General features: G+C 62.4%; 116 protein-coding genes (1 of these 116 running past the window's edge). 39 read left to right on the top strand and 77 right to left on the bottom strand.

The genetic code is table 11. The annotated features are described in order from the left end of the window. The 22 genes from OCV80_RS05485 to OCV80_RS05380 all read right to left on the bottom strand — a co-directional run. A protein-coding gene (locus OCV80_RS05485) for a peroxidase-related enzyme (protein ID WP_021748530.1) crosses the window boundary here: on the bottom strand, positions 1–126 show its beginning. 486 nt of this gene lie to the left of the window's left edge; the window shows 126 of its 612 coding nt (coding positions 1–126); its start codon is at positions 124–126; the stop codon falls past the left edge of the window. Between the two features lie 112 nt (positions 127–238). Continuing rightward, positions 239–1,009, bottom strand: coding sequence for a cyclase family protein (locus tag OCV80_RS05480; protein WP_036637186.1), 771 nt, complete (start codon positions 1,007–1,009; stop codon positions 239–241). Positions 1,010–1,256: 247 nt separating this feature from the next. Next, positions 1,257–1,829 carry a hypothetical protein gene (locus OCV80_RS05475; protein ID WP_119310633.1) on the bottom strand — a complete coding sequence of 191 codons (573 nt, stop codon included), beginning with the start codon at positions 1,827–1,829 and terminating at the stop codon, positions 1,257–1,259. Next, a complete protein-coding gene (locus tag OCV80_RS05470; RefSeq protein WP_119310632.1) occupies positions 1,822–2,892 on the bottom strand; it encodes a baseplate J/gp47 family protein in 1,071 nt (356 codons plus the stop codon). The genes OCV80_RS05475 and OCV80_RS05470 overlap by 8 nt, the downstream gene beginning before the upstream one ends. A gap of 13 nt (positions 2,893–2,905) precedes the next feature. Continuing rightward, entirely contained in the window at positions 2,906–3,256 is a 351-nt protein-coding gene (locus OCV80_RS05465) for a hypothetical protein (RefSeq protein ID WP_036628517.1), read from the bottom strand. A 12-nt stretch (positions 3,257–3,268) separates the two neighbouring features. After that, positions 3,269–3,661 (bottom strand): hypothetical protein, encoded by a 393-nt coding sequence (locus OCV80_RS05460; protein ID WP_119310631.1) that lies wholly within the window; start codon positions 3,659–3,661, stop codon positions 3,269–3,271. A gap of 1 nt (position 3,662) precedes the next feature. Beyond that, complete coding sequence (locus tag OCV80_RS05455; protein WP_267288263.1) at positions 3,663–4,613, bottom strand: hypothetical protein; 951 nt, start codon at positions 4,611–4,613, stop codon at positions 3,663–3,665. Next, positions 4,610–5,188, bottom strand: a complete 579-nt coding sequence (gene safA / locus OCV80_RS05450) for a SafA/ExsA family spore coat assembly protein (protein WP_309469980.1) — start codon at positions 5,186–5,188, stop codon at positions 4,610–4,612. Before safA ends, OCV80_RS05455 begins: the two co-directional genes overlap by 4 nt. Before the next feature lie 12 nt (positions 5,189–5,200). Continuing rightward, positions 5,201–5,755 carry a hypothetical protein gene (locus tag OCV80_RS05445; protein ID WP_267288262.1) on the bottom strand — a complete coding sequence of 185 codons (555 nt, stop codon included), beginning with the start codon at positions 5,753–5,755 and terminating at the stop codon, positions 5,201–5,203. Between the two features lies 1 nt (position 5,756). Then, positions 5,757–6,068 (bottom strand): hypothetical protein, encoded by a 312-nt coding sequence (locus OCV80_RS05440; RefSeq protein ID WP_021748519.1) that lies wholly within the window; start codon positions 6,066–6,068, stop codon positions 5,757–5,759. Further along, on the bottom strand, positions 6,065–6,454 hold the full coding sequence (locus OCV80_RS05435) for a hypothetical protein (protein ID WP_021748518.1): 390 nt from the start codon (positions 6,452–6,454) through the stop codon (positions 6,065–6,067). Before OCV80_RS05435 ends, OCV80_RS05440 begins: the two co-directional genes overlap by 4 nt. A gap of 12 nt (positions 6,455–6,466) precedes the next feature. After that, entirely contained in the window at positions 6,467–7,534 is a 1,068-nt protein-coding gene (locus OCV80_RS05430) for a phage tail sheath C-terminal domain-containing protein (RefSeq protein ID WP_119310628.1), read from the bottom strand. Continuing rightward, a complete protein-coding gene (locus tag OCV80_RS05425; protein ID WP_267288261.1) occupies positions 7,531–8,025 on the bottom strand; it encodes a hypothetical protein in 495 nt (164 codons plus the stop codon). Before OCV80_RS05425 ends, OCV80_RS05430 begins: the two co-directional genes overlap by 4 nt. Next, positions 8,013–8,342 (bottom strand): hypothetical protein, encoded by a 330-nt coding sequence (locus OCV80_RS05420; RefSeq protein WP_025545867.1) that lies wholly within the window; start codon positions 8,340–8,342, stop codon positions 8,013–8,015. Before OCV80_RS05420 ends, OCV80_RS05425 begins: the two co-directional genes overlap by 13 nt. After that, on the bottom strand, positions 8,339–8,713 hold the full coding sequence (locus tag OCV80_RS05415; RefSeq protein ID WP_158629794.1) for a hypothetical protein: 375 nt from the start codon (positions 8,711–8,713) through the stop codon (positions 8,339–8,341). Before OCV80_RS05415 ends, OCV80_RS05420 begins: the two co-directional genes overlap by 4 nt. Then, a complete protein-coding gene (locus OCV80_RS05410; protein WP_119310626.1) occupies positions 8,710–9,741 on the bottom strand; it encodes a phage major capsid protein in 1,032 nt (343 codons plus the stop codon). Before OCV80_RS05410 ends, OCV80_RS05415 begins: the two co-directional genes overlap by 4 nt. A gap of 14 nt (positions 9,742–9,755) precedes the next feature. Further along, positions 9,756–10,112: a hypothetical protein gene (locus OCV80_RS05405; RefSeq protein WP_021748512.1), complete on the bottom strand. Its 357-nt coding sequence runs from the start codon at positions 10,110–10,112 to the stop codon at positions 9,756–9,758. Positions 10,113–10,125: 13 nt separating this feature from the next. Beyond that, the gene (locus OCV80_RS05400; protein ID WP_119310625.1) at positions 10,126–11,007 is read right to left on the bottom strand and encodes a hypothetical protein; all 882 of its coding nucleotides are present in this window, start codon (positions 11,005–11,007) and stop codon (positions 10,126–10,128) included. Beyond that, positions 11,004–12,176 (bottom strand): phage portal protein, encoded by a 1,173-nt coding sequence (locus OCV80_RS05395; RefSeq protein ID WP_267288260.1) that lies wholly within the window; start codon positions 12,174–12,176, stop codon positions 11,004–11,006. Before OCV80_RS05395 ends, OCV80_RS05400 begins: the two co-directional genes overlap by 4 nt. Before the next feature lie 36 nt (positions 12,177–12,212). After that, positions 12,213–13,448 carry a PBSX family phage terminase large subunit gene (locus OCV80_RS05390; RefSeq protein ID WP_136891503.1) on the bottom strand — a complete coding sequence of 412 codons (1,236 nt, stop codon included), beginning with the start codon at positions 13,446–13,448 and terminating at the stop codon, positions 12,213–12,215. A 4-nt stretch (positions 13,449–13,452) separates the two neighbouring features. Further along, the gene (locus OCV80_RS05385; protein ID WP_021748507.1) at positions 13,453–13,917 is read right to left on the bottom strand and encodes a terminase small subunit; all 465 of its coding nucleotides are present in this window, start codon (positions 13,915–13,917) and stop codon (positions 13,453–13,455) included. Between the two features lie 187 nt (positions 13,918–14,104). Beyond that, positions 14,105–14,680 (bottom strand): hypothetical protein, encoded by a 576-nt coding sequence (locus tag OCV80_RS05380; protein ID WP_021748506.1) that lies wholly within the window; start codon positions 14,678–14,680, stop codon positions 14,105–14,107. Between the two features lie 220 nt (positions 14,681–14,900). On the opposite strand from OCV80_RS05380, the gene OCV80_RS05375 reads away from it, so the two are divergent. The 3 genes from OCV80_RS05375 to OCV80_RS05365 all read left to right on the top strand — a co-directional run bounded on the left by OCV80_RS05375 (position 14,901) and on the right by OCV80_RS05365 (position 18,453). Next, complete coding sequence (locus OCV80_RS05375; protein WP_021748505.1) at positions 14,901–15,983, top strand: sensor histidine kinase; 1,083 nt, start codon at positions 14,901–14,903, stop codon at positions 15,981–15,983. After that, on the top strand, positions 15,980–16,687 hold the full coding sequence (locus tag OCV80_RS05370) for a response regulator (RefSeq protein WP_021748504.1): 708 nt from the start codon (positions 15,980–15,982) through the stop codon (positions 16,685–16,687). The genes OCV80_RS05375 and OCV80_RS05370 overlap by 4 nt, the downstream gene beginning before the upstream one ends. A 248-nt stretch (positions 16,688–16,935) precedes the next feature. After that, entirely contained in the window at positions 16,936–18,453 is a 1,518-nt protein-coding gene (locus tag OCV80_RS05365; protein ID WP_119310621.1) for a carbon starvation CstA family protein, read from the top strand. Positions 18,454–18,700: 247 nt separating this feature from the next. Here OCV80_RS05365 and OCV80_RS05360 read toward each other — a convergent pair whose 3' ends face one another. Next, positions 18,701–20,113: an ATP-binding protein gene (locus OCV80_RS05360; RefSeq protein ID WP_136891502.1), complete on the bottom strand. Its 1,413-nt coding sequence runs from the start codon at positions 20,111–20,113 to the stop codon at positions 18,701–18,703. Positions 20,114–20,524: 411 nt separating this feature from the next. Here OCV80_RS05360 and OCV80_RS05355 point away from each other — a divergent pair, with 411 nt between their 5' ends. Next, positions 20,525–21,997 (top strand): carbon starvation CstA family protein, encoded by a 1,473-nt coding sequence (locus OCV80_RS05355; protein ID WP_119310620.1) that lies wholly within the window; start codon positions 20,525–20,527, stop codon positions 21,995–21,997. Positions 21,998–22,053: 56 nt separating this feature from the next. On the opposite strand, the gene OCV80_RS05350 is transcribed toward OCV80_RS05355, so the two are convergent. From OCV80_RS05350 to OCV80_RS05300, 11 genes are all read right to left on the bottom strand, one after another. Further along, a complete protein-coding gene (locus tag OCV80_RS05350; protein ID WP_136891501.1) occupies positions 22,054–22,797 on the bottom strand; it encodes a ZIP family metal transporter in 744 nt (247 codons plus the stop codon). Between the two features lie 89 nt (positions 22,798–22,886). Next, entirely contained in the window at positions 22,887–24,830 is a 1,944-nt protein-coding gene (locus OCV80_RS05345; protein WP_267288259.1) for a complex I subunit 5 family protein, read from the bottom strand. A 12-nt stretch (positions 24,831–24,842) separates the two neighbouring features. Further along, positions 24,843–26,333, bottom strand: a complete 1,491-nt coding sequence (locus OCV80_RS05340; protein ID WP_021749253.1) for a complex I subunit 5 family protein — start codon at positions 26,331–26,333, stop codon at positions 24,843–24,845. Positions 26,334–26,366: 33 nt separating this feature from the next. After that, positions 26,367–27,818 (bottom strand): complex I subunit 5 family protein, encoded by a 1,452-nt coding sequence (locus tag OCV80_RS05335; protein WP_249390690.1) that lies wholly within the window; start codon positions 27,816–27,818, stop codon positions 26,367–26,369. 28 nt (positions 27,819–27,846) lie between these two features. Beyond that, positions 27,847–29,361, bottom strand: a complete 1,515-nt coding sequence (locus tag OCV80_RS05330) for a complex I subunit 5 family protein (protein ID WP_021749255.1) — start codon at positions 29,359–29,361, stop codon at positions 27,847–27,849. Beyond that, positions 29,361–29,732, bottom strand: a complete 372-nt coding sequence (locus OCV80_RS05325) for a sodium:proton antiporter (protein ID WP_021749256.1) — start codon at positions 29,730–29,732, stop codon at positions 29,361–29,363. The genes OCV80_RS05330 and OCV80_RS05325 overlap by 1 nt, the downstream gene beginning before the upstream one ends. Positions 29,733–29,750: 18 nt before the next feature. Beyond that, entirely contained in the window at positions 29,751–30,647 is an 897-nt protein-coding gene (gene mbhE, locus OCV80_RS05320) for a hydrogen gas-evolving membrane-bound hydrogenase subunit E (RefSeq protein WP_021749257.1), read from the bottom strand. Then, positions 30,640–30,891 (bottom strand): hydrogenase subunit MbhD domain-containing protein, encoded by a 252-nt coding sequence (locus OCV80_RS05315; protein ID WP_021749258.1) that lies wholly within the window; start codon positions 30,889–30,891, stop codon positions 30,640–30,642. The genes mbhE and OCV80_RS05315 overlap by 8 nt, the downstream gene beginning before the upstream one ends. Continuing rightward, positions 30,888–31,211, bottom strand: coding sequence for a monovalent cation/H(+) antiporter subunit G (gene mnhG / locus OCV80_RS05310; RefSeq protein ID WP_021749259.1), 324 nt, complete (start codon positions 31,209–31,211; stop codon positions 30,888–30,890). The genes OCV80_RS05315 and mnhG overlap by 4 nt, the downstream gene beginning before the upstream one ends. Then, the gene (locus tag OCV80_RS05305; RefSeq protein ID WP_119310617.1) at positions 31,201–31,518 is read right to left on the bottom strand and encodes a monovalent cation/H+ antiporter complex subunit F; all 318 of its coding nucleotides are present in this window, start codon (positions 31,516–31,518) and stop codon (positions 31,201–31,203) included. Before OCV80_RS05305 ends, mnhG begins: the two co-directional genes overlap by 11 nt. Then, the gene (locus tag OCV80_RS05300; protein ID WP_025544339.1) at positions 31,506–31,979 is read right to left on the bottom strand and encodes a Na+/H+ antiporter subunit E; all 474 of its coding nucleotides are present in this window, start codon (positions 31,977–31,979) and stop codon (positions 31,506–31,508) included. Before OCV80_RS05300 ends, OCV80_RS05305 begins: the two co-directional genes overlap by 13 nt. A gap of 382 nt (positions 31,980–32,361) precedes the next feature. Here OCV80_RS05300 and OCV80_RS05295 point away from each other — a divergent pair, with 382 nt between their 5' ends. From OCV80_RS05295 to OCV80_RS05285, 3 genes are all read left to right on the top strand, one after another. Further along, positions 32,362–33,639: a glycosyl hydrolase family 18 protein gene (locus OCV80_RS05295; RefSeq protein ID WP_036630330.1), complete on the top strand. Its 1,278-nt coding sequence runs from the start codon at positions 32,362–32,364 to the stop codon at positions 33,637–33,639. A 108-nt stretch (positions 33,640–33,747) separates the two neighbouring features. Next, on the top strand, positions 33,748–34,506 hold the full coding sequence (locus OCV80_RS05290; protein ID WP_119310616.1) for a carboxymuconolactone decarboxylase family protein: 759 nt from the start codon (positions 33,748–33,750) through the stop codon (positions 34,504–34,506). A gap of 13 nt (positions 34,507–34,519) precedes the next feature. Then, the gene (locus OCV80_RS05285; protein WP_021749267.1) at positions 34,520–34,921 is read left to right on the top strand and encodes a MerR family transcriptional regulator; all 402 of its coding nucleotides are present in this window, start codon (positions 34,520–34,522) and stop codon (positions 34,919–34,921) included. Positions 34,922–34,972: 51 nt separating this feature from the next. Here the strand turns inward: OCV80_RS05285 and OCV80_RS05280 are convergent, their stop codons facing one another. The 7 genes from OCV80_RS05280 to OCV80_RS05250 all read right to left on the bottom strand — a co-directional run bounded on the left by OCV80_RS05280 (position 34,973) and on the right by OCV80_RS05250 (position 41,822). Beyond that, positions 34,973–35,956, bottom strand: coding sequence for an acyltransferase family protein (locus OCV80_RS05280; RefSeq protein ID WP_119310615.1), 984 nt, complete (start codon positions 35,954–35,956; stop codon positions 34,973–34,975). Positions 35,957–35,958: 2 nt separating this feature from the next. Next, on the bottom strand, positions 35,959–36,696 hold the full coding sequence (locus OCV80_RS05275; protein ID WP_021749269.1) for a M15 family metallopeptidase: 738 nt from the start codon (positions 36,694–36,696) through the stop codon (positions 35,959–35,961). Beyond that, positions 36,693–37,739 carry a D-alanine--D-serine ligase VanG gene (vanG, locus tag OCV80_RS05270; protein ID WP_021749270.1) on the bottom strand — a complete coding sequence of 349 codons (1,047 nt, stop codon included), beginning with the start codon at positions 37,737–37,739 and terminating at the stop codon, positions 36,693–36,695. Before vanG ends, OCV80_RS05275 begins: the two co-directional genes overlap by 4 nt. 114 nt (positions 37,740–37,853) lie before the next feature. Then, complete coding sequence (locus OCV80_RS16445) at positions 37,854–38,984, bottom strand: sensor histidine kinase (protein ID WP_317258892.1); 1,131 nt, start codon at positions 38,982–38,984, stop codon at positions 37,854–37,856. Then, positions 38,977–39,672, bottom strand: coding sequence for a VanR-ABDEGLN family response regulator transcription factor (vanR, locus tag OCV80_RS05260; RefSeq protein ID WP_267288258.1), 696 nt, complete (start codon positions 39,670–39,672; stop codon positions 38,977–38,979). Before vanR ends, OCV80_RS16445 begins: the two co-directional genes overlap by 8 nt. A 129-nt stretch (positions 39,673–39,801) precedes the next feature. Further along, positions 39,802–40,449: a potassium channel family protein gene (locus tag OCV80_RS05255; RefSeq protein ID WP_119310613.1), complete on the bottom strand. Its 648-nt coding sequence runs from the start codon at positions 40,447–40,449 to the stop codon at positions 39,802–39,804. A gap of 29 nt (positions 40,450–40,478) precedes the next feature. Further along, the gene (locus OCV80_RS05250) at positions 40,479–41,822 is read right to left on the bottom strand and encodes a TrkH family potassium uptake protein (protein ID WP_021749274.1); all 1,344 of its coding nucleotides are present in this window, start codon (positions 41,820–41,822) and stop codon (positions 40,479–40,481) included. A gap of 286 nt (positions 41,823–42,108) precedes the next feature. On the opposite strand from OCV80_RS05250, the gene OCV80_RS05245 reads away from it, so the two are divergent. From OCV80_RS05245 to OCV80_RS05220, 6 genes are all read left to right on the top strand, one after another. After that, positions 42,109–42,621 (top strand): ferritin, encoded by a 513-nt coding sequence (locus OCV80_RS05245; protein WP_021749276.1) that lies wholly within the window; start codon positions 42,109–42,111, stop codon positions 42,619–42,621. 120 nt (positions 42,622–42,741) lie between these two features. Beyond that, complete coding sequence (locus OCV80_RS05240) at positions 42,742–43,419, top strand: response regulator transcription factor (protein ID WP_025544799.1); 678 nt, start codon at positions 42,742–42,744, stop codon at positions 43,417–43,419. A gap of 1 nt (position 43,420) precedes the next feature. Next, positions 43,421–44,344 carry a sensor histidine kinase gene (locus OCV80_RS05235; protein ID WP_136891498.1) on the top strand — a complete coding sequence of 308 codons (924 nt, stop codon included), beginning with the start codon at positions 43,421–43,423 and terminating at the stop codon, positions 44,342–44,344. A 388-nt stretch (positions 44,345–44,732) separates the two neighbouring features. Beyond that, a complete protein-coding gene (locus tag OCV80_RS05230; protein WP_021749279.1) occupies positions 44,733–45,404 on the top strand; it encodes an ABC transporter ATP-binding protein in 672 nt (223 codons plus the stop codon). A gap of 5 nt (positions 45,405–45,409) precedes the next feature. After that, a complete protein-coding gene (locus OCV80_RS05225) occupies positions 45,410–48,073 on the top strand; it encodes an ABC transporter permease (RefSeq protein WP_136891497.1) in 2,664 nt (887 codons plus the stop codon). A gap of 162 nt (positions 48,074–48,235) precedes the next feature. Beyond that, the gene (locus OCV80_RS05220; protein ID WP_036630325.1) at positions 48,236–49,255 is read left to right on the top strand and encodes a Gfo/Idh/MocA family oxidoreductase; all 1,020 of its coding nucleotides are present in this window, start codon (positions 48,236–48,238) and stop codon (positions 49,253–49,255) included. 113 nt (positions 49,256–49,368) lie between these two features. On the opposite strand, the gene OCV80_RS05215 is transcribed toward OCV80_RS05220, so the two are convergent. From OCV80_RS05215 to murI, 12 genes are all read right to left on the bottom strand, one after another. Then, complete coding sequence (locus OCV80_RS05215) at positions 49,369–50,412, bottom strand: TPM domain-containing protein (protein WP_136891496.1); 1,044 nt, start codon at positions 50,410–50,412, stop codon at positions 49,369–49,371. Between the two features lie 217 nt (positions 50,413–50,629). Further along, complete coding sequence (locus OCV80_RS05210) at positions 50,630–51,802, bottom strand: toxic anion resistance protein (RefSeq protein ID WP_051320049.1); 1,173 nt, start codon at positions 51,800–51,802, stop codon at positions 50,630–50,632. A gap of 26 nt (positions 51,803–51,828) precedes the next feature. Continuing rightward, on the bottom strand, positions 51,829–52,206 hold the full coding sequence (locus OCV80_RS05205; RefSeq protein ID WP_256264400.1) for a hypothetical protein: 378 nt from the start codon (positions 52,204–52,206) through the stop codon (positions 51,829–51,831). Positions 52,207–52,220: 14 nt separating this feature from the next. Then, positions 52,221–52,943: a 5-bromo-4-chloroindolyl phosphate hydrolysis family protein gene (locus tag OCV80_RS05200; RefSeq protein ID WP_267288257.1), complete on the bottom strand. Its 723-nt coding sequence runs from the start codon at positions 52,941–52,943 to the stop codon at positions 52,221–52,223. A gap of 125 nt (positions 52,944–53,068) precedes the next feature. Beyond that, positions 53,069–53,605, bottom strand: a complete 537-nt coding sequence (locus tag OCV80_RS05195) for a DUF6512 family protein (RefSeq protein ID WP_267288256.1) — start codon at positions 53,603–53,605, stop codon at positions 53,069–53,071. A 71-nt stretch (positions 53,606–53,676) separates the two neighbouring features. Further along, positions 53,677–54,864 carry a hypothetical protein gene (locus tag OCV80_RS05190; RefSeq protein ID WP_147629944.1) on the bottom strand — a complete coding sequence of 396 codons (1,188 nt, stop codon included), beginning with the start codon at positions 54,862–54,864 and terminating at the stop codon, positions 53,677–53,679. Between the two features lie 192 nt (positions 54,865–55,056). Then, positions 55,057–55,392 carry a branched-chain amino acid transporter permease gene (locus OCV80_RS05185; protein WP_025544869.1) on the bottom strand — a complete coding sequence of 112 codons (336 nt, stop codon included), beginning with the start codon at positions 55,390–55,392 and terminating at the stop codon, positions 55,057–55,059. Further along, complete coding sequence (locus tag OCV80_RS05180) at positions 55,389–56,126, bottom strand: AzlC family ABC transporter permease (RefSeq protein WP_317258891.1); 738 nt, start codon at positions 56,124–56,126, stop codon at positions 55,389–55,391. The genes OCV80_RS05185 and OCV80_RS05180 overlap by 4 nt, the downstream gene beginning before the upstream one ends. After that, positions 56,117–56,386 (bottom strand): GNAT family N-acetyltransferase, encoded by a 270-nt coding sequence (locus OCV80_RS05175; RefSeq protein WP_267288255.1) that lies wholly within the window; start codon positions 56,384–56,386, stop codon positions 56,117–56,119. The genes OCV80_RS05180 and OCV80_RS05175 overlap by 10 nt, the downstream gene beginning before the upstream one ends. Before the next feature lie 34 nt (positions 56,387–56,420). Next, complete coding sequence (argS, locus tag OCV80_RS05170) at positions 56,421–58,166, bottom strand: arginine--tRNA ligase (protein WP_119310601.1); 1,746 nt, start codon at positions 58,164–58,166, stop codon at positions 56,421–56,423. A gap of 302 nt (positions 58,167–58,468) precedes the next feature. Further along, the gene (locus OCV80_RS05165) at positions 58,469–58,915 is read right to left on the bottom strand and encodes a DUF1934 domain-containing protein (RefSeq protein WP_119310600.1); all 447 of its coding nucleotides are present in this window, start codon (positions 58,913–58,915) and stop codon (positions 58,469–58,471) included. Then, the gene (gene murI, locus OCV80_RS05160) at positions 58,902–59,717 is read right to left on the bottom strand and encodes a glutamate racemase (RefSeq protein ID WP_021751452.1); all 816 of its coding nucleotides are present in this window, start codon (positions 59,715–59,717) and stop codon (positions 58,902–58,904) included. Before murI ends, OCV80_RS05165 begins: the two co-directional genes overlap by 14 nt. A 201-nt stretch (positions 59,718–59,918) precedes the next feature. On the opposite strand from murI, the gene OCV80_RS05155 reads away from it, so the two are divergent. Together OCV80_RS05155 and OCV80_RS05150 are read left to right on the top strand one after the other, a co-directional pair. Beyond that, positions 59,919–60,329, top strand: a complete 411-nt coding sequence (locus OCV80_RS05155) for a hypothetical protein (RefSeq protein ID WP_021751450.1) — start codon at positions 59,919–59,921, stop codon at positions 60,327–60,329. Positions 60,330–60,416: 87 nt separating this feature from the next. After that, entirely contained in the window at positions 60,417–61,538 is a 1,122-nt protein-coding gene (locus OCV80_RS05150) for a DUF362 domain-containing protein (protein WP_021751449.1), read from the top strand. Positions 61,539–61,601: 63 nt separating this feature from the next. Here OCV80_RS05150 and OCV80_RS05145 read toward each other — a convergent pair whose 3' ends face one another. Continuing rightward, complete coding sequence (locus tag OCV80_RS05145; protein ID WP_119310599.1) at positions 61,602–62,417, bottom strand: DUF4358 domain-containing protein; 816 nt, start codon at positions 62,415–62,417, stop codon at positions 61,602–61,604. Between the two features lie 279 nt (positions 62,418–62,696). Here OCV80_RS05145 and brnQ point away from each other — a divergent pair, with 279 nt between their 5' ends. Both brnQ and OCV80_RS05135 read left to right on the top strand, forming a co-directional pair. Then, positions 62,697–63,977, top strand: a complete 1,281-nt coding sequence (brnQ, locus tag OCV80_RS05140) for a branched-chain amino acid transport system II carrier protein (protein ID WP_021751446.1) — start codon at positions 62,697–62,699, stop codon at positions 63,975–63,977. Positions 63,978–64,017: 40 nt separating this feature from the next. Next, positions 64,018–64,410 (top strand): VOC family protein, encoded by a 393-nt coding sequence (locus tag OCV80_RS05135; RefSeq protein ID WP_136891490.1) that lies wholly within the window; start codon positions 64,018–64,020, stop codon positions 64,408–64,410. Positions 64,411–64,539: 129 nt separating this feature from the next. On the opposite strand, the gene OCV80_RS05130 is transcribed toward OCV80_RS05135, so the two are convergent. Together OCV80_RS05130 and OCV80_RS05125 are read right to left on the bottom strand one after the other, a co-directional pair. After that, on the bottom strand, positions 64,540–65,829 hold the full coding sequence (locus OCV80_RS05130) for a sensor histidine kinase (RefSeq protein ID WP_136891489.1): 1,290 nt from the start codon (positions 65,827–65,829) through the stop codon (positions 64,540–64,542). Positions 65,830–65,831: 2 nt separating this feature from the next. Then, entirely contained in the window at positions 65,832–66,545 is a 714-nt protein-coding gene (locus OCV80_RS05125; protein WP_036631374.1) for a LytR/AlgR family response regulator transcription factor, read from the bottom strand. A gap of 242 nt (positions 66,546–66,787) precedes the next feature. On the opposite strand from OCV80_RS05125, the gene OCV80_RS05120 reads away from it, so the two are divergent. The 3 genes from OCV80_RS05120 to OCV80_RS05110 are packed head-to-tail and all read left to right on the top strand — an operon-like array spanning position 66,788 to position 70,458. Beyond that, the gene (locus OCV80_RS05120) at positions 66,788–67,561 is read left to right on the top strand and encodes a TraX family protein (protein WP_025544916.1); all 774 of its coding nucleotides are present in this window, start codon (positions 66,788–66,790) and stop codon (positions 67,559–67,561) included. 19 nt (positions 67,562–67,580) lie between these two features. Then, positions 67,581–68,324, top strand: a complete 744-nt coding sequence (locus OCV80_RS05115; protein ID WP_025544914.1) for an ABC transporter ATP-binding protein — start codon at positions 67,581–67,583, stop codon at positions 68,322–68,324. Between the two features lie 4 nt (positions 68,325–68,328). After that, positions 68,329–70,458, top strand: coding sequence for an FtsX-like permease family protein (locus OCV80_RS05110; RefSeq protein WP_136891488.1), 2,130 nt, complete (start codon positions 68,329–68,331; stop codon positions 70,456–70,458). 69 nt (positions 70,459–70,527) lie between these two features. Here OCV80_RS05110 and OCV80_RS05105 read toward each other — a convergent pair whose 3' ends face one another. Then, on the bottom strand, positions 70,528–71,454 hold the full coding sequence (locus OCV80_RS05105; protein ID WP_333637353.1) for a helix-turn-helix domain-containing protein: 927 nt from the start codon (positions 71,452–71,454) through the stop codon (positions 70,528–70,530). A gap of 30 nt (positions 71,455–71,484) precedes the next feature. Between OCV80_RS05105 and OCV80_RS05100 the strand changes: the two genes are divergently transcribed. Next, positions 71,485–71,946, top strand: a complete 462-nt coding sequence (locus OCV80_RS05100) for a fumarylacetoacetate hydrolase family protein (protein ID WP_051365634.1) — start codon at positions 71,485–71,487, stop codon at positions 71,944–71,946. Positions 71,947–72,452: 506 nt separating this feature from the next. Here OCV80_RS05100 and OCV80_RS05095 read toward each other — a convergent pair. Continuing rightward, the gene (locus OCV80_RS05095) at positions 72,453–73,919 is read right to left on the bottom strand and encodes a TrkH family potassium uptake protein (RefSeq protein ID WP_025544910.1); all 1,467 of its coding nucleotides are present in this window, start codon (positions 73,917–73,919) and stop codon (positions 72,453–72,455) included. A 17-nt stretch (positions 73,920–73,936) separates the two neighbouring features. Then, entirely contained in the window at positions 73,937–75,304 is a 1,368-nt protein-coding gene (gene trkA, locus OCV80_RS05090) for a Trk system potassium transporter TrkA (protein ID WP_025544909.1), read from the bottom strand. 210 nt (positions 75,305–75,514) lie between these two features. Between trkA and OCV80_RS05085 the strand changes: the two genes are divergently transcribed. The 13 genes from OCV80_RS05085 to OCV80_RS05025 all read left to right on the top strand — a co-directional run bounded on the left by OCV80_RS05085 (position 75,515) and on the right by OCV80_RS05025 (position 86,000). Next, a complete protein-coding gene (locus OCV80_RS05085) occupies positions 75,515–75,841 on the top strand; it encodes a thioredoxin domain-containing protein (protein WP_021751427.1) in 327 nt (108 codons plus the stop codon). Between the two features lie 160 nt (positions 75,842–76,001). Next, entirely contained in the window at positions 76,002–76,232 is a 231-nt protein-coding gene (gene acpP, locus OCV80_RS05080) for an acyl carrier protein (protein ID WP_021751426.1), read from the top strand. Between the two features lie 66 nt (positions 76,233–76,298). After that, complete coding sequence (locus tag OCV80_RS05075) at positions 76,299–76,724, top strand: acetyl-CoA carboxylase biotin carboxyl carrier protein (protein ID WP_021751425.1); 426 nt, start codon at positions 76,299–76,301, stop codon at positions 76,722–76,724. After that, a complete protein-coding gene (gene accC / locus OCV80_RS05070; RefSeq protein WP_021751424.1) occupies positions 76,718–78,109 on the top strand; it encodes an acetyl-CoA carboxylase biotin carboxylase subunit in 1,392 nt (463 codons plus the stop codon). Before OCV80_RS05075 ends, accC begins: the two co-directional genes overlap by 7 nt. A gap of 5 nt (positions 78,110–78,114) precedes the next feature. Then, positions 78,115–78,969, top strand: coding sequence for an acetyl-CoA carboxylase, carboxyltransferase subunit beta (gene accD / locus OCV80_RS05065; protein ID WP_036628633.1), 855 nt, complete (start codon positions 78,115–78,117; stop codon positions 78,967–78,969). Next, positions 78,966–79,784, top strand: coding sequence for an acetyl-CoA carboxylase carboxyltransferase subunit alpha (locus OCV80_RS05060; protein WP_021751422.1), 819 nt, complete (start codon positions 78,966–78,968; stop codon positions 79,782–79,784). The genes accD and OCV80_RS05060 overlap by 4 nt, the downstream gene beginning before the upstream one ends. Next, positions 79,781–80,728 (top strand): beta-ketoacyl-ACP synthase III, encoded by a 948-nt coding sequence (locus OCV80_RS05055; RefSeq protein ID WP_021751421.1) that lies wholly within the window; start codon positions 79,781–79,783, stop codon positions 80,726–80,728. The genes OCV80_RS05060 and OCV80_RS05055 overlap by 4 nt, the downstream gene beginning before the upstream one ends. A gap of 98 nt (positions 80,729–80,826) precedes the next feature. Then, positions 80,827–81,774, top strand: a complete 948-nt coding sequence (locus OCV80_RS05050) for a DUF561 domain-containing protein (RefSeq protein WP_119310593.1) — start codon at positions 80,827–80,829, stop codon at positions 81,772–81,774. After that, a complete protein-coding gene (gene fabD / locus OCV80_RS05045) occupies positions 81,771–82,715 on the top strand; it encodes an ACP S-malonyltransferase (protein WP_119310592.1) in 945 nt (314 codons plus the stop codon). The genes OCV80_RS05050 and fabD overlap by 4 nt, the downstream gene beginning before the upstream one ends. After that, a complete protein-coding gene (gene fabG, locus OCV80_RS05040) occupies positions 82,715–83,458 on the top strand; it encodes a 3-oxoacyl-[acyl-carrier-protein] reductase (protein ID WP_036631366.1) in 744 nt (247 codons plus the stop codon). Before fabD ends, fabG begins: the two co-directional genes overlap by 1 nt. A 339-nt stretch (positions 83,459–83,797) precedes the next feature. Beyond that, positions 83,798–85,039 (top strand): beta-ketoacyl-ACP synthase II, encoded by a 1,242-nt coding sequence (gene fabF, locus OCV80_RS05035; RefSeq protein WP_021751416.1) that lies wholly within the window; start codon positions 83,798–83,800, stop codon positions 85,037–85,039. A gap of 4 nt (positions 85,040–85,043) precedes the next feature. After that, entirely contained in the window at positions 85,044–85,481 is a 438-nt protein-coding gene (fabZ, locus tag OCV80_RS05030) for a 3-hydroxyacyl-ACP dehydratase FabZ (protein ID WP_119310591.1), read from the top strand. 54 nt (positions 85,482–85,535) lie between these two features. Continuing rightward, positions 85,536–86,000 carry a MarR family winged helix-turn-helix transcriptional regulator gene (locus OCV80_RS05025; RefSeq protein ID WP_021751414.1) on the top strand — a complete coding sequence of 155 codons (465 nt, stop codon included), beginning with the start codon at positions 85,536–85,538 and terminating at the stop codon, positions 85,998–86,000. 38 nt (positions 86,001–86,038) lie between these two features. Here OCV80_RS05025 and gluQRS read toward each other — a convergent pair whose 3' ends face one another. The 8 genes from gluQRS to OCV80_RS04985 all read right to left on the bottom strand — a co-directional run bounded on the left by gluQRS (position 86,039) and on the right by OCV80_RS04985 (position 95,960). Continuing rightward, the gene (gene gluQRS / locus OCV80_RS05020; protein WP_174233009.1) at positions 86,039–86,986 is read right to left on the bottom strand and encodes a tRNA glutamyl-Q(34) synthetase GluQRS; all 948 of its coding nucleotides are present in this window, start codon (positions 86,984–86,986) and stop codon (positions 86,039–86,041) included. 516 nt (positions 86,987–87,502) lie between these two features. Then, the gene (gene lpdA, locus OCV80_RS05015) at positions 87,503–89,242 is read right to left on the bottom strand and encodes a dihydrolipoyl dehydrogenase (RefSeq protein ID WP_119310589.1); all 1,740 of its coding nucleotides are present in this window, start codon (positions 89,240–89,242) and stop codon (positions 87,503–87,505) included. A gap of 142 nt (positions 89,243–89,384) precedes the next feature. Further along, positions 89,385–90,740, bottom strand: coding sequence for a dihydrolipoamide acetyltransferase family protein (locus OCV80_RS05010; protein WP_119310588.1), 1,356 nt, complete (start codon positions 90,738–90,740; stop codon positions 89,385–89,387). Positions 90,741–90,767: 27 nt separating this feature from the next. Continuing rightward, positions 90,768–91,742 (bottom strand): alpha-ketoacid dehydrogenase subunit beta, encoded by a 975-nt coding sequence (locus OCV80_RS05005; RefSeq protein WP_021749712.1) that lies wholly within the window; start codon positions 91,740–91,742, stop codon positions 90,768–90,770. Positions 91,743–91,762: 20 nt separating this feature from the next. Continuing rightward, positions 91,763–92,752: a thiamine pyrophosphate-dependent dehydrogenase E1 component subunit alpha gene (locus OCV80_RS05000; RefSeq protein ID WP_021749711.1), complete on the bottom strand. Its 990-nt coding sequence runs from the start codon at positions 92,750–92,752 to the stop codon at positions 91,763–91,765. A gap of 206 nt (positions 92,753–92,958) precedes the next feature. Beyond that, positions 92,959–94,050 carry a DctP family TRAP transporter solute-binding subunit gene (locus OCV80_RS04995; protein WP_021749710.1) on the bottom strand — a complete coding sequence of 364 codons (1,092 nt, stop codon included), beginning with the start codon at positions 94,048–94,050 and terminating at the stop codon, positions 92,959–92,961. Positions 94,051–94,128: 78 nt separating this feature from the next. After that, positions 94,129–95,436 (bottom strand): TRAP transporter large permease, encoded by a 1,308-nt coding sequence (locus tag OCV80_RS04990; protein WP_267288254.1) that lies wholly within the window; start codon positions 95,434–95,436, stop codon positions 94,129–94,131. Continuing rightward, the gene (locus OCV80_RS04985) at positions 95,433–95,960 is read right to left on the bottom strand and encodes a TRAP transporter small permease (protein WP_036630559.1); all 528 of its coding nucleotides are present in this window, start codon (positions 95,958–95,960) and stop codon (positions 95,433–95,435) included. Before OCV80_RS04985 ends, OCV80_RS04990 begins: the two co-directional genes overlap by 4 nt. 461 nt (positions 95,961–96,421) lie before the next feature. Here OCV80_RS04985 and OCV80_RS04980 point away from each other — a divergent pair, with 461 nt between their 5' ends. After that, positions 96,422–97,135, top strand: coding sequence for an MBL fold metallo-hydrolase (locus OCV80_RS04980; protein WP_136891486.1), 714 nt, complete (start codon positions 96,422–96,424; stop codon positions 97,133–97,135). A gap of 60 nt (positions 97,136–97,195) precedes the next feature. Here OCV80_RS04980 and OCV80_RS04975 read toward each other — a convergent pair whose 3' ends face one another. The 6 genes from OCV80_RS04975 to OCV80_RS04950 form a co-directional block, all read right to left on the bottom strand. Further along, a complete protein-coding gene (locus OCV80_RS04975) occupies positions 97,196–98,194 on the bottom strand; it encodes a lipoate--protein ligase (protein WP_051319960.1) in 999 nt (332 codons plus the stop codon). Between the two features lie 187 nt (positions 98,195–98,381). Next, on the bottom strand, positions 98,382–100,148 hold the full coding sequence (gene thrS, locus OCV80_RS04970) for a threonine--tRNA ligase (protein ID WP_021749704.1): 1,767 nt from the start codon (positions 100,146–100,148) through the stop codon (positions 98,382–98,384). A 363-nt stretch (positions 100,149–100,511) separates the two neighbouring features. Continuing rightward, positions 100,512–101,513 carry an asparaginase gene (locus tag OCV80_RS04965; protein WP_021749703.1) on the bottom strand — a complete coding sequence of 334 codons (1,002 nt, stop codon included), beginning with the start codon at positions 101,511–101,513 and terminating at the stop codon, positions 100,512–100,514. A gap of 17 nt (positions 101,514–101,530) precedes the next feature. Then, positions 101,531–102,628, bottom strand: a complete 1,098-nt coding sequence (locus OCV80_RS04960) for a metallophosphoesterase family protein (protein WP_136891485.1) — start codon at positions 102,626–102,628, stop codon at positions 101,531–101,533. Then, a complete protein-coding gene (locus tag OCV80_RS04955) occupies positions 102,625–103,113 on the bottom strand; it encodes a YbaK/EbsC family protein (RefSeq protein WP_136891484.1) in 489 nt (162 codons plus the stop codon). Before OCV80_RS04955 ends, OCV80_RS04960 begins: the two co-directional genes overlap by 4 nt. 56 nt (positions 103,114–103,169) lie before the next feature. Then, positions 103,170–103,943 carry a TIGR00282 family metallophosphoesterase gene (locus OCV80_RS04950; RefSeq protein ID WP_119310586.1) on the bottom strand — a complete coding sequence of 258 codons (774 nt, stop codon included), beginning with the start codon at positions 103,941–103,943 and terminating at the stop codon, positions 103,170–103,172. Between the two features lie 163 nt (positions 103,944–104,106). Here OCV80_RS04950 and OCV80_RS04945 point away from each other — a divergent pair, with 163 nt between their 5' ends. The 3 genes from OCV80_RS04945 to OCV80_RS04935 all read left to right on the top strand — a co-directional run bounded on the left by OCV80_RS04945 (position 104,107) and on the right by OCV80_RS04935 (position 107,223). Beyond that, positions 104,107–104,997, top strand: coding sequence for a LysR family transcriptional regulator (locus OCV80_RS04945; protein WP_021749699.1), 891 nt, complete (start codon positions 104,107–104,109; stop codon positions 104,995–104,997). Between the two features lie 5 nt (positions 104,998–105,002). Then, a complete protein-coding gene (locus OCV80_RS04940) occupies positions 105,003–105,632 on the top strand; it encodes a trimeric intracellular cation channel family protein (RefSeq protein WP_021749698.1) in 630 nt (209 codons plus the stop codon). Positions 105,633–105,987: 355 nt separating this feature from the next. After that, positions 105,988–107,223, top strand: coding sequence for a dicarboxylate/amino acid:cation symporter (locus OCV80_RS04935; protein WP_267288253.1), 1,236 nt, complete (start codon positions 105,988–105,990; stop codon positions 107,221–107,223). A gap of 72 nt (positions 107,224–107,295) precedes the next feature. Here the strand turns inward: OCV80_RS04935 and OCV80_RS04930 are convergent, their stop codons facing one another. From OCV80_RS04930 to ychF, 4 genes are all read right to left on the bottom strand, one after another. Beyond that, entirely contained in the window at positions 107,296–108,675 is a 1,380-nt protein-coding gene (locus OCV80_RS04930; protein WP_256264413.1) for a M23 family metallopeptidase, read from the bottom strand. Then, positions 108,614–109,153, bottom strand: coding sequence for an RNA polymerase sigma factor (locus OCV80_RS04925; protein WP_267288252.1), 540 nt, complete (start codon positions 109,151–109,153; stop codon positions 108,614–108,616). Before OCV80_RS04925 ends, OCV80_RS04930 begins: the two co-directional genes overlap by 62 nt. Before the next feature lie 228 nt (positions 109,154–109,381). Further along, positions 109,382–109,588, bottom strand: a complete 207-nt coding sequence (locus OCV80_RS04920) for a hypothetical protein (protein ID WP_136891481.1) — start codon at positions 109,586–109,588, stop codon at positions 109,382–109,384. Further along, complete coding sequence (gene ychF / locus OCV80_RS04915; protein WP_136891480.1) at positions 109,585–110,676, bottom strand: redox-regulated ATPase YchF; 1,092 nt, start codon at positions 110,674–110,676, stop codon at positions 109,585–109,587. The genes OCV80_RS04920 and ychF overlap by 4 nt, the downstream gene beginning before the upstream one ends. Before the next feature lie 201 nt (positions 110,677–110,877). On the opposite strand from ychF, the gene OCV80_RS04910 reads away from it, so the two are divergent. Further along, a complete protein-coding gene (locus OCV80_RS04910) occupies positions 110,878–111,183 on the top strand; it encodes a hypothetical protein (protein ID WP_119310581.1) in 306 nt (101 codons plus the stop codon). Positions 111,184–111,227 lie beyond the last annotated feature (44 nt).

Here is a 111,227-nt window from a genome sequence, read left to right as displayed (position 1 = left end):
GATAAAGCCCCAGTTCTTCTCCATGGTCTCCACGTTCTCGTTAAAGACGGCATATTCCTTGTTGGTCATCTCATTGCGGTTGGGCTTTTCCAGCCGGGAGAGCTGTTCATCAAATTCCAGTGCCATAGTGCGATCCTCCTGTAAAAATAAGCTGGTTTCATGATAGCATAAAAACGTTTGAGTGTAAAGAAGCGCAGGCGCGGCAGAGTGCAGCTCTGCCGCGCCTGTTGGGTCCGGATCAGTCCACCGGGCAGATGGCGAAGCATCTAGTGGGGAATCCGGTGCCGTCCTTCAACTTGGGAAAGCCGATGACAATCAGGCTGCCCACGGGCGGGACCTGGTCCAGATTCCGCATGACCTCAATCTGGATCCGGTCCACCTGGAGGATGTACTGCTCACCGGGATAGGGATAGGCGCCCTCCTTGGTGGTGACGAAGCCGGGATCGGTGTCCGCCGGCTCGTGGCCGATGGCTCCGATGTTCCGCTCCTCCACCAGCCACTGGATGGCCGCCTTGTCCCAGCCGGGATAATGGGGCACGCCGTTCTCATCGGGATTGTCCAGGTTGGGCTTTTTGTACCAGTCGGACCGGAAGGCCACGAACGCTCCCTCGGGGATCCTGCCGTACTGGGCCTCCCAGGCCTTCAGGTCGTCCACCGTCAGCATGAAGTCGGGGTTGGCGGCGCACTCGGCGGACTTGTCGATGACCACCAGGGGATACATCAGCTCCTGGACGGTGATCGCGCTCATGTCCCGGCCGCTGCCCCAGAAGTGCCGGGGCACGTCGGTGTGGGTGCCGTACTGGCTGGCCACGCTGTACTGGATACAGCGCATAGGGGCCATCATGTCCTCAGGCGTGCCCTCCGCATAGTCGAACAGCAGGTCCGCCTGCAGGGGCTTGAAGCCGAACCAATGGGGCGTCTCAGGACTCAACTCATGGGTCAGGTCCACCCACTTGTACTTGGGGGACTTCAACTCTTTGATCTGCTCCCACAGTGTCAAATTCGCCATAACGTGTTTCCTCCTTTTCATGTGACGGGGTATGCTTGTCTCCAAACGCGGTATGCGTCTCGATAGATGCAGTATACAGGGAAATCCCAGAATTTGCAATCTGCGAAGTGTAAAAAAATATTGTCCGCGCCACAAAACCATTTGTCTTTTTCTGCTTTGATGTGGTTTTCAGACAGCAGCCCGCCCAGTCTCTTCCGGCGCAGAGAAAGGCCGCCGCCCGTAAGGGCAGCGGCCTTTTTTCGTTGCGCTATCGCTCCGGCGGTACCGCCAGCTGGAAACTCTCCCAGGTGTATTCCGCCGCCTCCACCTGGCCCCAGGTGTACCCGGCGGCCTCGCACTCCGCCCAGGTGAGATAGCGGAAGTAAAACTCCACTTCCAGGTGACAGGGCAGGATGTCCAGAATGATCTTTCGGATCTGGTCGAAGTCCTCCGGCTCCCCGGCCACCTCCGGGAAAATCACCCGCAGCTGTCCCCCGCCCATCTCCAGCGCCCGGGCGCGGATTCCGCAGCCCCGGATCGTCCGGTCGATGGCCGCGGGCGTCAGGCTGTCCCCGTCAATCTGCAGAAGGGCCGCGATGGCGGCCCTCCGGTCCTCTGCCGTGACGGCGGCGGGGCGGCGGGCAAACAGGGCCTCCCGCCGGGCCAGCCCCTCTCCCTCCGCCGTGGCAGTCAGCGCCTCCCGCTCGATCTCCTCCAGCCGGCGGCTGACTGTGTCCAGCCCTGTTCCCAGTGCGCAGACGGCCGCGCCGCTGGCGGAGTGCTCTTCCAAGTCATAGATTCCCAGCGGTGAGAGCAGGCTGCGCAGGTGCGCCTCATACATCGTCGTCCGCCTCCATTTCCGTCACCGTCACCCGGCCCAGCATGGGCAACGTTCCGTCCTCCGCCGCCAGATCGGCGGCAGGGGCCAGCAGGCGGTAGTTCTCCACGCCCTCCACGTGGTACAACAGGTCCCCCAGCTCCGCCAGCAGTACCGGCCCGCCCAACCTGCGGCCGCTGAAAAAGCTCGCCAGAGCCTGCTCTGCGGCGGCCTTCACCGCGGAGAAGTCCGCCCCCTCCCGGACGGCCAGCTCCGCGGACACGTCCATCTCCACCGCCGCCGGGGCCTTGACCTGCACGTCCACGGCGATCTCCCGCCGCTCCTGCAGGTCCGCCTGGACCGCCGCCAGCAGTGTCCCATTCGGCAGTCCGGCCGCCGTGGCGATGTATACATCCACTGTGCCGATCCCCCGGGCCCGGCCCACTGCCCGGGCTGCCGCCACGCCCTCATGGCCCATGGCGGTCTGCTCGTACCAGGCCGCGTTGGCCCCGTTGGGCAGCCGCTGATAGCTCTCCAAAATCCGGCTCCGCAGGCTCGCGTCGTCCTCCTGGTCACTGCCGCCGGTAAAGGGCGCCGGATTGGTGCATCCGGTGATCCCCACCGGGCAGGCGGTGAGGATCACGATGGTCCCCGCGGCGGCATTGCCGCTCCGCCCAGGCTCCAAGGCCTCCGCCGGAGCATCCACGGACAGCTCCCCTGCTGCCAGCACCGCCTCCGCCGTGGTTTGGAACCGGGTCTCTCCCTCCGTCATGCAGGCCGTTCCGGCGGCGATGCTCAGAGCCGTGGACGGCGCCCGCTCCACAGAAAAGCGGAGCGTTCCCACCGCCTTCGTGGCCGCCGTCCGGGCGATGCCACGCATCTGGGCGTGGTAGTCCAGATACACGCCCCGGGCCGTCTGGGGAAAGCTCTGGTCCAGCACCCACTCGCTCTGGATGCCCAGGGCCTGCAGCTCCGCTGCCGCAGCGTACAGCCGCACGGCCAGATCGCAGTCTGCCTCCGGTGTGAAGCCCGCCCGCTGGGCGAAGGCCGCCAGCAGCGTCTGGTAGATCTCCTCTGTCGTTTTCAAACAACCGCTCCTCTCACGATACCTCCACGGTGACGGACAGAGCCTCTCCCTGCCAGGTGAGGCCGACCGTCACCTGTGCCCGGCCGCCGCCGGATTCCGTCAAAATCACCTGCTCCACCGTCAGCCCCGGTTCCGCCGCCAGGGCCTCCGCCACATATTGTTCCGCCGCGCTCTGCCGTCTGGCGGCGGGCAGCTGTCCCAGCTGCCACAGCCGGCTCCCCAGCTCCGGCAGGAATGGGAAGGTCCCCCGCCGCGCTGTCAGGCGGAAGAGAACCTGCTCCAACAGGGCCTCCCGGCCCTCGGTCCGCCGCAGGCCACCGGTCCCGTCAGGCACATAATCTCCATTCCGCAGGGAAAGTCCCATCTCCATCCCCCCTCAGCTCTCGCAGGGCGCATAGGGCTCCCCGTTCACCGTCAGGCTGCCCTGGATGCGCACTTTGCCCTGCAGCTCGATCTCGCCGCCGCTGCGCAGGTACACGCTGTTTCCGCCGGGGGTGAAGAGATAGACCTCCCCCGGTCCCATGCCTTCCGGGATCAAAGCCTGCTGCTGTCCTGCCACGCACTGCTCCTCCCCGCCAGGGCCACCTTTGATAACCAGTACCGCAGCGCCGCTCTCCGGCATCCACACATAGCCGCCGGGGCCATACACCGGAAGCGCCCGTACCTCCCCCCGGGTGACCACGCCCACGCTGTCTCCGGTAATGGTGGTCATGCCCAGATCCGCGTCCGCCGTGGGCGCCGGCGCTTTCATCTGTCTCGATAGCCACATCTCATATCCGCTCCCTCAGTATCAATGTACAGACCTCTCCCGTCTCCGGGGAGGCCGTGTTTTCCGCCTCGGCCACCCGGTACTCGCCGGAGAGGCCCATGGCCCCCAGTTCCAGCCGGACCGTGTCCCCGGGAAACGCCGGGAAACACCCGGCCAGCCCCAGCTCAATGGTCAGTTCCTCCTCCCGGGACTGCCGGATCTGATACTCCCCGGTATACCGCATGGCAGCCCAGGTGCTCTGCCCCGGGGTGTAGACCACCCGGCGGCACTGGCCGCCCCGGTCCAGCATGTCCCGGTTCTGCACGCTGTAGGACACGTTCCGGGTCTTGTCGATGACCAGCACCTCCGTCAGCACACCGTAGTGGTCCTCCCGCAGGGTGCAGGAGAGGATCGGGCTGGTCCCGTCGATGACGATCCGCCGCCCGTCGTCCCGCTCCGGCGCCGCCACCAGCAGCCCGTCCCGCCGGAAGCGGGGCGAAAAGCCCCCATAGGTCCGGCAGAAACCCTCCAACGCCTTCCACTGACTGGTGCCGGCGGCCACGGTGTAAACAGAGTCCGCCGACACCGGCGCGATCTCCGCGCAGGAAATGCCGTAGGGCGCCGCATGGCACCGGACGATCTCCGCCAGCGTGGCTCCCTGGTACGTCACCGGCCGGGACTCATTGTCCAGCAGCCGGGCGGCGTATCCCCGGCCGCAGATGGTCACCGTCAGTCCCGCCGCCGTCAGCTTCACCTCGTACTCGTCCACGATGCCCCGCAGCAGCACCCCGCCGTTCTCGTCCAGCGCCAGGAAACCCGCCGCCAGATGCAGCAGCTCCGCCATGGTCCTGTCGTACACGCAGGTGACCTCATAGCTGTCGCAGGGCACGCCGCCGGTGTAGGTGATATTCCAGCGCAGCAGCACCGGCAGCTCAAAAATCCGGTGGTCGCTGGTGATGATCCGTCCTCTCATGGTATCCTCACCTGATCCCCCGGGTAGATCAAGTTGGGGTTCTTGATCTGGGGATTGGCTGCGATCAGGGCGGTCAGCGCCACGCCGTACCGCCAGGCGATCCCCCACAGGGTTTCTCCTTTCCGCACTGTATGGACGGCACCCCAGCCTCCGGCGGGAATCTCCGGGTCCGTTCCGCCCTCTGGCTCCCCTTCTACGGGCACTTCCACCAGCCCGCCGGAGGCCGTGCTGTCCTCCCAGAAGGAAAAGCGGTAGCGCACATAGTCCGGCAGCGGCTCCTCCATCAGCTCCAGGGTCACGAAATAGGCGCTGACCGTCCGCCAAACCGGGTGCACCAGCAGCCCCGGCCCGGTCTGGTCAAAGACCTCCGCCAGCGTCTGGAACTCCTCGTAGGCCCGCTCCCCTGCAAAGGTACCCTCTCCCCGGAAAATGCGGTATGTCCGCCCCAGATCCTGCAGGTACCAGCCCCCCAGGGGGATCTTGTGGGCTGCTATCTGCCGCCGGTACTCCACCGCGCAGCTCTCCGGGTTGTGAGGCCAGGTGTAGTCCTTATAGCGCATGGGTTTCAGCAGCAAATTCTCACCTCCTCAGTCATACAGCGGGAATCCGCCGTCATACCGGCGGGCGTCCCGCTGCACCGTGCGGGACAGCGCCCTGGCGCTCTCCATCATTCCTGCCGCGCCGGAGTCCCGGCGTCCCGGCAGAAAATAGAACGTCTCCTCCGCTTCGCCTCCGCCGGGCATTGTTGCCCCGCCTCCATCAGACAGACCGCCATCCTCCGTCATGGGATTCCGCCTCCCGGCAGAATCGGCGGTCTCTCCGGTGCCAGCCGGTCCGAAGGCGGCCGTATACTGCCATTCTGCACGCTTCCGGGCCAGGACCAGCCGCAGCGTCTCCCCCGCCGAAGTGGGGCCAGTCTGCCTGTCGGCCCCAGCGCCCGCGAAGCTGTTCCCACGAATCTCCCATCCGCCGGTCCCAGACGCCGTCCCGTCCGTCTCCCATGGGGCAGGCGCTGCCGGAGACGTTCTCTCCGTGGCTGGAGAGGCGGCTGCGGCCTTCGGCTCTTCCGCACTTCCGCCGCCCAGCATCAGCCGCCCCAAGGCGGTCCGCTGCCGCAGCAGCATCTCCCGGATGTATTCCATCTCAGCCCTCCTTCAACGCCTGGAACCGCCCCTGATCAAAGTCCCGGTTCACCGCCGCCGGAGCGGGGGAGGGTTCCTCCCCCGCCAGACGGCGCAGCAGTGTTTCCATCTCCCCGGCGGTCAGCCGGGTCAGGACCGCCGCGCCGTCGGGGAACACCGGCTTCCCCTGGCGCAGGCAGCTCTCTGCCAGCACCTGGGCGTTGCACAGCAGGGCGCGTTCCAGGGGCTCCTCTGCCAGCTCCCGGGTCCCCCGCCAGATCTCCAGCAGCCGCCAGGCCGTGGGCGGCCGCAGCTCGTCCAGTTCCTCCATCATGCCGTGGTCTCGATCCGCTTGGAGGCCACCACGGTCACCTTCTCTGCCACCATGGCATTCAGCTGGCCCTCTTCCTGAATGGCGCTCCACTGGCAGCTGCTGTAAATGACCTTCCGGTCCGGCTTGCAGATCACCAGGGAGAAATCCCGCAGGTCATAGAAATTGATGCCGTCCGTCACCGCGTCCTCAGTGGCGTACAGCCGTGTCAGCTCCAGGGTGTACTTCCGCTGACCCTCGATGGTGGCCACCGGCTCGCTCTCGCCGAACGCCTCTACGCTCTGGCTGGATTTGCTGGCCCGGGCGGTGTAGCCCTGCACCACCGCGATCTTTCTCCCATCCAGCTCCAGATAGATGTCCGCGCTGGTGGGAAATCCCGTTGCTTCCATACCGTCTCCTCCTTACACCGTGATGTGGACCGTCAGATAGATCTGGTTCAGCCCATGGGCCACCGCGAAGCTGAACTCCACCAGACACACGGTGGGGTCATCCTCCGAGGCCGTCACCGTCACCTCGCCATAGCTGTCGATGATCTCCTCGGCCACCTTCTTCTCCAGCTCCACAATCACCTGAGAGCGGATGGCGCTGCGGCTTTGGGCCGTGTTTTTGGCCCGGGCGAACTTGCTGCGCAGGGCCTGCCGTACTGCCGGGATCACATCGTCCACGATCAGGATGGTGGTCAGCTCCCGCCAAGTGGTGTCCGCTGCACCGCCGGTTGTGGTCCGGGTGGTGATCCCCCGCACCGGGGATACTGTGCCCGCCGTGCTCTCCAGGGGCGTCACGCCGCCCCGCACCAGCAGGTCGATGTCATTGTCGGTGTATGCGGTGCCCAGGCCCCCCAGCCCCCGGATCTCCGCCCCGTTGAGCGGCACTCCCGGGTCCCGTCCGGAGGCGATGACCCCTGCCAGGGCCGCTGCGGCGAACACGCCGGGCAGCGTCTTCCCGCCGCTGTCCAGGGCATCGGGCCCCACCAGCACCATTCGCTCGCTGTTTAGCGCCGCCGCGTGGGTCACCAGCTCCGCTGCCGACTCACCGTCGCCGCCCACCACGGCGATCCGCTCCATCCGGGCGGCAGAGGCATCCTCCACCGCAGTCCGCAGCGCCTGCTGCACCGTCTCCTCGGCGCTGTCGCACACCAGAATCCGGGCCTCCTCCCCGCCCAGGGCCGCGAAGGCGTCCTGGTAGTCCTTCACCGCGCCGGCCTCCGCCACCCGGACCGCCGCCACAGTGGAGGCACCATTGGCAAACAGCAGCCGCAGGATGGTGCTCATCCCCGGCGTATCCGCTGCGTCCTCGCCGAAGGCCGCCACGCCCGCGGCATAGCCCGTCAGGGTCACCACCTCTCCGGCGGTGCCCTTCACCGCCTTGGCCGCCACGCCAATGACCTTGGCGGCCCGCCCGGCGGATACCACCGTTGACGCGTCATAGCTGGAGTACACCCCCGGCCGCTCATGCATTGTCTCGCTCAAGTGGTCACTGCTCCCTTCAATCGAAAGTCCAAAAATACCGTGTCGCCCTCTTCCGCCCGGGCCAGGAAATACGCCCGGCACCGGAGCCTTCCCCGCCGCAGGAACAGCCCTGTCTCCCGCTCCCAAGTCAGGGCTTCCCAGTTCAGCTCACCGGGGCGGATGCCGGCGGGCAGCCTTCCCAGCAGCACCTCCGCCGCCGTCTCACAGCCCTGTTCACAGTCCGCAGCCCGCTGTCCCCGGATCTCTATGGAGATCACCGCCTCCAGCTGCTTTCCATACAGCTCCCGCGGTGCGCCGGCCTCGGTATCGAAGACCTCGCCCAGATAATTGCAGAATCCCACGGTCCGGCTCTCTGCGGTCTCCACAGCCACCGCTGCCACCGGGCAGCCATACCGCCTGGCCCGCTGGTCCGGATAGGCGTCCAGCGCCGCCATCCCCTCCGCCGCCAGGGCGGAGACCACTGCATCCCGGATCTGACTCAGCTCCCGCATTCCGCCGCCTCCCGCTCCTGTTCCAGCGCCGCCCAGTAGTGGGACAGCGCGTTACCAATGTAGTAGGGCCTGCAGCTGCGCACCCGGAAGCGCGTGGCCTCCCAGGCCAGAGCTTCCCCCTCCTCCAGGGCCGTCTGCCCCAGATACAGCCACAGCCGCCCATCCACCCAGCCGATGGAGGTAACGTCACTTCGGGCCCGTTCATCCCGCTCCGTCATCGGCTGTAAAAACGCCCGCACGGTCCGCTCTCCGTCCGCCGTGTCCACGGTGACATCCTGTCCATATCGCTCCAGGACCTGCCGCACCCAGTCTGTCATCCTCTCACTCCCCGAAAGCAAAAATCGTCCGGCACCGCAAAGGGTGCCATCAGCCGTTCCGCCGTGCGCCGCAGGCTCTCCGCCAAAGCGCAGCTCTCCGCCGCGCCGCGGATCCGCACGGACACGCTGCCCGCTGTGAAGCCGGACACGCCTTCACCGCCCCGCGCCGCCGCCAGGTCCGCGGCGGCGGTGAAGGCCACGGCGCAGGGGAACGCCTTGCCGCAGTCCTCCGCCGTCATTCCCGGCCGCAGCCGCTTCTCCCACTGCTGCTCCGCCGCCTGACAAAGCAGTTCCAGCAGAGCCTCTTCCGCCTCCCCGGCCCCGGAGAGTTCCCGGGCCAGGGTCAGGACCGTCTCCTGTGCCCCGCTCATACCACCAGGACCTTGGATGCCTCCGTGAACAGCTTGGCAAATCCGGAGATGGAGGTGATGGCCGCCCGCTCCAGCTGGCGGTCAATGAGCTTGTCATACTCCACCGTGATCTCGCTGCCGCAGATCTGCTCCAGGGCGTAGTTCCTGTCCAGGCCGATCAGGATCCCCGCCGGCATGGCAGAGGTCCGCAGCAGTTTTGCCCCCAGGGGCGTGGTCAACGTGCCGGTGCCCTGGAAGTTCAGCCCCGTCAGGGGATTCTGGAACTCATCCAGCTTCAGCATGGCCAGCATCACGTCGCTGCCCACCAGCATGGTGTTCATGGTGTAGGGGTCGAACTGGCTCCAGAACTCCAGCAGGGCGTCATAGGTCAGCGTCCCCTTGGTTCCGGTGATAGGCTTCGTGCCGATGGTGTACTGCTGTGCGGCATTCTGATTTCCGTCACCGTTGCGCAGCACCTCGATGGCGTCCTCCAGGTGCATCCGGCCGATGTAGGCGCCGATCTGCCGCAGAGTCACAGAAAACAGGTCCAGCCGCTGGAACCGGATAGCCTCATAGGAGGCTACCAGCATCCGCCCCCGCTTGTAGAGGTGCACCAGGTTCTCCTGGGTGCGGACGGTGGTCTCCGGGATCCGGGCGCCCTCCTCCACCCGGCGGAGCTTTTTGTCCTCCTCGCTGGGCACGGAGGCGATGGACCGGTAGTCCATGCCGTCGAACTTGGTCACCGTGGCGGTGATGGCCGGCAGGATGCTCTCTTCCTCCATCCCCTGCCGCACCACCCGGGAGACGAACTCCGGGAACAGCACGGCGGAGTCGGAGGTGTGGAAGAACTTCTCTACCATGTCGCTGCCCGCGCCCTTTACATGGATGTCAAAGCGCTTCAGCTGCCGCTGAAAGGCGTCCAGCCCCTCCAGAGGCGTACCCCGGTAGTGTTCGCTGGGGTCCAGCTCCTCCAGGGCCTGGGAAAAGCTTCGGCTGCTGCGGCCGTACATTCCCTTTTCCAGCTTGATGTTCTCAAAATGATATGCCATCGTCTCTCTCCTCCTCACAGTACAAAGGTCACGGTCTTGGCGGTGGTGTCCACATCCACCACCAGATAGGTGCTGCCGTCCGCGTCCGCCTGGACGCCGCCCTCGCCGTCGGCGCTGAGGCCGCTCCAGCCCAGGGCCGGTGCCGCTCCTTCTGCCGGTACGGTGTACCCGGCGGTGACCATGCCGCCCAGGGCCACGGCGCAGGCGTCGCCGCCCCGGCCGACAGAAAGCACCATGCCGCAGAAATCGTCGCCCGCCGCGCAGGCGGCCACCGTGCCGTTGGCACTGACCTTCACCAGCTCCCCCTCCGCCAGATCATCACAGGCGAAGGTGGCGGCCCACTGGCCGATCCCCTCATAAGAAAGCTTCATGCTTCATCCTCCCTTAGATCAGAAATTCTGTCTCGTCCTCTGTTTTTGCCGCTCCCCGGCTCCGCAGCTGCGGCACAGGCGGGAACCGGCGGGCTGCCTGGGCCCCGTAGACCCGCTTCAGCTCCAGCAACTCCGGCTCCTCCAGATGCTCCGCCGCCTTGGCCAGGGCGCCGCCGTCCATGCTGTCGTCCGCCAGCATGGCAAGCCGCGTCACCTCCCGCCGCAGCTCCCGCAGGTATTTCCGCCCCAGCTCCGCCTGGGCCCTCAGCTGTGCCATCCCCTGGTTCTCGTGGCCGTACCGCTTCAGGACCCCCGCCTTCCGCTGGGCTGGCACCGCCACGAAGGACCACTCGTATGCGTCGGTGGGATCCCGCAGCTCCAGGTAGCACAGCTGCTCCCCGTACCGCTGCCCTGGCGTGTGCTGGCAGGTGCCGCCCTCTGCGCCGCAGATGGAGCACACCCGCCGGGCCACGCTGCACCCTACGCTGACCTCCCGCTTGATGCCTCCCTCGATCTCCGCGATCAGATCCGCGTTTTTCTCCGTCCGCAGCAGATAAGCCCAGGCCTTCAGCCAGCAGTAGCCGTCCCCTACCGCGGTCACCTGGGCGCCCTCCCGCACCATCTCCGTCCGGTAGATGCGGGCGGTCTGCCCCTCCGCCGTCCACTGGTGGTCAAAGATGCCGCTCTTCCCCACGAACAGGTCGCCCAGTGTGTTGAGCGCCGCCGTATCGAACCGCTCCCAGTCCCGGTCCACCTCGTTGTCGCACAGCCGCAGGGAAAAGGTGTACACCTCCTCTGCCCGCAGGGGTGACTTGGCAAAGCGGTTGATCGCCGCCAGCTCTGCCTCCGCCGGCACGCCTCCCGTTGCCTCCAGATTTTTTTCGAGTTCTTTCATACCTCTCTCCTTGTATGGAACGCGGCCGCCTCCGCCGCGTCGTTCTCAAGCCGCAGCTTCCGCGCCTGCTCCAGATAGAGGGCCGCACGGGCGTCCTCCACCTCGTCCTGGAGGTTGATGTCCTCCCACAGGACTTCAAAGCCGCAAGTATACCCGTGCATCCGCAGCCACAGCCGGCAGATCCGCTCCACCACCGGCGTAATGGTCCGCCGGATGGCCGTGATCTCCGTGGTGAGCATGTCCGCCTGCTGGGAGCTCATCCGCTCCGTGGAGCTCCAGCTCAGTCCCAGCATAAAGGGCGGGATCCCCGTCTTGGCCACCACCTGTTCCAAAATCTGCCGCACCGGCACCTCGCTGTCCAGGACGGGCGCGTCAGCGCCGATGACCTGGATATCCACATCTCCCACAGCCACAAAGTCCCGCACGCTGCCGCTCCTGGTATCCTGCATGGCCCGGGACCACTCTCCTGCCAGCATCCGGCTCCGCTCCTCCGCTTGGCCGTTTCCGCCGTCCCGGCAGGTGACGGCGAAGCGCAGGCTGCCGCATCGCTCCCAGTTAATCCCGATGGTGTGGTAGATCTTCATCAGGATATCCGTCAAAAACGGGAGCCCCCGCAGAAGGGACACGCCATAGGGGCTGTCCGCCTCAGGATTCAGAGGCGTGAACAGCAGCAAGTCCTGACAGGGCAGCGGCCCCATCCGCCCCTGCTCGTCGGGGCCGCAGATTGTAAATGCCAGGGGATGGTCTCCCTCCCGAATCTCAATATCCTCCACCCGGCCCCACAGCACGGCCGCAATCTCCCGGTTTCCTGCTGCGGGCACGATCTCCCCGATGGCTCGCCCGCAGGTCAGCAGAGCGTCCAGGTAGCCCTCCAGAAAGGCATCGACCCCATACTGCCCCCGTCCAGCCGGGACCGTGCGGAGGAATTCCCCCAGCCCCCGCTCTGCCGCCGGGTCGGAACAGGCCGCCGTCACACCGCCCACCATCCGGATCAGCTTGTAGATGGCGGCGTCCACCACCGGCACCGCCTCCCGTACTGCCCGGTACAGCCGGATCTCCCCACTGCGCATGGGCACATACTGCCCCAGCAGTCCAAATGGGTGGTATCCCGTCTCCCGCAGCTGGACCGACGCTCCCGCCGGCGCCGTCTGTTTCCGAAACCACTTCAACTTCCAAACCTCCCGTCCATTCCTTACCGCGGTCCCTCAGGCCCGTCTCTCCACCCAGGTGGCCGCAAAGCCATTCTGCTCTTCCGCCGCCAGATCCATAGCGAAGTACCGCAGATCGTCCATGGCGTGGTCCTGCTCCTTTTTCGGAGCGTCCCGCCGCCCCTTGTCGTCCCAGCAGTACGTTTCCATCTCCCGCAGGCAGTCGGCGCAAGCGCCGCAGATCATGATCCGCCGCCGCTTCAGCAGGTCCGCCGTCACCCGGATGCCGTCGGCCACATCGTTGTCCGCCCGGACCACCCGGAATCCCTCCCGCCGCAGCGCCTCGATGAAACTTGCCGCCGACGGGTCCACGATCACCCTTGTGATCTCCCTGCCCTCCGCCAGCTCCCGCAGGTCCCGGACATACTCTGCGTCGGTCTTCTGCCGTCCCTCCCGGCGGGAGTCGTAGTAGAACTCTCCCACCCGGTACCAGATCTCTCCCTGCCGGCCCCACAGGCCGAAGGAGGCCGGGTTGGCGGTGCCGTAATCCACAGAAATCCGCCACTCCTGAAAATCTCCCTCCGGCACAGGCACGCTGTCCCGGTCCCGGTCGAAGAAGTCGTACACCCGCCCCTGGGCGGCTGTCCACTCCCCCAGCACGAATCGCCGGTAAAAAACGCCGGAGTAGGCGCTGCGATAGCGGGCCCGGATCCGGGGCGACAGGGCGGGGTTGTCCTCCATGGTGAAATGAAGGTACAGGGCCCGCCGTTCCCGCGCCCTCAAAATCCACTCTCGGTAAAACCAGTGCTGAGGGTTCTCCGGATTGCAGTTGAACCACAGGCGGCTCCCCGCCACGCTGCACCGGGCGACGGCCTGCTCCACAAAGCTCCGGGGCATCAGGGCCGCCTCGTCCAGCAGCACCCCCGCCAGGGTGCTGCCCTGGATCAGCGCCGCGCTGGACTCGTCCCGCCCGCCAAAGAGCAGGAAATGGTTTTCATGGCCCCCCAGCCGCACGGTCAGCAGGTTCTCCGACCGCCGCTCCCAGCAGTCGAAGCCCAGCCGCCGCAGATAGGGCACCAGCTCCGCCAGCAGGTTCCGCCGCAGGGAGGTGATGGTCTTTCCGCACAGTCCCAGCTGCCGTCCGTTGAACCTGGCCATGGCCCAGAGGAAGAAGGAGAGCCCCATGGAGAAGGTCTTGCCGCTGCGGACGGCCCCGTCGCAGATGATGGCCTCCCAATCTCCCGGGCGGCACCACCAGGTCAGCACCCTTCGCTGCTTTTGGGAAAACCGCATGATCTCAGCCGTCGTCCCACCCTCCTTCCTCCCCGGCAGCTTCCGTCAGCACCCGGTACAGCTCTCCGGCCCCCTCCGCCTTTTCCTCGCTCAGGAGTCCGTACAGAGCCTCCAGAGCCCGGATGCGGTCAATAAGCTTCACTTCCACGCCGCCCTTGTCCGTCACCTTCAGCTCCGCCACGGCAGACAGATCCAGCGTCTCCAAATCCGCCTCTTCGCTGTGCAGGGCCAGCCGCGCCGCATCATTCACCCGGCCGAAAGCCAGCTGGGCCAGACGCCGTACCACATCCTCCCGGTGCACCTGCCCAGCCGCTGCCTCCCGCATCCGCTCCAGCCGCCTGCGCACCATCTTCGTCTCCAGCACGGCGTATCCATCGGCGCAGCCAGCCATTGCCGCTGCCTGGTCCGGGTCCATGCACTGGAGATACTTCCGGCAGAATGCTTCGGCCTGCCCCTTCAATTTCTCCAAGGACGCGTACCTCCTTTCTCAGTCGTTCGATAATAACCGCCTTCCGGCCAAAAGTTGCACGCCGCCGGGCATCTCTTTTGACTTAATAATAAAAAAACGCTGTACCGCGGGCAGGAGATCCCCGCGGTACAGCGTGTTGCGCTCCAGATTCAATTGTATGGCTGGGTGAGCCGCCGGTTGGAGCCGGTCAGGCTGCCTCGCCGTCTCTGCCCTGCCGCAGCAGCTCCGCCGCCGCTTCGGCTCCCTGGACGCCATAGAAAATCATCCCCAGGGCCCGGTCCGTCTCGTCATGGCTCTGGACGTCGACCTTGGGATGGCAGGCCCGCCAGCGGAGCAGCTTCTTGGCCTCCTCAAACAGGCATCTGCCCAGAACCAAGCTCTTTCCCTTTGTGGTTCCACCCACTACCTGAAGATCGTCGATGTCAGACAGTTCCATGTAGAAAAACGTTTTGTCCCGGGTCATCAGAATGGCCCGCTGGTTGGTGATCCAATACTGCTCCCCCATGAGGTTCCGGCGCTCCGCCACGGGCGAGATCAGAATCACCGCAGCCACCAGCAGCACCAGGCCGATAAATCCCATACTGGGCGCCTCGGTCCTGGAAAGATACACGGCCAGCAGCCCGCCGCCCAGTGCCACCGTCAGTCCCCACTTCAGCAGGATCTGCTTTTTTGCCTCTGCCTCCAGAAGCGAAAACGGGGCGGGACGGCCCTGCCAGCGGACCTGCTCTCCCGGCCGCAGATATGTTTTGAGTCTTTCCTCCATACTGATACACACTCCTTTTGTTTTTCGGCAGCTCCCTGCCATCCATTATTATACGCATTCCGTTGTTCAACCGCTGACAAGGTCCATTTGGGGCTTGTTAAACGTATGCAAAAATCCACAGGTTTCCCGCCTATGTTCTTTAACGTTTTTTAGTGGAATCTTAACACCTCTTTCTGCTATAATAATGTTTCAAGCCCCACAGATGTAAGGAGGACCTGCTGTGAAGATCACCCGTTCCAGTTTGAAGCGTACCTTTTCCTTCTCCTGGCGCGACCTTCTGGTCTCCGCCGCCATTCTTCTATGCGCCACGGGGGCCTGCGCCCTTCTGCACCAGACGGCGGACACCATCGACGGCTTTGCCTCTCCGGTCTATGTGCTGGCCGTGCTCCTGATCTCCCGCTTCACCAGCGGATATCTCTTCGGGCTGATTGCGGCGGTGCTGGGTGTCATCGGCGTCAACTATGTGTTTACATATCCCTATATGGCGTTTAACTTCACCATTTCCGGCTATCCGCTGACAATGTTCACCTTTCTGGTGGTCTCGCTGGTCACCAGCACCCTGACCACCAAGACCAAGGAGCAGGACCGCCTCCGGATGGAAAACGAAAAGGTGAAGATGCGGGCGGATCTGCTCCGCTCCGTCTCCCACGACATTCGCACCCCTCTGACCTCTATCATGGGTGCCACCTCCGCCATTTTGGAAAATCCCGCCCTCTCCCCGGCCGAACAGCAGTCCCTTCTGGTGGATGTGCGGGATGACGCCCAGTGGCTCATCCGCGTGGTGGAAAATCTGCTCTCCATCACCCGGATCGGCAACGAATCGGCCAAAATCACCAAGGAGCCGGAGGCTGCGGAGGAAGTCCTGGACGAGGCGGTCCGCAAATTCCGAAAACGGTTTCCCGCCGTGTCCGTGGAGGTCCACGTGCCGGATGAGCTGCTCCTGGTCCCCATGGACGCCATCCTCATCATGCAGGTCCTGTCCAATCTGATGGAGAACGCCGTGTTCCACGGCGGAACCACCACGCACATCGCCCTGTCCGCGCAGCGGGATGGCCCCTGGGCCCGCTTTTACGTGCAGGACAACGGCCAGGGCATTCCCCCCCAGAAACTGCACACCCTGTTCAGCGGTGCGCTTCGCTGTGAGGACTCGTCCCCCGGCGACGGAAAGCGGAACATGGGGTTGGGCCTATCGGTCTGCATGGCTATCATCCGTGCCCACGGCGGCACATTGGAAGCAAAAAATCTGGAGTCCGGGGCGGAATTTTCCTTCTGCCTGCCGCTCACTAAGGAGGAAGTATCATGACGATTCGTGAAAAAATTCTGGTAATTGAGGACGAGAAGAGCATCTCGCACTTCATTTCCACGGTCCTCAACAACAACGGCTATGAAGCCATGCAGGCCCAGACCGGCGAGGAGGCGCTTTCCATGATCTCCTCCCACTGTCCCGACCTGGTCATTCTGGACCTCGGCCTGCCGGACATGGATGGTCTGGACATCCTCCGCAGCCTGCGCAGCTGGTCCAGCCTGCCGGTGGTGGTGGTCTCCGCCCGCTCCCATGAGCGGGACAAGGTCGCCGCATTGGATCTGGGGGCGGATGACTACCTCACCAAGCCCTTCGGCACGGACGAACTCCTGGCCCGGGTCCGCACCGCGATCCGCCACACCCGCACCATCTCCGGTAATGACGAAATCGCCCGGAACGGCACCTATACAGTGGGAGAACTGGTCATCGACTACAATAAGCACCAGGTCCGTGTCCGCGGTGAGAATGTCCACCTCACCCTCAGCGAGTTCCGCATCGTGGCCCTGCTGGGCAAATACGCTGGCAAGGTTCTGACGTATGATTTCATCATCAAGGAGCTGTGGGGCCCCCGGGCCAGCGGCGACAACCAGATTCTCCGGGTAAACATGGCCAACATCCGCCGGAAGATCGAAAAAAATCCCGCCGAGCCGGAGTATCTCTTCACAGAGATGGGCGTCGGCTACCGCATGGCGGAGGGCAGCTGATCCGCTCCGCCGTCCGCACAGGCGCATGAAGAGCTCCCAACCGGGCTTCTTCATGCGCTTTTTGTGCATCGCTCCCCAAAAGTAAGCGCATTCTTGATAAGGCTGTCGTTTTCTTAGCGACATCTTAATTTCCGTGAACTATTTTTTAACGCTTATGCGGCCAAAAATCTGCTATGCTTATAGCCAGAAGCCCGCGTGTCCAAATCGAGGACCTGGCCGCGGGTTAAGGAAAAGGAGTGTGTGTTTTTATGGCAACTTTCTTGATCGGCCTCGTGGTCTTGTTCGTAGGCGCAGCCATCTATGGCAAGTTCTGCGAAAAGGTCTTCGGCCCCGATGACCGGGAGACGCCCGCTTATTCCAAGCAGGACGGCGTGGACTACGTTCCCATGCGGGGATGGAAGAACAGCCTCATCAACCTGCTGAATATCGCAGGCACCGGCCCCATCATCGGACCCATTCAGGGCATCCTGTTCGGGCCCATCGCATTCATCACCATCCCCATCGGCAACGTAATCGGCGGCGCTATGCACGACTATTTCTCCGGCATGATCTGCCTCCGCGACGGCGGCACCCAGATGCCGGACATGGTCCGCAGATACTCCAACAAGGGTGTCTTTACCGTCTATAACATCTTCCTGAGCGTGTTGCTGCTGCTGGTCGGCGCGGTGTTCATCTATACCCCCGGCGACATCGCCGCCACCCAGGTCTTCGGCTTCTCCGGCGCGGTGAATGATCCCACCACCTGGATCATCTACGGTGTTATCTTCGTCTACTATCTGATTGCCACCGTGTTCCCCATCGACGCCATCATCGGCCGCATTTATCCCATCTTCGGCGCCATCCTGCTGTTCTCCGCCGTGGGTGTGTTCATCGGCCTGTTCGTCAAGGGCTATCCCCTGCTGAACCTGTGGGATGACTGGCATGGCATCGCGTTCGACGCGTGGGCTGTTGATGCAGCCACCGGTGAGCAGGCGGCCTTCAGCTATGGTCAGTACTTTGACGCCAACCACTTCATCCCCATCTTCTTCATCACCGTGGCCTGCGGCATTCTCTCCGGCTTCCACTCCACGCAGACCGCTATCATCTCCCGCACCATGAAGAGCGAGCGGCAGGGCCGCATGACCTTCTACAATATGATGGTCCTCGAGGGCTTCATCGCCATGATCTGGGCCGCCGCCGCCATGGGTGTGTACAACCTGGGCCTGCAGGAGGTCAATGCCTCTCTGGCTACCGGCACCATCGGCGTGATCTGCAAGGATATCCTGGGGCCTGTGGGCGGCATCATCGCTCTGCTGGGCGTTATTGTTCTGCCCATCACCTCCGGCGATACCGCGCTGCGCTCCCTGCGCCTGTCTGTTTCTGAGTCCCTGCACATCGACCAGAGCTCCAAGGCCAAGCGCCTGGGCCTGTCCGCCATCATCTTTGCGCTGGTGGCTGTGATCCTGGTCTTCGCAAAGAGCAGCCCCAGCGGCTTCAACACCCTATGGCGTTACTTCGCATGGTCCAACCAGACCCTGTCCCTGTTCGCATTCCTTGGCATCTCTGTGTGGATGTTCGAGAACAGCAAGGCCAAGTGGGTGTGGATCCCCCTGATCCCCGCTGCCTGGTACACCTTCGTCACAGTGACCTACATCGCCAACGCGCAGATCGGCTTCCATATTCCCTGGACGCCCGCTTACATTATCGGTGTCTGCGCTGCTGTGGCCTATGTTGGCATCGTTGTCTGGTACGGCAAGAAGCGCGCTGCCCGGCTCCAGAAGCTGTAAGCTGCAGTGTCTTCCAAAATCAAACCCGTCCCGCCAAAAGGCGGGACGGGTTTTTTACTGCCTGAACTCCCGCATATTTTCAGGTCCGTCCAGCACAAATATTCGTGTTCACATCCGGTCCTTAAAAAATTTCTCCCTTTTAAGTTAATTGTTGCTACTGCTTGGGTAGCCAACTTCAATGTAGATTTATTCATCAGAAGACATAATAAGAGGCAGGAACCATAATGGTTCCTGCCCCTCTCACTATTTACCATCTTTTGAACAAACCAACCTTCTTTGGTTTCTCCCCCTTAATACTTAACTCGCTATAGACAAAGCCAAGCATCTCTGTAAGCACATTTTCAAAATCTCGTGTGTTATCTGCATAACCAGATACATAATGTGCAAATTCGTGCATAAGCACGCCGGCAAATGTTTCTTTAGACTTCAAAATACTTCTCTTGATGATTATAGCATTCTCTGCCGGATCCCATATGCCATGAGTTACAAAGCCAAATTCATCCATACGAATAGTCTCGGAAATTTTAATGCTTGGTATCTTTCTCCTGTATTTCTTATTAACGAGTTCAGTAATTGGTGTTACAAGGTCAAAAGTTTCTTTTTCATCACCTGTTAAGTTTTTGTACTCAATAAATCTGTATTTGTATCCCTGCCTATATTCATCGGATACAGTCTTAAATGTATTAACAACATCTGATATTTTCCCGAATACTGCATCAGTTACCATGATGAGTTCTCTTCCGCTGTGCGCTAATATCTCGACTTGATCATTTGTAAGTTGTGCCCGCTCAGATGGTGTCATAAAAACTACATTTCCGGATTTGTTTAGAGTCTTCGCTGCATAGGCTGCAATATCAACCCATCCTGTTTCGTCTTTATTTGCCCCAGTCATTACATTCCCTATGTCGGCAACGAGCGGTCGCATGACTTTGGTAGAAACGCAGTTCTTCAAAATATTTTTTATTGTTTCCGAATAAGCAGTACGCCCCAAATTTGATCTTTCACGGTTTAGAGCTTTCTTCATTTGCGCATTCATGCTTGTAATATTGTAGCTAAATAGGAAATTATCTTCTGAAGCTATTTGGACACCGTTGGCATATATGAAAGACTTACCATCACCTTTATTTGTATATACTTCGCCATAATTTGTTTTTTCCAAAAGTTCCAAATCACTATTAAATACCAAAAACATAGATTTCGCTTTTTGCAGGTCAGCTTGTTTTACACCAGTAAGCACTACATCTGTGCCTACCATTGTAGGATACTTGGGTTCAAAAAAGACTGCGTGCAAAGTTTGTATGTCAAATCCTGCCTTTTCAGCCATAGTAAGAGATATAGTTGAGTATTTGGAATGGATTGTAACTCCGATATGGTTTCTGTAAAATACGCCAAGTGCGTCTTTCAATCCCACGCCAAATTTACCAATCAAGTTAGTTGCAACAAGTTTTTCTTTGTTTTCATTCTGAGTAAAATGTATGTATTGCAACCCGCGTCCGTAGTCTCTAATATGACACACACCATCAGAATAAGAAATCTCGATTTCTTTCGTCCCTGTTAAAGTCATTTCGTCCAAAGCATTGGCAATTATTTCTCGAATTGCATGCTCAACACCCCAATGCTCAAGAACTTTTTCAATGTTCAAGTCAAATAAATTATCCATTTGAACTCCTCCATGCACAATAGCTCTTTGTGAAAGTATATCATATTTAGCGAATTAGTGGCAATGTATCTGCACCTCCCAATCCTTTGATTTGAAATTTATATTTCTTCTGACCACAAAGCCAAATGAAAAGAGGATACCCTGTTTCAAAGGGTATCCTCGTGCAGATGTGACTATTTATTCACGTATTTCAAATTTTATTCACGATTATACATAGCAACACTTATCTTGAAAAGGGACAAAAATTTTGGAACTTTGTTAGGTGAGGTAAACGAATTTTTAATTGTTTTCTCTGCGATATTAACAAATTCTTTATAAATATGAATAAATTATTTACAACTCCTTTCTTCAGTGCTATGATAAAGCCAGAATCTGTCCGGGAAACTGGGCATAAAGGAGTGTGTGTTTTCTATGGCAACCTTTCTCATCGGCCTGGTGATTCTGTTCGTAGGCGCAGCCATCTATGGCAAGTTCTGCGAAAAGGTCTTCGGCCCCGATGACCGGGAGACGCCCGCCTATTCCAAGCAGGACGGCGTGGACTACGTTCCCATGCGGGAATGGAAGAACAGCCTCATCAACCTGCTGAATATCGCAGGCACCGGCCCCATCATCGGACCCATTCAGGGCATCCTGTTCGGGCCCATCGCATTCATCACCATCCCCATCGGCAACGTAATCGGCGGCGCTATGCACGACTATTTCTCCGGCATGATCTGCCTCCGCGACGGCGGCACCCAGATGCCGGACATGGTCCGCAAGTACTCCAACAAGGGTGTTTTCACTGTTTACCAGATTTTCCTGAGCGTACTGCTGCTGCTGGTCGGCGCGGTGTTCATCTACACCCCCGGCGACATCGCCGCCACTCAGGTGTTTGGTTTTGACGGTGCTGCCACCTCTGTCTCCACCTGGGTGATTTACGGTGTCATCTTCGTTTATTATCTGATCGCCACCGTGTTCCCCATCGATGCCATCATCGGCCGCATCTATCCCATCTTCGGTGCTATCCTGCTGCTGTCTGCCGTGGGTGTGTTCATCGGCATGTTCGTCAAGGGCTATCCCCTGCTGAACCTGTGGGACAACTGGCAGAGCGCCACCTTCAATTATGGTGAGTATTTCACCGCGCAGCACTTCATTCCTGTGTTCTTCATCACTGTGGCCTGCGGCATTCTCTCCGGCTTCCATTCCACGCAGACCGCTATCATCTCCCGCACCATGAAGAGCGAGAAGCAGGGCCGCATGACCTTCTACAATATGATGATTCTGGAAGGCTTCATTGCCATGATCTGGGCCGCCGCCGCTATGGGCGTGTACAACCTGGGTCTGCAGGAGGTCAATGCCTCTCTGGCCACCGGCACTGTCGGCATCATCTGCCGCGATCTGCTGGGCCCCGTGGGCGGCATCATCGCCCTGCTGGGCGTCATCGTTCTGCCCATCACCTCCGGCGATACCGCGCTGCGTTCTCTGCGCCTGTCCATCTCTGACTCTCTGCACATCGATCAGAGCTCTAAGCCGAAGCGCTTGGGCCTGTCCGCCATCATCTTCGCGCTGGTGGCGGTGATTCTGGTCTTTGCGAAGAGCAGCCCCGATGGATTCAATCTGCTGTGGCGTTACTTCGCATGGTCCAACCAGACCCTGTCCCTGTTCGCATTCCTGGGTATCTCCGTATGGATGTTCGAGAACAGCAAGGCCAAGTGGGTGTGGATCCCCCTGATTCCCGGTGCTTGGTACACCTTTGTTACAGTGACCTTCATTGCCAATGCACAGATCGGCTTCCATATTCCCTGGACGCCCGCCTACATCATCGGTGTCTGCGCTGCTGTGGCTTACGTTGCTATCATTGTCTGGTACGGCAAGAAGCGCGCTGCCCGGCTCCAGAAGCTGTAAGCTGTAACTATTTTCTGAAACAAACCCGTCCCGCCAAGTGGCGGGACGGGTTCTTTTTATCCCAAAACCACGCCCATGCCTGTTAGAACCCCCAGCACCGCCGCCATCACGGGCGCTGGGGATCGGCACAGGCGGAAGGACTCCGGCAGCAGTTCACCGAATACCACGTACAGCATCGCCCCGGATGCTCCGCCCAGTGTGAGCATCTGCAGGCCCGGCCCCATCGTTCCCAGGCAGAAGCCCAAAACCGCCCCCAGCACCGTGGGCGCGCCGGCTACCGCTGTGGTCAGGACTGCCCGTCCTCTGCTGGCACCGCCTGCCGCCAGGGGAACTGCAACAGCCATTCCCTCTGGAATGTTGTGGAGCCCGATCACCAGTGCCATCATTCGCCCATCCTCTCCCGCTTCGGCCAGATCCGCAGCGTAGGAGGCGCCGATTACCATCCCCTCTGGCAGGTTGTGCAGGGCAATAGCGGCTGCCATCACCACACCTGCCAGAAAGAGCCCTCCCCGCTTCGCACCTGCCTGCAGCCCGCTTACCAGCTCCTCCAGGAGCCAGATCCCCCCGCAGCCCGCCAGTACGCTGGCAGATGCCGCAGGAAGCGCGGAGAGCCCTGGCCCCGCCTGAATGGCATCGGTCAGCAGGTCTGCACACACCACAGCAAGCATCATGCCCGCCGCAAAGCTCAGCAGCACACTCACGGTCCTGTCCGTACCTCTGCGGAACAGATAGGCGGCCAGGCCCCCCAGCCCGGTCCCTCCCATGCCTGCCGCGGCCGTGACAGCTATGATCGTACCCACAATCTTCTCTCCCTCCCATAAAGATGGGCCAGGAACACCGCATAAGCGGCATTCCTGGCCTTTCGCGTTCTTCTGTATCCGTTGTCGACTCACAGCAGCATATACAGCAGCAGGAAGATCAGCCCTCCGCCTGCCAGCATGAGATCAAAGGAGAAGGTCTCTTCCGTTAGGAAACGGAGGGGTTTCCGTCCGTATGTGCCGAAGTTCTCGGCCCGCTTCGGCACAAAGATGCCGGGGGCCTTGGTAAAGAGGATCCGCTCCCCCAGCAGCACCAGCCAGTCGCCTACGGAGGCGGCCACCCGGGCGCAGAGGGCCCCCACAAAGGTCAGGGCCGACAGCAGCGGGCGGTATACCAGATTCTCCAAATCCAGCCGGGCCGGCCAGCGGTCCAGATAAACCATGCCATCCGCCTCCCGCCGCATCAGCAGCCCTCGGACCACCAGGAGATAGACTGCTGCGCCAATAGCTAGGGAGATGCATGCGCCCTTCAGGTTGACCCAGGCAAAATAATGGACGCTGTGACCAGGATCTGCCCGCAGGAATCGCCCCGCCCATTGGGCCAGAGGCTCCATGGTCAGTCCCGGAGTCAGGCCCAGCACCAGCAGCAGGGCTGCGCCCACACTCAACGCCGCATGGGTGCCCGGGGACATATAGTCCTTCAAGGCCGGCCGTTGGCCAACAGCACGGCTGGAGACAAAAATCGCCACGAACAGCTTTGTCATGTACGCCGCTGTCAGTCCGCCGGAGAGCAGAAACAGCCACTCCACCGTCGTGAACCAACCTGCGGCGGCCCCCGCGTGCTCCAGCACATGGATGTACTCCACGATGCTCTCATGGAGCAAGGTCTTGCTCACATAGCCGGAAAAACCCGGTACGCCTGCAATGGAGGCCGCCCCCACGAAGAACAGGACCTTCAAAACCGGCTTGTTCCGCCCCCAGCCCCGGATGTCATTGAGATTCAGCGAGTGAGTTCCCAGATACACCACACCTGCCGCCACAAACAACACCAGCTTGATGAGGGAGTGGTTCAGCATGTGCAGCACCGTGCCCCAGGCCGCCAGGGCGTTCTCGCCGTTCAGGAAGCCCTGCATGGCTGTGCCCACCAGAATAAAGCCGATCTGGGACATGGAGGAGCAGGCCAGCGTCCGCTTCAAATCGACGGAGAACAGCGCCAGCACAGCTCCCAGCACCATGGTCACCACGCCCAGGGCCAGTACCACTGTATTCCAGGGAAGCTCTGTCCAGAACAGATACCGGCAGAGAATGAGCACACCGAAAACACCGCTCTTGGTCAGGATGCCGGACAGCAGGGCAGACGCCGGTGCCGGCGCCACGGGATGGGCTTTTGGCAGCCAGATGTGCAGGGGGAACATCCCGGCCTTGGCGCCAAATCCCACCAATGCGCATCCACCGGCCACGTACATGGACCCGCGCTTCTCCGCAGGCAGCGCGGATACCGCCTCCGCCATAGCAGAAAACTCCAGCGTCCCCAGCAGCTGCTGGAGGAGCAGCAGGCCCGCCAGCAGCGCCATGCCGCCGATCACAGCCACAGCCAGATACGTCTGTCCGGCCTGCCGGGCCTCCTCCGTCTCGTTTTGCACCACCCATACATAGGAGGTGAAGGACATCATCTCAAAGAACACGAACAGCGTGAACAGGTCCGCTGCCAGAAACACCCCCATCAGAGCCCCCAGCGTCAACAGCCAGAAAAAGTAGAAACGATTACAGCCCTCGGCGGCGGCAAAGTAGCTGGGGCAGTTGAGGCCGGTGGCCGCCCACAGGAAGGCGCTCACCAGCGCCAGCAGGCTCCCCAGACTCCCGGCCTGAAGCCGCAGGCCAAAGCCAAAGACCCCCGGCAGCTCCAGGGCAGCCCCGGGCCACAGCAGAAGCAGCAGTGCAGCGGCCAGCTCCACTGCGGGAATGATCTGGATCAGCCAATTCCGGTATCTCCTGTCCCGCCGCCGCAGCGGGAACACCCAGGCAGAGAGCAGCATGGGGAACAGGACCAGAAACAGCAGCAGAATGTTTCCCATCGTCTCCCTCCCTTACCAGTTCCGCGGAACCGCGTTCCATAAAAAGCCGATCACTTCGTTGGACAGCAGCGCCAGAATCACACCGGAGGCGGTCAGCAGCACCAGCGGGATCCACATGGTCCTGGCCGGGTCGTGTACCCGGGCCAGTGCCGCACGGTCCAGCTCTCCCACCGGGAAATAGGCCCGCACCACAATAGTCAGCATGTACAGCGTCGTCAGCAGCGTGGACAGAATCAGCGCGGCGATGCCCGCGTAGGCCAGCGGATTCACCGAGGCCACTGCCGCCTCCGCAATCATCCACTTGCCTGCGAAGCCTCCCAACGGCGGCATTCCGATCAGCGCAAAGGAGGAGACGGTGAATGTGGCAAACACCACCGGCATGGCCCGGCCGAAGTCCTCCATCTCATAGATATACTCCTTCCCGCTCTTGAGAATAATGGCGCCGGCGCAGCAGAACATGGTGATCTTGGTGAATGCGTGGTAGACCATGTGGGTCATGCCGCCCACCATCCCTGCCGGGGTCATCAACGTCAGGGCAAAGAGGATGTAGGAAAGGTTGCTCACCGTGGAAAACGCCAGCCGCCGCTTCAGATGGGGTGTCCGCAGCGCCCGAGCGGAGCCGTAAACAATGGTCACGATAGCCGCCGTCATCACCACCGTCTGGGCCCAGCTTCCCCGCAGGAAATCCGCCCCGAAGCCGTAGTAAATTAGCCGCAGCACTGCGAAGGCGCCGGCCTTGACCACCGCCACTGCATGGAGCAGTGCAGACACCGGCGTAGGTGCCACCGAGGCGTCCGGCAGCCAGCCGTGGAAGGGAAATACTGCCGCCTTCACCCCGAAGCCGAAAAAGGCCGCCACAAACACCAGCTCCAGCGTCCGCTCGTTTCCCGCCGCCAGACTCTGATCCAGAATGCCGCCGTAGGTGAAGTTCAGGTGTCCCACGCCGTAATTCAGCAGAAAGACGATCCCGATAAAGGCAAACGCCGCGCCGGAAAGGGAGTACACCAGATACTTCCGCCCGGCATACCGGGCCTTCTCGTCCATGGCGTGCATCACCAAAGGCAGCGTGGTCAGCGTCAGGACCTCATAGAAGAAATACAGCGTCAGAAAATCCTCGGAATAAGCGATACCCAGCACCACACCGTAGGCCATCAGCCAAAAAGCGAAGAACCGGTTCTCATGCCCCTCGTGGGACATATAGTCCAGCGAGTACGCCGTCACCAGCGGCCACAGCACGGACACGATGGCCCCATAGACCATGGACGCCCCGTCGATCCGCAGGGAGATGGAGAACGCCTCGTTGAATCTCACCATGATACAGGCCAGAAAGCCGCTCCCATAGAGATAGGTCAGCACGATACAGGCCAGAGACAGTGCTGTCGTCGCCAGGGATGCCGCCATGATATAGATGCTCCGCACCCTCCGGCTCTTGGGCTGCAGGATCAGCAGCGCGATTCCCAGCACGATGGGAACCAGAATGGGCAATGTCAGAAATTGGCGCACAGACGTACCTCCCTTCTCAAAGCTTCCCCACTGTCAGGGGAACAGCCGGGCCGCCAGAAGACCCAGCCAATGCAGCAGGCCGCCGGGCAGCAGACCCATCAGCACCACAGCCGCGGCAAAGGCAATCATGGGCCATGTCATCTGGACTCCCACTTCCCGCCGCTCCGTAATAAAATCCCGGCCGGGGAAGAATCCCTCTGTCACCACCGGCAGCAGGTATCCCGCCGTCAGCAGGGCGGAGACCACCAGCACCACCAGCCCTGCGACGCCAAAGGCCTGGATCGGTGCCTCCAGGCTGGCGGTGAGCAGGTACCACTTGCTCACGAATCCCGCCATGGGCGGAATCCCGATCAGGGAGAGGGCCGCCAGGGTGAAGCACCACATGGTTACCGGCATCCGCCGGCCGATGCCCCGCAGTTGATCCACCCGGGTGCAGTTGGTGGAGAAGATGATGGCGCCCGCCGCCAGGAAGAGCGTATCCTTGGCCAGGGCATGGAAGACCATCTGCAGAAGAGAGGCCTGGACGCCATCCGGCGTCAGCAGCATCAGGCCGAACAGCACATAGGACACTTGGCTCACCGTGGAATAGGCCAGCCGCCGCTTCAGCTGCTTTTCCCGATAGGCCAACATGGACCCCACGAACACCGTGGCCAGCGTCAGCGTCAGCAGCACATATTGGGGCCAGCTGCCCGCCAGAAACTCCGGTCCAAACATATAATAAGTAACCCGGATCACAGCCACCACGCCACCCTTGGTAATGACACCGGAGAGCACGGCTGAGGCTGGGGCCGGCGCCACCGGATGGGCGGCAGGCAGCCAGGACTGCATGGGCATCATGCCCGCCTTGGCCCCGAAGCCAACGATCATCAGACAGTATGCCACCAGCAGCAGCGGCTGGTGCTCTGCAGCCCGGGAGAAATCGATGGCCCCACCCGGCTGAAAATCCGGCACCGTCAAGTAATAGGCGATAAAGAAGTAGCCGGCCAGGGCCATGCCCGCGCCGAATACGGAATACCCCAAGTATTTGAAGCCTGCCCGGCGGGCCGCCGGCGTGGCATTGTGCAGCACCAGCGGCACCGTAATCAGGGACATCATCTCGAAGAACATATACATGGTCACGAAGTTGGCCGCCTGAGCAAGGCCCATCAGTACCCCCAGCGTCATGGTATAAAATCCCATGAACTGATTGCCCTGCCCCGCATGGCGGATGTAGGGTTTTGTAAAGACCACCACCGGCGCCCAGATGCACACTGCCAGCACCATGAAGAACTTGGACAGCCAGTCGCTGTTCAGCACCAAGCCCAAGTCCCCCTGGATGGTCAGCAGCCACAGCCGCTGGGTGGGCATCGTGCAGTTAGCCAGCACCATCACGGCGGTAATCACGATCAGCGTCACCACCAGCCAGTCACGGTAAGTCTCATTTTTCTGCCGGAATACGAAGATCCCGCCGATCAGCGGCACCAGAATAGGCAGCAGCAACAGCATGGGCGCACTCCCTCACAAACAACAAGTCTCAAATCAGCCGGACACCCGCCTCGATCAGGTCTGTGATCGGGTGGTAAAAAATGCCCAGCACAAAAATTCCCACGATCAGGATGGCGGCAGCCGCGGTGAAGGCCCGGTCCGCAGCCAGATCCCCCGGATGCACGTCGGCTAGGACCAGCGCCTCATCCTCCGCCGGGGGCTTCACCCAGATGGCCAGCAGCGCCGGAACATAGTACAGTGCGTTCAGCACCGTGGACAGGGCGATGGTCAGCAGGATCATCGCCGTCATACCGGTGGGCACGGCCGCGCTGGCAAAGTAGAGCTTGGAGACAAAGCCGCCGAACAGGGGGATGCCGATCATGGACAGGGCCCCCACAGTGAAGCCCAAGCCCGCCCCAATGTCCCGGTAGGCGCTGCCCCGCAGGTTCTTCAGGCTCTTGTGGTGGCCGCTGACGGCGGAGAGTCTGCCGGCGCAGAGAAACAGCAGCGGCTTGCAGCAGGCATGGACCAGGATATGGAAACAGGAGGCGATCAGCCCCTCGATGCTCCCCAGGCCCACACCCATGAAGATATACCCCACCTGCGCCACGGAGGAATACGCCAGCATCCGCTTGATATGGTTCTCCCGCATAGCAGCCAGAGAGCCCAGAATCATTCCCAGCAGCCCAAAGGCCAGGATCACGTCGGTGACTCCCAGCTCCACCATCAGCTCCATGGAGAAAACCCGCAGGATCATCACCAGCAGCAGCACGATGTACCCCTTCAGCACCAAGCCGGACAAGATGGCGGAGGACGCTGTGGTGGCGCCGCCGTGGGCATCCGGCAGCCACAGGTGGAAGGGGAACATGGCGCTCTTGACGCCCAGTCCCGCCACCAGCAGCCCTACAGCCACCGTCAGCGGGAGCGTGTAGCTCTCCGAGAGCCGCAGCTCCGCCACTGCCTCCGCCAGAGAGGGCATCAGCAGATAGCCGGTGATGCTGTTCAAAATGGTCAGCCCGATCAGGAACAGCCCGGACCCCACCAGGCTCATGAACAGGTACCGGATGGTGGCGATCAGATTGGGGCCGTTGTCCTTGGCCATCACCAGCGCGCAGGCCGCGATGGTGCTGGTCTCGATGAACACATACCCGGTGAACATGTCGTTGGTGTAGGTCAGTGCCAACAGGGACGCCTCCAGCATGTTCACCATGACAAAGTAAAACTTCTGCTTCTCCGGCAGGATGTCCTGAAACAGGTCCCGCCGCCCGCCCGCCAGAGCAAGGGCCATCACCAGGGAGAACACGGCGGCCAGCAGTGCCTGAAGCGGCCCGCAGTTGATGGCGTTGCCGTACGGCGCCAGAAATCGCCCCATGGCGTAGGTGAAGCTCACTCCCTCTGCATAGGTGTATTCCAGTACCCAGCCGTTCAGCAGCGCGGATGCAGCGCACACTCCGATGGTGATCCAGTAGCTGATCCGCCCGCTGCGGATGGCCGCGGTCACGATGGCCGCCAGGATAGCCAGAAAAATCGAAAAGAAGGGAAAGTTCTCCACAAACGGCCGCATCAGTCGTCCTCCTTCTTGGCCCGCTCCAGCAGTTCCCGCATCTCAATGGTGCCATAGCGGCGGTAGATCCGCTGGATCAACGCCAGGGAAAACGCCGTGATGGACACAGATACCACAATGCCGGTCAGCACCAGGCCGCTGGGAATCGGATTGATGTACAGCGGGTCGAAGCCCCGGTCCCCCACGATGGGCGCGACGCCCCCGTCAATATACCCCAGCGAGGCCAGCAGCAGGAAGACGGCCGAGTCCATGATGTTGAATCCGATCACCTTGCGCAGCAGATTCTGCTGCAGCATCAGATTCGTGAAGCCGATGCCAAACAGGATGACAGCAGTGACCGCGTAGCGGTTCTGGATGATCTCCTCCAGCATTCTCTTCTCCGCCTCCTCTCAGATCTCTCCCCTGGAAAACAGGGCGTAGAATCCATATACGGTGCAGGCCACCACCAGCCCCACCGCCAGGTCGATCAGCAGGATCATCCCGGTGAGGTAATTGGGCAGGCCGTTGGCCCCGATGAAGATGTAAACGCCGTACAGCACAGCATACAGCAGCAGACCGAAGGTCCGCACCGCGCTGTACCGCCTCTGGTTCATCAGCACCCGCGTGTGTCCGGGGCCAAAGGCAGCGGAAAACAGGATCAGTCCCGCCCCCAGGATAGTCCCGCCGGAAAACCCGCCGCCCGGCGACGTCTCGCCGTTCAGCAGCACATAGATGGCAAAAAGGAAAATAAAAGGAAGCAGCACCCAGGCCACCTGCTTGAGGATCAGGTCAGAGCGGCCCTGCACGGCGGTCTCCTCCCGCTCCATCTGCTGGAGCTCATGCTCGCTGGTGTTCTTCCGGTCCCGCAACAGCAGGATCATCACCGCCGACACCGCCAGAAACAGCACGCAGCTCTCCCCCAAAGTATCGAAGCCGCGGTAGCCGATAATCATGGCCGTCACCACGTTCTCAGAGCCCGTCTCCTCTTCGCTGTGCTCCAGATATCGCTCCGCCACCTCGTTGTTGATGGGGTTGTCTTCCTGGCCGAATCCGGGCATGTTCATCACTGTGGTGAACAGGATAATTCCCAGCGCCACGCAGATCACCGCCGCGGCGATGGGATACCAGTTGAAAAACTTCCGCAGCCGGTCCTTTTCCCGCCGCTCGAACTCCTCCTCTGACGGGCGGAATTCCCGGTGGGGGCGCTGCTCCATGACGAACAGTGTCCGGTCCTTGGGCTCCCGATCTCCGTCCACCCAGGAGATAAACTGTTTCAGCCGGTCCGGCTGCTCCTCTTTTTTACTCATCCCGTGTCCCCTTCAGCGCGTGGATCTTCTTCAGCGTCAGGAAAAAGAGGATGCTGGTCACACCGGCGCCCACAGCCGCCTCCGTAATGGCCAGATCCGGGCTCTGGAGCAGGCTCCACAGCACCGCCATCATCAGGGACAGCGCCATATACACGATTACCGATGCCAGCAGCCGCTTGCACAGCGGCGCTGCAATAGCACACACGATCACCCCGACCAGCAGGATGTATTCCAGAACGATCATCGTACCTCCACCTCGCATTCCTTTTCCAAATCCGGGACTGTGGATACCTCCATCTCCGCGACCAGATGGCTGCACACCGGACTGGTCAGCCATAAAAACACAAAGATCAGCAGCGTCTTTGCGGCGGACAGGGACCAGCCGTGCAGCAGCATCAGCCCGATCAGAACGCAGAAGATACCCAGGGAGTCCCCCACTGCGGCGGCGTGCATCCGGTTGAGCACATAATCGAACCGGAACAGCCCCAGCACAGCGGAGAAAAACACGAACAGGCCGAACAGGAAACATGCCAGCCCGGCTGCGGTCACCAGATTATCGATCATGGGCGTTTCCTCCCGTCTTCTCCCGCTCCGGGCGTTTCCGCCGCCGGGCCGCCACCAGACGGGAGACCACCACCACCGCCAGAAAGCTCAGCAGCGCGAACACCAGGGCCACATCCACCAGAAAGTCCTCCCGCAGCCAGACGGAGAGCAGCACCAGCTCCGCGATCACCAGCGTACTGATGACATTCACGGCCACGATGCGGTCCGTAAACCGGGGGCCCAGCACCGCCCGCACCAGCGTCGCCAGGATCAGCAGCGCCAGCACCACGGCGCCCGCGGTCAGCACCCAGGTCCTCACTTGTTCCATTGGGCCGCCTCCATCCTCTCCAGCCGCTGCTGGAAGGAACTGTCCTCAATCCCCTCTGCCAGCGGCGTGTCCAGTGTGTGCACCAGCATCCGGCCGTCCTCGGCCCGCACGGTGATTGTCCCCGCGGTGAGCGTGATCGAGTCTGCCAGCATTGCCCTGCGGCGGTCTGTCTTCAGCGGGGTGTGGAACCACACCAGCTTGGGTTCGATGCCCTTGGGGCGGGTGTAGATGATCCGCATGATTACCAGTCCGGCCTTCAGCATCTCCGCCAGCAGGTGAGCAAAATACCGCGCCATGGCCCAGATTCTGGAAGGACTGCCGCAGAACACCCGCCACTGATAGCCCAGCACCCGCTTGCAGAACCAGGAGATCAGCGCCGAGACTGCAACGCCCCACAGGCAGGTATGGACACTGATCCCGCCGGACAGCAACAGCCACAGCAGGAAAAACAGCAGGAACATCGCTTTGCCTCCCTCTTTGCGCTGTATACAAAAAGAGACGTCTCAGCAAGTGGTGTGTTTCCTCCCTCAACGGCGGATGGCACACGCTTGTTGGACGTCATCGTCTACCCGTTTTTCGTTAAAAAACGCACAAGCTTTAACATTATTTTAACGATTCTCCACGTCTCTGTCAACTATTTCAGCGGTTTTGACCCTCCTGGCACGCCGGAAAATATCCACAAATCTCTGAATCAAATTTCGGCGTTCTGACAAAGCGTCACAATTCTTCCAAATGTGCTCTGTCAAGCAGCCGTCTCTTCCGTCATATTTTCCAACTCCCTCCAGTGGGCACCGCATATCCCCACCCCGGCCTGCATAGTCTCCAAAGGAGGTGATGTCCAACATGACGATCCATGTGGTCCAAGCCGGCGAGACGGTCGGCTCCATCGCGGAATCCTACGGCGTCGATCCCGCCCGCCTGGCCGCGGACAACGCCGTGCCCCCCAGCGGCGCCCTGGCGGTGGGACAAACTCTGGTGGTCCGCTTTCCCCGCCAGGTCCACGCTGTCCGGGCCGGGGAGACCCTGGCTTCCATCGCGGAGGCATACGGCACCACAGTCCGCCGCCTCTGGCAGAACAACTGGCCTCTGGGCGGCGGAGCAGCCCTCCAGCCCGGACAGGTCCTGGTGATCTCCTACTTTGACGAGCCCCTGGGCGCCGCCGCCTTCAACGGTTATGCCTACCCCTACATTGATATGTCCCTTCTGAATGCGGAGCTTCCCTATCTCACCTATCTGACCCCTTTCACCTACGGGATCACCGCCGACGGCGATTTGCTCCAGCTGGAGGATGACGCTCTCCTCTCCGCTGCCCGTCAGCGGGGCGTCCGCCCGGTGATGCATCTGTCCACCATGACAGAAACCGGTCAGTTCGACACCCAGCGGGCCACCCTGGTCCTGACAGACAGCGCCGTCCAGGACCGCCTAGTGGATCAGGTCCAGCAGACACTCCGCCGCCGTGGCTACGCCGGGCTGGATGTGGACTTTGAATTTCTCCCCGGCCAGCTGGCGGCGGCCTACGCCGCCTTTCTCGCCCGCCTGCGGCGGCTCCTGAACTCCCAGGGCTTCTTTCTCTGGGCCGCTCTAGCCCCCAAGACCTCCGCCCGGCAGGCGGGACTTCTGTACGAGGGGCACGACTATGCCGCTGTGGGTGCCGCTGTGGACGGCGTGCTTCTGATGACCTATGAGTGGGGCTACACCGCAGGACCGCCCATGGCGGTATCCCCCCTGCCCAACGTCCGGACCGTGCTGGACTACGCCGTGACGGAGATCCCGCCGGAGAAGATCTTCTTGGGCCTTTCCAACTACGGCTACGATTGGCCCCTGCCCTTTGTCCAGGGCGTCACCCGGGCGCCCTCCATCTCCAATCAGCGGGCCATCGAGCTGGCCATTGAACATGACGTGGCCATCCAGTACGATGAGACGGCCCAGGCCCCCTTCTTTCACTACACCGCAGCAGACGGCACAATTCACGAAGTCTGGTTTGAAGACGCCCGCAGTCTTTCCGCCCGTCTGTCCCTGATCGCGGAATACGGTTTCCAGGGTGCCGGCATCTGGAACCTGATGCGCCCCTTCTCCCAGCTCTGGCTGGTCATATCCTCTCTGTATCATATTGAGGATTGATTCCCCTGCGGAGTATTTGAAAAAGCACTTGACTTGGAGTAGACTCCAAGTGCTAAAGTGTTCTCATCAAAAGACAGCGCCCCGCAGGCGCAAAGGAGGCTTTTCAGTATGGCGCTTTCCGCATCTGCCAAAGACTATTTGTCCCGTTTCTTTCCCGGCCCTCCTTCCCCGCTGTGGGAAACGGATCCGGAGTTTATGGAGCTCTTCGCCAATTTCGCCCTGGACGAGGTGGTGAACCAGGGGGACCTGGATGACGCCGCCAGGATGATGGCCATTCTCGCTGCCCTACTGGGCTGCCAGGGTGTGGAGGAATACCGCGTGCTGCTGCCCGCCGCCCTGCGGGCCGGCATCACCCCTGTCCAGGTAAAGGAGATTCTCTATCAATCCGTGGCCTATCTGGGGATCGGCCGGGTGCGTCCCTTTTTCTCCGTGACGAATCAGGTGCTGACGGAGCAGGGCGTCGCCCTGCCGCTGGAGCCCGGCTCCACCACCACGGCAGAGACCCGGCTGGCCGCGGGCAACCAGGCCCAGGTGGATATCTTCGGTGAGGGGATGCGGGGCTTTCAGAACAGCGGCCCGGAGGAAAGCCGCCACATCAACCGCTGGCTGGCGGACAACTGCTTCGGCGACTACTACACCCGCGGGGGGCTGGACTATAAGCAGCGGGAAATGATCACCTTCTGCTTCCTGGCCGCCCTGGGCGGCTGCGAACCCCAGCTCACCAGCCACGCCGGTGCCAATCTGAGGATTGGAAACGACAATGCCTTCCTGATCCAGGTCATCTCCCAGTGCCTGCCCTACATCGGCTATCCCCGCAGCCTGAACGCCCTGCGGTGTGTGAACGACGCGGCCCAGGCCGCCCGCTGAGAGGAGAACGGCCATGACCATCGCCGAAGTGAGCAGGAAGTATGATATTTCAGCGGACACCCTTCGCTACTACGAGCGCATCGGCCTGATCCCGCCTGTCCCCCGCACCAGGGGCGGCCTGCGGGACTACGGGGAGGAGTCCTGCGGCTGGATCCAGCTGATGAAGTGCATGCGGGCCGCCGGGGTGCAGATCGAAGCCCTGATCGAATATGTGGACCTGTTCCAGCAGGGAGACGCCACCCTGGACGCCCGCAAGGCCCTGCTGGTAGAACAGCGGGACCAGCTGGTGTCCCGGATGGCGGAGATGCAGGCCTCTCTGGACCTGCTGAATCAGAAAATCGACCGGTACGAGCAGGGTATGATGACAGCTGAACAGCAGCTCCGCCGTCTTCACGCGGAGCGCGAAGGCGCCTGAGAGGCCCAAAAAGGACAATATACTGTCGAAGTTCGACAATATATTGTCCTTTTATCCTTTATTGGAGCGTTTCAGCGGCCGTCTGCTCCAGGCCAGCCACAGCGCCCAGGACGCCGCCGCGCTGGAGGCCAGCACGGCCAGGAAATGCCCCATGCTGTTCTCCACCAGCGGACCTTCCAGGCCCAGCACCTCCGCGCCGCCCCGGACCAGCACGATGCACCAGGGGTGCAGGACATAGATCAGTGAAGAGAGCTTGCGGCAGCTCCGCCTTTCTCCGCGATTCAGCCCCAGCAGAAGGGAAAACAGGCAAACCATCACCAGCGGCAGCAGCATGTACATGCTGTCGTGCCGCTGGACCTGAAGCCCATGGAGCCAAAGCCCCTCTGCGGTCATGGCCGCGAAGGCGGCGCACAGGCCTGCAGCGGAGGTCCTCACGCTCCACCGCACACCGGCGGCTCCCAGCAGCAAAAATAGCGGCGTGAAAAACAGTCCGTTCCGCGTATAGGCAAAGATTTGGAAAATCTCCCCGTACAGCGCCTCCAGCGCCGGGAGCTGGCAGGTCAGTCCATAATAGCTGTCTCCGCCCAGGCCCACCAGGTAAAGGAGCCCGGCCGCGGTCAACGCCGTCCGGGAGCCCAGCCGGAGCAGCCCCCTGGCCACTAGAACACCCAGAATCACGCCTGGAAAATACCACAGGTGATAGAAGGTCCCATCCAGCAGGAGCTTTTTGACCCACTCCGCTGGCCCATAGCCGCCGTTGTACCAGTTCAGCGGCAGATACAGCAGCACCGCCGCCCCGTAGAGCAGACAGGTCTTTTTCAGAAAGACGCCGGTCCTGCGCCACTGGTCCTTTGCCAGAAAATAGCCGCTGACCATCAGGAAAAACGGCACCGCCACCCGGGCCAGCACCCGGGTGAACCAGAAGTCCCACAATGGGGAAACAGACACCAGCGGGGAGGTGTGGTTCGCCACCACCAGCATCACCGCCGCCAGACGGAAGAGATCCAACGCCGCGCCCCGGCGTCCGTCTGCCATACCTACACCTCCCAAACTGTCACGACAAATCCGTTCCGGTTGTCGCCGGAGACCTGGCAGCAGCCCTCCGGCAAGCGGAGCTCCGTCTCATCGCCGGCGCAGGGCATGTAAAACACCCGTGCGCTCCGCCCATGTTCCAGGCGGCACGTCCTGGGCGCTGTCTGCACCCAGTCCAGATACTCCTCCAGGCACAGGCCCTCCCGCTCCATCAGCAGGGCATGAGGCGTCCCCACATACCGATAGTGCCACGGCTCACAGGCGATACCGGTCAGGGACTCCTTTTCCCGGTGGTACCGCTGGATGAAGCCATACCGGGGCGCCAGTCGCCGGAACCGCCCGCAGGCGCCTTCCTCCGGAAAATCGGGCCGGATGAAGTCGATCTCCCGCGCTGCCCGGCCCAGGTCGATGGCAAGCCCCGTCTGGTGCTCGCTGCACCCGGGGACCGCCACATACTGCCGGGTGAACGCCTCTCCCCGTCTTTGCAGGGTGTCCTCCCAAATGGCCTGCTGCTCCGCCTGACTGCGCCAGCCGGAGACCGGCACGATCTCCCGCGCCCCGCCTGCTGCCTGGATGCAGGCGGCCAGCAGCCGGGCGGCCTGCCGCTCCAGCAGGATATTGGGATACCGCTCGTCCGCTGCTGTCAGCAGCTGCCGCGGCTCCTCCGCCAGGGGATGCTGACGGTTCACCAGCACCAGCGGCCCGGAGCGCATCTGCCGCCGGCTGTACCGCGCCGCCCTCATAGCTCGGCCCCCAGCTGGATCAGGCGGCTCACCAGCTCCCGGAAGGGGATGCCGGCGGCACGCATCATGGCAGGATAGCGGCTGTGGGGCGTGAAGCCCGGGATCGTGTTCACCTCGTTGAACACAATCTCCCCCCAGGGGGTGAGGAACAGGTCCACCCTGGCAAATCCCCGGCAGCCCAGTGCCCGGTAGAGGACCTTCGCCGTCTCCCGGATCTCCGCTGCCTTTTGCGGGGCGATCCGGGCGGGGCAGTGGATGGCCGATGTCTGGAGGGTGTATTTCTCCGTATAGTTGAAGAAGCCCCGGGACAGCTCCACCTCATCCACCGCCCCGACGGTGAGCTCCCGGTTCCCCAGCACCGCACAGCCCACCTCAAAGCCGGGAATGGCCTCCTCCAGCAAAATCTCGCCGTCGTGGCGGAAGGCCGCCTCCACCGCCGGAGCCAGCTGTGCCGGCTCCTCCACCCGGCTCACGCCGAAGGAAGAACCCGCCCGCACCGGCTTGACAAACAGCGGCCAGCCCAGTGTTTCGGCTGCCGTCCGGAGCTCCTCAAAGGCACAGTCCTCCGGGAAGAGACGGCTCCGGGGCACCCGTACCCCCGCCAGAGCCGCCAGCTTGTGGGCTCGGTCCTTGTCCATGCACAGGGCGCTGGACAGCGTCCCGCAGCCTACCAGGGGCACACCGGCCAATTCCAGCGCCCCCTGAACCGTGCCGTCCTCACCGTTCCTGCCGTGGAGAACCGGGAAGGCCAAGTCAAAAGCCACTTCCCGGCCGGAGCCGTCCAACAGCACCAGGGCCCGGTTCCCCCGGTCCAGCCGCAGAGTGCAGGGCACGCACGCCGCCTCCCGCTGCCATCTTCCACCGGGAATGGCATCCAGCGGCCCTGTGTAAACATACCACGCCCCCTCCCGGGTGATCCCTACCGGGATGGGGCAGTACCGCTCCGGGTCCATGTGCGTCAGCACGCCGTGGGCGGACTGCAGAGACACCTCATGCTCTGAAGAGCATCCGCCGAACAGCACCAATATCCGCAATCTTTCCATCTCATGTCCTTTCCGGCGCCCAGCGCCTTTCCTGATGGAAAGATCGTATCAGATTCGCTTCCCGCAGATCTGTGGACGTTCCTGCAAACCTCCTGTGATTTTCCTGCGGAAATCTTACGAATTTCTTGCGGCGGCCCCCTGCAGGGGCAGGCGGACGGTAAAGGTGATCCGGTTGTCCGCGCTGGCAGCCCGGATCGTCCCGCCGTGGAGGGCAATGATTTCCTTGGCTATGGCCAAGCCAAGGCCCGCGCCGCCCGTGCGGGTGGCGCGGGAGCTGTCCAGCCGGAAGAACTGGTCGAAGATGCGCTCCAGCTTCTCCGCCGGAATGGTCCGCCCCTCGTTGGTAAACGTCAGGACCACGGTATCCGCCTCCTGCTGTCCGGTGATCCGGACTGTGGACCCCGGGAAGCTGTAATGGAAGGCGTTGCGCAGCAGGTTATCGAACACCCGGGCCAGCTTGTCCGGGTCGCAGTCGTATGCCAGACGGGGCGGCAGCTCCAGTTCACACCGCAGGTCCTTTTCCGCGAACTGGGGGGCAAACTCACTGGCCACCTGCTCCAGCATCCGGGTCAGGTCCGTAGGCTGCTTCTCCAGCTCCAGATGGGTCAGGCTGAAGCGGGTGATGTCAAAGAACTCATTGATGAGGTCCTCCAGCCGCTCCGCCTTCTCCAGGGCGATGCCGGTATACCGGCTCCGCAGCTCCGGGGAGAGCTGCGGCTCGTCCCGTAGCAGCGTAAGGTAGCCGATGACGCTGGTGAGCGACGTCTTCAAATCATGGGCCAGATAGACCACCAGATCGTTTTTCCGCTGCTCTGCCTCCCGGGCAGCCCGGGCGTCCCGCAGGGCCCGTTCCCGGACGGCGTTCAGCTGCCCCTCCAGGTCCTCCATGGGCTCCGGCAGCTCAATGGGCTCCTCTCCCGGCTGGGCCAGCTGCTCTGCCGCCGCGGCCAGCGTGTCCACCAGCCGCATGGGGCGGGCAATGAAGGAATAGCTGATAGCCACCCAGCCCAGCAGGATGACCAGCATACACACAAAGACGATGTAATCCCGTACCCAGTTGAGGAACTGGTAGAGCGGATCCCACGCATACCACGTAAAGGCGCTGCATACCAGATACCCCAGGAAGACCGCCGCCAGCACCACCGTCACCCAGGCCGTCAGTGCCAGCAGATAGAATCCCCAGGTCCGCAGGGCCCGGCGGCGGCCCCGGTCCGACAGCGGGGGCCGTTCTCTTCTCTTATTCAATGGTATACCCCACCCCCCAGACCGTCTTGATGAACTTCGGCTTCCGGCTTGGCTCGTGCATCTTCTCCCGCAGGCGGGCGATGTGGCTCATGACCGTGTTGTTGCTGTCCATGTACTTCTCGCCCCACACCGCCTCAAACAGCTCCTCACTGGGCACCACCTGTCCCCGGTGCTCGCAGAGATACCAGAGAATGGCAAACTCCAGCGGCGTCAGCGCCAGCTCCTCGCCGAAGAGAACGCACTTATGCGTGGTCCTGGAGATCTGCAGCCCCCGGAAGTCATGCTCCGCGGTCTCCCTGGGTTCCGCCGCCTCGCCGGTGTTGTACCGGGTATAGCGCCGCAGCTGGGTCTTCACCCGGGCCACCAGCTCCAGCGGATTAAAGGGCTTGGTAATGTAGTCATCCGCCCCCAGGGTCAGGCCCATGATCTTGTCCATGTCCTCCACCCGGGCGGTGAGCATGAGGATGGGAAAGAGGTGTTCCTCCCGGATCTTCTGGCACAGGGTAAAGCCGTCCAGGTCCGGGAGCATCACGTCCAGAATGGCCAGGTCCAAATGCTGCCGCGCCACGCAGGTCAGCGCCGTCTCCCCGCTGCCGCACTTGTACACTGTGTAGCCCTCATTTTTCAGGCAGACCTCCACCAGATCCGCAATCGCCGCTTCGTCATCCACCACCAGGATCTCCGCCATGCCTTCGCCTCCGCTCTTTTCTTGCGTGATACATCCATTATACCAGACCCGACAGGGAATGCAAACCGGCCTTTTCCGTCCCGGCGTGAAAAAGGCAGAGCCGCCAACAGACGGCTCCGCCCAGCTGCGTCAAAAGTGCAGGAACTTCTGTACATCCCGGTCCGCGCCCAGAACCAGCATCGTCTCCCCCTCCCGGAAGCAGTAGTCGCCGCCCGGAATGGGGATGAGCTCCTCTCCCCGCTTGGCGGCCAGGATGTTGATATTGTGCCGCTGGCGCACCCCCAGCTGGCCGATGGTCTTGCCCACCCAGGCCGGCGGCACCGCCGTCTCGTAAATGGCGTGGTCCGGCGTCAGCTGGATGTAGTCAAAGATATGGTCGGAGCTGTACCGCACCGCCGCCCAGCTGGCGGTCTCCCGCTCCGGATAAACCACGTCATCCGCGCCGTTGCGCAGCAGAAATTTGGCGTGGACATCCCGTGCCGCCCTGGACAGGACGAAGCGTGCGCCCTGCTCCTTCAGCAGGGCCGTGGTCTCCAGAGAGCTCTGGAAGTCGTCTCCAATGGCCACCACGCACAGGTCAAAGTTCCGCACCCCCAGGGAGGCGATGAACGCCTCGCTGGTGCTGTCCCCGATCTGCGCGTGGGTCACCAGGTCCAGCGCCTCGTTGACCCGCTCCTCGTTTTTGTCCACCGCCAGCACCTCGTGGTGCAGCTCCTGAAGCTTGGCGGCCATGTGCCGCCCGAAGCGGCCCAATCCGATCAGCAGTACCGATTTCATCCTCACACGTCCTTTCTCAAGCGTACCGCTCAGCCCACAGTGACCCGCTCCTGGGGCAGCTGCGCCGGGGCGGCGCCGCTGTCCGGCAGGACGGCGTAGATCAGCGTCAGGCCGCCCACGCGGCCAAAGTACATCAAAAAGATCAGAATCAACCGGGAGACGCCGCCCAATCCCGGGGTCACCCCCAGCGTCAGCCCCACGGTCCCGAGGGCGGAGGCGGTTTCAAACAGCGCCGCCTCCAGGGAGATGTCCTCCACGCAGCAGATGGCCATACCGCCCAGCAGAAACAGCCCCAGATACATCATAAGGACCGCCGCGGCGCTGCGCAGTGTCTCCGTGGGGAGGCGGCGGCCGAAGCACTGGAGATCCGCCCGCCGGCGGAACACCGCCCGGGCCGCCAGCACAAATACCGCCAGAGTGGTGACCTTGAATCCGCCGGCTGTGGAGCCGGGGGAGCCACCCACCAGCATCAGCAGCGTAATCAGCAGCCGGGAGGGCTCGCTCAGCTGGGAGAGGTCCAGGGTGTTGTACCCTGCGGTCCGGGGGGTGACCGCCTGAAACAGCGCCCCCTGGACCTTCTCCCCCAGGGTCAGCGTCTGCCACTGGGGCAGCCGGAGCTCATAGAGCAGGAAGAACAGCGCCGGCAGCAGGATCAGTGCCGCAGTCACCGCCAGCACCAGCTTGCTCTGAAGGCAGTAGGCCCGCAGGTGCCACTTGTGCTCCCGCACGTCTCCCCAGGTGAGGAATCCGATGCCGCCCAGGACAATCAGCCCCATCACGGTGAAATTCACCAGTGGGTCCCCCGCATAGCCGGTCAGGGAGACGAAGGGCGTGCCCGCCGCCCCCATCAGGTCGAACCCGGCGTTGCAGAAGGAGGACACCGCATGAAACACCGCGTACCAGAGTCCCCGGAACAGCCCCATCTCCGGGCAGAACCGCAGAGCCAGCAGCAACGTCCCCGTCCCCTCCAGGACCAGCGTCACCGCCAGAATGAAGCGGGTCCGGCGAACGATGCCCCCCACCTGGGGTGCGGAGATGGACTCCTGCATCACCCACCGCTCCTTCAGCCCGATCCGCCGCCCGGCCAGCATGGAGATGGCCGCCGCCGCGGTCACCACACCCATGCCGCCAATCTGAATCAGCATGAGGATCACCGCCTGGCCGAAGCCGGACCAGTACAGCGCCGTGTCCTGGACCACCAGTCCTGTCACGCAGGTGGCGGAGGTGGCGGTGAACAGCGCGTCGAAAAAGGCGGCGCCCTGCCCGTCCCGGGTGGAGATGGGCAGGGTCAGCAGTAGTGCTCCCGCCAAAATCAGCAGCGCAAAGCCGATCAGGATGATCCGCGCCGGCGCCATGTGGTTTTTTCTGCGCATGAACACAGCGATCCCTCTTTCCGTTTTATCAGAAGCCGCCCGTGGACAGCAGGACCATGATAACACGGATGGGCCCGCCGGTCTGTAAAAAGGCGGCCCCTGCCGTTTGGTTCCCGTTAAAGTTTTCCCAAAAAGGGACTTTGCAGCACGCCCATTGTAGCACAGCGCCTCCCGCCCGTCCACCGCTTTTTTCCCGGCTGCCGTTGCATTTTCTGCAGTCCGTGATATAATGGTTAGATAGAACAAACAAGGACATTTCGTCCGCTGCAGAAAGGAAGCGCATACAATGCTGAACGAAAAAGTATCCCAGCTGTTGAACGATCAGGTGAACAAGGAATTCTACTCTGCGTATCTGTATCTCCAGTTCTCCAATTTCTATGTGGAGCAGGGCCTTGCCGGTTTTGCCAACTGGTACAAGGTCCAGGCCCAGGAGGAGCGGGACCACGCCATGCTGATGCTCCAGTATCTCCAGAACAACGACGTGCCCGTAACGCTGGAGGCCGTCGCCAAACCGGATGCGGAGCTGAAAGCCAACATGGACCCCCTGAAGGCCGGTCTCGCCCACGAGCAGTATGTCACCTCCCTGATCCACGCCATCTATGAAGCCGCGTACGAGGCCAGGGATTTCCGCACCATGCAGTTTTTGGACTGGTTCGTGAAGGAGCAGGGTGAGGAGGAGACCAACGCCACCGATCTCATCAAGAAGATGGAGCTGTTCGGCTCGGACCCCAAGGGGCTCTATATGCTGGACCAGGAGCTGGCGGCCCGGACCTATGCCGCCCCCTCCCTGACCCTGTGACCCGCGATCCCGCGACCCACGCACGGCGGCCTGTCCGCCGTGCGTTTCTTCTGCCCGCTCTGGACGGCGGCGGCCGCCCGTGGTATACTGGGCGCAGTTTGATCCCAAGGAGGTTCCCCGATGAAAGACCTGCTGATCGTGGAGGATGACCCGACTCTGGGCGAGGGTATCCGCCTGGCCCTCCAGGCGCCGGAGCTCCGCCCCCAGCTCTGCCGGTCCCTGGCGGATGCCGGGGAGCTGCTCTCCCGCCGGAGCTTCGACCTGCTGATCCTGGACATCAACCTGCCTGACGGCAATGGACTGGACCTCCTCCGTGCCCTCCGGCGGGAGAGTGAGGTTCCCGTAATCCTGTTGACTGCCAATGACCTGGAGACAGACATCGTGGCAGGTCTGGAGCTGGGGGCGGATGACTATATCACCAAGCCCTTCTCTCTGGCGGTGCTGCGGGCCAGGGTGAATACTCAGCTGCGCCGGACCGCCGCCCCCCAGGCGGAACGGGTGCAGCTGGACGGCTTCACCTTCGATTTCGGCCGGATGGAGTTCTCCCGGAACGGCGTTCCGGTGGAGCTCAGCAAGACGGAACAGAAGCTGCTGCGGCTGCTGGTGGAGCACCGGGGCCAAACCCTTACCCGGGCCGCCCTGGTGGACCGGATCTGGACGGACGGGGCGGAGTATGTGGACGAAAACGCCCTCTCCGTCACAGTGAAGCGGCTGCGGGACAAGCTGGAAGACATGCCGTCCAAGCCCCGCTATATCAAGACCGTGTACGGCCTGGGCTACACATGGGCGGTGAACTGACATGACAGTGGAATACACCCTGCTGGCCCTGGCGGTTCCGGCCCTGCTGGCAGCGGCAGGATTCGCCGTCTGGACCCGCCTGCGGACCCGCCGGATGCTGGACACTCTGGGCAAGATGCTGGATGACGCCATCCGGGGCGAGTTCCGGGAGTCCCTCTATGACGAGAGCCGCCTCTCCGCCCTGGAGACCCGGATGGCCCACTATCTCTCCGCATCCGCCGTATCGGCCAAAAATCTGGCGGAGGAGAAGGACGCCATCAAGACCCTGATCGGGGACATCTCCCACCAGACCAAGACTCCCATCGCCAACCTCCTGCTGTATGCCCAGCTGCTGGAGGAGCAGGACCTGCCGCCGGAGAGCCGGGAGTATGCCTCCGCTCTGGAGCATCAGGCGGAGAAGCTGCGGTTCCTCATCGACGCGCTGGTCAAAACCTCCCGGCTGGAGAGCGGCGTCCTTGCCATGACGCCCAAGCGTCATGGCATCCAACAGCTGTTGGATGCCGCCTCGGCCCAGGCCGCTCCCGGAGCGGAGGCCAAAGCGATCACCCTGACGGTAGAGCCCACGGACCTGACCGCCCGGTTCGACCCCAAGTGGACAGCGGAGGCCCTGTATAATCTGGTGGACAACGCGGTGAAATACACCCCGGCAGGCGGCGCCGTCACCCTCCGGGCCGTGGGGTATGAGCTGTTCTGCCGCGTGGACGTGACGGACACCGGCCCCGGCATCCCGGAGTCCGAGCAGGCCAGGATCTTCCAGCGGTTCTACCGCTCCCCCTCCGCCAGCGAGGCGGAGGGCGTGGGAATCGGCTTGTATCTGGCCCGCCAGATCGCCGCCGGTCAGGGCGGATACCTGAAGGTCAGCAGCCGCCCCGGGGAGGGGAGCACCTTCTCCCTGTTCCTGCCGAGGGCGGAGGAGAGGACGTAGAAGGCGGCGCGTTCCGGCCCGGACATCCCAAATCTTTCAGAACTGTTAGATTTCAGAAAGAATGTGGAAAGATTTCTTTGGTACAGTCTGTATTGTCGAAAGGCAATACAGACTCAGCTTGTCGAAAAAGTCTTTTCGCCAAGCTGCTTGCGTTTTTAGAACTTTTAAAGTTCTCAAAACGATTGATTGAAAACGAAAGACACCCCTCCTGGGTTATCTCCGCGCTAAGTGCCGCCGCTTTGCGGCGGTTGCGCTCTGAATCGCGCCTGCGGGCGCAGTCTTTCGTAGCTATCTTCCTTCCCGTCAAATAAGCCCTCCGGGTTTATGGAGATAGCCGAAGTCTGTATTGCCTTCTGGCAATACAGACTTTTCCTTGGAGGAATGAACAATGACGATCTTGGAAACAAAGGATCTGCGGAAGGTATATGGCTCCGGCGATACGGAGGTCCGGGCCCTGGACGGGGTCGATCTGACCGTGGAAAAGGGCGAATTCGTGGCGGTGGTGGGCACCTCCGGCTCCGGCAAGTCCACCCTGCTCCACATGCTGGGCGGGCTGGACCGCCCCACCGGCGGCACCGTCACGGTGGACGGCAAAGAACTCTCTGCCATGCGCGATGAGGAACTGACCATCTTCCGGCGGCGGAAGATCGGCTTTGTGTTCCAGAACTACAACCTGGTGCCGGTGCTGAACGTGTATGAGAACATCGTCCTGCCCATCCAGCTGGACGGCAACGCGCCGGACAAAGCCTATGTGGAACGGATCATTGAGACGCTGGGGCTGGAGGCAAAGCTCCAAAACCTGCCCAACAACCTCTCCGGCGGCCAGCAGCAGCGGGTGGCCATCGCCCGGGCTCTGGCGGCCAAGCCCGCCATCATCCTGGCGGATGAGCCCACCGGCAACCTGGACTCCGCCACCAGCCTGGACGTGATGGGACTCCTGAAGGTCACTGCCCAGAAGTTCAGCCAGACCATCGTCATGATCACCCACAACGAGGAGCTGGCCCAGATGGCGGACCGGATCATCCGCATCGAGGACGGGCGGATCGTGGTGCGGGGGTGAGCGCCATGATGAAGGTATCCAACGGCAAGACCATCCGCCGTCTGGGCTGGCGGTCCATGAAGGCGGCCAGGACCCGCAACCTCATCGCCGTTCTCGCCATCGCCCTGACCACGGTGCTGTTCACGTCCCTCTTCACCATCGCCATGTCCATCAACGACGGGTTCCAGCAGTCCAACTTCCGTCAGGTGGGCGGCTTCTCCCACGGCGGCTTCAAGTACCTGACGGAGGAACAGTTTAACGATCTGAAGGATGACCCCCTCATCGACCAGTGGGGAATGCGGCGGTTTATCGGAATGCCCACGGAGGTGCCGTTCAACAAATCCCACGTGGAGGTCAGCTACGCCGACGCCAATGAAGCCCACTGGATGTACTGCGACCCGGTGGAGGGCCGTCTGCCCCAGGAGGGCACCGACGAGGCCGCTACCGACACCCACGTGCTGGAGCTGTTGGGGGTGGAGCCGGAGATCGGCGCCAGGTTCACCATCTCCTTTGACGTGGACGGCCATACCACCACCCAGACCTTTACCCTCTGCGGCTGGTGGGAGTATGACGAGGCAATTGTGGCCAACCACATCCTGATTCCGAAGAGCCGGGCGGACGCCATTCTGGACGAGGTGGGAACCGTCCCGCCCGGAGAGGATGGCATGACCGGTTCCTGGAACCTGGATGTGATGCTGAAAAGCGGTTCCCGCCACATTGCGAACGATATCGCTCAAATTCTGGAAAATCACGGCTATCAGGATCAGAGCGCCGGAGCGCCGGATTATATCCACACTGGCGTCAACTGGGGCTATACCGGCGCCCAGCTCAGCGACAATCTGGACCCCTCTGTGGTGATTGCTGTGGCCGCCATGCTGCTGCTCATCATCTTCACCGGCTATCTCATCATCTACAACGTGTTCCAGATCTCCGTCACCAACGATATCCGGTTCTATGGCCTGCTGAAGACCATCGGCACCACGCCCCGGCAGCTGCGGCGGATCATCCGCCAGCAGGCGCTGACGTTGTCCCTGGCGGGCATCCCCCTGGGGCTGGTGCTGGGTTGGTTGATCGGCGGCCAGCTGACGCCGGCCATTGTGTCACAGCTGAACGGCGTGGTGCCCATGACCTCCGTGAGCCCGGTGATCTTCATCGGCGCGGCGCTGTTCTCTCTGGTGACGGTGCTGCTCTCCTGCCGGAAGCCCGGCCGCATCGCCGGCAAGGTCTCTCCCATCGAGGCAGTGCGCTACACCGAAGGCGGCGGCATCAAGCGCAAGACGAAAAAAGGCCGCAGGGGCGTGTCCCTGCTGTCCATGGCCTGGGCCAACCTGGGCCGCAGCCGGGGCAAGACCGCCGTCACCGTCACGTCCCTGTCTCTGGCGGTGGTACTGCTGACAGTGACGGTGAACTTCACCAACGGCTTCGACATGGACAAGTACGTGTCTCATTTCGCATCCAGCGACTTCATCGTGGCGGACGCCGGCCAGTTCCAGACCGGCGGGGACATCTTCAACACGGATATGGGCATCCCCCAGTCCGTCATTGACGAGATCAATGCCCAGGGCGGCATTACCGACGGCGGCGTGATCTACGGCAAGACGTTCGATGCCCTGGAGTACGTTACCGAGGACTGGTTCCGGCAGAACAAGGAGCACTTCTATACCCAGGAGCAGATGGACAATCTGATCCGCCTGACCGGGCGGAACGAAGAGGGCCTGCTGGCCGACCGGATCCAGCTCTCCGGCATGAGCGATTTCGCATTGGACCACCTGACGGTACTGGAGGGAGACCTGTCCAAGCTCTATGAGGACGGCGGGCGGTATGTGGCCGCTGTGTACAGTGATGATGATTACGGCAATCCGGAGATGGACTCCCACTGGGCCCGGCTGGGGGACATCGTCACCGTCCGGTACGTGGAGGAGACGGAGTATGTAGATCCGGACACCGGCATCGCCTACGCCAGCCCGGAGGACGTGCCCGCCAGTGCCAACTATGTGGCGCAGCCGGTGAAATACCGGGATGTGGAATACGAAGTAGCCGCCCTGGTTGCCGTGCCCATCTCTCTCAGCTACCGCTACTACGGCGCGGACGAGTTCATCCTGAATGACCAGACCTTCATGCAGGACAGCGGCACAGACAGCGTGATGTACTACGCCTTTGATACCACCGACGAGGCCAACGGCGCCATGGAGAAGTTCCTGGCAGACTACACAGAGAACGTGAATCCCCAGTTCGACTATGAGAGCAAGGCGCTCTACGCATCGGAGTTCGAGGGGATGCGCTCCATGTTCCAGCTGTGCGGCGGGGCCCTCAGTTTCATCGTGGGGCTGGTGGGCGTGCTGAACTTCTTCAACGCCATCCTCACCGGCATCATCGCCCGCAAGCGGGAGTTCGCCGTGCTCCAGTCCATCGGCATGGCCGGCAAGCAGCTCAAGACCATGCTGGTGTATGAGGGGCTGCTCTATGCCCTGGGGGCGGCTGGGATCTCCCTGGTGCTGACCCTGATTTTCGGCCCGGTGGCCTTCAAGGCGGTGGGGAGCATGTTCTGGTTCTTCACCTACCGCCTGACGCTGACCCCGTTCCTGATCGTGGCCCCGGTGTTCGCCCTGCTGGGCGTCCTGGTTCCCCTGGCGGTGTACCGCTCCGTCTCCAAGGCCACCATCGTGGAACGGCTGCGGGAGGTGGACTGATCCCCAGGGACCACTTTCCCGCAAAACAGCGGCACGGCTCTCAAGAGCCGTGCCGCTGTTCAAGTTCTTTGGCAGTATCCAGCTTTCAAGGCAGGTCCCGCTTGTATTTTTGGGGGGATTAGACTATACTGTAAAATTGAAAACCCAGAGAGAAGGTGCTATATGGAATCTGTTAAAATCGGCTCTGTCGGCCTGGGCCGTCTGGGCTACGAACATGCAAAAAACTTAGCCGCATCCATTCCCGGCTGCGTCCTCCACGCCATCTGTAACGTGGATACCTCCCGTCTCCGGGCGGTGGCAGAGGAATTGGGCGTTCCTCATACTTACACCGATTTTGCCGCCATGTGCGCCGATCCGGAGTTGGACGGCATCGTCATCGTCTCCCCCTCTTTTCTTCATGTGGAGCAGATCAAAATTGCCATGGAGCACGGCAAGCACGTTTTCTGTGAAAAGCCTCTGGGCACCAATGTGGCTCAGTGCAAGGAAGCTGAAAAGGTTGTTGAGGCCCATCCGGAACTGGTGTTCCAACTGGGCTTCATGCGCCGGTTTGACCCCTCCTATGCTGAGGCCAAGCGCCGTGTGGACGCCGGTGAAATCGGCAAAGTGGTGCTGGTCCGCTCCTGCACCCAGGATCCCCGCAGCACCATTGAATCCACACTGAAATTCCTCCCCCACTCTGGCGGCCAGTTCCTGGACATGTGCGTCCACGATCTGGATCTGATCCGCTGGTTCACCGGCTCTAACATCCGTAACGTCTGGGCCATCGGTGGTGTCTTTGAGTTCGACCTCTGTCGGGAACTGCATGACACAGACAATGCCGCCGCCATGGTCCAGTGCGAAAACGGCGCCATGGGCTTTCTCTTTGCCAACCGCACCCATGCAGCAGGCTGCAATGTAGAGACGGAAATCGTCGGAACCCACGGCACGCTGCGCATCGCCCCCGTGGGCGCCCGGAACCTGCTGCAGGTCGTGGATGAGCATGGTGCGCGGCAGGAGTACTATCCGGACTTCATGTCCCGCTGGCACACCGCTTTTCTGGCTGAGATGCAGGCGTTTACGGACCACATCCGTACCGGCACACACCCTGCGGACCTGACGGTCTACGACGGCACCGCTGTATCCGAGGCGGCCTATCGCTGCAAGGAATCCTTTGAGACCGGCAAAATGCTCCCCATCCGCTGAGCCGCACCGCAAAAGTAATACTTCTTCCAACGCAAAAGCAGGAGGATCGTCCCGGAACTCCGGGGGATCCTCCTGCTTTTCAAATGGCATACAGGCCCCGTTATATCTGTCTCTTACCGGCGCCCGCCGCTGCGGAAGGAGCCTCCGCCAAAGCCGCCGCGACGGCCGCCGCTGCCCCGGAAGGTCCCTCCGCCGAGGCTGCCCCGGGACCCTCCGGCACTCCCGAAGGAGCCTCCGCCGAACATGCCTCCCCGGCTGCCGCCGAAGCCGCCCCCGCCGAATGTTCCGCCGGAGGGCGGCCGGCGCGGTGGCTTTGGCGGTCTTGGAGGACGGGGTGGCCTGGGCCGCTGGGGCCGTCCCCAGAAGATGGGGTAGTACAGCACCGTGGGCCGTCCCATACCGGGCCGCAGATACCGCCGGCGGTAGCGGGAGTACCGCATTCCGTCCAGGATCACCCACAGCACCAGCAGCACCACTAGCAGCACCACAACGCCGCTCACCAGGGACCCAAAGGCCGGCGCCACATAGCCGTGGGTCTCCGTATAGTAGTACCCGCTGCCGCTGGAATAGGTCTCCCGGACGGCAGGGATATACCCCTCCCGGATCGTGACGCCGTAGAAGTCGGCAAACCAGGCGATGAAGGCATCAAAAGTCGCCTTCACACCGGCGTCGTACTCCCCGGCAGCGAAATCATTCTCCAGGTAATAGGACTGCAGACTCATGAAATCGTCCGCGTGGCTCTCCAGCCCGGTCCCCACCACCACGCAGTAGTCGCCCATCAGGCCGCTTTGGGAGATGTTGTCCAGCGCCAGCAGCATCACCACGCCGTTGTTCCGCTCTGCGGAGCCTACGCCATAGCTGTTCCCCAGATCCGAGGCATAGTCCATGATGTCCGCGCCGCCAGTGGAGTTCACCACACTTACCAGGATCTGGGCCCCGGTCTGGGCAAACAAGGAGGCGTTCATGGCGTCGATATGCTCCATGGTCTCATCCGTCAGCACCCCGGCGTAGTCATATACATACGTATAGGACCCCACAATGGCGGTGGACGCCTGGCCTCCGGTGTCCGGCTTCTTGGCCTGCCCAATCACCACCCCGGCCACGATGGCTAAAATCAGCACCACCGCCGCCACGGCCCGTTTCTGAAAAAACTTCATAAGCGTATGTCCTCTCCGTCCCTTCCCTGTAAGCGGGAAAGGGGGCTAAGGGAAAGCCTCCGGTTTTCCCCAGTTCTTCCGCCATTGGCGAAAGAAGAAATTTGAATCATTTTCGCCGCAGCGTGTACGTGGCGAAACTACCTTGATCCAAGCGCCCCGGGCGCGTTCACCAGTCCGCAGACTGGTGGGGATTCCAAAGGGGGATCCTGCTCTCCCTTTAATTTCTCAGCTCCAACAGCTTTTGCTTCAGCTCGCCCTCGATGCGGCCCAACTCCGCCTCGGCGGCCCTGCGCTTCTGGGCGCCCTCCCGCTGGATGTTCAGCACCTCGTCCAGCGTGGAGATCAGCTGCTGGTTGGTGTGCTGCAGCGTCTCAATGTCCACCACGCTCCGCTCTGCCTCCTTGGCGGTCTCAATGGTGCCCATCTTCAACAGATCCGCGTTCTTTTTCAGCAGCTCATTGGTCATCTCCGTCACGGCGCTCTGGGCCGCCGTGGCCTGGCGGCCGTGCTCCAGCCCCAGGGCCAGCACCATCTGACTCTTCCACAGGGGGATGGTGTTCACCAGGGAGGACTGGATCTTTTCCACCATCAAGGTATCGTTGTTCTGCAGCAGCCGAGTCTGGGGGCCCATCTGCACAGAGATCATCCGGGTCAGCTCCAGGTCGTGGAGCTTTTTCTCAAACCGCTCACACATCTGGACCATGTCGTTGTATGCCTGGGCGTCCTCCTGAGCGCCGGACTGTTCTGCCTTGGCCTTCAGAGCAGGCAGTTCGCCCGCCCGCATGTCCTCCAGCTTCTTCTTGCCCGCCAGAATGTACATGGTGAGCTCCTTGTAGTATTTCAGGTTCAGCTCATACATCTGGTCGAACATGGCCACATCCTTCAAAAGCGTGACCTGATGCTGCTCCAGCTCCCGGGCGATCTTGTCCACGTTGGACTCCACCTTGGCGTACTGGGCCTTCATGGCCTCCAGCTTGCTGCCCGTCTTTTTGAAGAGGCCGAAGAGCCCCTTCTTCTCCTCTTCCTCGCCGAAGCCCTTCAACTCCACCACCAGCTCGCTGAGGGACTTGCCCACCTCTCCCAGGTCCTTGGTGCGCACAGAGTTCAGGGCGTTCTCAGAAAAGCTGGCCACGTTCTTCTGGGCCGCCGCGCCGTACTGCAGGATCAGGTTGGAGTCCGTCAGGTCGATCTTCTTGGAAAACGCCTCCACCGCCTGTTTCTCCGCGTCGTTCAGCAGGTTCTCGTCCAGCCGCACCGGCGTCGCCTCCGGCTTGGCGGCCTCCGGTGCGGGGGCGGCGGGCGCTGCCGGGTCCAGAGTCAGTTGGGGCACCGCATCCGTCCGGCTGGGATCCAGGGTCAGTTCAGGCATCATGCTCTTCTCGTCTGCCATTGTGTCATCCTCCATCATAGTATCATTCACTCTCTGCCATTTTCTTCATTCCGGCGGGCTTCTCCCGCCGCCCGCACACCGCAGACAGCATAAACCACTGCGTACACCACCCCCAGCACACCGCAGAGGGTACAGATGCCCGGGGCCTGCTTCATAAAACCGATACCAAGCAGCAGCCATATCACGGAAGAGAAAAAGTGATGGGCAGCCTCTCCCCACCTTCCCGCCTGTTTACAGGCCTTGTCCAGTCGAAGGCCCAAAGCCACCGCCCCCGCCAGCCATGCCAGCGGCAGCAGGAGCTCCGCGTTATGCAACCCGCCACGCTCCAGTTTCCAGAACAGAAGGACAAATCCTGCGGCCATATAGAAAACCAGGCCCGCCATTTTGATGGCGATCTTTCTCATGGCATTTCCTCCGATCACAGCTCCAGCCGGATATCGGTCTCTTTCTTCTCGTCCGGCTCCGCCTTCAGCGGGCTGTCCACCAGTCCCTCCCGGGCCATCATGTTCTCCAGCACCGTGATATCCGTGGAGATGTCCAGGGCTTCGGCGCCGTACAGGCTGTCCAGCTGCTTTTCAAAGGCCGCCACGATGGTCCGCATCATCCCCTCCACCTTGGCCAGGGTGGTGTCGATGTTCTCCCCGGAGATCCCGGTGCCGCTCATGCGGTCATAGGCGTTCAGCAGCTTCAGGGTGGTGGGCAGGTAGTAGTCCAGAAAGCGCCGGATCTGGGGCAGCTTCTCCGGGTGCGTGCGCACTTCGTCGAAGATCCGGGCGCTCACCTGCTCCAGCCGCACGATGTCGGCGGAGATGCCGGGGTCCGCGATATTCTCGTCCAGCCGCTTCATCTCCCGGATGGCCAGCTCCCCGTCGCGGACCATCTTGTCCAGCTCCGGATTGCCAGTGGAGGCCGGTTTCTTTTCAGCGGGCTCCTCCGCCTTTTCCGGCGGCGCCTCGCCGGCCTCCTCCCCCGCGGGGCCGCCCCGGCACAGGGCGGACGCCGCCGCGAACGCCAGAAGGGAGGCCCCCGCCGCCAGGGCATAGTGCAGCGGCTCATACAGCGGCAGCACCAGCGCGTAGGCCAGCCATACCGCCGCAGCGGCGTAAAAAGGCGCCGCACGCTTCTGTCTTGTGGTCTTCATCCGCTTCAGCCTCCCCAGGTCGCTTTTAACAATATTATACCCCGCCGGAGAGAGCCGGTCAACGGCAGGGACAGAAAATCCCCGGAAGCAAAGCGGCGCCCCTCTCGAAAGAGGGGCGCCTGCTTTCATTTGGGGAGCCCATAGCCCAGCGTCACCGGGTCCTGCCATAGCCCCAGCTCCGGCGGATGGAACGTGCAGTAGACGAAGAGGAACGCCAGCCCCCACAGCGCCAGCAGGCCCAGGATCTGCTGCCAGAGAGAGGTGAAGCGCCCCCGCCGCAGAAGCCGGAAATCCAAGGCGAATGCCCCCAGCACGGAGAGGTAGAACACGGCGATGTCCGCCCAGAGCAGATGCCGCCCCAGCACGCCGGTGTACGTATAGAACAGCACCGGAATCAGCGCGACCCCTGTCACTGTGCTGACGCCCCGGGCTGCCAGAAAGTTCGGATAGTTCCGTCCCAGGCAGCACACCTGCACCACGGAAAAGAGAAACATGGGGAAAAACAGCAGCTTCATATGTTCCCAGGTGGACTCATTCACCGCAGAGAAGGCAGCCGCCGCGCCCCATCCGCCGCTCCAGTCGTAGACAAAGTGCAGCAGCGTCCCCAGCGCCGCCGTGAACAGCGCACCCGCCAGCTCCCAGTAAAACAACCGCTTCCCCATATCCGCCTCCATGACAAAACAAAAGGACTGCGGCCAGGCCGCAGTCCCAGTTTATACCGGCGTTGGCAGATTTATGCATCCAGATACGCCCCATAGCTTCCCAGAGTCTCCGCCAGCGTCTCCGGCGTCCAGTCCCAGTAGTCGGCGTCCCGCAGGCACCGGCCCAGGACGGCACACAGCTCCCGGACCTCTGCGTCTGTCCGGTCATCCAGCAGGTCGGGCAGGGCCGTCATGTCCTCTGCCGGGTGGTCCAGGATGTAGTTGGGCAGCAGCCAGTCATGGGAGAACCCCTCCGTCAGGAAGAATGCGTCCACCAGCTCCGAAAGCGGGGCTTCCTCCCCAGAGCCGGACAGTGGCAGCGCCACGGCGCTGCCTCCGGTGGCCAGACCGTCACAGGTCCAGTCGCCGTCCTCATTTTTCTGGATACTGGCCTCGCCGCCATAGCCGTAGTACCCGTCCGCATCCGGTTCTCCCAGCCCTGCGCCCGCCTGCCAGCTGTTGGCCATCTCTCCATACGGGTCATCCACCAGCAGCCGGAAGCCCAGCCCGGCACAGAAGTTCTCCGGCTCACCGTAATAGGCGTCAAACACGCTGGCGCCGTTGGCCTGGAAGTCCAGGGGCTTCCAGCTGACCCAGTCCGGCACATGGCGGACATTCTCCGCCACGGCCTCGTTCAGCTGCCGGGCGATCTCTTCGTAGTCCGTCTCTGCCCCATCCACCGCGGGACCGCAAAACGCCGCGTCCCACAGGGCGTCCTCGGCGATCCCCTGCAGCAGACCGCTCAGGCCGGATTCCCCCTCCGCCGCAGCCGTCACACAGGCATAGTGGGTCTCCCCGTCCACGGTCCACAGCACCACGTCCCCGCCGGTGCAGCACTGGAGGGTGGTCTCCCCGTCCGGGGCGGTCATGGCAAAGAGCCGTCCTCTGCTTTCGATGTCGCTCCACTGGTCTCCCCAGGCCTCCGCCGAGGCCGGCTCCCACTGGTAGCCGATGGAGAACAGGTTCTCCCGCCCCGCCACGTTCCGGGCGGCCTCCGGGGTGATGGAGAGGCTGATGCCTGTGGCATCTTCCTCTTCCACATCCAGGGTGAAAGTCAGGTCCTTCGTGATCTCAGCGTACGCCGCCATGGCGGAGGCCGTCAGCTCCTCGCCGGAGAGGGGCTCCGTCTCTTCCGGGACTTCCTCCGGCAGCTGCTCCCCGGCAGTGCCGCAGCCGGCCAGCAGCGCCAGCAGCACCCCGCAGAGAAGAAATCGCTTCATGTTCCGCACCTCGCTTTCCAGATCCTGGTTTTTGCGCTCCGTTCTCTGCATTTTATACCCAGAATACCCTGATTTTTCGCAAAAATCCTCTCAGTTTCACAACAAATTGTAACGATTCGGAAACAAGGAAGCCTCTCCCGGCGCTGAAAAATGCCGGTCGGACTTCCGCCGGCCGGCATCTCTTCTCTTTTTTCACACAAACACCGCCTGTACCAGCACCATGTACAGCACAGTGCCCCCAGCGATGGACAGCAGCACATTCCGCTTCCAGAGATGGAGCCCCGCCACCGCAGCAATGGCGATCAGCTCCGGCGCTCCGTGGGGCGCCGACAGCCAGGAGATGCTCCGCAGGCAGTACACCACCAGCAGGCCCATCATGGCGGGCGGAAGGACTTTCCCCAGGTATGCCACTACAGCGGGGGGCTGTTTCTTCTCTGGAAACAGCCAAAAGGGCAGCCATCGGGTCAGCTGGGTCCCAGCGGCCACCGCCAGGATAATACCCAGCGTCTGTAAAGGCGTCAGTGTCACAGGTCCCCCTCCTCTCCGCTGCGGTCCAGGCGGCGCCGTGCACCCAGCAGCACTGCCAGCACCAGCACCATAGCGGGGATCACCATGTTGTCCGCTCCGAACACCGCCAGGCTGGCAGCGGCGCAGAGGATCCCCATCACCCCGGCGGGCCGGTTCTCCGGCTTCTTCCACTGCTCCAGGAACAGCACCACGAACAGCGCCGTCAGAGCAAAGTCCAGGCCCGTAGTGTCAAAGGTGAGGAAACTCCCCAGCAGGCCGCCCAATGCTGTGCCCGTAATCCAGTAGAGGTAGTCCAGCAGGGAGAGCCAGAAGTAGAAGTCCCTCCGGGCCACGCCTTCCGGCGGCTCCAGAGTGGACACCAGGGAAAACGTCTCGTCGCACAGCACGTAGATCAGAAACGCCCGAACCTTTCCCAGGCCCTTGTATTTGTCCAGCAGGCTCAGCCCGTAGAACATGTGCCGGGCATTGACCATGACGGACAGCAGAAACGCCTGCACGGGGTCAAAAGCCGTAGTCAGCAGCGTGACGGCCACAAACTGCATACTGCCGCCGAAAGCGATGGCGCTCATGAGGACGGACCATCCCGGCCCATACCCCTTGGACTGCATCAAAAGGCCATAGGCAGTCCCCAGGCACAAAAAGCCCGTCATCACCGGGATGGTGGCGGGAAACGCCGCCCGGAGCGCCATGCTGCTCCCACCGGCGCGGCGGCTCTCGTCGTCTCTCAGGGGCACAGCAGATCGGCCTCCTCCGGGTGCCTTTCAAACCAGATTTCGGCATAGGAACACGTCGCCCTGGCGCGCTTTCCCTCCGCGCGGATTTGGTCGGCCGCCGCCCGGAGCAGCTGCCCCGCCACGCCCTGACCCCGGAGCGTATCGTCCACAAATGTGTGGTCGATATCCGCCGCCCCATCCCGGTCGGGAAATGTCACCTCCGCGATCACCCGGCCTTCTTCCTCGGCGTAGATACGCCCCGGCTCTCTCTGAAATTCCATGGGTCTTCCTCCTGCATCCTGTCCCGCCGTCTTTTTACATCTTCTCCGGCGCGTCCACGCCGATGAGCTTCAAGCCGTTCCGCAGGACGATCCGGGTATCATCCGCCAGCTTCAGCCGGGCGTCCCGGACCGCCGGCTCCTCGCCCTTGATGCGGCAGGCGGTGTAGAACCGGTGGAAGCAGGCCGCCAGCTCCTGGAGATAGCGGTTGATGTGGCTGGGGTCGTAATCCCGGGCCGCCAGCTTGATCTCCTCGCAGAACTGGGCGATCTGCTTCAGCAGGGCCCGTTCCGCCTCGCCGGAGAGCAGGGACATGTCCACGTCCGCCTGTCTGGGCACGGAGGTGCCCTCCTCCGCCAGAGCCCGCAGCAGTGAGCAGATCCGGGCGTGGGCGTATTCCACGTAGTAGATGGGGTTTTCGCTGTCCTCCCGGACCGCCAGACCCAGATCGAACTCCATCTGGGTATCCGGCTTGGCATTGAAGTACCACCGGGCGGCGTCCACGCTGACCTCGTCCAGCAGGTCGGACAGGGAGATGGCCTTGCCGGTACGCTTGCTCATCCGTACCACCTCACCGTCCCGCAGCAGCTTCACCAGCTGCATCAGCACGATGTCCAGCCGCTCGCTGCCGTTGAGGCCGAGCGCGTCCAGGGCGCCCTTCAGCCGGGCCACGTGGCCGTGGTGGTCCGCCCCCCAGATGTTGATGACCTTGTCGAAGCCCCGGACAGCGAACTTGTTCCGGTGATAGGCGATGTCCGCGGCGAAGTAGGTGTAAAACCCGTTGGCCCGGCGCAGTACGTCATCCTTCAGGTCCAGCTTCTCGATGTCCGCCTCTTTCTTCCCCTGCCTGCGGTAGTGGTCCCGTAGGATGTCGGCCGTGCGGAGCCACAGGGCGCCGTCCTTCTCATAGGTCCAGCCCCGCTCCGCCAGCAGATCCACTGTCTCCTTCACATAGCCGCTCTCATGGAGAGAGGACTCGTAGAACCAGTTGTCATAGTGGATCTTGTACCGCTCCAGATCGGTCTTCATCTTAGGCAGGTTGATGGACAACCCGAACTGGGCCAGCGCCTCCTGGCGCTCCGCCTCCGGCACATCCAACAGCTTATCTCCGTTTTTCTCATAATAGGCCCGGGCCAGGTCCTTGATGTCCTCACCCTGGTATCCGTCCTCCGGGAAGGGCACCGCGTCCTCCCCCCGGATGATCTGGAGATACCGGGCTTCAATGGAGTGGGCGAACTTATCGATCTGGTGGCCCGCGTCGTTCACGTAAAACTCCCTCGTCACGTCGGCGCCGCACGCCGCCAGCACGCTGGCCAGGGTGTCTCCCAGCACGCCGCCCCGGGCATTGCCCATGTGCATGGGGCCCGTGGGGTTGGCGGAGACGAATTCCACCATGATCTTCTGCCCCTTCAGGTGGTCGGCGGTGCCGTAGCCGGCACCCTCGCTCTCCACCGCCTCGCAGACGGCAGCGTACCAGCTGTCGTTGAGACGGAAGTTCAGAAAGCCCGGTCCCGCAATCTCCGCGGAGGCAAAGTAGCTCCCCGCCAGGTCCATGTGGTCCAGCAGTGCCTGGGCGATATTACGGGGCGGCTGCCGCAGCGCCTTGGAGGCCGCCAGGGCAAACGTGGTGGTGAAGTCGCCGTTGGCGGTGTCCTTGGGGATCTCCACCGGGGCGGTCTTCACCTCCGCCTGGGGCAGCGTCCCGTCCGCCACTGCCGCCTGATAGGCGGCCATGGCCAGCGCCGCCGCCTGGTCCTTCGCGTTTTGTACCATGTTGATCATATCGTTCCCTCTTTCGTGAATGAGGAATTCAGAATGAGGAATTTTGGTGTCCGGCAAAGCCGGACAGATTCCAATTGCCACCTGCGGCGGCACCGCAATTCCTAATTCCCAACCCCTGTTTTTCCCGTTTTACCCGGGTCTTAAAGCTGTTTTTCCCTGTCACCGTGCGCTTCCCACGGGACAGATCCCGGGGGACCCCTTTTCTCGGAATCCCCGGGCGAAATGAATTCGCCCTCCGCCAAAGATTTTGGCTCCTCCAAAATACTTGGACGCGCTGCCGCACGGTTTGCCGGAACGCTCTCTTACTTTCGCTTTACCCGGATCTTGAAGCTGTTTCTTCCTGTCACCGTATGCTCGACCGCGATGGAGTACTTGATCTCCAGCAGGCCGCCCCGCTCGCTGAGGTTGTGCCGCAGGGCGCTGGTCTGGATATCCACCGACAGCTCCCCGTAGGGGGTCTCATACAGGGACGTGTGCTGCCGCCCCTCCTCAAACACCATCTGGGAGTTCACACTGCCCACCCGGCGCAGGATCACCTGGGGCCCGCTGACCTCAAAGGTGGTGGTCGTCCCCTCCATGCCGGTGAGGGCTGTCTCCTGATAGGTCAGCAGCAGGCCCTCCTCCGTCAGCTCCAGGGTCCCCTCCGTCGTCAGCTCCGTGGCATCCGGGTCCACATCGTCAAAATACTGCTCTCCCCGGATGAAGAGCAGCACCGGCAGCTTCTTCTGCCGCGTCTCAATATCGCTCAATGTCAATCCTCCGTGCTGTATGGCGCAGGTCCTCCTGCAGAAACAGCGAGGCCGTCCGCTCAAAATCCTCCACCCGGTCACTGACGTAGAACTCCGTCTCGCCGCGGCGGCGCTCGTCCGCCCGCAGCTCCCGGGCCTTCAGCATCCGTTTCAGCTCAAAGGCGGACTCCTCCCCGGCGGACACCAGCTCCACGCCCGGCCCCATCACGTCCCCGATCACATCCGTCAGCAGCGGGTAATGGGTACAGCCCAGAATCAGGGTGTCCACCCCCGCATTCTTCAGGGGCGTCAGATACTCCCGGGCCACGGTCTCGATCACCACGTCTCCCCGCCGGATGCGCCCGGCCTCCGCCAGGGGCACGAACAGGGGGCAGGCCCGGCTGAACACGGTCACCTCCGGGTCCAGCCGCCGGAGAGCCGCCTCGTAGGCACCGGAGCGGACGGAGGCCGCCGTGGCAATGAGCCCTACCCGCTTGTTTTGGGTCATCAGCACCGCCCGGCGGCAAGTGGGCTCTACCACGCCTACCATGGGCAGGTCGTTTTCCGCCTGCAGCGCCGCCAGCGAGGTGGTGGTCACCGTCCCGCAGGCGATGAGGATGGCCTTCAGATCGAAGGAGCGCAGGAAACGCACATCCTGGCGGGCGTATTTCAAAATGGCCTCCCGGGAACGGCTGCCATAGGGCACCCGGGCGGTGTCGCCGAAGTAGATCAGGTCCTCCTCCGGCAGGATGCGCCAGAGGGAGTGCACCGCCGTCAGACCCCCCAGGCCTGAATCGAATACCCCGATGGGACGCTGGTCCATCCCGCTCCGCCTCCTTCTTCTCCCGCCGCCGGACCGGCGGCCGCTTCATGCTCATTTTGCATCTGGATTACATATTATACTATGCGGCGCCTTCTGCCGCAAGACAGATTTTAGTCTTTTTGCCCTGTTTTTTATGTGGAATTCTGCGTATGTCTCTGCTATAATCGTGACAGTATCATCTATTTGGGAGGTGTCTGCCCCATGAAGATCGAACTGACGGAACAGCAGTTCCGGTATCTGCTGGATCTGGTATACATAGGAAACTGGGTCATCAATTCCACCCGGGAGAACGACCGCATCCAGGAATACGACCAGGTGGAGAGCCTGATTTTCTCCCACTGCCTGCACCACAAGATGAGCAAGCTGGTGGAGCTGTACCGGGGGGAGCTGATCCCCTCCCGGGCCTTTGCGGACGGCGGCATCCACGAGGCCATCGAGCAGTATGAGGACGTGGTGTTCTATGAGATCCTGGCGGAGGAGCTGGCCCTGCGGGACATGGATGGGGAACCCCTGACCCGTGAAAACTATGGGGAGCTGATGGAGCGGATCGACGCTTATCTCTCCGAGTTTGACGAGCACGGCACCGACAACATCTCTGTGGACCTGCCGTAAGGCGGAAGGCACGCCGCCCCGGCACCGGAGAGGTTTCTCTCCAGGCTTGTTTCAAAGAACAGAAAGAGAAAAAGGAGCAACGAGATCATGGCTGAAAAATCCAAAGTCTACTTTGCGGACTTCCGCGCCCCCAGCTGGCGGGAGAACCTGCCCCAGAAGCTGGCCCGGCTGATGATGACCGCCGGCTTCGGCGATATCGATATGGACGGCAAGTACGTGGCCATCAAGATGCACTTCGGCGAGCCGGGCAACCTGGCCTACCTCCGCCCCAACTGGGCCCGGGCCGTGGTGGACCTGGTGAAGTCCCACGGCGGCAAGCCCTTCTTGACGGACTGCAATACCCTGTATGTGGGCGGCCGGAAAAACGCCCTGGACCACATCGAATCGGCTTATATCAACGGCTTCACCCCCTACTCCACCGGCTGCCACATCCTGATCGCCGACGGCCTGAAGGGCAACGACGAGGTGGAGGTTCCCGTGGAGGGCGGGGAGTATGTGAAGTCCGCCAAGATCGGCCGTGCGGTGATGGACGCGGACGTGTTCATCTCCCTGACCCACTTCAAGGGCCACGAGCAGGCCGGCATGGGCGGCGCTCTGAAGAACATCGGCATGGGCTGCGGCTCCCGGGCCGGCAAGATGGAGCAGCACAACTCCGGCAAGCCCTTCGTCAAGCAGAAGAAGTGCATCGGCTGCCGGGCCTGCGCCAGGATCTGCGCCCACGGCGCGCCCCAGTTCGGTGCCGACGGCAAAGCCACCATCGACACGGACAAGTGCGTGGGCTGCGCCCGGTGTCTGGCGGTGTGCCCCAAGGATGCCATCCAGTGCCTGTATGACGAGGCGCCCGCTATTCTGAATAAGAAGATCGCCGAGTACACCAAGGCCGTGGTAGACGGCCGCCCCTGCTTCCACGTGTCCCTGGTGGTGGATGTCTCCCCCAACTGCGACTGCCACGCGGAGAACGATGTCCCCATCGTCCCGGACGTGGGCATGTTTGCCTCCTTCGACCCGGTGGCTCTGGACCAAGCCTGTGCCGACGCCGTGCTGGCCCAGACTCCCGCGCCCAACTCCGCCCTGTTTGACGAGGGCTGCGACTGCTCCTCCGGTGACTACTTCCACGCCGCCCATCCGGACACGGACTGGGCCGTCTGCCTGGAGCACGCGGAGAAGATCGGCATCGGCACCCGGGCATACGAGCTCATCAAAATCTGATCGGAACGAAACGAAGCAGGACTTAAAAAGTCCTGCTTCGTTTTCCGCATTGCGGGACCCCACTCAGGCGAACAGGGCGTTGAACTGCTCCACCACCGCGTCCGCGCCGGTGTGCGCCACCAGCATCACAAAGTTGCCATTGGAGACAATCCGGGACTCGTTCCGCCACATCTCCGTGGGCGCGGGGTACCAGGCACCGCCGGGGCTTGTGCCGTCCCCCACCTGATAGTCGATTCGGGCCTGGAAGATGTCCTTCACCGCCTGGACATCGCCGCTGTTCTCCACCTCTACCAGGGCAATCTCGTCACCGGAGGCGGAGATCATGGCCATCTGCACCAGACACTGCTGGGTGGCGATGGCGGAGAGTCCCGCATAGAACGTATCCAGCGTCTCACCCTCCACGGCCATCAGGGCGGGCCACGTCTCCTGGTCCCCGGTCACGGAAGCGCAGAAATCCGCTAGATCCACGCCGGAAGCAGACTCCGCTGGAGGGGCAGGGGCGGGCTGGGCCGGCGTCTCCGGCTCCTTGTCCGGCTGCTGGGGCTTTGTGTCCTCCACCGGCTGGTATATCGGCTTCTCCGCCGGGTCTGCCGGACGGCTCCCCGTCTCCGGCTCCTTCGCCGGGTCCGCGGGGCGGGAGCCCAGATCCGGCTCGTCCTCCTGGAGCTGCTGGGAATCATCCGCCGTCTCAGGGCCCTCTATGGTCACAGGGACGCCGTCCTCCCCATCGGTTTCCGAAGTCTCTTCCTCCTGGGGCGGCGCAGCTTCCTCCATCTTCTGGTCCTGGGCGGCGTCCTCCTGCGCCTCCGTTCCTCCACAGGCACCCAGCGCCAGTATCAGCGCCAGAGCCAGCAATCCTGCAAGTCCTCTCTTTTTCATGTTTTTCTCCTAACCTCTCACGGGATTTCACGGCGCTCCGCCGCGGTCTGAGAGGTTAGACGGGCTCTACGGAAAAAAGTTCCCGCTCCGGCGATTTTTCTCCGCTGCTCCGCCCATGACCGCCTCGGTGTGTATAACATTGACTTTTTTCGGAAATTCAAATATAATTGTTTCAAGCATAAACATCAAATAAATACACAGGCCGCGCGTCGTCCGCGCGGCCGCTTTGCCCTTATTCAGCGGACATCCGTCCACCTGCAAGGCAAGAGGAGGTCTCCTATGAAGAAACACCTTCAGGACAGCTTGGTCATCGGTTTCGCCCTGTTCTCCATGTTTTTCGGCGCAGGTAATGTCATCTTCCCCCCTTATCTGGGACTGGAATCGGGTCCGGAGTGGCTGGCCGGCTTTTTCAGTTACTTTATGGCCGACATCGGACTGGCCCTGCTGGCTATGTTTGCCATTCTCCGGCAGGGAAGTCCCGACGGGATCACCGCCCGCATCGGCAGGATTCCCTCCACAGCGCTCATGTGCGCCATTGTGCTGTGCATCGGTCCCATGCTGGCCATTCCCCGGACTGCCGCCACCACCTACGAAACCTCTCTGGCCCCGCTGGTGTCCGGCTTCAGTCCGGCGCTCTTCTCCATCCTCTTCTTTCTGCTGATCCTGCTGCTGTGCGTGCGGGAAACAGCGGTGGTGGACATCGTGGGAAAGATCCTGACCCCCGCTCTGCTGATTGGCCTGTTGATCCTGATCGTGGTGGGTGTGGTGAATCCCATCGGGCCGGTGGGTGAGCAGCCGCTGGTGGAGAATGTGGCCGCCACCGGCGTGGAAGCCGGCTATCAGACCATGGACGTGCTGGCGGCCATCGTGTTCGGCTATATCATTCTGAAGAGCGCCCGGGAGAAGGGACACACGACTCCCGGCGCCCAGCTCCGGGTGGTGTCCGGCGCCAGTCTGGTGGCAGGCATCGGCCTGCTGGCGGTCTATCTGGGGCTGACTTATCTGGGCGCCACCACCGCCCGCTTCTTCGACATCACCGTGGACCGCACGTTCCTGGTGGTGTCCATTGTCCGGAACCTGCTGGGGCAGGCGGGCATCATCCTCTTTGCCGTGGTGGTGGCTCTGGCCTGCGTCACCACCGCTGTGGGGCTGGTCAGCGCATGCGCCGATTACTTCTCCGGCCTCTCGGGGGGCCGCGTTTCCTACCGCACGCTGGTGTGCGTCATCTGCGTGTTCAGTGCCGTGGTATCCAACTTTGGTCTCAATGAGATCATCGCCATCGCCTCCCCCATCCTCAGCGTGGTCTATCCCCCCACGCTGGTGCTGATCGTGCTGGCCCTGTTCGGCAGCCGCATCCGCCGGGACTGGGTGTTCCGCCTGGCGGCCCTGGGCGCCCTGGCAGTGAGCCTGCTGGAGGTAGTCCGCACCTACACCGGCGTGGAGCTGGCCTTTCTGGACCTGCTGCCCCTGGCGTCTCTGGATTTCGGCTGGGTGTTGCCCGCCGCTGTCTGCGGCGCAGTGGGCGCCCTGATCCCCGGCGGCCGGACTGCCGCCTCCTGATGCCATATTTTCATTTTTCACATACTGGAGGACTGATTGTATGAAACAGCACTATCAAGGTCTCGGCCACATTGCCGTGTATACGGCGGATATGGATGCCAGCATCGCCTTTTACGAGAAGATCGGCGGCAGCCTGCATCTCCGGGCCCCCGCCTGCTCGCCGGAACAGCAGCGGGAGCTGGCCCTTGTGGAGTTCGGCGGCTTCCTGGTGGAGTTGATCGCCGCCCCTGTGCCGGAGGGTGCGGGCTGCATCCCTCATTTCGCCGTCTATGTGGACGATGTGGACCAAGCCGCCGCGGATCTCCGCGCCGCCGGCGTGGACACCTTCCAGACCGCAGAGAAGTGCGTGATGCCCAACACCTTCGGCGGGTTGGAGAACTGGTTCTTCACTGGCCCCTCCGGGGAACAGATCGAACTTTTGAAGATGCTTTGAGTCCGCTTTGGCTGCGGAGCAGGGAGACCGTCCATTGGACGGTCTCCCTGTTTTTCTGTGCAAATACACCGCAGATATGGAAAATCGAGCTCTCTCCTGTGTCTGCGGCGGCCGTCAGCGCATGGGGATTTACAGTGTTTCGGCCTGCCCTGCCAGGGGCAGGCACACCACCAGCTCGAACCCGTTGTCCCGGACCCCGGCGTCCAGGGTGCCGCCATAGCGCTCCGCGATTTCCCGCATCCCGGGGATGCCGAAGCCGTGGGCGGCCTTGTCCGTCTTGGTAGTTGCAAGATCCGGCTGCACCGCGCCGCCCAGGGTGTTCTCCACCCGCAGCATGAAGAGTCCCTTGTCCGCCTTGCAGCGGATGGTGATTCGCCGTTCCCCGGCGCCCCGGCTGCCCTCGATGGCGTTGTCCAGAGCGTTGCCCAGCAGGGCGCACAGATCCATATCCGCCACAGGCAGGTCCCGGGGCAGGAAGACGGCGAAGTCTGCGGCGACTCCCTCCCGCTCCATGGCCTCCGCCTTGGCGGTGAGGACGGCATTGGCCGCCTCGTTTTCACAGAGCCGTCTGGTTCCCCGCAGGGCCGGGGAACCGGCTATCTGGTCCAGATAGCCGATGGCCCCCTGTTCATCTCCCTGCTCCAGAAAACCCCGGACCGCCGTCAGGTGATTCCGCAGATCGTGGCGGAGACGGCGCACCTGGGTCTCCTGCTGCCGGAGGCCCTGATAGTAGACCTCCCGCAGACCTGCCAGGCGATTTGCCTGCTCCAGCCGCTCGTGATCCGCCAGAATCAAAATGGCGAACAACAGGACCAGAGAGGTCAGAAATACAAAGGGCAGCACCACCATGCCCTGGTACATCGCCACGGTATTGACCTCGATAGAGTCATACCGCCGGAAGGTCAGCAGCACCACGGCAATCAGGGCGCACAGGGGCATGGCCGCTAGACCCAGCACCAGCTTCCACAGCCGCCGGGAGAGCACCACCGGCTCCCGGGGCAGGCGGCGGCGCAGCAACAGCCACAGCGGGCCGAACACCAGCGGGCGGGCCAGGCGCACCAGCACGTCATAGAGCGCATTCCTGTTGATCCGCTCCACATAGGTGTCCAGCAGGGCACACACGGACATCTCCAGGCAGAAGAGGATGATGCACACCGCCACCCGCCCTATCCGGTCACCCCGGGTAGAGAGGAGGAACAAGGCGAAAAACGCCGGCAGCGTATAGAGCAGGTTGGGGTCGCCGATCCAAATCACCATGCCGGTGGACCCCGCCAGGGTCAGAAAGAGCAGCACCCTCCAGAAGCGCCCATTCCGGGGGCGGACAAAGGGGGCACAGAGCTTGTAGAGGAAAAAGCCGCTGGCCGCCACGGTCAGAAAATAGCCGCAGTTGAGCCAGATCTGCCAGAGAACATCCCGCATCCTCATCCCTCCAGCTCCGCCCGGGTAAAGGCCAGCAGGGCCGAGGGCTGGCAGGACCGGCTGACCGGCAGCCGCCGGCCGTCCCGCAGCACCACCTCGCCGCCCTCCATCCGGTCCACAGCTCCTGTCCGAACCAGATACCGCTGGTGGATGCGGACAAAGTCCGCCCCCACCTCCGCCGCCACCGTGTCCAGCTTGCCGTAAAACGTGTACTCCCGTCCGGCGGTGACACAGGCCACCTGCCGCCGGTCCGAGACGAAATACAGAATGTTGGCAATGGGGATCCGGTAGTGGGTGTCCCCGCTGCGGCAGATGTAGGCCCGGTCCAAATCCCGGACCAGCGCCGCCTGTGCCCGGTCCAGCACCTCCTCCAGCTGTTCCGCCTTCGGGGGCTTTAAGAGATACCCCAGGGCCCCCACGGAGTACCCGTCAAAGACGTGCTCTGCATACCCGGTGACGAACACCAGCTGCAGTCCGGCGTCCGCCGCCCGGAGCCGCCGGGCGGTCTCCATGCCGTCCAGCTCCCCCATCTCCATGTCCAGAAACACCAGGTCCAGCTCCCCGGCGTGGCTCTCCAGCCAGCGGAGCAGTCCCTCGCCAGAGGAGAACTCCCGGAACTGCCCTTGAACGCGCCGCTTTTCCAGGACCCGCTCCAGAGCGGCCCGAAGCACCAGCCTGGCGTCGTAGATATCGTCACAGATGCCGATCCGCAGCATCCCCATCACCTCAAACCGAAAACTGCCCGCCGGGGTCCGGCAGGGGGCGCTTTTCGCCCTAAACTACCTGCCCATTCTACCACAGGAACCGCCGTCTGCCAAACCAAACTTGACGGCAAATCCGCCAAACTTGACATCCCCTCCCAACGCAAAACTTGACATCCAGGCCGCCGCAGATGACACCCCCGTTTGCGGCGGCTCTTTTTTCGCGGTACGCTGGTGTCAACAAGGAGGGAAACACCATGACAAACGCCACTGCCATCTCCCGCTCCCGTGTGTGGAGCGTGCTCACCACTCCCGCCGCCATCCCCCAGACGGGGCCACGGCTGAAAACCAATCTGGACACGGATCTGCTGAAGCTCATCGCCATCGCCGCCATGCTGATCGACCACATCGGCGGCGCCTTTTTCCCGGAGGTGGGCGTGTTCCGCTGGATCGGCCGACTGGCCTTCCCTATCTTCTGCTACTGCCTGACGGTGGGCCTGCTGTACACCCACGACGTGCGGAAGTACCTGACCCGGCTGGGCATCTTCGCCCTCGTCAGCCAGCCCTTTTACATCCTGGCCTTCCACCCGGTCGGCGAATTCTGGGCCAACCTCACCAACTGGAACATCTTCTTCACCCTGTTCCTGAGCCTGCTGGGCATGTACGGCCTGAAGGAACGGAAATGGTGGCTGTTCGCCCTGGCGCTCTTCACCGTCAGCTGGTGGAACTTCGATTACTCCGGCACCGGCATCCAGCTGATGCTGATTTTCTACCTCTGCCGGAACCGGCCCCGCCTGGGCGCGGCCCTCTACCTCCTCAGTTATCTTCCGGCCCTGATGAACGGCTGGCCGGAGGATCCCCTGTGCCTGACGGTGGGCGGCCTCTGCATCGACTGGTCCATTTTCGCCGTGTTCGCCGCGCCCCTGATCTTCTGCGCCACGCACTCCCGCATCAAGATCAACCGCTGGTTCTTCTACGCCTTCTATCCCGCCCATCTGGCGGCCATCGCCCTGGCGGGGAATATCCTGTGAGACAGAAAGGAAGAGTTTTATGTTAACAGTCAAAGATCTGCACAAATCCTACCAAGTGGGCAAGACCACCTATGAAGTCCTCAAGGGCGTGTCCCTCACGGTGGAGAAGGGGGAGTTCGTGGCTGTCATGGGCCCCTCCGGCTCTGGCAAGACCACGCTCTTAAACTGCATCTCCTGCTACATCCCCATCGACAGTGGGGAGATCATGCTGGGGGATCGGCAGCTGGCAAATCTCAGCGAGGACGCTTTGGCAAAGGTCCGCAACCGGCAGCTGGGCTTTGTGTTCCAGGACTTCCTGCTGCTGGACGGTCTGACGGTCCGGGAGAACATTCTCCTGCCCGCCATCATCGGCGGCGCCGTCACCGGCCAGACGGAGGCCCGGGCGGACCAGCTGTGCGATGTATTCGGTATCTCCGCCATCCGGGACAAATACCCGGCGGAGATCTCCGGCGGTGAGAAGCAGCGTACCGCCGTGGCCCGGGCGCTCATCAACCATCCCCTGCTGATCCTGGCGGACGAACCCACCGGCAACCTGGACAGCAAGTCCAGCCGGGCGGTGATTCGCTCCTTTGAACAGGCCAAGGAATCCCTGGAGGCCACCATCTTCATGGTGACCCACGACTCCTTTGCCGCCTCCTTCTGCGACCGGGTGGTCATCCTCCGGGACGGAGTGGTGTGGCGGACCCTGGAAAAGGGCGCCACGGACCGCACCGCCTTTCAGGACCAGCTGTTGGACGCCATCCGGGACATGGGGAAGGAGTGAGACCATGCGGCACTTTTCCGACGCCTACGCGGCCCTGCGCCGCAAAAACAGGGGCCAGTACGCCTTGCTGGCAGGGTGCAGCTTCTTCTCCGTGCTGCTGATCACTGCCTATGTCTGCATGATGCGCTCCCCCACCATCCTCTCCGTCTTGCCGGAGGGCGGCGACAGCCGCAAGCAGGTGATGATGGTGTTCGTTCTGGCGGTCATCGGCTGCGCCGTGTTCACCGCCTATGCCGCCGGGCTGTTCTTCCGGCAGAAGTCCCGGGAGACCGGCGTGTTCCTGGCCCTGGGGGCCACCCGCCGCCAGCTGCAGCGGGAGATGGGCAAGGAGCTGGCGGTGATCTCCCTGGGCTCCTGCGCCGCCGGGGCGGCCTTAGGCGGCCCTCTGGCTTGGGGCGTGTGGCAGCTGTTCCGCCTGTTCCTGGTGGACTCCCAGGAGATGGCCCTGTCCTTCGATCCCCGGTCCTATCTGCTGTCCATGGTCTTTGCCGCCTACGTGGTGGGGATGCTGTTCTTCCTGGGCGGCCGGTCCATCCGCCGCACCAACATCATCGACATCGTCCAGGAGTCCCACAAGTCCGAGCCTATCCGCGAGGTAAAGCGGTGGTATGGAAGCGTGGGCATCGTCCTGGTGGTGATCGGCGCCCTGGCGGGGTATCTGATGCCGTCGTTCTTTGTCACAGTTCTCCAGTGGTATCCCCCCTCTGGGGTGGAGGCCGTCTTTTACCTGCCGGCGCTGGTCGGCATGTACATGATCCTGCTCCACACGGTGGTGAACGGCTGGCGGAAGCGCCATAAATACCGGGACATCATCGCCACGTCCATGATGAAGTTCCAAGGCCGCCAGACGGTGCGGAACATGCTGGTGATGACGCTGCTGATCGCCGGTGCCTATTTCGCCTCCTTTTACGCCCCCATGCTGAATACCAGCTCCACTTACAGCTTCTCCACCCGGCCGGTGGACTTCGAGTACCACTGGCGGAATGATCAGAACTGGCCGGAGCGGGGTGAGGTGGAATCTCTGGCGTCGAAGCATGGTGTTGACATCACCTCCTGGACCCAGGTGGACGCCGCCACCCTGGGCTGTGACGGCACCGTCTCCATCGAGCAGAGCGCCGGAGCTCTGGGCACCACCTACACCAAGGAATACCGGGAGATCCAAGGCGGGGCCACCTATTTTTCCGAGAGCGCCTGGAACGCCCTCACCGGCCAAGCTGTGGACCTGGCCCCCGGCACCTGTGCCAATGTGCTGGATGATGAAGGCGGCAGCGACTACCTCTCCGGCGGCGACGTGACGCTGGTCACCAATATGGTCACCGGGGCCAGTCTGTCCGTTACCCCGGCGGAGCCTCTGTGTTTCACCATGCTGCTGGGCTGCTACGTGCTGGATGACGCCGACTACGAGATCCTCACCGCCGGACTCACCGACCTCTGGCGGGAGACCTGGGTATTCTTCAACGTGGCGGATGCGGAGGCCAGCTATCCCTTTGCCGACGCCCTGTTCAACGAGATCGTGGACCGCTCCGGCGACGATGTGCTGCAGATGTACGCCTACGACCTGGTAAGTGCGGCGCTGGCGGAGGAGGCCGGCGAGGTCTATGACTACGACCGGGCACATATCGCCGCCCATGGCTTCCCGGTGATAGAGCGGGAGGACCGGGACACCTCGGAGTTCCGCAACTACTGGCTCTACATGCCCCAGTTCCGGGTGCTGGATCAGAACGACTTCGTCACCACCATGGCGGTGTTTTTGGTGCTGTTCATCTTTATCGCCCTGATCTGCTTCGCGGCGGTCATCGTCATTGCCTTTACCCGGTGCATGACCATCGCCCTCACCAACGCACGGGTGTACGACGACCTGCGGCACCTGGGGGCGCCGAACCGCTATCTGTTCCGGTCCGTAAAGGGGCAGGTGTCCAAGGTGTTTCTTGTGCCCGCCATCGTGGGCACGGCAGTCATCTCCGCCTTCTACCTCATGATTATGTACTTCAATGATAACCGCTTCACCCCCGGCGAGATGGCCGGCATGGCCGTCTGTGCTGCGGTGATCGCCGTGCTTTCGGCGGTGCTCTATGGGGTATACCGCATCACCCGCCGCAGCGTCTGCCGCGCGCTGGGAATCCAAGGCAAGTGAAGCTTCCGCGCTGCCGGAAATTTGGTCCGGGGGCACAGGGATATTCCCTGTGCCCCCGGACCTTTTTGTTTATTTTCCGCCGCTGCCGGCGATCTTTCTCCACAAGGTGCTTCGGCCGATTCCAAGCCGCTTGGCCGCAGCGGACTGATTCATGTTCTCCTCCCGCAGCACCTGTTCGATCACTCTCCGCTCGATGTCCTCCAAGGTCCCGGAGAGATCCACCGCCGGCGGAAGGGCACTCACTTTCCGCATCTCGTTCTGCAGGACCGCGGCCACCTCAGCGGCAGTGATATAAAATCCCGAGGACGCCGCGATCATCTGGCGCAGCACCTTTTCCAGCTGCACCAGATTCAGCGGCCACTCAAATTCCACCATCAGCTCCATGGCATCCGGCTCCATGCCCACGGTGGATTTGGCCAGCGCGGTATTGTACTGGGGAATCATCATATTGACAAAGGCGGGAATATCCTCCTTCCGCTGGGCCAGAGACGGCACATTGATGGTGAATCCGCTGAGCTGCAGATAGAGCCGGCTGGAGAACTGTCCCCGGGCCACCTCGGCAGACAGGTCGCAGCAGCTGGAGCTGATTACCCGATGGCGGTGGGTCATCTTGGTATCCTCAATATAGGTCCCCACCTGCTGCTGCAGATCCTTCGGCAGCGTATCCACGTTTTCCAGATATACCGTGTATCCCGTGGCGTGAATGGGAGACGCGGCATTATTCAACAGCATGTCCCAGTTTTTCTCCGTCAGGTCCCTGCACTGCAGGCGCATCAGCGTGGTCCCCTCCGTGGCGCTTTTGGTGTGAATGCGACGGGCCACCACGCCCTTGTGGGTCCCCACCGCCCCCTGGATCAGAACGGGCAGCGCGGAACTGCCGGCAGTCTGGATGAGCTTGTCCATTGGGCGCAGATACAGCTCGCTGGAAGCCGGCAGGCTCTGCGCCTGGCGGATGTCCTCCGGGCCCTGGGCGATGGGGAGGCGATCGACGGCCATCTGGATTTTGTCTCCAAGCTGGATTATGAAGTGGAGCTGGCCGTTGTCCTGGGCAGGGACGCGCTCCATGTCCGGGAGGAAGATGTGGGCGACTACATCTTCGGATACAGCGTGGCCAACGACGTCAGCGCCCGGGACGTCCAGTACCGCCACAAGCAGAACTTCCTCGGAAAAAGCCTGGATACCTTTTTTGCCATGGGGCCGGTCATTGTCACTGCGGACGAATTCCCCTGCCCGCCCGCGCTATCCATCAGAAGCTTTGTCAACGGAGAGCTGCGGCAGAACAGCGTGACGGACCAGGTGTTCTTCAATATCCGCCACATCGTCAGTGAGCTCTCGCAGGGCATGACGCTGCCGGCGGGCACCATCCTCATCACCGGCACCCCCGCCGGAGTGGGGATGGGAATGGATCCCCCCTGCTTCCTCAAGCGCGGAGATGTGGTCACCTGCGAGATCGACGGGATCGGTCGCATCTCCAACCCCATCCGCTAGCGTTCTGTTTTGAAACGATTCCTGTCCAATCCCTTCAAGGGGCCCCGGAGGTTTTGCCATTGTCCTCCGGGGCCCCGCTCTTTTGATTCCACAGCTCCGCCGGGGTGCAGCTTCTTCTCGCCCATCAGGATCCGGGCCGGGCGTCTCTCCAGAGCCCGCCTCTGTCCGGATGCCGCCGTCTACTTGCCTCCTCTTCGTATCCGTCAGCCGATCCTTTAGCCGCCGTGATGCCCGAAGCCCATCCCGCGGGACGCCGCTCACAGCGTCCCGCAGGCCCTCCTGTCCGCTTGCCGGTGGGGCGGCGCTCCGGGGAAACATATTCCTCTGTTTGGGGCGGGCAGCTTTGGAGACGCGGTTGCCGGTGGCCGTTGTCCCGCGCTGCCCGGCAATTTCCCCCCACCGCAGAAAAAAAGCGCCCTCCGCGGCGGCGGGCGCTTGACAGGACGGCAGGACTGCCGCAGATCTCCGCGGCGGTCCTGTTCCGTTGGATTTGATTTTCAGGCAAGTCAGTCCACCAGCCTGCGGGACGGCAGCCGCCGTTTCCAGATGGAAGGGGCGAACAGAAGCAGCATGGGGAAGATCTCCAGCCGTCCCACCAGCATGTCGAAGGACAGCAGCAGCTTGGACCAAGGGGAGAAGCTGGAGAAGTTACCCATGGGACCTACAATCTCCAGACCGGGCCCCACGTTGTTGATGCAGGCAGCCACCGCTGTGAACGTAGTCACCAGGTCCAACTGCTCCAGAGACACCAACAGGCAGGACGCCACGAAGACCATCAGGTACACCGCCAGAAACAGATGGACGCCCCGGATGCTCCGCTCGTTCAGGGGCTTGCCCTCGAACTGGATGGCGGGCACCGCATTGGGGTGGAGCATCCGCCGCATCTCGCTGACAGACACCTTCTGCAGGATCACCACCCGGGCCACCTTGATGCCGCCAGCGGTGGAACCGGCGCAGCCGCCGATAAACATCAGCGCCACCAGAATGGCCTTTGAAAAGGTGGGCCAGGTGTTGAAATCCACCGTGGCATAACCGGTGGTGGTGATGATGGAGGACACCTGGAAAAACGCGTGCCGCAGGCTGGTGCCCACCGACTCGTACATGTGCACGATATCCAGGGTGATGGCAGCCACTGCCGTCGCCACAATGAGGACATAGGCCCACAGCTCCTCGGACCGGAACACGTCCCGGAACCGCCGCACCAGCAGGAAGTAATACAGATTGAAATTGATGCCGAAGAGCAGCATGAAAATGCCGATCACAATTTCAAAATAGGGGTTGTTATAAGCTCCCACACTGAGATTCCGGCTGCTGAAGCCGCCGGTGCCCGCACTGCCGAAGGAGTGGATGCAGGCGTCAAACAGCGGCATCCCGCCCGCCAGCAGTAGCACGATCTCAATGACAGTCATCACCAGGTAGATGCCGTAGAGGATTTTGGCGGTGTCGCTCATGCGGCTCACCAGCTTTCCCACCGCGGGTCCAGGCATCTCCGCCCGCAGCATGTGCATCCCGTGGCCATCCCCGCCCATAGGCAGAATGGCCATGACGAACACCAGAACACCCATGCCGCCCACCCAGTGGGTGAAGCTGCGCCAGAACAGAATGCCCCGGTTCAGCGACTCCACCTCCGTCAGGATGGTGGCCCCCGTGGTGGTGAAGCCGGAGACTGTCTCAAAGAAGCAATCTACAAAGCTCTCTATGGAGCCGGAGATGTAAAAGGGCAGCGCACCGAAGAGGGACACGGCAATCCACGCCAGCGCCACTACCGCCAGGCCGTCCCGTGCGAACAGAGACGCCTGCCGCGGCTTTTTGAAGCTCAGCAATCCTCCGCACAGCACCAGCAGCGCCGCAGGGAGCAGATACGGGACAGGGGATTCCCCATATCCCAGAGCCACCGCCATGGGAAGCAGCAGCAGCGCCGCCTCCACCAGCAGGATACGGCCAATGGCAAAGCCGATCATTCGATAATTCACAGAACTTACCTGCCTTCTCACTCTGCAAGGATATCCCGAAGATCCTCCAGCTGGGTGTCCGTGGTCACTACGATCACATCGTCGTGGAGGTGCAGGACATCATTGCCGGAGGGGATGACGATCTGCCCGTTCTGCCGCACGATACCTGCCAGTAGCAGGCCCCGCTTCAGATTCAGATCCCGCAGGGGCACGCCGGCGAAGGAGATGTCCGGCGTCACGCTGAACTCCAGAGCCTCCACCTTCTCATCCACGATGCGGTGCAGCGTTTTCACCTTGGAGGCGGAGGCGTTCTTCATGGCCCGGATATACTGGAGGATCAGCTCTGTGGTCACCGCACCGGTGGACACCACACTGTCGATCAGGCTCTCGGTGGAGACCAGCTCCAGCAGGGACTTGCGGTTGATCTTCGCCACCACCTTACAGCAGTCGCCGGACTGCTTGGCAGCGCTGAGTGCCATGAGGATGTTGGCCTCGTCCAGGCCCGTGATGGCCACGAAGGCGTCCGTCTGGCTGATTCCCTCCTCGCTGAGGAGCTCGCTGTCCGTCCCGTCTCCCACGATCACCAGCGCGCGGGGCAGTTTCTCGCTCATCTCCACGCACCGCTGCTCGTTTTGGTCGATGATCTTTACGGACATGCCCATCTCCAGCAGCTCAGATGCCAGATAGTAGCACATTTTGCTGGCGCCCACGATCATGACCGAAGAGGCCCGGGCCCGGAATACGCCCAGAAGCCGGAAGAACTTCTCCAGTTCCCGGGGTGCGGCGGTGAGATAGATCTTGTCTCCCGCCCGCAAGGTGAAATCGCCGGAGGGAATGATCGTCTCCCCCTGCCGGGCCACGGCGCAGATCAGCACCCGGACCTTGAAATTCCGGTACAGTTCCGAAAGCCGGGTGCCGTCCAGGGCCGTGTGCTCCGCCACCCGGTACTCCACCAGCTCCAGCCGCCCCTTGGAGAAGGACTCCAGCTTCATGGCGGTGGGGAACCGCAGCACACGGGCGATCTCACGGGCCGTTGCCGCCTCCGGATTGATGGCCATGGACAGCCCCAGCTCACTGCGCATAAACCGCAGCTGGCGGCCGTATTCCGGGCTGCGGATACGGGCGATGGTGTGCTGCACACCCATTTTCTTCGCCACAAGGCACGTGAGGATATTAATCTCGTCGCTGGAGGTAGTGGCGATCAGCAGATCGGCCTGCTCCACATCCGCCTCCTTCTGCACATCGTAGCTGGCGCCGTTGCCGCACACGCCCATCACATCATAGATGTTGATGATGTTCTCAACCAGATGTGGATTTTGGTCGATCACTGTGACCCTGTTCTCCACGGCCAGATGGCGCGTCAGGGCCACGCCCACCTTGCCCGCGCCCACAATGACGATCTTCATGCGGTCCTCCATCCTTTCTTCCGCCGGGACAGGTTCCGTTGGGGATCCTCCGGCGCAATCCTCCCACATTATAGCGGATATATCGGCAAAAGCAAATATCTTTTTCGTCAAATCTCCAAAAAATAGGACGCCGTCTTTCCCCCTGCCTCCCCTTGTGGTATGCTGTTCTGCGGAATATGGGCCCCGCCCGGAGAATAAGGAGACGATGAAATGAGCACCCCTGTCAAACTGCGCCTGTACTGTTCCATCTGTGCCCGGAACGACTTCTACATGGACCGCATCCGGGCCGTTGCCGACGGTCTCGGCCTGGACTACACTCTGGAGAAAATCACAGACGACGATGTGATCGACCGGATGGACCTGCTGATGCCCTGCCTGTACGCCTACTGCCCCGGCTGCCGGGTGCTGAACGAACAGGTGACGAGTGAGCATCCGGAGACCCTCTGCACTCCCGCCCTGGAGATCAATGGAACACTCCGGTTCTGGGGCGTCCCCGCCAGCGACGACGCGCTGCGGCAGGCGCTGTCTTCCTTATAATTAAATAAGGTGCGGCTGCCACGTCCCGGAGAAGGCGGGCGTTCTCCAAAATTTTACTTGACAAACCGGCATAAACCGCATAAAATCAACGTGAAATTATTTTAGTTAAATTATTTTAATTAAAATAATTTCATCATTTTTCGACATAAGGAGTACCAATATGGAATTCGAGCAAGTACGTGATATCATCGTGGAGACCCTGGGCTGCGACGCGGAGCAAGTCACAATGGACGCCTCCCTGGCTGACGATCTGGGTGCTGATTCCCTGGCTTCCGTGGAACTGGTGATGGCTCTGGAAGAGGCCACCGGCATCTCCATTGAGGATAGCGCCCTGGCGGAGATGAAGACCGTCGGCGACGTGATGAACTACCTGAACGCCCACAAGCAGTAATCCCTGCCCCGCCGGCGGGCCCGCGCCCTCCGGCGGGTTCACTTTCCGCTGAGAAAGGAATGCGCTATGACCAACCAAGAGTTTTTTGAGATTGTCGCCTGCTTCGACCGCAGCACCGCTCAGACGATGAAGCTGTCCACGCAGGAGTTCACCATAGAGCTGACCCGTGGCGGCGCGTCTGCGCCTGCGGCCAGCGCACCTGCGGCCGCTCCGGCTGCCGCCGCTGCTCCGGTGCCTGCGCCCCAGAGCAGCTCCTCCTCTATTGACGCGCCTCTGGTGGGCACGTTCTACGCGGCGCCCGCCCCGGACCAGGCCCCCTTTGTCCTGCCCGGCGACCGGGTGTCCAAGGGCCAGACCGTCTGCCTGATCGAGGCTATGAAGATGATGAGCGAAGTTCCCGCTCCCTGTGACTGCGTCATTGAGAGCGTGTGCAAGAGCAACGGCGAGCTGGTGGCCTTCGGCGAGCCGCTGTTCCGTTATCGGCCATGCTGAGGCGGGTATTGATCGCCAACCGGGGAGAGATCGCCCTGCGGGTCCTGCGGGCCTGCCGGGAGCTGGGGATCGAGACGGTGGCCGTATACTCCCAGGCGGACGCGGACGCGCTCCATGTCCAGCTGGCGGGACAGGCGGTGTGCATCGGCCCTGCCCGGGCGGCAGACAGCTATTTGAATCAGGATGCTCTTCTGACGGTGGCCAAAGCCACCGGGTGCGACGGCGTCCATCCCGGCTATGGCTTCCTCTCTGAAAACGCCGACTTTGCAGACGCCTGCGCCGCAGCTGGCCTGACCTTCATCGGCCCCTCCGGCGACGCCATCCGCAAGGCCGGCTCCAAATCTGCCGCGCGGGACCTGATGCGCGCCGCCGGCGTGCCCGTGACCCCCGGCTCCGACGGCCCGGTCGCCTCTGTGGAGGAGGCGCTGACCGCGGCAGAGTCCGTAGGCTATCCTGTGCTGCTGAAGGCGTCCGCCGGCGGCGGCGGGCGGGGCATCCGCCGGTGCGACCGGCCGGAGGATCTGTCCGCGGCCTTTGCGGAGGCCAAGGCAGAGGCCCAGGCCTGCTTCGGCAATGACGAGATGTATCTGGAGAAACTGGTGCTCCGGCCCCGGCACATCGAGTTCCAGGTGCTGGCGGACCGCTACGGCAACGTCATCCATCTGGGGGACCGGGACTGCTCGGTCCAGCGGCGGAACCAGAAGCTCATCGAGGAGGCCCCTGCCCGGTGTTTGACGCCGGAGCTGCGGGAGCGGATGGGCGCCGCCGCCGTAAAGGCGGCCAAAGCCGTTGGCTATGAGAATGCCGGCACAGTGGAGTTCCTGCTGGACCCGGACCGGGAGCATTTCTATTTCATGGAGATGAACACCCGCATCCAGGTAGAGCACGGCGTCACCGAGCTGGTCACCGGTGTGGATCTGGTGCGCCAACAGCTGCGGATTGCCTCCGGCCTGGCGCTGCGCCTGCGGCAGGAGGATGTGACGCTCCAGGGCCATGCCATCGAGTGCCGCATCAACGCCGAAGACCCTGTGCAGGGGTTCCGCCCCTGCCCCGGACGGGTGGATTTCCTCCATTTCCCCGGCGGCCCCGGCGTGCGGGTGGACTCCTGCCTGTACAGCGGGTGCGAGCTGTCTCCTTACTACGACTCTATGGCAGCCAAGATCCTGGCCTACGCCCCCACTCGGATGGAGACCATCCGGCGGATGCGCCGCTGCCTGGAGGAGTTCACTCTGGAGGGCTTCCCCACCAATGCGGAGCTCTCCTATCAGATTCTGTACCATCCGGAGTTCATTCTGGGAGAGTGCACCACTGCCTTCCTGGATGAACACCTGTCGGAGCTGCTGGAATTCAGCCGCAAGCTCAGTGAAAGCGGGGTGGATGCATGAGTGGGATGAACGGCGTCTTCGCCAAGCGCCGGGCGCGCCTGCTGGCCATGAAGGCCATCCGGGACAATCACATTCCCGGCGATAAAGCCATCACCTGTCCCAAGTGCGGGCAGGACAGCGACCGCAAATCCGTGGCGCAGAACCTGTCGGTCTGCCCCAAGTGCGGCTACCATTTCCCCATCGGCGCCTACTATCGACTCAGCACGATTCTGGACCCCGGCTCCTTCCGGGAGCTGTTTGAAAAGCTGCCTGCGGCGGACCCGCTCTCCTTCCCCGGCTACCGGGCCAAGGTGGAGGCCGCCCAGCGCAAGACCGGCCTGACGGAGGCCGTGGTCACCGCCACCGGCACCATCGGGGGCCGCAAATGCGTAGTGGGTGTGCTGGACAGCCGCTTCTTCATGGGCTCCATGAGTGCCGCCGTGGGTGAGAAGATCACCCTGGCCATTGAGTACGCCACCAAGAACCGCCTGCCCCTGATCCTGTTCGCCGCCAGCGGCGGTGCCCGGATGCAGGAGGGCATCCTCTCCCTGATGCAGATGGCCAAGACCAGTGCGGCGCTGGCCCGCTTCTCGGAGAAAGGGCTTTTGTATATTTCCGTCTTTACGGACCCCACCACTGGTGGGGTCACTGCCAGTTTCGCCTCTCTGGGCGATATCATCCTGGCGGAGCCCGGCGCTCTGATCGGCTTTGCCGGTCCCCGGGTCATCCAGCAGACCATCGGCCAGACCCTGCCGGAGGGCTTCCAGCGGGCGGAGTTCCAGGAGGAGCACGGCTTTGTGGACGCGGTGGTGCCGCGCCTTCAGATGCGGGACACCCTGTCCCAGCTGCTGCGGCTCCATGAGAAAGGGGGACGCACATGAGCGAACCGCTGACCGCCGCCCAGCGGGTGGCCATTGCCCGCCACCCCCAGCGGCCCAATATCACAGATTATATTCAGGCGCTGTTCACAGACTTCTTTGAGCAGAAGGGCGACCGCCTCTGCGGCGAGGATGCCGCGATCTTGGGCGGCGTGGCCCTGTACCACGGCCGCCCTGTGACCGTCATCGGCACCCGGAAGGGCAAAACGCTGGAGGAGAACCTCAAGTGCAACTTCGGCATGCCCAATCCGGAAGGGTACCGCAAGGCTCTGCGGCTGATGCGCCAGGCGGAGAAGTTCCGCCGCCCCATCCTCACGTTTATCGACACCTCCGGCGCCTATCCTGGCCTGGAGGCCGAGGCCCACGGCCAGGGCGAGGCCATCGCCCGGAATCTCTATGAGATGAGCCGCCTCACCGTCCCCGTCATCGCCCTCATCACCGGCGAGGGCAACAGCGGCGGCGCGCTGGCGTTGGGCGTTGCCAACCGGGTGCTGATGCTGGAGAACTCTGTGTACGCCATCCTCTCTCCGGAGGGCTTCGCCTCCATTCTGTGGAAGGACTCCGCCAGACATGAGGAAGCCTGTGAGCTGATGAAGCTGACGGCGCCGGACCTGCTGGAGCTGGGCGTCATCGACGGCATCATCCCTGAGCCGGAGGGCGGCGCCCATCTGGCTCCCGCCGCCCACATGCGGCAGGTGGATCGGGCTCTGAGCCGCTGCCTGGCGGAGCTCTCCAAAGAGAGCGGAGCCGCTCTGGCCGCAGGCCGGTATCAAAAATTCAGACGCATGGGCGCAGCACCCCAGAAGGAGGAAGCATGAGCGGAATCAAAATCAGAGGCACCGGCCGGTTCGCCCCTGCGAAAATCGTCACCAACGACGACCTGGCAAAAATCGTGGATACCAGCGACGAGTGGATCACCACCCGCACCGGCATCCAGACCCGCCACCACTGCACCACGGAGACCCACACGGATATGTGCGTGGGCGCCGCCCGGCAGGCGCTGGAAAACGCCGGGATTTCCCCGGAGGACATCGGCGCCTGCGTGGTGGCCACTTTCTCCTCCGACTACCTGTCCCCCTCTGCCGCCTGCATGGTGCAGCGGGGGCTGGGGCTGCCCCACGACGCGGTGTGCTTTGACCTGAATGCCGCATGCAGCGGCTTCCTGTTCGCCATCCACACCATGGAGTGCCTGCTGGCCCAGGCCCCCCGGAAGTACGGCCTGGTGATCGGCGCAGAGATGCTCTCCCGGTTCATCAACTGGGAGGACCGGGGCACCTGCGTCCTCTTCGGAGACGGCGCCGGCGCTGTGGTGGTGGAGTGGCGGGAGGACTATCCCTCCATCCACGCCGTTCTGGGCTGCCACGGCGACCCGGACATGCTGGGCGTCACCGGCGCGGAGAAGCCGGCGCCGGCCCGCATCTTCATGCACGGCCAGCCCACCTTCAAGTTCGCCGTTAAGGCAGTGCCCTACTGCATCGACCAGGTGCTGGAAAAGGCCGTCATGGCCATTGAGGACGTGGACTTCTTCGTCTTCCACCAGGCCAACGCCCGGATCATCGACCTGGCAGCCAAAAAGTACCACATCCCCCCGGAGAAGTACTACAAGAACATCCAGAAATACGGCAACACCTCCGCCGCCAGCATCCCCCTGGTCATCAGTGAGCTCCATGACCTGGGAAAGGTGGGGCCCGGCTCCCGGGTCCTGGTGGTGGGCTTCGGCGGCGGCCTCACCTGGGGCGGCGCCCTGGTGGAGTTCGCCTGACTCCCTGCACGTCAAGCAGGCGCTCTGGACGCAAGCCTGTTACCGGCGAAAACTTCAGCTTTATTTAGGCCGCGCACAGCGGCGAATGGGAGATTTTTATGAAAAAGCTCAATGAAATCCTGGGAACCAAGTACCCCTTTATCCAGGGCGGTATGGCCAACATCGCCACCGGCGAGTTCGCCGCCGCCTGCTCCAACGCCGGGGCCCTGGGCATGATCGCCACCGGCGGCTGGGACGGCGACCGTCTCCGCCAGGAGATCCGCCGGGCCAAGGAGCTGACGGACAAGCCCTTCGGCGTCAATCTGATGCTGATGAGCCCCTATGCCGACGACATCGCCCAGATCATTCTGGAAGAGGGCGTGAAAGTGGTCACCACCGGCGCCGGCAATCCCGGCAAGTACATTCCCGCCTGGAAGGAAAAGGGCATCAAGGTGATGCCCGTAGTGGCGGCGGCGGTTCTGGCCAAGCGGCTGGATCGCTATGGCGTGGACGCCATCATCGCCGAGGGCACGGAGTCCGGCGGCCACGTGGGCGAGATGACCACCATGGCCCTGGTGCCCCAGGTCATCGATGCGGTAAGCGTTCCCGTGGTGGCGGCCGGCGGCATCGCGGACGGCCGTCAGGCGGCTGCGGCCTTTGCCCTGGGTGCCTGCGGCATCCAGGTGGGCACCTGTTTGCTTGCCAGCGAGGAGTGCCCCATCCACCCCAATTACAAGCAGGCTGTGCTGAAGGCCAAGGACAGTGATACGGTGGTCACCGGCCGCTCCATCGGCGGCCCGGTCCGAATCCTGAAGAACAAGATGGCCCGGGAGTATCTGGCCCTGGAGAAGCGCGGCGCCTCTCTGGAGGAGCTGGAGAAGGTCACCCTGGGCGGCCTGCGCCGGGCCGTGCTGGAGGGCGATGTGGAAATGGGTAGCGTCATGAGCGGCCAGGTGGCTGGTATGCTCCACGAGATCCGGCCCGTGGCCGAGATTTTCCGTGATCTGTATGAGAGCGGTATCGCACGGGCGAAGGCCACCGCCGCAGAATGGAGCGACGCAGAATGAAACTGGGCTTTTTGTACGCCGGTCAGGGCAGCCAGCATGCCGGCATGGGCGCCGATCTGTACGAGGCGTTTTCCGCTTTCCGGGCTGTTTACGACCATGCGGAAGTGGATTTTGACCTGAAGAAGGTCACCTTTGAGGACCCGGACGGCATCATCAACCAGACCCGCTACACCCAGCCCTGCATGGTGGCCTTTGCCGCCGGTATGACGGCGGTGCTGCGGGAGAAGGGCATCACCCCCGCTGTGGCGGCGGGCCTCTCCCTGGGTGAGTACTCCGCCCTTCACGCCGCCGGTGTGTTCGACGCCGCCACAGCTATCCGTCTGGTGGCTTTCCGGGGCAAGGCCATGGAGGAGGCGGCTGCCGGCCGGGAGAGCGCCATGATGGCCGTCCTGAATCTGGACCGCAGCCCCCTGCAGGATGCCTGCGACGCGGCCTCTGACCTGGGGTGCGTGGTAATCGCCAACTACAACTGTCCCGGCCAGCTGGTCATCGGCGGTGAGAAGGCCGCTGTGGAGAAGGCCGCCGCCATTGCCAAGGAGAAGGGCGCCCGCCGGTGCCTGCCCCTGAAGGTCAGCGGCCCCTTCCACACCCCCCTGATGGCCCCTGCCGGGAATGCCCTGCGGGAATACTTCCAGGGCGTGGCGTTTGCGGATCCCCAGATCCCCGTGATCTTCAACTGCCTGGGGGATGTGAAGGATGACAGCACCCCCATCCAGGAGCTGTTGGTGAAGCAGGTGCAGAGCAGCGTGTTCATGGAGGACTCCATCCGGAAGATGGCCGACATGGGCGTGGACGCCATCGTGGAGATCGGCCCGGGCAAAGCCCTCAGCGGTTTTGTGAAAAAGACCGTTCCCGGCATACCGGTCTGCGCGGTGGAGACCGCAGCGGATGTGGAGAACCTGCCCGACACGCTGGAACAACTGATAAAGGAGAAGGCATGATGAATTTTGCTGGAAAGACCGCCGTGGTCACCGGCGGCAGCCGGGGCATCGGCCGGGCCATCTGCGAGGAGCTGGCCCGGGGCGGCGCCAATGTGGTGCTGTGCTACGCCGGCCGGGCGGAAGCTGCCCAGGAGACCGTGACCGCTTGCGAGGACCTGGGTGCCAAGGCCCTGGCCGTGCAGTGCAACGTGGCGGACGAGGCCCAGGTGAAGGCCCTGATGGATGCCGCTGTGAAGGAATTCGGCCGGATTGACATTCTGGTGAACAATGCCGGCGTCACCCGGGACGGCCTTGTGATGATGATGAAGGAGGCCGACTTCGACGCGGTGATCGACACCAACCTGAAAGGCACCTTCCTGTGCATGAAGGCCGTGTCCCGAATCATGATGAAGCAGCGGTACGGCCGGATCGTGAACCTCTCCAGCGTGGTGGGCCTCCGGGGCAACGCCGGCCAGGTGAACTACGCCGCCAGCAAGGCGGGTGTGGTAGGCATGACCAAGTCCCTGGCCAAGGAGCTGGCCTCCCGGGGCGTGACGGTCAACGCCGTGGCCCCCGGCTTCATTGAGACGGACATGACCGCTGCCATGCCCCAGGCCGCCAAGGACGCCATGATGCCCACCATCCCTATGCAGCGGCTGGGTGCACCGGAGGATGTGGCAAAGGCCGTGGCCTTCCTGGCCAGCGACGAGGCCGCCTATGTCACCGGCCAGGTCCTGGCCGTCGACGGGGGCATGGCGATGTGAAGCATTCAAGGGGGACAGTGTCCCCCTTGGACGCTCCGCCGGTATGCCACCGGCTCCGCTGAACCCCCATCACCAGTCTGCACCCCAAGGGCACTTCTGCGCCGCTTTCAGCGGCTTGGGTCAAAGTATTTTCGGCAGGTACAGAAGGTGAATTGCCCCGCAGGGGCAAGAGAAGCCGCCCTGGGGTGCGCCCTGCCGAAAATGATTGGAATTTCTTGATCTGCCTCTGGCAGATCAACCGGGGAACCCCGAATGGATTTCCCCAGCCCCCTTCCTTTTGCGGGGCCTTTTGGAACACCTTTTCCGGGTGCTCCCAACTCTATCTACAGGAGGTATACTATGGAACGACGGAGAGTCGTGATCACCGGCCTGGGGGCCGTGACCCCCATTGGCCTTACCGCGGCAGAGAGCTGGCAGGCTGTGAAGGACGGTGTGTGCGGCATCGCTCCCATCACCCAATTCGATCCCACCGATCTGAAGGTCCATCTGGCCGCGGAGGTCAAGGGCTTCGTGCCGGAGAACTACATGAGCAAGCCAGAGGCCAAGCGGATGGGCCGCTTCACCCAGATGGCCGTCGTCTCCGCCAAGGAGGCACTGGACGGTGCTGGCTTCACGTTGGATGAAGCGGAGGCGGATCGCTGCGGCGTCATTGTCTCCAGCGGCATCGGCGGCCTCTCCATCACGGAGGCAGAGCACGACAAGGGCAAGGAGAAGGGCTGGGACCGGGTCTCTCCCTTCTATATCCCCACCGGCATCTGCAACATGGCCGCCGGCCAGATCGCCATCCACACCGGCTTCCGGGGCATGTGCTCCTGTCCGGTGACCGCCTGTACCGGCGGCACCAATGCCGTAGGCGATGCCTTCCACTATATCCGGGACGGTTATGCTGATGTGATGCTCTGCGGCGGCACGGAGTCCGCTGTGACACCTCTGGCCATCGGCGCCTTCACCTCCATGAAGGCCCTGACCCAGAATCCCGATCCCAAGCGGGCTTCCATCCCCTTTGACGCGGAGCGCAGCGGCTTCGTGCTGGGCGAGGGTGCGGCCATCCTCCTGCTGGAGGAGCTGGAGCACGCCAAGGCCCGGGGCGCCCGAATCCTTGCGGAGGTCGTGGGCTACGGCGCCACCTGCGACGCCTATCACATGACCGCTCCCCGGCCCGACGGCAGCGGGGCCGCCAAGGCCATGGAGATGGCCCTTGCAGACGGCGGCGCCAAGCCGGAGGATGTGGACTATATCAACGCCCACGGCACCTCCACCCCCCTGAACGACGCCGGCGAGACGGCCGCCGTCAAGACTGTGTTCGGTGACCACGCCTACAAGCTGGCCATCAGCTCCACCAAGTCCATGACCGGCCACATGCTGGGCGCCGCCGGTGCTGTGGAGGCCATGTTCTGCGCCATGGCGCTGCATGACGGCTATCTTCCCGCCACCATCAACTATCAGGTGCCGGATCCCGCCTGCGACCTGGACGTGGTGCCGGGTCACGGCCGCAGCGCCGATGTGCGCTACGCCATGTCCAACTCTCTGGGATTCGGCGGCCACAACGGCAGCCTGCTGTTCAAACGATGGGAGGCGTGAGACCATGGCAAACGAATTGAATTCCAACCAGATCGCGCAGATCCTACCCCACCGGTTCCCCTTTGCTCTGGTGGACCGGATCACCGATTACGAGCCCGGCCAGTGGGCCAAGGGCCGCAAGTGCGTCAGCGTCAATGAGCAGTTCTTCTGCGGCCACTTCCCCCAGGAGCACGTCATGCCCGGTGTGCTGATCTTGGAGGCCATGGCCCAGGTGGGCGCCGTGGCCATCCTCTCCCTGCCGGAGAACCAGGGCAAGATCGCCCTGTTCGGCGGCGTGAAAAACGCCCGCTTCCGCCGGAAGGTGACCCCCGGCGACGTGCTGGAAATGGAGTGCGTTCTCACCAAGCGCCGCGGGCCGGTGGGCATCGGCGAGTGCAAGGCCACGGTCAACGGCGAACTGGCCTGTACGGCGGAACTGACCTTCGCCATCGGTGCGGAATGACAGCCGACGCTTTCCCGCCATGCGGGCAAGGCGCGGGAAAGAGGGCTTGCAGCCATGCTGAAAGACGCTTTTTTTAACGTGTACACCAAGTTCAAGCTGCACTTTTACCAGGAGATCTTCAGCCGCTTTCAGGATCGTGAGGCCAGTCTGACGACGGTGGAGACCTTCTGCATGGAGGCCATTCAGGCTCTGGGCAGTCCCACGGTGAATGAATTTGCCACCTTCATGCGGATCTCCCCTCCCAACGCGGCATACAAGGTCAACAGCCTCATCAAGAAAGGCTACATCCGCAAGGTCCAGTCTTCCGACGACCGGCGGGAATACCATCTGGAGATCACTCAGAAGTATATCGACTACTACAACATCAGCACGGCCTACATGACCGCCGTCATGAACCGCATCACGCAGCGGTTTACCCCGGCGGAGTGCGCCAAGCTGGAGGAGATGCTCACCATCATCAGCCGGGAGCTGATGGCAGAAGTGGAGATTCCAGACGCCCTTTCGGGACAAAGCAACTAAAGAAGCGGCACAGGCTGTCAGCCTGTGCCGCTTCCTTTTCAAAACAGTCCCTCCGGAATGCGGATATCCGCTCTGGGGACCTTCTCCCAGGCAAAGTCCTCCAGCAGGCTCTCCCCGCTTCTGGGTTCTGCCGAGGGGTTGAAGCCTGCGAGATATGCCAGCTTTCCCAGGATTTCCGGTGCCGTATACCGCTCTCCCAGCGTGTCCAGCCCTGCATCCGCGTTCCGCTTGCTGAGCCGCTGTCCATCGCTTCCCAGAAGCAGCGGGAAATGGTAAAACGCCGGTGCCTCCAGTCCCAGCAGCCGATACAGCAGCAGCTGTCTGGGGGTGGACGCCAGCAGGTCCGCCCCCCGCACTACTTCTGTGACGCCCATGGCCGCGTCATCCACCACCACCGCCAGTTGATAGGCAAATATGCCGTCCGACCGCCGCAGCAGAAAATCCCCGCAGTCCGCAGGCAGCCACTCCCTGTACTCCCCCATGTGGCCGTCGGTGAAAGTGATCTCCTCCTCCGGCACCCACAGCCGCAGGGCGGGGGCGCGGCCTGTGCGCCGGGCCCGCTCTGCCGCCTGCTCCGCGGTCAGACCGCGGCAGGTCCCCGGGTAGACCACCTGTCCATCCTCCCGGTGGGGAGCACTGGCGGCATGGAGCTCCGCCCGGGTACAGAAGCAGGGGTAGACCAGCCCCTGGGCCTCCAGTCGCCTCAGAGCAGCCTGATACAGCGCCGTCCTCCGGCTCTGCTCATAGGGGCCGCTGGGGCCGCCGATGACAGGTCCCTCGTCCCAGTCCAGTCCCAGCCACTGGATGTCCCGGCACATCTGCTCCCCATAGCGCCGCGGACATCGCGCGATATCCAGATCCTCGATCCGCAGGATCACTCTCCCGCCCTTCTGCCGGGCGCTGAGCCAAGCCAGCAGGCAGCACAAAATATTCCCCAAATGGATGCGCCCGCTTGGCGACGGCGCAAACCGTCCGGTCACCGCCATGGTCTCCTGCCCTCCTTGTCCGTTCATGCCACCCCATTATAGCGGGATTTCTCCGCTTCTTCAAGGCCGTTCCTCCCGTTTCTCCATGGTGAAATGTATCAGATGCAAAACATGCGCAATATCTTCACTCTATTTATGATATAACCATAACGACAGGCAGGTATATGCCAGAAAAGCGTGAACATGACAGTTGAATCCCCCCGCCTCATCCCATGCTTCAGCGTTCAGCGTGCATCTCCTGATCGGCATTTCTCATAAAAGATCGGCGTGGACAAGCAAAGGAGAAAATGAAACGCCCCGTCTTTCCCGACCGGTACAGTACCCCCTGCAGCTCCACACGCTGTATTCCTGTTACGCTGTCAGGCAAATCTGGAGGTATACGGGGGCTTCCCGCATTTATATCCTCCTGGACTGCACACTGGAGTTTTGCCGCGCCATTTAGGCACCATACCGTTCTTCACGCAGCAACAAGGGCCGCCGCTTGATAGCGGCGGCCCTTGTCATCGGGAAACGCAATCAGTTCTTGATGTGGATGGCGCGCTTCTGGACGTTCAGAGCGCACTCCCGCACGGACTCGGAAACCGTGGGATGAGAGTGGATCGTGGAGATCAGCTCATCCACGGTGGCCTCCAGCCGCAGAGCCAGAGCACCCTCGGCAATCAGGTCCGTAGCCCGGGGCCCGATGATGTGCATACCCAGCACTTCCTCGTACTTGGCGTCAGCGATGATCTTCACCAGACCCTCGCCGCCATTGATGATGAGGGACTTGCCGTTGGCCACCAGCGGGAACTTGCCCACCTTGTAGTCGATGCCCTTGGCCTTGCACTGCTCCTCGGTCAGACCGACAGAGGCAGCCTCCGGCTCCATATACACACAGGTGGGGTTGGTCTTTTCGTCATACACGGCAGGGATCCCCATGATGTTCTCCGCAGCCACTTCGCCCATGGCGCTGGCGGTGTGGGCCAGCTGGGCCTTGCCGAAGACACAGTCGCCGATGGCGTACACGCCGGGCACGCTGGTCTCCATCTTGTCGTTGACGATGATCCGGCCCCGGTCGTTGGCAAGGCCGGCAGCCTCCAGGTTCAGGCTGGCGGTATTGGCCTTCCGGCCGATGGCCACCAGCACCTTCTCCGCCTCAAAGCTGACGGTCTCGCCGGCCTTGTTCTTGCAGACCACCTTGGCGCCCACGGGAGAGGCCTCCACGGCCTGCACCGGGCACTCCAGGTTGAACTCCATGCCCATCTTCTTCATGTGCTTCACGCCGATGGCAGTCAGGTCGCCGTCCAGCATGGGCAGCATGTGGTCCAGTGCCTCCACCACGGTGATCTTGGTGCCGAAGGCCGCGTAGGCGCAGGCCAGCTCCAGGCCGATGACGCCGCCGCCGATGACCACCATGCTCTTGGGCAGCTTCTCCAGGCTCAGCGCACCGGTGGAGTCGATGCAGTTGGGATTCTCCTTCAGCCCGGGGATGGGCGGCTGGGCGTTGACGGAGCCGGTGGCCACGATGATGGCGTCGGCGGTCATCTCCTCCACGGAGCCGTCGGACTTCTTCACAGAGAGGGTCTTGGGGCCGGTGAAGCTGGCCTCGCCGTCCACGCGGGCGACCTTGTTCTGCTTCAGCAGACCGGCAACACCCTGGGTCAGCTGCTTGCTGATGGCGTTCTTGTGGGCGATCACCTGGGGGAAATCCACTTCCACACCGGAGACCTTCACGCCGATGTCAGCACCCTGTTCCTTGATCTCGGACACCAGCTCCGCGCTGTGCAGCAAGCACTTGGTGGGGATGCAGCCGATGTTCAGGCAGGTGCCGCCGATGTGCTCGCGCTCCACCAGGGTCACCTTGGCGCCCAGCTGGGCCGCCCGGATGGCAGCCACATAGCCGCCGGGGCCGCCGCCCACGACGATAACGGTCTTCTGGCCAGCTGCGGCGGGGGCTGCAGCCGGGGCAGGTGCAGCAGGAGCGGCGGGAGCGGGTGCGGCGGGAGCCGCGGCGCCGGCAGCATCGGGAACCGCCTCTCCGGCGGCGCCGATCCAGGCGATCACGCTCTTGCAGGGGGCGGTCTCGCCCTCCGGCAGCAGGATCTTCAGCAGGGTGCCGTCCTCCTCGGCCTCCACGTCGTTGGTCAGCTTATCGGTCGCCACGGAGAACAGGATGTCCCCCTTCTTGACGGTGTCTCCCTCTTTGAACTTCCACTCTTCAATGGTGCCCTCGGTCATCGTCAGACCCAGCTTGGGCATCAGAACTTCAGTTGCCATAATTTCTGTCCTTCTTTCATGAACTTACCCAAAAACCGCCTCTAATTCGGCCTTTGAGTTGTTTGGATCGTCAAATTTTGGACAATGACCCCTCAAAGGGAACCCGGCACAGGCCGGGTTCCCTTGAATGGGTTGTTTGATCTCACACCAGGAGCATGTAGGGGTTCTCCAGCAGCTCCGCGATCCGCTTGAGGAACTTGGAGGCCATCACGCCGTCGATCACGCGGTGGTCGGCAGTCAGGCTCAGGTTCATCATGGTCCGGATCACGATCTCGCCGTTGCGCACCACAGGGGTATCCACCATGTCGCACACGCCCAGAATCGCCAGCTCAGGCTGGTTGATGATGGGAGAGAAGCTGGTGATGCCATAGGGCCCGAGGCTGGAGATGGTGAAGGTGCCGCCGGTCATGTCCTCCATGCCCAGCTTGCCGGTGCGGGTGGCCTCGATCAGAGCCTCCGTCTCCTGGGCGATCTGTGCCAGGGACTTCTCCTCGCAGTTCTTCACATTGGGCACGATCAGGCCATCGCCCTTGGCGACCGCCAGGCCCATGTTCACGTGCTTGTGGCGGGTCAGCATATTGTCCGCGAAGCTGGCGTTCACGTCGGGGAACTCGGTCAGGGCCTTGGCAACCACCTTCATCAGGATGTGGTTGTAGGTCAGCTTGATCCCCTGCTCCTTCAGGCCGTCCTTCAGCTTGGCCCGCAGGTCCTTCATAGCCGTGACCTCCACCGGACGGGTGTAGGTGACCCGCGGAGAGGTGTGCCAGGAGTTGGTCATGTTGGCAGCGATGCTGCGGCGCAGCGGATTCACCTTCACAGGCTTCTCGTCGTTGCTCTCAACAGCGGCAGCGGCCTCAGCGGCGGGAGCTGCGGCTGCACCCACACCGGCGGCGGCCAGCACGTCCGCCTTCATCACGCGGCCCTGGACGTCCAGCTTGCTGACGTCCACGCCCAGCTCGGCAGCCAGCTTGGCAGCCATGGGGCTGGTCTTGGGACCGGCCACAAAGTTCTCCACGTCCTTGGCCACCACGGTCCCGTTGGGGCCGGTGCCGGGGATCTGGGAGAGGTCATAGCCCTTTTCCTTCGCCAGCTTCTTGGCGTAGGGAGTCGCCAGCACGTAGGCACCGGCGGGACGGTCCGCATGGGCCGTGGGGGCGGCGGCAGGAGCCGCGGCAGAGGCTGCGGACGGCGCAGCGGCAGGAGCAGCAGGCGCGGCCGCGGCGGGCGCGGCGGCACCGGAGGCATCCGGAATCGCCTCGCCGGGCTGGCCGATCCAGGCGATCACGCTCTTGCAGGGGGCGGTCTCGCCCTCCGGCAGCAGGATCTTCAGCAGGGTGCCGTCCTCTTCGCACTCCACGTCGTTGGTCAGCTTATCCGTCGCTACGGAGAACAGGATGTCCCCCTTCTTGACAGCGTCGCCCTCTTTATATTTCCACTCTTCAATGGTGCCCTCGGTCATCGTCAGGCCGAGCTTGGGCATCAATACTTCAGTTGCCATACTTGAAAATCTCCTTTTCAACAGGCATTAAAACATGCCCTTGATGCCCTTTACCAGGTCCTCCGGAACCACTTTCACCATCTTCTCCAGGGTGGGAGCGAAGGGGATCGGGCAGAAGGGAGCGCCGTACCGCAGGATGGGAGCATCCAGATACTCCATGGCCTCCTCCGCGACGGTGGCGGAGATCTCCGCGCCGAAGCCGCCCTGCTTGACAGCCTCGTGGACGATGCAGAGGCGGTGGGTCTTCTTCACACTGTTCAGCACGGTCTCCTTATCCCAGGGAGACAGGGTGATCAGGTCGATGACTTCGGCCTCAATGCCCTCCTTGGCCAGCAGGTCCGCAGCGCCGCGGGCATTCTTCATGCCGATGGAGTAGGACACGATGGTCACATCCTTCCCCTCACGCTCCACGCGGGCCTTGCCCAGGGTGTAAGGCTCCTCCTCGCCGATCTCGGGCACTTCGCCTTTCTCCTTGTACAGGATCTTGTTCTCGAAGTACAGCACGGGGTCATCGCACTCGATGGCGGCCTTCAGCACCATCTTGGCGTCATAGGGATTGGAGGGCGCCACAACCTTGATGCCGGGGATGTGGGCGAACCAGGACTCCACGCACTGGGAATGCTGTGCAGCGCCGCCGCCGGCAGAACCGTCGGGCGCACGCAGGACCAGGGGCACCTTGGCCTGGCCGCCGAACATGTAGCGGACCTTTGCCATCTGGTTGAAGATCTCGTCCATGGGCACGCCGATGAAGTCGGCGAAGTGCATGTCCACCACGGGACGGGCGCCGGCCAGAGCCGCGCCTACGCCGCCGCCGATGATAAAGGTCTCGGAAATGGGGGTATCAATGATCCGGCCGGGGAACTGCTGGGGCAGGCCCTTGAACTGACCGAAGATACCGCCCTGACGGGCCAGGTCCTCGCCCATTGCGAATACAGTGGGGTCTTTCGCCATCGTCTCGGCCATGGCCTCTTGAGTGGCCTGAGAAAAAGTGATCTTACGCATCGTATTTGTCCTCCTTCGCCTTAGTCATCCACGTAGACGTACTTCATGTACTCGGACGCATCGGCGTACTCGCTCTGCATAGCGTACTCCTTGGCGTCTTTGATCTTCTGCTCACACTTGGCATCGATGGCGTCGCACTCCTCGGCGGTCATCAGCTTCAGCTTGGCGGCCTTGGCGCGGAACATCTTCAGAGGATCGGTGTCGTGATAGATCTTCTGGGTCTCGGCGTGGTCACGATACAGTTCAGGGTCGCCCACGAAGTGGCCCTCAATGCGGTAGGTCTTGGCCTCGATGAACGTGGGGCCTTCGCCGGCACGGGCACGGGCAACAGCCTCCTTGGCGGCCTCATACACAGCAAAGACATCCTGGCCGTCCACGATCACACCGGGCACATGATAACCCGCCGCGCGGTCGGAGATGTTCTCCACATTGCAGGTGGTGCGGTAAGGCGTGGTGGAAGCCCAGCAGTTCATCTCGTTGACGAAGATCACGGGCAGCTTCCAGGCGGAAGCGACGTTCATGGCTTCGTGGAAAGTGCCGCGGTTGGAGGCACCGTCACCGAAGAACACCACGGAAACCCGGTCGTTCTTCAGGATCATCTTGCTGGCCAGGGCAGCGCCGGTGGCCAGGTTGTAGCCGCCGCCCACGACGCCGTTGGCGCCCAGCATACCCACAGAGAAGTCGGCAATGTGCATGGAGCCGCCGCGGCCCTGGCACAGGCCGGTCTTCTTGCCGAAGATCTCAGCCATCATGCGGTTCACATCCGCGCCCTTGGCCACACAGTGGCCGTGGCCGCGGTGAGTGGACTCGATCATATCGTCCTTCCGCAGAGCGGAGCACACACCAGTGGCGATGGCCTCCTCACCGATGTACAGGTGCACGAAGCCGGGAATCTCACCATTCAGGAAGTCGTGCTTCACGCTCTCCTCAAACTTGCGGATGGTGCACATGGTCTCATAAAAGTGCTCCGCCAGTTCCTTGGTGTATTTTGCTGCCTTTGTTGCTGCCATAGGAAAAACTCCCTTCTGCCGACTCTCCTGTCGGCACTCTTTGAAATTTGCTGGGACAGATGCGCTGGGCGGTGAAATCGTCAAAATTTTCACCTATGTTCTCTGAAAAGACGTGGCAACAGTTTCCTGCAGCCACGTCCTCTCAGCTAACGCAACTTACGAAACCTTAACCGTTGTTTATACGGAAACGCAGGCTGCCTCTTCAATTAGGCGGCGGGCTCAGTGGTGCCAGCATCAGCCTGAGTGACGCTGGTGAAAGCCTCGATCAGCTCGGGGGTCAGCTCGTCGGCGAACTCGTCGTACACGGGGGCAGAAGCCTCAGCGAACTCAGCAGCAGCCTCGGGAGTCAGCTCGGTGATCTCAACGCCAGCCTCGGCCCACTTGTCCATGATCTCCTGATCCTGGCTGCGGTTCAGCTCACGCTCGTACTCGCAGGCAGCCTGGCCGGCCTCGTCAACGATGGCCTGCAGCTCGGGAGACAGGGAGTTGTACAGCTCAGCGTTCATGCAGAAGAACAGGCAGTCATAAGCGCCGGTCCAATAGGTCAGATAGCTCTGGACCTCCTGGATGGAAGCGGCATCAGCGGTGGGCAGGGGGTTCTCCTGGCCGTCGTAGGTGCCGGTCTGCAGAGCGGTGAACACCTCGGACCAGTTGGCGTTGGTGTAGTCGGCGCCCCACAGCTCATAGGAGCGGTTCAGCAGCTGGGAACCCGCGACACGCATCTTCAGGCCGTTCATGTCAGCCTTGCTGGCGATGGCGTGCTTGCTGTTGGTGATGTGGCGGAAGCCGTTCTCCGCAATGCCCAGCAGGTGCACGTTGTAGGTGCTCTCCAGAATCTCGCCCAGAGCCTCGCCGCCGGCGCCGTCCAGGGCCGCGTCAGCCTCTTCCGTGCTGCTGAACAGGAAGGGCAGGGAGACCACGTTGAACCGCTGGTCGAAGGAGGACCAGATCAGGTTGGAGTGCATGGACAACTCGGTGGTACCGTCCATCAGGGCCTGGATGCCGTCGGTCTGGTTGCCGGCGGTCAGCTGGTCAGCGGGATAGTACTGAACGGTGATGGCACCGCCGGTCTTCTCGCCCACGATCCGGGCGAACTCCTTGGCGCCGTCCACCCAGGGAGAGGTCTCCGTGGCGGAGCAGGCGAACTTCCAGGTCATTTCCTCGAACTCGCCAGTGGAAGCGGCAGCATCATCGCCGCTGTCGGCAGTGGTATCGCTGGCAGCGTCATCGCCACCGCCGCAGGCCACCAGGGCCAGAGCCATGGTGAGCGCCAGGAGCAGTGCAAGAAACTTTTTCATTGTTTTGCCTCCTTAAAATAGTTGTAGCAGGTATTATCTGAAACCGCAAAGCGCGGTTACAGCCAAGTCAGGAGATGCTTATTTGCCGAACAAGAGCACGGTAGAGAACCAGGGCACATAGGTGATGAGCAGCAGCGCAATAATGCATGCCACAATCTGGGGCCACACAGCCTTGGACATAGAGACAATGGTGACCTTGGTCTTGTCCCGCAGGCCCTGAAGCTTCTCGGACACACCGATGGCGACGAACAGGTTGACACCCACGGGAGGAGTCACCTGGCCGATAGCCAGGTTCACTGTGGCGATCACGCCGAAGTGGACGGGGTCGATGCCCAGCTGGGTGGCTACGGGGTACATGATGGGGATAAAGATGTACATGGCGGAGTTGGCGTCCACGAAGCAGCCTGCAATCAGGAAGATCACGTTGACGATCAGCAGGAAGATGTACTTGTTGCCGGAGATCCCCAGCAGCAGAGCCTGGGCCGCCTGCGCAATGCCGAACACCGTGCACACATAGGAGAACAGGGTGGCCGCGCCGATGATCAGCATGATGCCGCCGGTGGTCTTGCCGGAGTCGACCAGGATATCGATCATATCCTTCATCTTGACCTCACGATAGATGAAGACGCCGACCACCAGACCGTATACCACGGAGACGGCAGCCGCCTCGGTGGGGGTGAAAACGCCGCCGTAGATGCCGCCGATGATGATGACGGGCATCAGGAAGCCCCAGAAGGCCTCACGGAAGGACTTCCAGCGCTGGCCCCAGGAGGACTTTGCCTTGGATGCCTGGATGCCCTTCTTGCGGCACTCGATCATGATGATGATCACCAGGGACAGGCCCATCATGATGCCGGGAATCCAGCCGCCCATGAACATATCGCCCACGGAGACGCCGGTGATGGAGGCGTACACCACGAATGCGATGGAGGGCGGAATGACGATGGCGATGGAGGAGGCGCTGGCCATCAGGGAAGAGGCGAAGGGGGCGGAGAAGCCGCCGCGGTTGATCATGGCGGGAATCAGGATAATGCCCAGAGCCGCCACGGTGGCGGGACCGGAGCCGGAGATGGCGCCGAAGAAGCAGGCCACGATAACAGCCACGATGGCGATGCCGCCGCGCCGATGGCCGACGCAGTCATCAGCAAACGCCACCAGACGGCTGGAGATGCCCGCCTTGGCCATGATGTTGCCGGACAGAACAAAGAACGGAATAGCCAGCAGCAGGAACTTTGCCATGCCGCTGTACACGTTGGTAGGGACGACCGTCAGGGGGGAACTGCTGAAGAGCAGGGCGAAAATGGAAGACATACCCAGGCTGACGGCAATGGGGATATTCAGCAGCAGCATCACGAAGAAGCTGCCGAACAGGATCAAGTTAATCATACAGTCTCTTTGCCTCCCTCTGTCTCAGCCGGCTTCACACAGGCGGCCTTGTTGCTCATCACGTCGACCAGATACTCGATCGCATGGAGCACCAGGAAGATGGAGCCGATGGGCAGCAGGATGGTAAACACCCATTCGGGCCAGCCCAGAGAGAAGGTCTCTTTGCCGGTGCTGATCTGATCGAACACCTTGTTAAAGCCGGTGTAGATCAGGATGGCGTAAAAGATCAGGTTCACGACCGTGTCAATCACGGTCAGAATCTTTTTACCCCCGACGCCCACATTGTCGAAGATCAGGGACAGCGTAATCATGCTGCCGTCTCTGGTAGCTAGGGCGCAGCCCAGCATGATCATCAGGATGAACACGTTGATGACCAGCTCCTCGGACCACGCGAAGTTGGAGTGGAAAACATACCGAGAGAGCACGTTGATAAACGTGATCGCTGTAACCACGACGGTAATCACGCAGAGCACGAATTCCTCGACTTTGGTGAGCCCGTTCATGATCGTCTTGTAGGTTTTCATTCGATCAATCCCTTCAGTTAGTGTGGCGCCCCGTCTTAACAGAATATTTATACGTCTCCTGCGCATGAATAGTTGCCTGTCTATCATGCCGTATGAATAAACTGCCGCAAAGCCGCCTGTTTCACAGAAATACATATTAAATTTCTGTTAACGGAGACAAGCATATCACTTTGCCAATTCAATATCAATCAGCAATCGGAAATTTGTCATTTTGCCCATTTTTGTTCTGTGGCTCTTTGCCAATTTTGTACAAACAGCAAAAATATGGCAATTTTAACAGAAAAATAAATTATTTTTGGACTTTTTGCTGATTTTTCGGAAAAAGTATGGTATAATCAACCATAAAACCGCAAAGCGCCGATTCTTACGCAAGCCTTACGCAAATCATGGCATTTTGAAATTTTATTCTGAAAGACGTTTGTCCCGCAAGTAAAAATCCTGTACACACAAGGAGCGACATCATGTCCCATTGCCAAATCACACTCAGCGTCAACGCCGGGGTCGCCCTGCATCTGGGTGCCATGCGGGTCTGGTCCGACGCGCTCCACGACCATCGGGTTGTGGGGTTCTCCACTGTCACCCCTGAGCGCTGGAACATTCTTCAGGCTCATCCGGACTTCGCCAGCCCGGATCTGCTCTTTTTCACCCACTGCCATCCGGACCATTACTCCCGCGCCCTGACAGAGCAGGTGATTGCCCAAAATCCGCAGGTGGCCCTGGTGCTGCCGGAGCAGGAGTTTGACCGCCAGCTGGTGCTGGCCGGTCCCAGCAGCCATCTCACCCTGGAGGGGCTGCACATGGACTTCATGCGCCTGACTCACGAGGGTGCACAGTACCGGGAGGTCCCCCACTACGGCTGTATCCTGGAATATGACGGTTTCCGGGTCCTGATCGCCGGAGACTGCGCCGTGGCGGACCCGCAGCTGCGGGATTTCATCGGCAACCGCCCCATTGATCTGGCCCTTTTGAACTTCCCTTGGGTGACTCTTCGGAAGGGCCGTCACTTCATCGAACAGGCCATCCGGCCGGAGCATCTGGTGGTATACCATCTCCCCTTCTCCCACGATGACCGCTGGGGATATCGGGATGCCGCCGTCAAGGGTGCGGGCCAGCTCCAGGGGGTGCCGGATGTCCGGCTGCTGCTGGAGCCGTTCCAGCGGGAAATCCTGACCTGACAGAATCAAAAAGAGAGACGCGCCGGGCGCGTCTCTCTTTTTGATTCTGCGGACGCTGTCTCAGTCCACATAAAATATTGTATCCAGCACCTGGTCCCGGGTGATGGTTCCGAAATAGTCCCGAAGGGGGAAGCGGTCCAGCACCGCCCCCACGTCCTCCCGCCGGAATGGCGTGCCCATCAGGGCGCCGGTCACCTCGTCCATGGGGCTGACAGCCAGAAAATCTCCGTAGAACACGATCTGGCGGATGATCCCCTGGTCCACCTCCACACAGGGCTCCAGGGTGCCGCCGTCCCAGCGGCGCTTGTTCCGCAGGTTGTACTTGGGGGAACGGCCGAAGTTCCACTCCCAGGTGTCGTACTTGGTGCGCTTCAGCTCATCCACAGCAGCCAGTTCCTCATCTGTCAGGTGATCCTCCACCAGACCGCTGCCGGCCAATGTTTTCTTCAGATAACTCCAGAAGGCGGGCATATCCATATCCGTCTTCAGGAACTCCCGGATGTTGCCGATCCGACTGCGCACGGATTTTGCACTCTTGGACTCGAACTTTGCCGGGTCCACATTCAGCGCCCCGGACACCATGCCGGGGTTGGCGTCGAACAGCAGTGTCCCATGATACAGGAAGCGCCCGCGGAGCAGCCGCTGGGCTGTGCCGGACACCTTCCGCCCCTCCACCAGGATGTCATTGCGGCCGGAGGCCTCCGCCTGCAGGCCCAATCCCTGCAAGGCCTCCACAATGGGACGGGTGAACCGCTCCATGGTCAGCCGCTCCGCGTCTCCCACGTCGGTGATGAAGGAGTAGTTCAGGTTGCCCAGATCATGGTACACGGCGCCGCCGCCGGTGGTGCGGCGCACCACATGGATTTGATGGGCCTCCACAAAGGCCCGGTTGATCTCACCCTCGGCGTTCTGGTTCTGCCCGATGACGATGGTGTTGTCGTTCTGCCACAGGAGCAGATACTCCCCCGACCGCCGGCTGCGGAGTACCGTCTCTTCAAACGCCAGATTGTAAAAAGGGTCCTGGGATCCGGTCTCCAAATAGTGAATCTCCTGACTCATAGCCGCCTCCTCTGCAAAAAGTGCCGGATGTTTTTTCTATTGTATACCGTCCGGGCGGTCCCGGCAATGTGCAGAACCACCGAAAATGCCCGCCATCTTTCCGCTGCCCGGATGCGGGAGCGCCCGTTGCGGAATCGGACACAGCGGTCCGGGTTCGGCCCCGGGCCGCTGTGAGGGGAACGCATTTTTACCAGATGGCCTTGGTGTCCACGTCCTGCTTCAGCCGGGCGGCAAAATCCGCCACGGACATGGCGCCCAGATCCTCACCGGTCCGCAGGCGGACGGAGACGGTCTGGTTTTCCATATCCCGGTCGCCCACTACCAGCATATAGGGGATCTTCTCCAGGGTGGCCTCCCGGATCTTCTTGCCGATCTTCTCGTTGCGGCCGTCCACCTCCACCCGGAAGCCGGCGGCATCCAGCTGCTTTGCGATCTGATCGGCGTATTCCAGGGCGCGGTCTGTAATGGGCAGGACCTTCACCTGCACCGGGTTCAGCCACACCGGGAACGCGCCGGCAAAGTGCTCGGTGATGACGCCGATGAACCGCTCCACGCTGCCCAGAACCACCCGATGGACCATGACGGGGCGGTGCTTCTGGCCGTCCTCTCCGGTGTACTCCAGTTCAAACCGCTCCGGCAGCTGGCTGTCCAGCTGGATGGTGCCGCACTGCCAAGTGCGGCCCAGGGAATCGGCCAGATGGAAGTCCAGCTTGGGGCCATAGAAAGCGCCGTCGCCCTCGTTGACCTCGAAGGTCTTGCCCATGTCGGTGATAGCGTTTTTCAGGATGTCCTGGTTATGCTCCCACTCCTCCACAGTGCCGATGTGATCCTCCGGCATGGTGCTGAGTTCAATGGTGTAGCTGAGGCCGAAGGTGGAGTACACTTCGTCGAACAGGCGGACCGTCTCCTGGATCACGTCCTTCATCTGGTCCGGGGTCATGAAGATGTGGGCGTCGTCCTGGGTGAAGCAGCGGACCCGGAACAGGCCGTGGAGCGCACCGGACAGCTCGTGCCGGTGTACCAGGCCCAGCTCGCCCACCCGCAGGGGCAGCTCCCGGTAGGAGTGAGGCTCGCTGGCGTAGACCAGCATGCCGCCGGGGCAGTTCATGGGCTTGATGGCGTAATCCTCTTCGTCGATAACAGTGGTGTACATGTTCTGCTTATAGTGGTCCCAGTGGCCGGAACGCTCCCACAGCTGACGGTTGAGGATGATGGGGGTGGAGATCTCCACATAGCCGTACTTCTTGTGGACCTGGCGCCAGTAATCCAGCAGGGTGTTTTTCAAGGTCATGCCCTTGGGCAGGAAGAAGGGGAAGCCAGGCCCCTCGTCCCGCAGCATGAACAGGCCCAGCTCCCGGCCCAGCTTCCGGTGGTCCCGCTTCTTAGCCTCTTCGATCCGCTGGAGGTAGGCATCCAGCTCGTCCTTCTTCGGGAAGGCGATGCCGTAAATCCGCTGGAGGGTCTCCCGGTTGGAATCACCCCGCCAGTAGGCGGCGTTGCAAGCGGTGAGCTTGAGGGCGTTGCCCTTGATGCGGCCGGTGGAGTCCAGATGGGGGCCGGCGCAGAGATCCGTGAACTCGCCCTGCTTGTAGAAGGAGATATGGGCGTCTGCGGGCAGGTCGTTGATAAGCTCCACCTTGTAGGGCTCTGCCTTCTCCTCCATGAACTTCAAAGCCTCCTCCCGGGGCAGTTCGAACCGCTCCAGCTTCAGCTTCTCCTTGCAGATCTTCCGCATCTCTGCCTCGATCTTCTCCAGGTGCTCCGGCGTGAAGGCGAAGGGGGCGTCCAGGTCGTAGTACCAGCCCTCGTCGATGGAGGGGCCGATGGCCAGCTTCACCTCCGGCCACAGGCGCTTCACGGCCTGGGCCATCACGTGGGAGCAGGTGTGCCAGTAGGTCTGGCGGTACGCCGGATTCTCAAAGGTAAACTCGTTGTTCTTCACTTCTTCAGACATGGTTGATCCTCCTTTTGTTCAAGGGGCAGAAAACAAAAATCCCACCCCTGAAAAATCAGGGGTGGGATACAAAATCGTATTCCACGGTTCCACCCTGCTTGCATCCCCGGAGGGATGCCGCTCGTGTCCTCTATAACGGGAGGTCCCGTCCCAGCCTACATATCGGTGGGCGGCTCCAAGGCGGTGGCTGTGTTCCGGGCTCTGGCGGGGTCCGCTTTCAGCCAGCGGCGGTCCCTCTCTGCTGTCGAGTCCCGGACAGCGTCCTTTTCAATGCTTTTTTCAGTAAAAATAAATATATCACGGGCCTTTTTCCTTGTCAAGTGGGGGAACCTGCCTTTTTCCGGACGTCGGTTCCCTCTGTCTTTACAGGCCGGGCCAGAGGATGTCCCGGGCCACCGGTGTGTAGAACAGCCGCTCCACTTCCTCCCGCCGCCGGGTCTGCCCCAGGATCCACATGAGCTTGGCCACCACGGCCTCCGTGGTCATGTCGTAGGCCTCCAGCACCCCCAGATCGCTTTTGAGGCGGTAGCCCACGTGATACACCCCCAGGTCGCTGCCCTCATTCTCCACCTGGGTGGTGAGAACGACGACCCGCCCCGCCTCCATCCAGCGGCGGACGCAGTCGTAAAAGCCGCCCGCCTCCGGCAGGCCGCCCACGCCGAAGCTCTCGATAATCAGGGCGTCGTTCCGCTCCAGCAGGAAGTCCGCCGCATCCCGCCCGGTGCCGGGCACCAGCTTCAGCAGGGCCACCCGCGGGTCCAGGCGGTCGTAAAACACCGGGGCCTCCCGGCAGTCCTGGCGGATGTACCGCAGCAGCACGCCGTCCCGCAGGACGCCCAGCTCCGGGTGATTGATGCTGGAAAAGGCCTGGAAGCTCTTGGAGCGGGTCTTCTTGGCCCGGGTCCCCAGGATCACCCGGCTGTTGAACACGATAGAGACCCCCGGCAGGTCCTCCGCCGCGCAGCGGAAGGCGTCCGCCAGATTTGTCTTGGAATCCGTGGAATCAAATCCGATGGGTCTCTGGGCGCCGGTCAGCACAATAGGCTTAGGACTACCCTGGATCAGATAGCTCAGGGCCGCCGCCGTATACGCCATGGTGTCCGTGCCGTGGGTGATAACAAAGCCGTCATAGCAGCCGTAGTGGTCCCGGATACAGGCGGCGATCTCCAGCCAGTGAGCCGGGGTCATGTTGGTGCTGTCCAGGTTCAGCAGCTGGAGGCAGTCCACGCCGCAGATGTCCGAGATCCCGGGAATATGGGAGAGCAGCTGCTCCGTGGTCAGCTCCGGCGCAAGGCCGCTGTCCGTCACGTCCGAGGCGATGGTGCCGCCAGTGCCGATCAGCAGAATCTTCTTCATCTCATTCATTTCATCCGCTCCTCCGCTCACCCCAGATCCCGGTGGTCCAGCGCCGCCAGGCCGAACCGGGCCGCCAGGTCGATCTCCGCCCGTTCCGCTTCCGTCTCCGCCTGCTTCCGCCGCTGGCGCAGCTCCCGGAGAAACAGGCCCCGGAGGGAGTCCTCCTCCGCCCGCCGCCACAGGTCCTCCGCCATACGGGTGCGGTCCCGGACCTCCAGGGCGTAAAACCGGTCCGCCAGCGCCTCCTGGATGGCCGCGGCGCCAGCGCCGCCCTCTCCGGTCTCGCCGGTGAGGAGGATGCGGTACAGGTCCCCGGCCGTCTCCGGCGGCAGAGCTGCCTCCACGGCGGCCCGGGGCTCTTTTCCGGTGACGTCCACCTCTAAAACCTCATACCGGTGCCGGGCAAAGGGCACAAAGGTCAGGGAGACCTCTCCGCCGTCGGAGATCGTCCCCTCGTAAAAACCTTTCTCCCCCAGCTCGTCGAACCCCCGGCCCTCCGGACAGCCGGGCCAGGCGCAGACCGTCCGCCCCAGTGTCAGGGGCGCCGTCCGCTTGTGGACGTGGCCCAGTGCCAGATAGCAGAGGCCGCTGGCCGCCGCCTCTTCCCGGCGGATGGGGCCGTACCGCGCCTCCGCCCCGTCCAGCTCCCCATGGAGCAGGCCGATGTGACACTTTCCGTCTGCCGGGGCGGTGAAACCCGCCAGCAGGCTCTCCGGCTGTTCCGGGCCGGAGAATGCCGCCCCGTGGATCACCAAGTTCCGCTCCGGCACCTCCACGGCCGTGAGCCTGTTCTCTTTGAATACGTACACATTCTCCGGCCAGTCCACCGTCTCCCAGGGACTGCCGGGTCCGTACCAGTCGTGGTTGCCGGGGGAGATGAACACCCTGGCCCGCATCTGTCCCAGAGCGGCGGCCAGCTGTTCCCCCGTCTCCCGGAAGGGGCTGGCGCTGTCGAACAGATCCCCCGCCAGCAGCACCAGATCGATGCCGTGTTCCTTCACGTAGTCCGCCAGACGGAGAGCCAGCTCCCGGCTCTCCCGGCGGCGGGCCGCCGCCTGTCCGGGCGGCAGGGCGCCAAAGGCGCTGTCCAGGTGGAAGTCCGCGCCGTGCAGAAACCGGATCATCCCTGCTCCTCGGGCCGCCAGCCCTTGCACACATCCACCCACGCGGCAAAGTTGGAGGCGTACCGCTCCAGCTCGTCGCAGGTCATCTCCACGGCGCTGTTGCTGCTGCCTGCGGCGGGGAACACCGTCTCGAACCGCTTCATGGACACATCCAGGTACACCTTCACATCCTCCGGCAGGGCAAAGGGGCACACGCCGCCCACGTCGTGGCCGATCAGCTCGTGGGCCTCCTCATGGGTCAGCATTTTGGCCTTGGTGTGGAACTGGGCCTTGTAGCGGCTGTTGTCCACCTTGGCGTCCCCCGCCACCACAATGATGATGGGCTTGTCCTCCACCTTGAAGCTGAGGCTCTTGGCAATGCGGGCGCCCTCCACACCCACGGCCACCGCCGCCAGCTCCACCGTGGCGGAGGAGACATCGAACTCCCGGATTCGCTCTTCGATGCCGAGGGGCTTGAAATGTGCTCTGACTTTTTCAATGGACATGATGGTTCGTTCCTCTCTATCTGAAATTTTAACCAGCCGGTTTGAAATCGTCCCGGTCACCGTACGTCGATCCGCTCCACGGCGGTGCACAGTCCGGTGGCGCTGTCCAGCGTGAAGATGGCCCCCTGGAGCTTGGCGGGTCCCTCCGGCGCCCGGTAGCGGCCCGGCAGGCCGCCCAGGAATCCCTCCACGGACTGCCGGGGGTCGATGCCCAGCACCGACTCGATGGACCCGGTCATTCCCAAATCCGTAATATAGCCCGTGCCCCTGGGACACACCCGCTCGTCAGCGGTGGGCACGTGGGTATGGGTCCCCCACAGGGCGGACACCCGCCCGTCCAGATAGTAGCCCATGGCCAGTTTCTCACTGGTTGCCTCCGCGTGGAAGTCCACCAGGGTGAAGTCCGCCGCGTCTCTCTCCAGCAGCCGGTCCGCCGCCGTGAAGGGGTTGTCCGCCCCCCAGGCCAGGTCGCACCGGCCGATCAGGTTCAGCACCCGGATCCGGACGCCGCCCAGGTCGTAAACACCGCAGCCCCGACCCGGGGCCCGGCCGGTGTAGTTGGCGGGCCGCAGCAGCCAGGGCGCGTCCTCCAGGAAATCCGCAATCTGGCTCTTGCCGAAGGCGTGGTTCCCCAAGGTCACCACGTCGGCACCGGCGTCGTAGATCCGCTCCGCCTGGTCGCGGGTCAGCCCCACTCCGGCGGCATTCTCGCCGTTCACCACCGTGAAGTCGATGGCCTTCCACTTCTGGAGGGGACGCAGGTGCCGCTCCAGATGGCGGAGGCCGGGCTCCATCACCACGTCGCCCACTGCCAGAATGTGATACAGCATAGCGCGCCTCCCGTCTTTACAATCTAATGTGTTAGTATACCAAAAACCATCCCGCTTGCAAAGAAAAACCGAAAATTTTTCCGCCGCCGTTGCGTTTCCTCCAGTCATCCCTTATAATGATTCCGGACACTATAAGAAATTCTGATTGCTGGAGGGATGATCCATGGCGGTCAAGCTGGAGCTGTACCGAGTGTTCAAAGAGGTGGCGGAGACGGGCAACATCTCCCTGGCGGCAAAAAACCTCTACATCTCCCAGTCGGCGGTGAGCCAGTCTATCAAGCAGCTGGAGACGGCGCTCCAGGCCCGCCTGTTCGCCCGCAGTCCCCGGGGCGTCTCCCTCACCTGGGAGGGGCAGATGCTCTACCAGTATGTCCGCAGCGCCCTGGGCCTGCTGGCCACAGGGGAGGACAAGCTGTCCCAGGCCCAGCAGCTGTTGCTGGGCACCCTGACTATCGGCGCCAGCGACACTGTCACCAGCTTTTTCCTGACGCCATATTTGGAGGCCTTCCACCGCCAGCACCCGGGCATCCGGCTGAAGATTGTCAGCGGCCGCAGCGCCAAGGTGCTGAGCATGCTGAAATCCGGCGCTGTGGACATCGCCTTCGCCTCCTCCCCCACGGACCCCGCCGCGCTGCATACCTGGTCCTGCTTCGCCACCCACTCCGTCTTTGTGGCGGGCAGCGGCTACGACTGTGACTTCGACCACGTGTATACCCGGCAGGAGATCGCGGAGTTCCCCCTGATCCTGCTGGAGCGCAAGGCCAGCAGCCGGGTGTTTCTGGAGCAGTACTTTCTGCAAAGCGGCATCACCCTGACGCCGGAAATCGAGCTCTCCTCCCGGAGCCTTCTGGTATCCCTGGCCCGGATCGGCCTGGGGGTGGCCGGTGTGACGCTGGAGTTTGTGCAGAAGGCCCTGGACAGCGGGGACATCCGCCTGCTGAAAACCGACTTCACCATTCCTGCCCGCAGCGTGGACATGTGCACCCTGCGGGACGTGACGCCCACCGCCGCGGCCTCCGCCTTTATGGAGATGGTCCGGCAGGACGCCCGGTGACGGCCATGGAACAGCTGTTTCTGATCCTGGAGCTGGTTGGGACGCTCGCTTTTGCCGCCTCCGGCGCCATCACCGGCCTGAAAAAGAACATGGACGTTTTCGGCGTCTGCATTCTGGGCCTCACCACCGCGGTGGGCGGCGGCGTCATCCGGGACCTGCTCTTGGGCATCACGCCGCCGGGCACCTTCCAGGATCCCATCTACGCCGTGGTGGCCCTGCTGACCTCCCTGGTGCTGTTTCTGCCCCGCATCCGGCGGCTCCTCATGTGGGACCAGCGGCTCTACGACTTGGTGCTGCTGATTATGGACTCCGCGGGCCTTGGCATTTTCACTGTGGCGGGCATCCGCATTGCCTATGAACACGCGGCCCGCCCCACCCTGTTCCTGCTGGTGTTTGTGGGCGTGGTTACCGGCGTGGGCGGCGGCGTGCTGCGGGACGTGCTGGCCGGGGACACGCCCTACATTTTCGTCAAGCATGTCTATGCCTCCGCCTCCCTGGCCGGGGCGCTGGCCTGCGTGGTCCTCTGGCCCCTGGCGGGAGAGATGGCCGCCATGCTCTGCGGCAGTGCGCTTGTGGTCGCCGTCCGCATCCTCTCCGCCCACTTCCGCTGGAACCTGCCTCACGCCCATGACTGAACAAACGGCCTCTCCGGATCGGGAGAGGTCGTTTTCTGTCCGGGGGACTCTTTTACAGGCCGTCAATGTTCGAGCCCGGATCCGCCGCTTTTCCCACGCCGCCCAGTGGAGATGCCAGGTTCTCTTCTCCATCTCTGCCATCCATGCCGGGATCGTATCTATACCCTCCGCCTTCCTGACAAAATAAACAGAAATTGAAATCAGGTTTCTAAGCAGCGGAAATGGGCACTCTGTTGCAAAAGAGGGTTGTGCTGTCCCAGTTTTTTTGATATACTAGATTAGTTTTCGGCCATTTCGGGCGGTCTTTCCGCCGAATGGCCCTGCACAACAGTTCACCAAGCAAAGGAGCGCGTATATGAAGCAGAAAAAAATTCCTCTCTCCCTCCAAATCTTTCTGGCGCTGGGGCTAGGCATCGCGGTCGGCATGGCCTTCACGGGAAATCCCACCTTTGCCGTCAGCTATATCAAGCCCTTCGGCACCATTTTCCTGAACCTGCTGAAGTTCGTGGTGGTGCCCATCGTCTTTTTCTCCATTCTCTCCGGCATCATCTCCATGAGCGATATCCGCAAGGTGGGTTCCATCGGCGTCAAAACGCTGGTGTATTATACCTGCACCACTGCCGGGGCCATCGTGCTGGCCATGTTCCTGGCCAACCTGTTCAAGGGCTTCTTCACGGTCATCGACCCCACCGGCGTCACCTTTGAGCCCGGTGAGACCGCCGGCTTCATGGACACGCTGGTGGACATCTTCCCCTCCAACATCATCGCCCCCTTTGCCAACGCCTCCATGCTGCAGGTGATCGTGGCGGCGCTGCTGTTCGGCTTCGGCATCCTGGCCGCCGGAGAGAAGGGACGGCCCGCAGCGGCGCTGGTGGACAGCCTTACAGAGGTCTGCATGAAGGTCATGGACATCATCCTGCGCCTCTCCCCCATCGGCGTGTTCTGCCTGATCCTGCCGGTGGTGGCGGAAAACGGTCCCCAGATCCTGGGCAATCTGGGCCTGGTGCTGCTGTGCGCCTATATCGGGTACTTCCTCCACGCCGTCATCGTCTACTCTGCCACGGTAAAGGCCCTGGGCGGCGTGAGTCCGCTGGCCTTCTTCAAGGGGATGTTCCCGGCCATGGCCATGGCGTTCTCCTCTGCCTCCTCCGTGGGCACCCTGCCTTTGAACCTGGAGTGCACGGAGCGGCTGGGCGCCCGGCGGGACATCGCCAGCTTCGTCCTGCCCCTGGGCGCCACCATCAACATGGACGGCACCGCCATCTACCAGGGCGTGTGCGCCGTGTTCATCGCCACCTGCTACGGAGTGGACCTGACCCTGGGCCAAATGATCACCATTGTGCTCACCGCCACCCTGGCCTCCATCGGAACCGCGGGTGTCCCCGGCTCCGGCGTGGTGATGCTGACCATGGTGCTGGAGAGCGTGAATCTGCCGGTGGCAGGCATCGGCCTGGTCATCGGCGTGGACCGCATCTTCGACATGGGCCGCACCACGGTGAACATCACGGGCGACGCTGCCTGCGCCCTGGTGGTCTCCAACCTGGAGAAAAAAGCGGAGGCCCGACGGGCTGCCCGCAGGCCCCGGGCCTGACCCCAGCCGAAAACGAGCGCGGCGCGGAACAAATTCCGCGCCGCGCTCACTGTTCTTTTCACAGAGGACCGGTCAGCCCATGCGGAGGGTGTCCCGCACGTCGCTGTCAAAATAGGCCACCGGGTTCTGGGGCTCTCCGTCCTGGCGGACCTCAAAGTGGAGATGGGCCCCTGTTGCCATGCCGGTCTTCCCCACGGCACCGATCATCTCCCCGGCCCGGACGGTGTCGCCCTCCTCCACCGTAAAGTCCCGGCACTGGCCATATAGGGTAGAAAGGCCGTCCCCGTGGTCGATCACCACATAATTGCCTCGCTCCACGTCATAGCCGGACTCCACCACAGTGCCGCCCGCTGCGGCCAGGACTGCCTCGCCCTCCGGCGCGGCAATGTCGATTCCGGTGTGAGTTTCACAGGTCTTGCCGCCCGGCTGCCACCGGGGGGTACCATAGGGGTTGGAGAGGCTGATGGTGTTGGCTCCCTGCACCGGCCACTGGAGGAAACGGCTGGCCGTCTCATCCACCGCATAGACGCCGTAGAGCCACGGGTCTTCATCACCGGCCAGCTGGGGCAGGAGGATCCCGCCGGGGCTGTTTGCGTCATATTCCACCTTCAGCCGCCCTGTGGACAGCGTGTAGGTCTTGGTCTGCTCCGAACCGTCAGTGAAGGTCACCGTCACCGTCAGCCGAGCGCCGTCCATCCGGTCGATGCTCTCCTGATTCGCCACCCGGGGATCCCTGTCCCAGTCGATATCGCCGGTGTCCGGAATCAGGAATCCATAGCGCACCTCCGGGTCATAGCCCTCCGTGACGGCAGCGCCCAGATCCGTCACCACCTCCATGGTCAGGGGCCCCTCTTCCTCCTCGCCATAAACGGCATGGATCACTCCTTCGCCGCTGGAAAGCCGGTACTCCGTGCCGTTGGCCTCGGCATCGAGATAGTTCTGCACCTCTTCTCTGGAGAGGTTGGTCAGAGTTCTGCTGCGGTACAGCGCCTCTCGGTCAATGGCAAGGGAAATGGTTCGAATGTTCTCCCCGGTCACCTGGAACAGACAGCCGGTGTAGTGGCCGCCCTCGGCAGACCAGGAGACTTGACCGGCTGTGCTGAAGGCCAGCCCCCCGTTGGCGTTCGCCTCGTAACGCTCCCCCGTGTCAGCGGCATAAGCCGTCAGGCCGAAGGAGAAGCTGGGCAGGGCTGTTACCGGCGCGCCGCTCTCTCCGGGCTCTCCGCCGCCAATGGGCCCCAGCGTTACAGAACCTACCACCAGCGCCAGTGCACAGGCGGCGCATACTGCCGCCCGGAGCACCGGGCGCCGCTTTCCGGGCGCCAGATGTTTGGGGCCGGTCGTCTCCTTCTGCGCTCCCGCCGTCTGCCGGGCGGCGGACAGCACCCGGTCATTCAGCCCGGCGGGGGGCTGGATATGCTCCATCAAATTCTGATAGTCGTTCTTCTTCATGGTCGTCTCCTCCCAGCAGGTCTTTGAGTCTTTTTCGGGCCCGGCGGAGCCGGGTGCGGACTGTGGCCGCCGGAATGTCCAGCAGCCCGGCGATCTCCTCCGTGGAATATCCCTCGGCATAATACAGGTGGATGGGGACGCGCAGCTTTTCCGGCAGGTGGGCCACTGCGTCCCACAGCTCTGCGGCGCCGCTGTCCGCTTCCGCGGCCGTCTCCGGCAGGTCCGCCAGCGCCAGCACCGGACGCCGCAGGCGGAAGCGGTGCAGGTCATGGCACCGGTTCACCGTGCACCGCAGCAGCCAGGCCCGCAGATGCTCCCCGTCCCAGGCAGATGCCTCCTGGCCCAGCAGCCGGAGAAACACGTCCTGGTACACGTCCTCTGCGTCCTGGACGCTCTGCATCCGGCACAGGGCCAGCCGGTAGACGGCGGCACCGTGGTGTTCCATGGCATTGCGCAGCAGGATTTCAGCCTCTTCCATGCAATGCCTCCTTTCTCTCGTTTGAAAAGCGCTTTCAACCTATATACGCCGGGGCGGGCCGAAATGTTTCCCCCTGGGAATTTTTCTGCCGGACAGCGGACGGCCGCCCGCTATATGGAATGCTGTCCTGCCAGACGCCCGGTCCCTTTTGCCCATGGGACCGGCCTGCCGTCAGGAGATCCCTCTCCGCAGGCAAAACAGGCAGGCGCATTTGCGCCTGCCTGTCCCTCACACTTCTTTGATTCCGTAGATCTCAAACCGGCCGATCAGGTTCTGAACCGTCAGCTTCTGGGCCAACAGCTGCTGGTAGGTGGTTCCCCGATTCCTTCCCGCGGCGCGGAGCTTGTCCATGTCCGCCAGGACCTTGTCCCGTTCCTTCAGCAGGTCGGCGTACATGCGGTCATAGGCCGCCAGTCTCTCCGCCTCCGTCATCATACGTTGAACCGGAAGTAGACCATGTCTCCGTCCTGAACCACATACTCCTTGCCCTCGCTGCGGAGCAGCCCTTTCTCCTTGGCGGCGTTGACGCTGCCGCAGGCGATCATGTCATCGTATGCGATGACCTCCGCCCGGATGAAGCCCCGCTCGATGTCGGAGTGGATCTTGCCGGCGGCTTGGGGGGCCTTGGTGCCCTTCTTGATGGTCCAGGCCCGGCACTCGTCCTTGCCGTAGGTCAGGAAGGAGATCAGGCCCAGCAGAGCGTAGGAGCACTTGATGAGCCGGTCCAGGCCGGACTCCTCCACTCCCAGCTCCTCCAGAAACATCAGCTTCTCCTCGCCCTCCAGCTCGGCGATGTCCTGCTCCATCTTGGCGCAGATGGGCAGCACCTGGCTGTCCTCCGCGTCGGCAATGGCCTTCACCTGCTGGTAGTACTGGTTATGCTCCAGATCGGCGAAGCCCGCCTCGTCGGTGTTGGCGGCGTAGATCACAGGCTTCAGGGTCAGCAGGTCGGAGGTGGCGATCAGGGCCGCGTCGTCCTCGTCACAGGCAAAGGTCCGGGCCAGATTGCCCCCGTCCAGATGCTTCTGCAGTGCGGTGAACACGTCCACCTCATGCTGGAACTTCTTGTCGCCCTTCAGGGCTTTCGTGGCCTTCTCCACCCGGCGCTGGACCATCTCCAGGTCCGCCATCACCAGCTCCATGTTGATGATGTCGATGTCCCGCCTGGGGTCCGTGCTGCCCTCCACGTGAATGACGTTCTCGTCGTCAAAGCAGCGGACCACGTGGACGATGGCGTCGGTCTCCCGGATGTTGGCCAGGAACTTGTTGCCCAGGCCCTCGCCCTTGCTGGCGCCCTTCACCAGTCCGGCGATGTCCACGAATTCGATGACCGCCGGGGTCTTCTTATCCGGCTGATACATCTCCGCCAGCTTGTCCAGCCGCTCGTCCGGCACCGCTACCATGCCCACGTTGGGGTCGATGGTGCAGAACGGATAGTTGGCGCTCTCGGCGCCGGCGTTGGTGATGGCGTTGAACAGGGTCGATTTGCCCACATTGGGCAGACCCACGATTCCTAATTTCATAAAAGCAGCGCTCTCCCTTGCTGATATTTTCGGACAATTATTGTACCATTTCAGGCCCAAAAGTGCAAGGGTCAGCCTGCGTTCCCCGACGTTTTTCTATCCTCTTTGCAAAAATGTAAAACACTATTGACATTTCGCATCTGCCGTACTATTCTAAAAATGTCAAAAGAACTTGACAATTCAAAGCAAGGAGGCAGTTCTATGAAATTCTTTCGGAACATGGATGAGATGGAACTTCACCTCTCCCTGAACGCCATCCGGGTGGCCTGGTTCTTCACGGTGATGGCCCTGTTTATATGGGGGATCTGGGACTGCGTCCAGACCGGCCGCGTCACCGCGCCCATGTACCTGTTGATCTTTCAGAATCTCCTGTATTTTCTGGCCCTGCAGGTGGGGAGATGGCGCGCCGGGGACCGGGACGGCGCCAGGAGCTTCCTGCTGTATGTCCCGCTGCTGGTAGTCTTCCTGCTGGCCTTCGGCCTGCTGCTGCGGTGCGCGGGGCTGTGAGCTATGGAAAACCGGATTCGGGAGCTGCGGAAGGCGGCGGGGCT

This window comes from Oscillibacter acetigenes (assembly GCF_025567605.1).
Taxonomy (GTDB): Bacteria; Bacillota; Clostridia; order Oscillospirales; family Oscillospiraceae; genus Oscillibacter; species Oscillibacter welbionis.
This window is presented reverse-complemented; position numbering and strand designations above follow the sequence as displayed.

Coding starts and splice junctions, on each gene's coding strand:
- OCV80_RS05480 (WP_036637186.1), bottom strand. CDS start 1,009: ATGGCGAATTTGACACTGTGGGAGCAGATCAAAGAGTTGAAGTCCCCC.
- OCV80_RS05475 (WP_119310633.1), bottom strand. CDS start 1,829: ATGTATGAGGCGCACCTGCGCAGCCTGCTCTCACCGCTGGGAATCTAT.
- OCV80_RS05465 (WP_036628517.1), bottom strand. CDS start 3,256: ATGGGACTTTCCCTGCGGAATGGAGATTATGTGCCTGACGGGACCGGT.
- OCV80_RS05460 (WP_119310631.1), bottom strand. CDS start 3,661: ATGTGGCTATCGAGACAGATGAAAGCGCCGGCGCCCACGGCGGACGCG.
- OCV80_RS05455 (WP_267288263.1), bottom strand. CDS start 4,613: ATGAGAGGACGGATCATCACCAGCGACCACCGGATTTTTGAGCTGCCG.
- OCV80_RS05445 (WP_267288262.1), bottom strand. CDS start 5,755: ATGGAATACATCCGGGAGATGCTGCTGCGGCAGCGGACCGCCTTGGGG.
- OCV80_RS05440 (WP_021748519.1), bottom strand. CDS start 6,068: ATGATGGAGGAACTGGACGAGCTGCGGCCGCCCACGGCCTGGCGGCTG.
- OCV80_RS05435 (WP_021748518.1), bottom strand. CDS start 6,454: ATGGAAGCAACGGGATTTCCCACCAGCGCGGACATCTATCTGGAGCTG.
- OCV80_RS05425 (WP_267288261.1), bottom strand. CDS start 8,025: ATGCGGGAGCTGAGTCAGATCCGGGATGCAGTGGTCTCCGCCCTGGCG.
- OCV80_RS05420 (WP_025545867.1), bottom strand. CDS start 8,342: ATGACAGACTGGGTGCGGCAGGTCCTGGAGCGATATGGACAGGATGTC.
- OCV80_RS05415 (WP_158629794.1), bottom strand. CDS start 8,713: ATGAGCGGGGCACAGGAGACGGTCCTGACCCTGGCCCGGGAACTCTCC.
- OCV80_RS05410 (WP_119310626.1), bottom strand. CDS start 9,741: ATGGCATATCATTTTGAGAACATCAAGCTGGAAAAGGGAATGTACGGC.
- OCV80_RS05405 (WP_021748512.1), bottom strand. CDS start 10,112: ATGAAGCTTTCTTATGAGGGGATCGGCCAGTGGGCCGCCACCTTCGCC.
- OCV80_RS05400 (WP_119310625.1), bottom strand. CDS start 11,007: ATGAAAGAACTCGAAAAAAATCTGGAGGCAACGGGAGGCGTGCCGGCG.
- OCV80_RS05390 (WP_136891503.1), bottom strand. CDS start 13,448: ATGCGGTTTTCCCAAAAGCAGCGAAGGGTGCTGACCTGGTGGTGCCGC.
- OCV80_RS05380 (WP_021748506.1), bottom strand. CDS start 14,680: ATGGAGGAAAGACTCAAAACATATCTGCGGCCGGGAGAGCAGGTCCGC.
- OCV80_RS05370 (WP_021748504.1), top strand. CDS start 15,980: ATGACGATTCGTGAAAAAATTCTGGTAATTGAGGACGAGAAGAGCATC.
- OCV80_RS05365 (WP_119310621.1), top strand. CDS start 16,936: ATGGCAACTTTCTTGATCGGCCTCGTGGTCTTGTTCGTAGGCGCAGCC.
- OCV80_RS05360 (WP_136891502.1), bottom strand. CDS start 20,113: ATGGATAATTTATTTGACTTGAACATTGAAAAAGTTCTTGAGCATTGG.
- OCV80_RS05355 (WP_119310620.1), top strand. CDS start 20,525: ATGGCAACCTTTCTCATCGGCCTGGTGATTCTGTTCGTAGGCGCAGCC.
- OCV80_RS05345 (WP_267288259.1), bottom strand. CDS start 24,830: ATGGGAAACATTCTGCTGCTGTTTCTGGTCCTGTTCCCCATGCTGCTC.
- OCV80_RS05335 (WP_249390690.1), bottom strand. CDS start 27,818: ATGCTGTTGCTGCTGCCTATTCTGGTGCCGCTGATCGGCGGGATCTTC.
- OCV80_RS05330 (WP_021749255.1), bottom strand. CDS start 29,361: ATGCGGCCGTTTGTGGAGAACTTTCCCTTCTTTTCGATTTTTCTGGCT.
- OCV80_RS05325 (WP_021749256.1), bottom strand. CDS start 29,732: ATGCTGGAGGAGATCATCCAGAACCGCTACGCGGTCACTGCTGTCATC.
- mbhE (WP_021749257.1), bottom strand. CDS start 30,647: ATGAGTAAAAAAGAGGAGCAGCCGGACCGGCTGAAACAGTTTATCTCC.
- OCV80_RS05315 (WP_021749258.1), bottom strand. CDS start 30,891: ATGATCGTTCTGGAATACATCCTGCTGGTCGGGGTGATCGTGTGTGCT.
- mnhG (WP_021749259.1), bottom strand. CDS start 31,211: ATGATCGATAATCTGGTGACCGCAGCCGGGCTGGCATGTTTCCTGTTC.
- OCV80_RS05305 (WP_119310617.1), bottom strand. CDS start 31,518: ATGGAACAAGTGAGGACCTGGGTGCTGACCGCGGGCGCCGTGGTGCTG.
- OCV80_RS05300 (WP_025544339.1), bottom strand. CDS start 31,979: ATGTTCCTGCTGTTTTTCCTGCTGTGGCTGTTGCTGTCCGGCGGGATC.
- OCV80_RS05295 (WP_036630330.1), top strand. CDS start 32,362: ATGACGATCCATGTGGTCCAAGCCGGCGAGACGGTCGGCTCCATCGCG.
- OCV80_RS05290 (WP_119310616.1), top strand. CDS start 33,748: ATGGCGCTTTCCGCATCTGCCAAAGACTATTTGTCCCGTTTCTTTCCC.
- OCV80_RS05285 (WP_021749267.1), top strand. CDS start 34,520: ATGACCATCGCCGAAGTGAGCAGGAAGTATGATATTTCAGCGGACACC.
- OCV80_RS05280 (WP_119310615.1), bottom strand. CDS start 35,956: ATGGCAGACGGACGCCGGGGCGCGGCGTTGGATCTCTTCCGTCTGGCG.
- OCV80_RS05275 (WP_021749269.1), bottom strand. CDS start 36,696: ATGAGGGCGGCGCGGTACAGCCGGCGGCAGATGCGCTCCGGGCCGCTG.
- vanG (WP_021749270.1), bottom strand. CDS start 37,739: ATGGAAAGATTGCGGATATTGGTGCTGTTCGGCGGATGCTCTTCAGAG.
- vanR (WP_267288258.1), bottom strand. CDS start 39,672: ATGGCGGAGATCCTGGTGGTGGATGACGAAGCGGCGATTGCGGATCTG.
- OCV80_RS05255 (WP_119310613.1), bottom strand. CDS start 40,449: ATGAAATCGGTACTGCTGATCGGATTGGGCCGCTTCGGGCGGCACATG.
- OCV80_RS05250 (WP_021749274.1), bottom strand. CDS start 41,822: ATGCGCAGAAAAAACCACATGGCGCCGGCGCGGATCATCCTGATCGGC.
- OCV80_RS05245 (WP_021749276.1), top strand. CDS start 42,109: ATGCTGAACGAAAAAGTATCCCAGCTGTTGAACGATCAGGTGAACAAG.
- OCV80_RS05240 (WP_025544799.1), top strand. CDS start 42,742: ATGAAAGACCTGCTGATCGTGGAGGATGACCCGACTCTGGGCGAGGGT.
- OCV80_RS05235 (WP_136891498.1), top strand. CDS start 43,421: ATGACAGTGGAATACACCCTGCTGGCCCTGGCGGTTCCGGCCCTGCTG.
- OCV80_RS05230 (WP_021749279.1), top strand. CDS start 44,733: ATGACGATCTTGGAAACAAAGGATCTGCGGAAGGTATATGGCTCCGGC.
- OCV80_RS05225 (WP_136891497.1), top strand. CDS start 45,410: ATGATGAAGGTATCCAACGGCAAGACCATCCGCCGTCTGGGCTGGCGG.
- OCV80_RS05220 (WP_036630325.1), top strand. CDS start 48,236: ATGGAATCTGTTAAAATCGGCTCTGTCGGCCTGGGCCGTCTGGGCTAC.
- OCV80_RS05215 (WP_136891496.1), bottom strand. CDS start 50,412: ATGAAGTTTTTTCAGAAACGGGCCGTGGCGGCGGTGGTGCTGATTTTA.
- OCV80_RS05210 (WP_051320049.1), bottom strand. CDS start 51,802: ATGGCAGACGAGAAGAGCATGATGCCTGAACTGACCCTGGATCCCAGC.
- OCV80_RS05205 (WP_256264400.1), bottom strand. CDS start 52,206: ATGAGAAAGATCGCCATCAAAATGGCGGGCCTGGTTTTCTATATGGCC.
- OCV80_RS05200 (WP_267288257.1), bottom strand. CDS start 52,943: ATGAAGACCACAAGACAGAAGCGTGCGGCGCCTTTTTACGCCGCTGCG.
- OCV80_RS05195 (WP_267288256.1), bottom strand. CDS start 53,605: ATGGGGAAGCGGTTGTTTTACTGGGAGCTGGCGGGTGCGCTGTTCACG.
- OCV80_RS05190 (WP_147629944.1), bottom strand. CDS start 54,864: ATGAAGCGATTTCTTCTCTGCGGGGTGCTGCTGGCGCTGCTGGCCGGC.
- OCV80_RS05175 (WP_267288255.1), bottom strand. CDS start 56,386: ATGGAATTTCAGAGAGAGCCGGGGCGTATCTACGCCGAGGAAGAAGGC.
- argS (WP_119310601.1), bottom strand. CDS start 58,166: ATGATCAACATGGTACAAAACGCGAAGGACCAGGCGGCGGCGCTGGCC.
- murI (WP_021751452.1), bottom strand. CDS start 59,717: ATGGACCAGCGTCCCATCGGGGTATTCGATTCAGGCCTGGGGGGTCTG.
- OCV80_RS05155 (WP_021751450.1), top strand. CDS start 59,919: ATGAAGATCGAACTGACGGAACAGCAGTTCCGGTATCTGCTGGATCTG.
- OCV80_RS05150 (WP_021751449.1), top strand. CDS start 60,417: ATGGCTGAAAAATCCAAAGTCTACTTTGCGGACTTCCGCGCCCCCAGC.
- OCV80_RS05145 (WP_119310599.1), bottom strand. CDS start 62,417: ATGAAAAAGAGAGGACTTGCAGGATTGCTGGCTCTGGCGCTGATACTG.
- brnQ (WP_021751446.1), top strand. CDS start 62,697: ATGAAGAAACACCTTCAGGACAGCTTGGTCATCGGTTTCGCCCTGTTC.
- OCV80_RS05135 (WP_136891490.1), top strand. CDS start 64,018: ATGAAACAGCACTATCAAGGTCTCGGCCACATTGCCGTGTATACGGCG.
- OCV80_RS05130 (WP_136891489.1), bottom strand. CDS start 65,829: ATGCGGGATGTTCTCTGGCAGATCTGGCTCAACTGCGGCTATTTTCTG.
- OCV80_RS05125 (WP_036631374.1), bottom strand. CDS start 66,545: ATGCTGCGGATCGGCATCTGTGACGATATCTACGACGCCAGGCTGGTG.
- OCV80_RS05120 (WP_025544916.1), top strand. CDS start 66,788: ATGACAAACGCCACTGCCATCTCCCGCTCCCGTGTGTGGAGCGTGCTC.
- OCV80_RS05115 (WP_025544914.1), top strand. CDS start 67,581: ATGTTAACAGTCAAAGATCTGCACAAATCCTACCAAGTGGGCAAGACC.
- OCV80_RS05110 (WP_136891488.1), top strand. CDS start 68,329: ATGCGGCACTTTTCCGACGCCTACGCGGCCCTGCGCCGCAAAAACAGG.
- OCV80_RS05105 (WP_333637353.1), bottom strand. CDS start 71,454: ATGGCCGTCGATCGCCTCCCCATCGCCCAGGGCCCGGAGGACATCCGC.
- trkA (WP_025544909.1), bottom strand. CDS start 75,304: ATGAAGATCGTCATTGTGGGCGCGGGCAAGGTGGGCGTGGCCCTGACG.
- OCV80_RS05085 (WP_021751427.1), top strand. CDS start 75,515: ATGAGCACCCCTGTCAAACTGCGCCTGTACTGTTCCATCTGTGCCCGG.
- acpP (WP_021751426.1), top strand. CDS start 76,002: ATGGAATTCGAGCAAGTACGTGATATCATCGTGGAGACCCTGGGCTGC.
- OCV80_RS05075 (WP_021751425.1), top strand. CDS start 76,299: ATGACCAACCAAGAGTTTTTTGAGATTGTCGCCTGCTTCGACCGCAGC.
- accC (WP_021751424.1), top strand. CDS start 76,718: ATGCTGAGGCGGGTATTGATCGCCAACCGGGGAGAGATCGCCCTGCGG.
- accD (WP_036628633.1), top strand. CDS start 78,115: ATGAACGGCGTCTTCGCCAAGCGCCGGGCGCGCCTGCTGGCCATGAAG.
- OCV80_RS05060 (WP_021751422.1), top strand. CDS start 78,966: ATGAGCGAACCGCTGACCGCCGCCCAGCGGGTGGCCATTGCCCGCCAC.
- OCV80_RS05055 (WP_021751421.1), top strand. CDS start 79,781: ATGAGCGGAATCAAAATCAGAGGCACCGGCCGGTTCGCCCCTGCGAAA.
- OCV80_RS05050 (WP_119310593.1), top strand. CDS start 80,827: ATGAAAAAGCTCAATGAAATCCTGGGAACCAAGTACCCCTTTATCCAG.
- fabD (WP_119310592.1), top strand. CDS start 81,771: ATGAAACTGGGCTTTTTGTACGCCGGTCAGGGCAGCCAGCATGCCGGC.
- fabG (WP_036631366.1), top strand. CDS start 82,715: ATGAATTTTGCTGGAAAGACCGCCGTGGTCACCGGCGGCAGCCGGGGC.
- fabF (WP_021751416.1), top strand. CDS start 83,798: ATGGAACGACGGAGAGTCGTGATCACCGGCCTGGGGGCCGTGACCCCC.
- fabZ (WP_119310591.1), top strand. CDS start 85,044: ATGGCAAACGAATTGAATTCCAACCAGATCGCGCAGATCCTACCCCAC.
- OCV80_RS05025 (WP_021751414.1), top strand. CDS start 85,536: ATGCTGAAAGACGCTTTTTTTAACGTGTACACCAAGTTCAAGCTGCAC.
- gluQRS (WP_174233009.1), bottom strand. CDS start 86,986: ATGGCGGTGACCGGACGGTTTGCGCCGTCGCCAAGCGGGCGCATCCAT.
- lpdA (WP_119310589.1), bottom strand. CDS start 89,242: ATGGCAACTGAAGTTCTGATGCCCAAGCTGGGTCTGACGATGACCGAG.
- OCV80_RS05010 (WP_119310588.1), bottom strand. CDS start 90,740: ATGGCAACTGAAGTATTGATGCCCAAGCTCGGCCTGACGATGACCGAG.
- OCV80_RS05005 (WP_021749712.1), bottom strand. CDS start 91,742: ATGCGTAAGATCACTTTTTCTCAGGCCACTCAAGAGGCCATGGCCGAG.
- OCV80_RS05000 (WP_021749711.1), bottom strand. CDS start 92,752: ATGGCAGCAACAAAGGCAGCAAAATACACCAAGGAACTGGCGGAGCAC.
- OCV80_RS04995 (WP_021749710.1), bottom strand. CDS start 94,050: ATGAAAAAGTTTCTTGCACTGCTCCTGGCGCTCACCATGGCTCTGGCC.
- OCV80_RS04990 (WP_267288254.1), bottom strand. CDS start 95,436: ATGATTAACTTGATCCTGTTCGGCAGCTTCTTCGTGATGCTGCTGCTG.
- OCV80_RS04985 (WP_036630559.1), bottom strand. CDS start 95,960: ATGAAAACCTACAAGACGATCATGAACGGGCTCACCAAAGTCGAGGAA.
- OCV80_RS04980 (WP_136891486.1), top strand. CDS start 96,422: ATGTCCCATTGCCAAATCACACTCAGCGTCAACGCCGGGGTCGCCCTG.
- OCV80_RS04975 (WP_051319960.1), bottom strand. CDS start 98,194: ATGAGTCAGGAGATTCACTATTTGGAGACCGGATCCCAGGACCCTTTT.
- thrS (WP_021749704.1), bottom strand. CDS start 100,148: ATGTCTGAAGAAGTGAAGAACAACGAGTTTACCTTTGAGAATCCGGCG.
- OCV80_RS04965 (WP_021749703.1), bottom strand. CDS start 101,513: ATGAATGAGATGAAGAAGATTCTGCTGATCGGCACTGGCGGCACCATC.
- OCV80_RS04960 (WP_136891485.1), bottom strand. CDS start 102,628: ATGATCCGGTTTCTGCACGGCGCGGACTTCCACCTGGACAGCGCCTTT.
- OCV80_RS04955 (WP_136891484.1), bottom strand. CDS start 103,113: ATGTCCATTGAAAAAGTCAGAGCACATTTCAAGCCCCTCGGCATCGAA.
- OCV80_RS04950 (WP_119310586.1), bottom strand. CDS start 103,943: ATGCTGTATCACATTCTGGCAGTGGGCGACGTGGTGATGGAGCCCGGC.
- OCV80_RS04945 (WP_021749699.1), top strand. CDS start 104,107: ATGGCGGTCAAGCTGGAGCTGTACCGAGTGTTCAAAGAGGTGGCGGAG.
- OCV80_RS04940 (WP_021749698.1), top strand. CDS start 105,003: ATGGAACAGCTGTTTCTGATCCTGGAGCTGGTTGGGACGCTCGCTTTT.
- OCV80_RS04935 (WP_267288253.1), top strand. CDS start 105,988: ATGAAGCAGAAAAAAATTCCTCTCTCCCTCCAAATCTTTCTGGCGCTG.
- OCV80_RS04930 (WP_256264413.1), bottom strand. CDS start 108,675: ATGAAGAAGAACGACTATCAGAATTTGATGGAGCATATCCAGCCCCCC.
- OCV80_RS04925 (WP_267288252.1), bottom strand. CDS start 109,153: ATGGAAGAGGCTGAAATCCTGCTGCGCAATGCCATGGAACACCACGGT.
- OCV80_RS04920 (WP_136891481.1), bottom strand. CDS start 109,588: ATGATGACGGAGGCGGAGAGACTGGCGGCCTATGACCGCATGTACGCC.
- ychF (WP_136891480.1), bottom strand. CDS start 110,676: ATGAAATTAGGAATCGTGGGTCTGCCCAATGTGGGCAAATCGACCCTG.
- OCV80_RS04910 (WP_119310581.1), top strand. CDS start 110,878: ATGAAATTCTTTCGGAACATGGATGAGATGGAACTTCACCTCTCCCTG.